General features: G+C 69.1%; 114 protein-coding genes, 1 tRNA gene and 1 pseudogene (2 of these 116 only partly in view). 15 read left to right on the top strand and 101 right to left on the bottom strand.

The window, feature by feature from the left end:
- From EJC51_RS29500 to EJC51_RS29455, 10 genes are all read right to left on the bottom strand, one after another.
- On the bottom strand, positions 1–332 hold the beginning of the coding sequence (locus tag EJC51_RS29500) for an MFS transporter (RefSeq protein WP_126273836.1). The gene continues 931 nt to the left of window position 1, outside the view; 332 of the gene's 1263 nt are visible here — the first part of the coding sequence; its start codon is at positions 330–332; its stop codon lies beyond the left edge, outside the window.
- A gap of 13 nt (positions 333–345) precedes the next feature.
- Positions 346–1680 (bottom strand): hypothetical protein, encoded by a 1335-nt coding sequence (locus EJC51_RS29495; protein ID WP_126273835.1) that lies wholly within the window; start codon positions 1678–1680, stop codon positions 346–348.
- Positions 1677–2465, bottom strand: coding sequence for an MOSC domain-containing protein (locus EJC51_RS29490; RefSeq protein WP_126273834.1), 789 nt, complete (start codon positions 2463–2465; stop codon positions 1677–1679). Before EJC51_RS29490 ends, EJC51_RS29495 begins: the two co-directional genes overlap by 4 nt.
- A complete protein-coding gene (locus tag EJC51_RS29485) occupies positions 2462–3265 on the bottom strand; it encodes a GNAT family N-acetyltransferase (protein ID WP_126273833.1) in 804 nt (267 codons plus the stop codon). The genes EJC51_RS29490 and EJC51_RS29485 overlap by 4 nt, the downstream gene beginning before the upstream one ends.
- A gap of 5 nt (positions 3266–3270) precedes the next feature.
- Positions 3271–4302 (bottom strand): inosamine-phosphate amidinotransferase 1, encoded by a 1032-nt coding sequence (locus tag EJC51_RS29480; protein ID WP_126273832.1) that lies wholly within the window; start codon positions 4300–4302, stop codon positions 3271–3273.
- Positions 4299–5075: an SDR family NAD(P)-dependent oxidoreductase gene (locus EJC51_RS29475; RefSeq protein WP_126273831.1), complete on the bottom strand. Its 777-nt coding sequence runs from the start codon at positions 5073–5075 to the stop codon at positions 4299–4301. Before EJC51_RS29475 ends, EJC51_RS29480 begins: the two co-directional genes overlap by 4 nt.
- Positions 5072–5872 carry a guanitoxin biosynthesis heme-dependent pre-guanitoxin N-hydroxylase GntA gene (gene gntA, locus EJC51_RS29470; protein WP_208870749.1) on the bottom strand — a complete coding sequence of 267 codons (801 nt, stop codon included), beginning with the start codon at positions 5870–5872 and terminating at the stop codon, positions 5072–5074. The genes EJC51_RS29475 and gntA overlap by 4 nt, the downstream gene beginning before the upstream one ends.
- 11 nt (positions 5873–5883) lie before the next feature.
- The gene (locus tag EJC51_RS29465; protein WP_166682917.1) at positions 5884–7113 is read right to left on the bottom strand and encodes an ATP-grasp domain-containing protein; all 1230 of its coding nucleotides are present in this window, start codon (positions 7111–7113) and stop codon (positions 5884–5886) included.
- Complete coding sequence (locus tag EJC51_RS29460; RefSeq protein ID WP_126273829.1) at positions 7106–8344, bottom strand: ATP-grasp domain-containing protein; 1239 nt, start codon at positions 8342–8344, stop codon at positions 7106–7108. The genes EJC51_RS29465 and EJC51_RS29460 overlap by 8 nt, the downstream gene beginning before the upstream one ends.
- 99 nt (positions 8345–8443) lie before the next feature.
- Positions 8444–9139 (bottom strand): heme oxygenase-like domain-containing protein, encoded by a 696-nt coding sequence (locus tag EJC51_RS29455; protein WP_097267879.1) that lies wholly within the window; start codon positions 9137–9139, stop codon positions 8444–8446.
- A gap of 137 nt (positions 9140–9276) precedes the next feature.
- On the opposite strand from EJC51_RS29455, the gene EJC51_RS29450 reads away from it, so the two are divergent.
- Complete coding sequence (locus EJC51_RS29450) at positions 9277–9981, top strand: ester cyclase (RefSeq protein ID WP_126273828.1); 705 nt, start codon at positions 9277–9279, stop codon at positions 9979–9981.
- A 66-nt stretch (positions 9982–10047) separates the two neighbouring features.
- On the opposite strand, the gene groL is transcribed toward EJC51_RS29450, so the two are convergent.
- The 4 genes from groL to EJC51_RS29430 form a co-directional block, all read right to left on the bottom strand.
- A complete protein-coding gene (groL, locus tag EJC51_RS29445) occupies positions 10048–11673 on the bottom strand; it encodes a chaperonin GroEL (RefSeq protein WP_126273827.1) in 1626 nt (541 codons plus the stop codon).
- Positions 11674–11803: 130 nt separating this feature from the next.
- A complete protein-coding gene (groES, locus tag EJC51_RS29440; RefSeq protein ID WP_055493212.1) occupies positions 11804–12112 on the bottom strand; it encodes a co-chaperone GroES in 309 nt (102 codons plus the stop codon).
- 220 nt (positions 12113–12332) lie between these two features.
- A complete protein-coding gene (locus tag EJC51_RS29435) occupies positions 12333–13043 on the bottom strand; it encodes a polysaccharide deacetylase family protein (protein ID WP_126273826.1) in 711 nt (236 codons plus the stop codon).
- Positions 13040–13975, bottom strand: a complete 936-nt coding sequence (locus EJC51_RS29430) for a polysaccharide deacetylase family protein (protein WP_126273825.1) — start codon at positions 13973–13975, stop codon at positions 13040–13042. The genes EJC51_RS29435 and EJC51_RS29430 overlap by 4 nt, the downstream gene beginning before the upstream one ends.
- Positions 13976–14065: 90 nt before the next feature.
- On the opposite strand from EJC51_RS29430, the gene EJC51_RS29425 reads away from it, so the two are divergent.
- Positions 14066–15232 (top strand): THUMP-like domain-containing protein, encoded by a 1167-nt coding sequence (locus tag EJC51_RS29425; RefSeq protein WP_166682916.1) that lies wholly within the window; start codon positions 14066–14068, stop codon positions 15230–15232.
- Positions 15233–15238: 6 nt separating this feature from the next.
- On the opposite strand, the gene EJC51_RS29420 is transcribed toward EJC51_RS29425, so the two are convergent.
- From EJC51_RS29420 to EJC51_RS29395, 6 genes are all read right to left on the bottom strand, one after another.
- Positions 15239–17263 carry a cell wall-binding repeat-containing protein gene (locus tag EJC51_RS29420; RefSeq protein WP_166682915.1) on the bottom strand — a complete coding sequence of 675 codons (2025 nt, stop codon included), beginning with the start codon at positions 17261–17263 and terminating at the stop codon, positions 15239–15241.
- Between the two features lie 130 nt (positions 17264–17393).
- Positions 17394–18665: an RNA polymerase sigma factor gene (locus tag EJC51_RS29415; RefSeq protein ID WP_126273822.1), complete on the bottom strand. Its 1272-nt coding sequence runs from the start codon at positions 18663–18665 to the stop codon at positions 17394–17396.
- 44 nt (positions 18666–18709) lie between these two features.
- Positions 18710–19066: a YciI family protein gene (locus EJC51_RS29410; protein ID WP_059192869.1), complete on the bottom strand. Its 357-nt coding sequence runs from the start codon at positions 19064–19066 to the stop codon at positions 18710–18712.
- Positions 19067–19246: 180 nt separating this feature from the next.
- Positions 19247–20632 (bottom strand): FG-GAP-like repeat-containing protein, encoded by a 1386-nt coding sequence (locus EJC51_RS29405; RefSeq protein ID WP_126273821.1) that lies wholly within the window; start codon positions 20630–20632, stop codon positions 19247–19249.
- Positions 20633–20700: 68 nt separating this feature from the next.
- Positions 20701–21741 carry an LCP family protein gene (locus tag EJC51_RS29400; RefSeq protein ID WP_244362901.1) on the bottom strand — a complete coding sequence of 347 codons (1041 nt, stop codon included), beginning with the start codon at positions 21739–21741 and terminating at the stop codon, positions 20701–20703.
- A gap of 182 nt (positions 21742–21923) precedes the next feature.
- Positions 21924–22976, bottom strand: a complete 1053-nt coding sequence (locus EJC51_RS29395; protein WP_126273820.1) for a LacI family DNA-binding transcriptional regulator — start codon at positions 22974–22976, stop codon at positions 21924–21926.
- A gap of 147 nt (positions 22977–23123) precedes the next feature.
- Between EJC51_RS29395 and EJC51_RS29390 the strand changes: the two genes are divergently transcribed.
- On the top strand, positions 23124–25439 hold the full coding sequence (locus EJC51_RS29390; RefSeq protein WP_126273819.1) for a beta-xylosidase/alpha-l-arabinosidase: 2316 nt from the start codon (positions 23124–23126) through the stop codon (positions 25437–25439).
- Between the two features lie 76 nt (positions 25440–25515).
- Positions 25516–26445, top strand: coding sequence for a hypothetical protein (locus tag EJC51_RS29385; RefSeq protein WP_126273818.1), 930 nt, complete (start codon positions 25516–25518; stop codon positions 26443–26445).
- Here EJC51_RS29385 and EJC51_RS29380 read toward each other — a convergent pair.
- Genes EJC51_RS29380 through tsaB form a run of 4 tightly spaced genes read right to left on the bottom strand, consistent with a single transcriptional unit; the run spans position 26442 to position 28906 of the window.
- The gene (locus EJC51_RS29380; protein WP_126273817.1) at positions 26442–26693 is read right to left on the bottom strand and encodes a hypothetical protein; all 252 of its coding nucleotides are present in this window, start codon (positions 26691–26693) and stop codon (positions 26442–26444) included. The two genes, EJC51_RS29385 and EJC51_RS29380, sit on opposite strands and share 4 nt — an antisense overlap.
- Positions 26690–27775 (bottom strand): tRNA (adenosine(37)-N6)-threonylcarbamoyltransferase complex transferase subunit TsaD, encoded by a 1086-nt coding sequence (gene tsaD, locus EJC51_RS29375; protein ID WP_126273816.1) that lies wholly within the window; start codon positions 27773–27775, stop codon positions 26690–26692. The genes EJC51_RS29380 and tsaD overlap by 4 nt, the downstream gene beginning before the upstream one ends.
- A complete protein-coding gene (rimI, locus tag EJC51_RS29370) occupies positions 27768–28235 on the bottom strand; it encodes a ribosomal protein S18-alanine N-acetyltransferase (protein ID WP_126277174.1) in 468 nt (155 codons plus the stop codon). Before rimI ends, tsaD begins: the two co-directional genes overlap by 8 nt.
- A 17-nt stretch (positions 28236–28252) precedes the next feature.
- Positions 28253–28906, bottom strand: coding sequence for a tRNA (adenosine(37)-N6)-threonylcarbamoyltransferase complex dimerization subunit type 1 TsaB (gene tsaB / locus EJC51_RS29365; protein ID WP_126273815.1), 654 nt, complete (start codon positions 28904–28906; stop codon positions 28253–28255).
- 108 nt (positions 28907–29014) lie between these two features.
- Between tsaB and EJC51_RS29360 the strand changes: the two genes are divergently transcribed.
- Complete coding sequence (locus EJC51_RS29360) at positions 29015–29569, top strand: hypothetical protein (protein ID WP_126273814.1); 555 nt, start codon at positions 29015–29017, stop codon at positions 29567–29569.
- Here the strand turns inward: EJC51_RS29360 and EJC51_RS47865 are convergent.
- The 8 genes from EJC51_RS47865 to glmS all read right to left on the bottom strand — a co-directional run bounded on the left by EJC51_RS47865 (position 29566) and on the right by glmS (position 37760).
- Entirely contained in the window at positions 29566–29727 is a 162-nt protein-coding gene (locus EJC51_RS47865) for a hypothetical protein (RefSeq protein ID WP_165951198.1), read from the bottom strand. The genes EJC51_RS29360 and EJC51_RS47865 overlap by 4 nt on opposite strands.
- Positions 29728–29870: 143 nt before the next feature.
- Entirely contained in the window at positions 29871–30377 is a 507-nt protein-coding gene (gene tsaE, locus EJC51_RS29355) for a tRNA (adenosine(37)-N6)-threonylcarbamoyltransferase complex ATPase subunit type 1 TsaE (protein ID WP_079308642.1), read from the bottom strand.
- Entirely contained in the window at positions 30349–31578 is a 1230-nt protein-coding gene (locus EJC51_RS29350; protein ID WP_126273813.1) for an alpha/beta fold hydrolase, read from the bottom strand. The genes tsaE and EJC51_RS29350 overlap by 29 nt, the downstream gene beginning before the upstream one ends.
- 118 nt (positions 31579–31696) lie before the next feature.
- Entirely contained in the window at positions 31697–32863 is a 1167-nt protein-coding gene (alr, locus tag EJC51_RS29345; RefSeq protein ID WP_126273812.1) for an alanine racemase, read from the bottom strand.
- 231 nt (positions 32864–33094) lie between these two features.
- A complete protein-coding gene (locus EJC51_RS29335; RefSeq protein WP_244362899.1) occupies positions 33095–33970 on the bottom strand; it encodes a L,D-transpeptidase family protein in 876 nt (291 codons plus the stop codon).
- 119 nt (positions 33971–34089) lie between these two features.
- Positions 34090–35520, bottom strand: coding sequence for an NAD(P)H-hydrate dehydratase (locus EJC51_RS29330; RefSeq protein WP_126273810.1), 1431 nt, complete (start codon positions 35518–35520; stop codon positions 34090–34092).
- A 19-nt stretch (positions 35521–35539) separates the two neighbouring features.
- Positions 35540–35911 (bottom strand): holo-ACP synthase, encoded by a 372-nt coding sequence (locus tag EJC51_RS29325; protein WP_126273809.1) that lies wholly within the window; start codon positions 35909–35911, stop codon positions 35540–35542.
- Between the two features lies 1 nt (position 35912).
- Positions 35913–37760 (bottom strand): glutamine--fructose-6-phosphate transaminase (isomerizing), encoded by a 1848-nt coding sequence (gene glmS, locus EJC51_RS29320; RefSeq protein WP_126273808.1) that lies wholly within the window; start codon positions 37758–37760, stop codon positions 35913–35915.
- Between the two features lie 178 nt (positions 37761–37938).
- Between glmS and coaA the strand changes: the two genes are divergently transcribed.
- A complete protein-coding gene (coaA, locus tag EJC51_RS29315) occupies positions 37939–38928 on the top strand; it encodes a type I pantothenate kinase (RefSeq protein ID WP_126273807.1) in 990 nt (329 codons plus the stop codon).
- Positions 38929–38960: 32 nt separating this feature from the next.
- Positions 38961–39878, top strand: coding sequence for a DUF389 domain-containing protein (locus EJC51_RS29310; protein ID WP_126273806.1), 918 nt, complete (start codon positions 38961–38963; stop codon positions 39876–39878).
- 85 nt (positions 39879–39963) lie between these two features.
- On the opposite strand, the gene glmM is transcribed toward EJC51_RS29310, so the two are convergent.
- The 3 genes from glmM to rplM form a co-directional block, all read right to left on the bottom strand.
- On the bottom strand, positions 39964–41322 hold the full coding sequence (glmM, locus tag EJC51_RS29305; RefSeq protein ID WP_126273805.1) for a phosphoglucosamine mutase: 1359 nt from the start codon (positions 41320–41322) through the stop codon (positions 39964–39966).
- Positions 41323–41550: 228 nt separating this feature from the next.
- Complete coding sequence (rpsI, locus tag EJC51_RS29300) at positions 41551–42072, bottom strand: 30S ribosomal protein S9 (RefSeq protein ID WP_059192889.1); 522 nt, start codon at positions 42070–42072, stop codon at positions 41551–41553.
- Positions 42073–42115: 43 nt separating this feature from the next.
- Entirely contained in the window at positions 42116–42559 is a 444-nt protein-coding gene (gene rplM, locus EJC51_RS29295) for a 50S ribosomal protein L13 (RefSeq protein ID WP_126273804.1), read from the bottom strand.
- Positions 42560–42820: 261 nt separating this feature from the next.
- Here rplM and EJC51_RS29290 point away from each other — a divergent pair, with 261 nt between their 5' ends.
- The gene (locus EJC51_RS29290; RefSeq protein ID WP_126273803.1) at positions 42821–43708 is read left to right on the top strand and encodes a hypothetical protein; all 888 of its coding nucleotides are present in this window, start codon (positions 42821–42823) and stop codon (positions 43706–43708) included.
- A 14-nt stretch (positions 43709–43722) separates the two neighbouring features.
- Here EJC51_RS29290 and EJC51_RS29285 read toward each other — a convergent pair whose 3' ends face one another.
- From EJC51_RS29285 to EJC51_RS29260, 6 genes are all read right to left on the bottom strand, one after another.
- Positions 43723–44277 (bottom strand): GtrA family protein, encoded by a 555-nt coding sequence (locus EJC51_RS29285; RefSeq protein ID WP_126273802.1) that lies wholly within the window; start codon positions 44275–44277, stop codon positions 43723–43725.
- A gap of 9 nt (positions 44278–44286) precedes the next feature.
- A complete protein-coding gene (locus tag EJC51_RS29280; protein ID WP_126273801.1) occupies positions 44287–45048 on the bottom strand; it encodes a polyprenol monophosphomannose synthase in 762 nt (253 codons plus the stop codon).
- Positions 45049–45133: 85 nt separating this feature from the next.
- Positions 45134–46960, bottom strand: coding sequence for a glycosyltransferase family 39 protein (locus EJC51_RS29275; RefSeq protein ID WP_126273800.1), 1827 nt, complete (start codon positions 46958–46960; stop codon positions 45134–45136).
- Positions 46957–48804: an ArnT family glycosyltransferase gene (locus EJC51_RS29270; RefSeq protein WP_244362898.1), complete on the bottom strand. Its 1848-nt coding sequence runs from the start codon at positions 48802–48804 to the stop codon at positions 46957–46959. The genes EJC51_RS29275 and EJC51_RS29270 overlap by 4 nt, the downstream gene beginning before the upstream one ends.
- The gene (locus tag EJC51_RS29265; protein WP_244362896.1) at positions 48801–49844 is read right to left on the bottom strand and encodes a glycoside hydrolase family 26 protein; all 1044 of its coding nucleotides are present in this window, start codon (positions 49842–49844) and stop codon (positions 48801–48803) included. The genes EJC51_RS29270 and EJC51_RS29265 overlap by 4 nt, the downstream gene beginning before the upstream one ends.
- Positions 49841–51442: a glycosyltransferase family 2 protein gene (locus EJC51_RS29260; protein ID WP_126273799.1), complete on the bottom strand. Its 1602-nt coding sequence runs from the start codon at positions 51440–51442 to the stop codon at positions 49841–49843. Before EJC51_RS29260 ends, EJC51_RS29265 begins: the two co-directional genes overlap by 4 nt.
- 367 nt (positions 51443–51809) lie before the next feature.
- On the opposite strand from EJC51_RS29260, the gene EJC51_RS29255 reads away from it, so the two are divergent.
- Positions 51810–56216 carry an Ig-like domain-containing protein gene (locus EJC51_RS29255; RefSeq protein ID WP_126273798.1) on the top strand — a complete coding sequence of 1469 codons (4407 nt, stop codon included), beginning with the start codon at positions 51810–51812 and terminating at the stop codon, positions 56214–56216.
- 62 nt (positions 56217–56278) lie between these two features.
- Here the strand turns inward: EJC51_RS29255 and truA are convergent, their stop codons facing one another.
- The 37 genes from truA to EJC51_RS29065 all read right to left on the bottom strand — a co-directional run bounded on the left by truA (position 56279) and on the right by EJC51_RS29065 (position 85133).
- Positions 56279–57133: a tRNA pseudouridine(38-40) synthase TruA gene (gene truA, locus EJC51_RS29250; protein WP_126273797.1), complete on the bottom strand. Its 855-nt coding sequence runs from the start codon at positions 57131–57133 to the stop codon at positions 56279–56281.
- 77 nt (positions 57134–57210) lie between these two features.
- Positions 57211–57726: a 50S ribosomal protein L17 gene (rplQ, locus tag EJC51_RS29245; protein ID WP_126273796.1), complete on the bottom strand. Its 516-nt coding sequence runs from the start codon at positions 57724–57726 to the stop codon at positions 57211–57213.
- A 104-nt stretch (positions 57727–57830) separates the two neighbouring features.
- On the bottom strand, positions 57831–58853 hold the full coding sequence (locus EJC51_RS29240) for a DNA-directed RNA polymerase subunit alpha (RefSeq protein WP_003966937.1): 1023 nt from the start codon (positions 58851–58853) through the stop codon (positions 57831–57833).
- Positions 58854–58966: 113 nt separating this feature from the next.
- Positions 58967–59371, bottom strand: coding sequence for a 30S ribosomal protein S11 (rpsK, locus tag EJC51_RS29235; RefSeq protein ID WP_003956432.1), 405 nt, complete (start codon positions 59369–59371; stop codon positions 58967–58969).
- A gap of 70 nt (positions 59372–59441) precedes the next feature.
- Positions 59442–59822 (bottom strand): 30S ribosomal protein S13, encoded by a 381-nt coding sequence (rpsM, locus tag EJC51_RS29230; RefSeq protein WP_126273795.1) that lies wholly within the window; start codon positions 59820–59822, stop codon positions 59442–59444.
- 193 nt (positions 59823–60015) lie between these two features.
- Positions 60016–60129: a 50S ribosomal protein L36 gene (rpmJ, locus tag EJC51_RS29225; RefSeq protein ID WP_003998809.1), complete on the bottom strand. Its 114-nt coding sequence runs from the start codon at positions 60127–60129 to the stop codon at positions 60016–60018.
- 59 nt (positions 60130–60188) lie between these two features.
- Positions 60189–60410 (bottom strand): translation initiation factor IF-1, encoded by a 222-nt coding sequence (gene infA / locus EJC51_RS29220; protein WP_003948620.1) that lies wholly within the window; start codon positions 60408–60410, stop codon positions 60189–60191.
- Between the two features lie 169 nt (positions 60411–60579).
- Entirely contained in the window at positions 60580–61416 is an 837-nt protein-coding gene (gene map, locus EJC51_RS29215; protein WP_126273794.1) for a type I methionyl aminopeptidase, read from the bottom strand.
- Between the two features lie 99 nt (positions 61417–61515).
- On the bottom strand, positions 61516–62178 hold the full coding sequence (locus tag EJC51_RS29210; protein ID WP_097267814.1) for an adenylate kinase: 663 nt from the start codon (positions 62176–62178) through the stop codon (positions 61516–61518).
- Positions 62178–63491: a preprotein translocase subunit SecY gene (gene secY / locus EJC51_RS29205; RefSeq protein ID WP_059192901.1), complete on the bottom strand. Its 1314-nt coding sequence runs from the start codon at positions 63489–63491 to the stop codon at positions 62178–62180. The genes EJC51_RS29210 and secY overlap by 1 nt, the downstream gene beginning before the upstream one ends.
- Positions 63492–63735: 244 nt before the next feature.
- Positions 63736–64191, bottom strand: a complete 456-nt coding sequence (gene rplO / locus EJC51_RS29200; RefSeq protein ID WP_067018996.1) for a 50S ribosomal protein L15 — start codon at positions 64189–64191, stop codon at positions 63736–63738.
- 2 nt (positions 64192–64193) lie between these two features.
- A complete protein-coding gene (gene rpmD / locus EJC51_RS29195) occupies positions 64194–64376 on the bottom strand; it encodes a 50S ribosomal protein L30 (protein WP_003974250.1) in 183 nt (60 codons plus the stop codon).
- Positions 64377–64378: 2 nt separating this feature from the next.
- Positions 64379–64984 (bottom strand): 30S ribosomal protein S5, encoded by a 606-nt coding sequence (gene rpsE, locus EJC51_RS29190; protein ID WP_009190144.1) that lies wholly within the window; start codon positions 64982–64984, stop codon positions 64379–64381.
- Positions 64985–65023: 39 nt separating this feature from the next.
- On the bottom strand, positions 65024–65407 hold the full coding sequence (rplR, locus tag EJC51_RS29185; RefSeq protein WP_067018998.1) for a 50S ribosomal protein L18: 384 nt from the start codon (positions 65405–65407) through the stop codon (positions 65024–65026).
- A 3-nt stretch (positions 65408–65410) separates the two neighbouring features.
- Positions 65411–65950, bottom strand: coding sequence for a 50S ribosomal protein L6 (gene rplF, locus EJC51_RS29180; RefSeq protein ID WP_079308656.1), 540 nt, complete (start codon positions 65948–65950; stop codon positions 65411–65413).
- A 24-nt stretch (positions 65951–65974) separates the two neighbouring features.
- Positions 65975–66373 carry a 30S ribosomal protein S8 gene (gene rpsH, locus EJC51_RS29175; protein ID WP_007384075.1) on the bottom strand — a complete coding sequence of 133 codons (399 nt, stop codon included), beginning with the start codon at positions 66371–66373 and terminating at the stop codon, positions 65975–65977.
- A 215-nt stretch (positions 66374–66588) separates the two neighbouring features.
- On the bottom strand, positions 66589–66774 hold the full coding sequence (locus EJC51_RS29165) for a type Z 30S ribosomal protein S14 (protein WP_003956452.1): 186 nt from the start codon (positions 66772–66774) through the stop codon (positions 66589–66591).
- Between the two features lie 5 nt (positions 66775–66779).
- Positions 66780–67337 (bottom strand): 50S ribosomal protein L5, encoded by a 558-nt coding sequence (rplE, locus tag EJC51_RS29160; protein ID WP_020135807.1) that lies wholly within the window; start codon positions 67335–67337, stop codon positions 66780–66782.
- Positions 67337–67660, bottom strand: a complete 324-nt coding sequence (gene rplX / locus EJC51_RS29155; protein WP_053674523.1) for a 50S ribosomal protein L24 — start codon at positions 67658–67660, stop codon at positions 67337–67339. Before rplX ends, rplE begins: the two co-directional genes overlap by 1 nt.
- Before the next feature lie 2 nt (positions 67661–67662).
- Positions 67663–68031 (bottom strand): 50S ribosomal protein L14, encoded by a 369-nt coding sequence (rplN, locus tag EJC51_RS29150; RefSeq protein ID WP_003998823.1) that lies wholly within the window; start codon positions 68029–68031, stop codon positions 67663–67665.
- Positions 68032–68128: 97 nt separating this feature from the next.
- Entirely contained in the window at positions 68129–68416 is a 288-nt protein-coding gene (rpsQ, locus tag EJC51_RS29145; protein WP_126273792.1) for a 30S ribosomal protein S17, read from the bottom strand.
- The gene (gene rpmC, locus EJC51_RS29140) at positions 68416–68640 is read right to left on the bottom strand and encodes a 50S ribosomal protein L29 (RefSeq protein WP_059079052.1); all 225 of its coding nucleotides are present in this window, start codon (positions 68638–68640) and stop codon (positions 68416–68418) included. Before rpmC ends, rpsQ begins: the two co-directional genes overlap by 1 nt.
- A complete protein-coding gene (gene rplP, locus EJC51_RS29135; protein ID WP_009327094.1) occupies positions 68640–69059 on the bottom strand; it encodes a 50S ribosomal protein L16 in 420 nt (139 codons plus the stop codon). The genes rpmC and rplP overlap by 1 nt, the downstream gene beginning before the upstream one ends.
- Before the next feature lie 5 nt (positions 69060–69064).
- Positions 69065–69892 (bottom strand): 30S ribosomal protein S3, encoded by an 828-nt coding sequence (gene rpsC / locus EJC51_RS29130; protein WP_126273791.1) that lies wholly within the window; start codon positions 69890–69892, stop codon positions 69065–69067.
- Complete coding sequence (gene rplV, locus EJC51_RS29125) at positions 69892–70239, bottom strand: 50S ribosomal protein L22 (RefSeq protein ID WP_003974262.1); 348 nt, start codon at positions 70237–70239, stop codon at positions 69892–69894. The genes rpsC and rplV overlap by 1 nt, the downstream gene beginning before the upstream one ends.
- A 45-nt stretch (positions 70240–70284) precedes the next feature.
- Entirely contained in the window at positions 70285–70566 is a 282-nt protein-coding gene (gene rpsS / locus EJC51_RS29120; RefSeq protein ID WP_023547380.1) for a 30S ribosomal protein S19, read from the bottom strand.
- Positions 70567–70578: 12 nt separating this feature from the next.
- Positions 70579–71415 carry a 50S ribosomal protein L2 gene (rplB, locus tag EJC51_RS29115; protein WP_059192905.1) on the bottom strand — a complete coding sequence of 279 codons (837 nt, stop codon included), beginning with the start codon at positions 71413–71415 and terminating at the stop codon, positions 70579–70581.
- A 38-nt stretch (positions 71416–71453) separates the two neighbouring features.
- Positions 71454–71873 (bottom strand): 50S ribosomal protein L23, encoded by a 420-nt coding sequence (rplW, locus tag EJC51_RS29110; RefSeq protein ID WP_126273790.1) that lies wholly within the window; start codon positions 71871–71873, stop codon positions 71454–71456.
- Positions 71873–72529, bottom strand: coding sequence for a 50S ribosomal protein L4 (rplD, locus tag EJC51_RS29105; protein ID WP_097267808.1), 657 nt, complete (start codon positions 72527–72529; stop codon positions 71873–71875). The genes rplW and rplD overlap by 1 nt, the downstream gene beginning before the upstream one ends.
- A gap of 8 nt (positions 72530–72537) precedes the next feature.
- Positions 72538–73182: a 50S ribosomal protein L3 gene (gene rplC, locus EJC51_RS29100; protein ID WP_055517290.1), complete on the bottom strand. Its 645-nt coding sequence runs from the start codon at positions 73180–73182 to the stop codon at positions 72538–72540.
- A 17-nt stretch (positions 73183–73199) separates the two neighbouring features.
- Complete coding sequence (rpsJ, locus tag EJC51_RS29095) at positions 73200–73508, bottom strand: 30S ribosomal protein S10 (protein ID WP_003948644.1); 309 nt, start codon at positions 73506–73508, stop codon at positions 73200–73202.
- 387 nt (positions 73509–73895) lie between these two features.
- Positions 73896–74192 carry a hypothetical protein gene (locus EJC51_RS29090; RefSeq protein WP_126273789.1) on the bottom strand — a complete coding sequence of 99 codons (297 nt, stop codon included), beginning with the start codon at positions 74190–74192 and terminating at the stop codon, positions 73896–73898.
- Between the two features lie 19 nt (positions 74193–74211).
- Positions 74212–74397 carry a hypothetical protein gene (locus EJC51_RS29085; RefSeq protein WP_126273788.1) on the bottom strand — a complete coding sequence of 62 codons (186 nt, stop codon included), beginning with the start codon at positions 74395–74397 and terminating at the stop codon, positions 74212–74214.
- Between the two features lie 92 nt (positions 74398–74489).
- Entirely contained in the window at positions 74490–78971 is a 4482-nt protein-coding gene (locus EJC51_RS29080; protein WP_126273787.1) for a Tat pathway signal protein, read from the bottom strand.
- 127 nt (positions 78972–79098) lie between these two features.
- Positions 79099–79572 carry a hypothetical protein gene (locus EJC51_RS29075; protein WP_097267799.1) on the bottom strand — a complete coding sequence of 158 codons (474 nt, stop codon included), beginning with the start codon at positions 79570–79572 and terminating at the stop codon, positions 79099–79101.
- A 393-nt stretch (positions 79573–79965) separates the two neighbouring features.
- Positions 79966–80574 (bottom strand): hypothetical protein, encoded by a 609-nt coding sequence (locus tag EJC51_RS29070; protein ID WP_126273786.1) that lies wholly within the window; start codon positions 80572–80574, stop codon positions 79966–79968.
- A complete protein-coding gene (locus EJC51_RS29065) occupies positions 80571–85133 on the bottom strand; it encodes a DUF6531 domain-containing protein (RefSeq protein WP_126273785.1) in 4563 nt (1520 codons plus the stop codon). Before EJC51_RS29065 ends, EJC51_RS29070 begins: the two co-directional genes overlap by 4 nt.
- 258 nt (positions 85134–85391) lie before the next feature.
- Here EJC51_RS29065 and EJC51_RS48880 point away from each other — a divergent pair.
- Positions 85392–86143 (top strand): annotated as a pseudogene (locus EJC51_RS48880) (helix-turn-helix domain-containing protein).
- Positions 86144–86154: 11 nt separating this feature from the next.
- Here EJC51_RS48880 and EJC51_RS29055 read toward each other — a convergent pair.
- Entirely contained in the window at positions 86155–86628 is a 474-nt protein-coding gene (locus EJC51_RS29055; RefSeq protein ID WP_126273784.1) for a MarR family winged helix-turn-helix transcriptional regulator, read from the bottom strand.
- A gap of 106 nt (positions 86629–86734) precedes the next feature.
- Between EJC51_RS29055 and EJC51_RS29050 the strand changes: the two genes are divergently transcribed.
- On the top strand, positions 86735–87322 hold the full coding sequence (locus EJC51_RS29050) for an NADPH-dependent FMN reductase (protein ID WP_126273783.1): 588 nt from the start codon (positions 86735–86737) through the stop codon (positions 87320–87322).
- Positions 87323–87340: 18 nt separating this feature from the next.
- On the opposite strand, the gene EJC51_RS29045 is transcribed toward EJC51_RS29050, so the two are convergent.
- Both EJC51_RS29045 and EJC51_RS29040 read right to left on the bottom strand, forming a co-directional pair.
- Complete coding sequence (locus tag EJC51_RS29045) at positions 87341–87691, bottom strand: hypothetical protein (protein ID WP_126273782.1); 351 nt, start codon at positions 87689–87691, stop codon at positions 87341–87343.
- Positions 87692–87867: 176 nt separating this feature from the next.
- The gene (locus EJC51_RS29040) at positions 87868–88083 is read right to left on the bottom strand and encodes a hypothetical protein (RefSeq protein ID WP_126273781.1); all 216 of its coding nucleotides are present in this window, start codon (positions 88081–88083) and stop codon (positions 87868–87870) included.
- 192 nt (positions 88084–88275) lie between these two features.
- Between EJC51_RS29040 and EJC51_RS29035 the strand changes: the two genes are divergently transcribed.
- Entirely contained in the window at positions 88276–88659 is a 384-nt protein-coding gene (locus EJC51_RS29035) for a phage holin family protein (protein ID WP_165951199.1), read from the top strand.
- A gap of 76 nt (positions 88660–88735) precedes the next feature.
- On the opposite strand, the gene tuf is transcribed toward EJC51_RS29035, so the two are convergent.
- The 17 genes from tuf to EJC51_RS28945 all read right to left on the bottom strand — a co-directional run bounded on the left by tuf (position 88736) and on the right by EJC51_RS28945 (position 108828).
- Positions 88736–89929: an elongation factor Tu gene (tuf, locus tag EJC51_RS29030; RefSeq protein WP_079308664.1), complete on the bottom strand. Its 1194-nt coding sequence runs from the start codon at positions 89927–89929 to the stop codon at positions 88736–88738.
- Between the two features lie 143 nt (positions 89930–90072).
- A complete protein-coding gene (gene fusA / locus EJC51_RS29025) occupies positions 90073–92199 on the bottom strand; it encodes an elongation factor G (RefSeq protein WP_079308665.1) in 2127 nt (708 codons plus the stop codon).
- Between the two features lie 39 nt (positions 92200–92238).
- Positions 92239–92709, bottom strand: coding sequence for a 30S ribosomal protein S7 (gene rpsG, locus EJC51_RS29020; protein ID WP_009330725.1), 471 nt, complete (start codon positions 92707–92709; stop codon positions 92239–92241).
- A gap of 2 nt (positions 92710–92711) precedes the next feature.
- Complete coding sequence (rpsL, locus tag EJC51_RS29015; protein WP_003948652.1) at positions 92712–93083, bottom strand: 30S ribosomal protein S12; 372 nt, start codon at positions 93081–93083, stop codon at positions 92712–92714.
- A gap of 331 nt (positions 93084–93414) precedes the next feature.
- The gene (locus EJC51_RS29010; protein ID WP_126273779.1) at positions 93415–93948 is read right to left on the bottom strand and encodes a DUF1707 and DUF4190 domain-containing protein; all 534 of its coding nucleotides are present in this window, start codon (positions 93946–93948) and stop codon (positions 93415–93417) included.
- A 174-nt stretch (positions 93949–94122) separates the two neighbouring features.
- A complete protein-coding gene (locus EJC51_RS29005) occupies positions 94123–98022 on the bottom strand; it encodes a DNA-directed RNA polymerase subunit beta' (protein WP_126273778.1) in 3900 nt (1299 codons plus the stop codon).
- 100 nt (positions 98023–98122) lie between these two features.
- Positions 98123–101608, bottom strand: coding sequence for a DNA-directed RNA polymerase subunit beta (gene rpoB / locus EJC51_RS29000; RefSeq protein WP_079312384.1), 3486 nt, complete (start codon positions 101606–101608; stop codon positions 98123–98125).
- Between the two features lie 557 nt (positions 101609–102165).
- A complete protein-coding gene (gene rplL, locus EJC51_RS28990) occupies positions 102166–102549 on the bottom strand; it encodes a 50S ribosomal protein L7/L12 (RefSeq protein WP_126277170.1) in 384 nt (127 codons plus the stop codon).
- 122 nt (positions 102550–102671) lie between these two features.
- Complete coding sequence (rplJ, locus tag EJC51_RS28985; RefSeq protein WP_126273777.1) at positions 102672–103202, bottom strand: 50S ribosomal protein L10; 531 nt, start codon at positions 103200–103202, stop codon at positions 102672–102674.
- A gap of 276 nt (positions 103203–103478) precedes the next feature.
- Complete coding sequence (locus EJC51_RS28980) at positions 103479–104339, bottom strand: SCO4651 family lipoprotein (protein ID WP_126273776.1); 861 nt, start codon at positions 104337–104339, stop codon at positions 103479–103481.
- A gap of 117 nt (positions 104340–104456) precedes the next feature.
- A complete protein-coding gene (locus EJC51_RS28975) occupies positions 104457–105380 on the bottom strand; it encodes an SCO4651 family lipoprotein (protein ID WP_126273775.1) in 924 nt (307 codons plus the stop codon).
- Positions 105381–105511: 131 nt separating this feature from the next.
- Positions 105512–106237, bottom strand: coding sequence for a 50S ribosomal protein L1 (gene rplA / locus EJC51_RS28970; protein WP_126273774.1), 726 nt, complete (start codon positions 106235–106237; stop codon positions 105512–105514).
- An 82-nt stretch (positions 106238–106319) separates the two neighbouring features.
- A complete protein-coding gene (gene rplK / locus EJC51_RS28965; RefSeq protein ID WP_079312374.1) occupies positions 106320–106754 on the bottom strand; it encodes a 50S ribosomal protein L11 in 435 nt (144 codons plus the stop codon).
- 119 nt (positions 106755–106873) lie between these two features.
- Positions 106874–107314, bottom strand: a complete 441-nt coding sequence (locus EJC51_RS28960; RefSeq protein ID WP_126273773.1) for a DUF3592 domain-containing protein — start codon at positions 107312–107314, stop codon at positions 106874–106876.
- Positions 107315–107396: 82 nt separating this feature from the next.
- A complete protein-coding gene (gene nusG, locus EJC51_RS28955; protein WP_126273772.1) occupies positions 107397–108278 on the bottom strand; it encodes a transcription termination/antitermination protein NusG in 882 nt (293 codons plus the stop codon).
- A gap of 81 nt (positions 108279–108359) precedes the next feature.
- Entirely contained in the window at positions 108360–108647 is a 288-nt protein-coding gene (gene secE, locus EJC51_RS28950) for a preprotein translocase subunit SecE (protein ID WP_059192926.1), read from the bottom strand.
- A gap of 108 nt (positions 108648–108755) precedes the next feature.
- Positions 108756–108828: transfer RNA gene (locus EJC51_RS28945), tRNA-Trp, on the bottom strand.
- 296 nt (positions 108829–109124) lie between these two features.
- On the opposite strand from EJC51_RS28945, the gene EJC51_RS28940 reads away from it, so the two are divergent.
- A complete protein-coding gene (locus tag EJC51_RS28940; RefSeq protein ID WP_126273771.1) occupies positions 109125–110351 on the top strand; it encodes a pyridoxal phosphate-dependent aminotransferase in 1227 nt (408 codons plus the stop codon).
- 143 nt (positions 110352–110494) lie between these two features.
- The gene (locus tag EJC51_RS28935) at positions 110495–111535 is read left to right on the top strand and encodes an adenosine deaminase (protein WP_126273770.1); all 1041 of its coding nucleotides are present in this window, start codon (positions 110495–110497) and stop codon (positions 111533–111535) included.
- Here EJC51_RS28935 and EJC51_RS28930 read toward each other — a convergent pair.
- Together EJC51_RS28930 and EJC51_RS28925 are read right to left on the bottom strand one after the other, a co-directional pair.
- Entirely contained in the window at positions 111516–112223 is a 708-nt protein-coding gene (locus EJC51_RS28930; protein ID WP_126273769.1) for a hypothetical protein, read from the bottom strand. The two genes, EJC51_RS28935 and EJC51_RS28930, sit on opposite strands and share 20 nt — an antisense overlap.
- 39 nt (positions 112224–112262) lie before the next feature.
- On the bottom strand, positions 112263–112886 hold the full coding sequence (locus tag EJC51_RS28925; protein ID WP_126273768.1) for a TetR/AcrR family transcriptional regulator: 624 nt from the start codon (positions 112884–112886) through the stop codon (positions 112263–112265).
- Positions 112887–113008: 122 nt separating this feature from the next.
- Between EJC51_RS28925 and EJC51_RS28920 the strand changes: the two genes are divergently transcribed.
- A complete protein-coding gene (locus EJC51_RS28920; RefSeq protein ID WP_126273767.1) occupies positions 113009–113641 on the top strand; it encodes an NAD(P)-dependent oxidoreductase in 633 nt (210 codons plus the stop codon).
- Positions 113642–113644: 3 nt separating this feature from the next.
- Here EJC51_RS28920 and EJC51_RS28915 read toward each other — a convergent pair whose 3' ends face one another.
- On the bottom strand, positions 113645–114037 hold the 3' end of the coding sequence (locus tag EJC51_RS28915) for a UDP-N-acetylmuramate dehydrogenase (RefSeq protein ID WP_126273766.1). It continues 663 nt past the right edge of the window; only the last 393 of its 1056 coding nucleotides appear in the window; its start codon lies off the right edge, out of view; the stop codon is at positions 113645–113647.

Below are 114037 nucleotides of genomic sequence, written 5' to 3'. Positions count from 1 at the left end.
GCGACCACCACGACCAGGGCCACCTGCGCGGCCTGCGCGCCGACCATGAGCCGGCGCCGGTCGAAGCGGTCCACGATCGCACCGCCGATCAGGGCCAGCAGCAGCCAGGGCAGGGTGCGGGCGGTGGCGACCCCGGCGACCAGGCTGGGGTCGCTGGTGAGCGACTTGGCCAGCAGCGGGATCGCCGCCACGAGCGCGCCGTCGCCGAGGGTGGCGATCAGGTCGGCCGACCACAGGAGCCGGAACTCCCGGCCCATGCCCTCGCCCTGGACGGCCTTCTTGTCCTCGGCGTCCGTCGCGTCGGGCGCGTCCGGCACGGACAACTCGCTCATGACAGGCAGATCCTCAGCTCGAGTAGTGGAAGACGCCGGCCGTCCGGGTCTTGTCGTTGGCGCTGATGCCGATGACGGCGCTGTCCCCGGCGGGCAGCACCCGGGCGTAGGCGCCGGCGTGTCCCCGCGGGAGGTAGAAGAAGCCCCAGGCGGCCTGCCAGTGCTCGACCGCGCCGGTGAGCGGGTCGACGACCGGTTCGGGCCGCGGGGTGACGCGTTCCTGGAGCACGCAGCCGCCCTCGGCGGCCTCGCGCACCGCCCGCCACCACTCCCCCGCGTCGGTCTCCCAGCCGGCCACGACGCCCTTGCCGCCGTAGAGCCCGTTGGGCTTGAGGATCAGTTCGGTACGGCGGTCATGGCAGCGCGCGACCAGGTCCGCGTCGGCGAGGAAGCCGTCGCCGTGCAGCACCCGCGTCCACGGCAGCACCCGGTCGATCACGGCCTGCTCGTCGGCGCTGAAGCGGTCCCGGTACCGGGTGTCGGAGAGCAGGGCGAGGCAGCCCTTCTCGCAGTAGAGGTTGCTCTCCAGCGGGGTCCACAGGACGACGGTGCCCACCTCGTGGGCCCGGCACAGCGGTTCCACCAGGGCCATGGCCTCGGGGTCGAGATAGACCTGGTCGGCCTCGAAGCAGCGGTAGACCACGTCGACGGGGGTGCCGTCCAGGTACGGCTTGTCGTGGCGGAAGGTGATCTGGCCGATCTCGCCGATCCGGAAGTCCAGGCCGAAGCCCCGCATCAGCTCCCGCAGCGGCTGCCAGGTCGCGCCCCACCGGTCGAGGCCGCCGGGCCCTTCGAGCAGCGCCACGACGGGATCGCCGCCGCCCGCCGCCACGGCCGCCCCGGCCTCGCGCAGCGCGTCGGCGAGGACGCGCCCGGTGTGGGTGTAGCCGAGGCCGTGTCCGGCGGCGAAGGACGCGAAGGCGGCGTCCTCTTCCAGCAGGACCCGGGGGATCTCCCCGGCCCGGTCCCAGCCGCCGACCTCGCTGCCGATGCCGAACTCCAGGAGCTTGAAGGCGGTGCCGTCGTGATAGACGTCCGCCCGCCCGGCGTGCGGCGGGGCGCCGCCGCCCAGCCTGCGCATCACCGCGCCGCGCCGCTCGTCCAGGCCCAGGGCGGCGCAGAAGGCGTCGAGATCACCGTCGTAGAGCCGTTCGGGCAGGGAGGTGAGCAGGCCCAGCATGCGGTCCAGGTCGGCCGCGAAGCCGTGCAGTTGGTCCTTCTCCACGAAGAGGGGGCGGGAGAGGTACTCGCCGGGCCAGTCGGCGAGCGAGGGTGCCCGGCGCAGGGTCGGGGCGGAGTCGGGGCGTACCGCGGACTCGTTGTAGGCCCGGGTGACCGCGTCCGTCATCGCACCAGCTCCCTCGCTGTGACGCCGTCCGCGGCGAGGGTGTCGCCGAGCAGGACGGTGCCGGGGCGGGCGACCGTGGCGTAGACGCCGAAGGTGCCGGCCGAGGCCCGCACGAGGGAGCGCAGGATCTCGCGGTCCTTGGGCAGGTTCCGCTGCGGCTGGGTCACCATCACGCAGCGCTGGGTGGGCTCGGTGACGTCCAGGAGGACGTTGCCGATGGCGGTGCGGGTGCCGAGGAAGGCGTCCTCGGCCGGTCCGTGCTCCGGCGCGCTCAGCAGGACGTTGGGGCGGAAGCGGCGGACGTCCCAGGTGCCGTCGGGGTGGCGGGCGCCGGCCGTGCGCAGGGCGCCCTCGCTCAGCAGGTGGACCGGGGCCTCGTCGACGAACTTGCCGGCGGGCAGGTCGAAGGTGGACAGGGACGACGGCTCGGCCGGGTCCTTGCGGTACTCCTCGACCGTGTGCACCCGGCCGGTCTGGCGGCGCAGCCCCACGGCCTGGCCGAGCCAGTCGCTGAGGATCGCGTCCGCGTCCGGGTCGGCGGTGGTGAACCGCCGCCCGTCGGGCAGGGTCAGTTCGGCCCCGGCCTCGTGACGGCGGGCGGTGGCGTCCAGCAGCCGGGGTTCCCGTTTGGCGGTGAGCACGCGGTCGGTGGCCGCGACCACCACCGCGAACTCACGGTCGCCGACCACCCCGCTGGGGCCGAGGAAGAGCCGGTCCGTCTGCTCGCCGCCCATGGACTTCACCGGGTAGCGCCACAGCTGCACGGCCTTCGGTGCCGGGCTCACAGGTCCAGCACCAGGTCGGTCACCGGCTGCGAGATGCACAGCAGCACCTCCCCCTCGTCGGGGTCGCCCTGCGGCGGCACGTGGTAGCGGACGGTGCCGCGCTTCAGGCGTACGGCGCACGTGCCGCAGACGCCCGCCCAGCACAGCGACTTGGTCTCCACGCCGTTGTCGTCGGCGAACGGCAGCAGGGAGTCGTAGGAGCCGTCCCAGCCGAACTCGGCGGCGCTGCGGTCGAAGGTGACCCGGAGCTCGGTCAGTGCCGCCAGGACCTCGACGCCGTCGTAGCCGCCGACGGTGGCGCGGCCCAGGGCGACGGACTCGCGGGCGGGGTCGACCAGGGCGAGGCGGGCGGCGGGCAGCAGGGCCGGGTCGACGGGCTCGAAGCCGTAGCGGGCGAACCACGCGGAGGTGGTCTTGGAGAAGACGAGCACCTCCGCGAACCCCTCCGCGTGGGCCGCGCCGACCATGCTGGCCAGCAGCAGCCGGCCGAGGCCGAGGCCGTGCCGCTTCTCGTCGACGGCGACGTTGTAGATCTCGGCGAGCGCGTCGAAGCCGCGCAGGCCCGCGCAGCCGACGACCTCGCCGTCGGCCTCCAGGACCCGGAAGTCCTCGGAGAGGGTCTCGAACAGCGCGCGCTCGCGCACGAGGAGCTGACCGGTGTCCATGAAGGGCAGCGACAGCCGGTACATCGCCTCGGCGTCCTCGGCGCGCGCCCGGCGGAACCGGACGTCGACGAACTCCTCGCCGCCACGGCTGAGTTGGACGTCGACCACCTTGCTGGTGTTCAGGTTGATGGCCATGGCCGCTACACGTACGACTCGAGCGAACCCTGGCGGCGTACGTCCAGGGAGCAGCAGTGGAAGCCGCCGCCGAAGGTGCGCCCGTGGCGGTAGGGCACGGGTACGGCGGTGAAGCCCTCCTTCTCCAGCTGGCGGGCCAGTTCGGTCTGGCGGGCCGGGACGATCACCGTCTCCTCGTTGACGGAGAGGATGTTCATGCCGATCCAGGTGGAGGCGCGCGGCCAAGTGAGGCCGTAGCCGTCGTCCTCGGGCTCGTCGAACCAGATGATCTTCCAGTTCCGCAGCGGTGCCGGGATGGTCTCCGGGGTGAGCCGGCCGGCGTTGGCCAGGAGCACGCCGGGGCGCAGGATGTGCAGGGTGGTGCCCACGTGGTCGTCGCAGATCGAGATCTCGTGGACGGTGAACTCGGACCCGAGCACCCGGCGCAGCCAGGCGGCGCCGGTGCGGTTGCCGGTGTTGCTGACGTTGAAGAACAGATCGCTGCCCGCACGCAGCAGGTTCGCGGCGTCGAACAGCGGCTCGATCTCGGCGAGTACGGGGGTGTCGCCCTCGTAGGCGTAGGTCGCGTCGGCGAGGCGGGGGCGCGGGGCGGCGAGCCAGTTGGCGCCGGAGGCGAAGTACTCGGAGAGCAGGCCGCGGAACGGGAAGGTCTCGGTGTAGCGGGCGCGGACCGGCATCGGCGCCTCGATGATGTTCTCGCCGACCACCAGGAGGCAGTCGCGGGGCATCAGCGAGTGGTTGGCGGTGGTGGTCCAGTCGGCGACGGTCAGCGGGGAGCCGTGGACGGCCGGGGCCGGGCGGCGGACGGTGACGCCGAAGGAGGTCAGGGTGTCGGCGAGCGCCTGGAGGTCCTCCTGGGTCTCGTCGATGATCCGGGCCAGGTCGGCCTCGGTGACCTGGTCGCCGGTGTGGTCCTCGGGCAGCCCGAAGAAGTGGCGCAGCGAGGCGTCCGCGTCCGGGATGTGGAAGTGCTCGGCACTTCCGATCACGATCTCCTCAAGCTGTCCGAAGTCGTTGAACGACCTGACGGAGCTCACGGCGTTTCCTTTCGCTGTGCCGGTGCCGGACGGGTCAGCGAGAGACCGAACGGCTGGTCAATGGACATGAGTTCGACGTAGTTGACGTTGACGTGCGCCGGGGTGCGATGGGCCCACAGCACGGTGTCGGCGACGTCCTCGGGCGCGAGCGGGCGGATGCCGTCGTAGAGCGCGTCGGCGCGGTCCTGGTCGCCCTTGAAGCGGACCAGCGCGAACTCGCTGCGCACCATGCCGGGGGCGATACAGGTCACGCGGATGCCGGTGCCCTGCACGTCGACGCGGAGGTTGGCGGACAGGTGGTGGACGAACGCCTTGGTGGCCGCGTACACGTTGCCGCCGAAGAAGGGGTACTCCGCGGCCAGCGAGCCGAGGTTGATGATGTGCCCGGCGCCGGTGCGGCGCATCGCCGGCAGCACGGCCCGGATGCCGTGCAGGACACCCGAGACATTGGTGTCGATCATGGTGTCCCAGTCCTCGACGGCCCCGTCGTGCAGGGCGCCGAGGCCGAGCGACAGCCCGGCGTTGTTGACGAGCGCGGCGATCTCGCCGCCGTCCGCGAGCAGCGCGTCGACGGCCAGGGCGACCGAGTCGCCGTCGCGTACGTCGGCCCGCTCGACGCGGATCAGTTCGGGCCCGAACGCGGCCACCAGGTCGTCGAGTCGCTCCACGCGCCGGGCGAGCACGGCCACCGGCAGCCCCTCCTTGAGGAACCGCTCCGCCACCGCCCGCCCGATCCCGGCCGTACCGCCGGTGATCACGGTCCATTTGGTCATGGGGTGCTGCTCTCCTCAGAGGCGACCGGGTCACGGTCCGCCGTAAAGGCCGTCGGGGCGGGATGGAAGGGGCACGTCCAGCCCTCCGGGACGGGGCGGCCCGAGTACTGCGCGGCCTCGGACGCGGCCCCGAACTCGGACAGGTTGGGGTTGAGTGAGCCCTGGAGCTCCAGCTCCCGCTCCCTGACCTGGCCCTGGATGCGCTGGTAGATGCCCTTCTCCTTCAACCGCCCGAACTGGAGGTGGGAGTTGAAGACGAGGGTGGGCTGCGGGAAGCGGCGGGTGATCCGGGAGGCGCCCGGGTGCAGGCCGACCACGAAGAAGGCGTGGCCGCCGACGCTGAAGCCGAACCGCTCCGACGCCGGGTCGGGATCGACCGACGGGTCCCAGGGAAACACCCCGGTGTCCAGGTCGTGCAGGTCCTGGAGCTGCTTCCACAGCAGCTCCTCGAACTCCGTCTCGTCCGTGTCCGCCGGTCCCGAGAAGGTCGCGGCGAACGTCGCCATCAGCGGGTCGATGTCCTCACGGCGTGCGGCGAAGTCGGCGAGCGCCGCGTGCAGTTCGGTGGTCGTCCCGGGGTCGGCGAGCCGGCCGAAGTGACGGTGCACGAGCGTGCCGCGCAGCTGCGCGCTCTTGCCCGCCACACAGGAGAACTCCGGCCCCAGCAATTTCTCCGTCAGTTGCGCCGCGGCCCGCTCGGACGGGTTCTCCGTCGCTGGTTCCGCGGCATCGGCCGGCGGGTTCTCCGCCGACCCCTCCCCGACTTCCCCCGTCGGACGACGGCTGGTGCCAAGCACTGGTATCCCCCTTAGTCGCCCTGCTTCTGCGGTACCGGTTCGGCGACGACCCGGTAGGTCCGCATGACCGTCAGCGCCGCTTCGCGCACGGTCGCGTGATCCACGCCGCGCAGCCGGAACCGGCCGCCGATGTGGTCGTAGCCGCCGGTGCCGTCGAAGACCGTGCCGATGTCCGGCAGGACCTCCGCGTAGACCTCCGGGACCTCGCCCAGCAGCGGTGTCCTGGACACCACCCGGCAGGGCAGCGGACGCGGTTCGGGCACGCTGACCCAGCCGCCGCCCGGCGTGTTGTCGTACTCCTCGGCGGCCTTCAGCGGCGGCAGGCCGAGCGTGGCGCGGAACGCCTCGCCGAACAGGTCGATGCCGAACAGGTCGCGGTGCACGAACCCGACCTCGGCGCCGCCGGGCCGCAGGCCCACCTCCAGGAAGACCAACTCCCCCTGCTCGGTGGCGAACAGCTCCAGATGGAAGGGCCCGTCGTCCAGGCCCAGCGCGTCGAGGCAGGCGTCGGCGAAGCCGGTCACCCGGTCCCGCTCCGGCCCCGGGTCGAGCAGCACCGAGCCGAGCGGCAGGCCGTCGAGGAAGTCCAGGCAGGTGTTGAGATAGCCGGAGGCGCTGACGAAGTGCGGTTTCCCGCCGCGCCGGATGCCGTCGACATGCAGGACCCGGCCCTCGATGTACTCCTCGCACTCGTACGCCGCCGGATCGACCTCGGCCAGCGCACGCGCCAGCGCCGCCGCGTCGTCCGCCCGCACCACCCCGCGCGAGGACCAGCCGTCGCGCGGCTTGAGGATCACCGGCAGCCCGAGCTCACCGACGATCTCCTCGGCCGTCGTCCCGGCGTCCAGATCACAGAACCTCGGCACCCGCAGCCCGGCGGCACCGACCAGCTCCTTCATCCGCGGCTTGTCACGGAACGCCGTGACGAAGTCGGGCCGCCAGCCGGGCACGCCCAGCGCGACGCGCAGCCGCGCCGCGGTGAGCACGTCGTACTCCGACAGCCCCACCACACCGTCGAACGCGCCGTACCGCGCCACGAGGCGGCGGGCGATCGGCAGGACGGTGTCGAACTCCAGGTCGTCGACGACGACCAGGTCCAGAGCACTGTCGGCGTCCAGGACCGGCACGCCGTACGGGAGCGTCACGTACGCCAGTCGGCAGCTGCCGGGCTCGACGAACCGGTGGTACTCGCCGAACTCGTCGTCGTACCGGTTGAGAACCAGATAGGTGGGGCTACTCAACGCGCACCTCCCGGCCGAGCGCCTCGATGCGCTCCAGGGCCGCCGTGTGCGACTCGGCCGCGAAGACCACATGGCCGAGCAGCGCCCGGAAGTCCTCGGCGGGCGGGATCTCCTCGCCCTCCCGGTAGTAGACGGAGACCTCCAGCACATCGGGGGCCTCGCGCAGTTCCTCGGCGCCGGCGACCCGGTGGAAGGTTTCGAGCCCCTCCGCGGTGAAGCAGTGGATGGCCGCGGTCTTGGCCCGCGGGGCCGTGAACGCGCCCAGCTCGGCGGGGTCCTGGCCGGTGTAGTGGGCCAGCATGATCCGGGTCAGCGAGGTGCCCGTGGCGAGCTCCACCAGATGCGGGATGCGGTGTCCGGCGAGCCGGGCGCCGATCTCGATCAGCACCGGGTCGCCCTCGGGCAGCCGCAGTTCGCAGTGGAAGATGCCGAGGGGGATGTTGAGGGCCCGGCACAGGTCGACGACGTACGCCTCGATCCTGGCCCGGGTCTCCGGGTCGGTCTCGTGCTGGACGACCATGCCGATCTCGACGAAGTGCGGCTCGGGGCCGAGGAGTTTCGTGGTGAGGGCCGAGATGACGACCTCGCCGTCGGTGACGTACCCCTCGACGCTGATCTCGGGACCGGCGACGTACTCCTCCAGGAGCACCCGCCCGTCCAGGCCGCGGCCCGCGTCGGTGCGGGTGTCGGAGACCAGCCAGTCGTAGGCGCGCCGCAGCCCGTCCTCGTCGTCGACCCGGCTGACGTGCACACTGCCGGCCGAGGCGGCGGGCTTGAGCACGGCGGGGTAGCCGACGTGGGCCGCGGCGGCGAGCAGTTCGTCGAGGCCGGACGCCTCCGCGTAGCGGGGCACGCGCAGGCCGGCGGCCGCGGCGCGGGCCCGCATGACGGACTTGTCGCGCAGCGCCGCCACCGTCTCCACCGGCAGACCGGGCAGACCGAGCCGGTGCGCGAGGCGGGCGACGCTGTCCACGTAGAACTCGAAGCCGGGCAGGATGCCGGTCAGCGGCCGGCGCCCATGGGCCTCGGTCACCACCTCGGTGAGCGCGGCCTCGTCGTTGGTGTCGACGACCAGCAGCTCGTCGATGTACGCGCGCAGGGTCTCCGGGATGGTGCGGTCACCACTGTGGTGGGAGGCCACGACGACCTCGAAACCCTGCTGGTGGGCGGCGAGGATCAGACCGTTCGCCGAGGACATCGGCTCGACGACCAGAATTCTCTGTGCAGACATGATGAGTGTGTTTCTCCGCTCTGGCCGACGGACGGCCCGGAATTACCGTGAGATCGCTGAACTGGAATTACCGGGCCGTCCGCCGAGCTTTCTTCCGAATCAGGCGGAGGCCAGTTCCCGGGCGCCGACCGTGGAGTCGTAGAGCTCCTGGAAGTAATCACCGATCAGCTCGATGTACGTGGCGAGATCGGCGTACGCCTGCTCCGCGGAGCCGAATCCCTCGACCGCCTGGGAAACGGTGCGGAACATCAGCTCGTCGTGGTCGTGCGACTCGTCGAAGTCCAGGTGCGTCTGGGTGCCCTGGGTGAATTCGGTGCCGAACTCCTCGGCCGCCTTGTTGGTGATGATCTGGTTGTAGCGGTCCGAGTACCACTCGACGAACCAGTCCCAGACCGTCGTGGGCGCGGGACCGCGCTTGTCGGCCTCCAGGCGCAGGTAGCCCATGAGCTGCTTGGTCGCCGGGAAGACGTCGGTGGCCTCCAGCTGCTCGCTGGTGAACCCGAACTTGTTGAGGTCACGGGTGAACATGCCCTCGTGCCCGAACTCCTCGGCCAGGTACTGGGCGAGCTTGGCGGCGAGGCTGTCGTCCTTCGAGCCGACCTTGAAGAGGGCGTAGGTGTCGACCTCGTTGTTCAGCCGAATACGCAGCACCGTCTCGGTGATGTGACGAATGTAGTAGTCCCGGTCGGTCCATTCGCCCGCGTGCAGTTCGCGCAGCTTGGTGACGCGCTGGAACTGCTTCTCCATCAATTCCTCGGCCAGGCTCTCGAGTCGGGACCGATCAAGCTTCGTCATTACGGATTCCTCCTCCTTGGATCGGTCATGAGTCTGGCTTGATCGCGAGTGGAGCCACAGGGCCAATATGGAGATCGTGGCCCCATGGGAGGAGAATGGCCTTATCTGCCGGACCCGTGGAGGCCGGAGGCACGACCATGACCTTCGTACAGCTCATCGACTGCAGGACCAGCCGGTTCGACGAGATGAACCAGCTGATGGACAGGTGGGTCGAACAGACCAAGGGGAAGCGGACCGCGACGCACGACGTCATCGGCAAGGACCGCTCGGACGCGTCGCACTTCATCGAGATCGTGGAGTTCCCGTCGTACGAGGAGGCGATGCGGAACTCGAACCTGCCCGAGACGGACCGGATCTTCCAGGAGATGGTCGCTCTCTGCGACGGGATGCCGACGTTCACGGACCTCGACGTCGTCCGGGACGAGCAGCTGTACGCCGCCGGGGCGCGGCGCTTCTTCGAGGCGCTGGGCGGGCCGGAGGTGCCGTCGTTCGACGGGCTGCTGATCGAGGACTACCACGATCATGATCCGGCCAACGAGCAGGACGTGATCGGGCTGGACGCGGTGCGGCGCGAGGTCGAGATGTGGAAGAGCGGCTTCGACTTCGACTTCACGATCGACGATCAGCTGACCCAGGGCGACCGTGTGTGCACCCGGTGGACCTGGCGCGGCACGCACACCGGGGACTTCATGGGAATCCCGGCCACGGGGAAGCGGGTGTCCATGACGGGCACCACCATTCACCGGTGCGCTCCCGGCGGGAAGCTCGCCGAGGGGTGGTGGCAGTACGACCGGCTCGGGCTGATGGCGCAGCTGGGCGTGCTGGACGACCTGGAGCAGTAGCGGGTACGGGAAAGCCCCCGGTCCGCTGGGCGCGGGCCGGGGGCTTTCCGTCAGGCGTGCGAAGCCTCAGTGGGAGTGGCCGTGGGAGTGACCCGCGGCGGCCGGCTCCTCCTCTTCCTTCTTCTCGACGACCAGGGTCTCGGTCGTGAGCAGGAGGGAGGCGATGGAGGCGGCGTTCTCCAGGGCGGAGCGGGTGACCTTGACCGGGTCGATGACGCCGGCCTTCACCAGGTCGCCGTACTCGCCGGTCGCGGCGTTGAAGCCCTGGCCCTTGTCGAGCTCGGCGACCTTGGAGGTGATGACGTAGCCCTCCAGGCCGGCGTTCTCGGCGATCCAGCGCAGCGGCTCGACGACGGCCTTGCGGACGACGGCGACACCGGTGGCCTCGTCGCCGGTCTTGCCCAGACCGCCCTCGAGGACCTTGGCGGCGTGGACGAGCGCGGAGCCACCACCGGAGACGATGCCCTCCTCGACCGCGGCGCGGGTCGCGGAGATGGCGTCCTCCAGACGGTGCTTCTTCTCCTTCAGCTCCACCTCGGTGGCGGCGCCGACCTTGATCACGCACACGCCGCCGGCCAGCTTCGCGAGGCGCTCCTGGAGCTTCTCGCGGTCCCAGTCGGAGTCCGTGTTCTCGATCTCGGCCTTGATCTGGTTGACGCGGCCCACGACGTCGGCGGAGTCGCCGGCGCCGTCGACGATGGTCGTGTCGTCCTTGGTGATCGTCACGCGGCGGGCGGAGCCCAGCACGTCCAGACCGGCCTGGTCGAGCTTGAGGCCGACCTCCTCGGAGATGACCGTGGCGCCGGTGAGGACCGCCATGTCCTGGAGCATCGCCTTGCGGCGGTCGCCGAAGCCGGGGGCCTTCACCGCGACGGCGTTGAAGGTGCCGCGGATCTTGTTGACGACCAGGGTCGACAGGGCCTCGCCCTCGACGTCCTCGGCGATGATCAGCAGCGGCTTGGAGGCGCCGGCCTGGATGACCTTCTCCAGCAGCGGCAGCAGGTCCTGGATCGAGGAGATCTTGCCCTGGTTGATCAGGATGTACGGGTCGTCGAGGACGGCCTCCATACGCTCCTGGTCGGTGACGAAGTACGGGGACAGGTAGCCCTTGTCGAAGGCCATGCCCTCGGTGAAGTCCAGCTCCAGACCGAAGGTGTTGGACTCCTCGACGGTGATGACACCGTCCTTGCCGACCTTGTCCATCGCCTCGGCGATGAGCTCGCCGACCTGCTGGTCCTGGGCGGACAGCGCGGCGACGGCGGCGATGTCCGCCTTGTCGTCGATCGGACGGGCGGTGGCCAGAAGGTCCTCCGACACGGCGGCTACGGCCGCGTCGATGCCCTTCTTCAGCAGCGCCGGGGAGGCACCCGCGGCGACGTTCTTCAGGCCCTCGCGGACCAGCGCCTGGGCGAGCACGGTGGCGGTGGTGGTGCCGTCACCCGCGATGTCGTTGGTCTTGGTCGCCACCTCCTTCACCAGCTGCGCGCCGAGGTTCTCGTACGGGTCGTCGATCTCGACCTCGCGGGCGATCGTGACACCGTCGTTGGTGATGGTGGGCGCGCCGAACTTCTTGTCGATGACGACGTTGCGGCCCTTGGGGCCGATCGTCACCTTGACCGTGTCGGCCAGCTTGTTGACGCCGCGCTCGAGGGCGCGACGGGCGTCCTCGTCGAACTTCAGGATCTTCGCCATGGGAGCGGTTCAGCCCTCTCGGAAAACGTGGGTGAAACGAACTGCGCCCCGGACGCCCGGCTTCATAAGGACGCGGGAACCCGGGGCGCAGCTCACAAGCAAGATGTGCTTCGGTAAGGAAGCCGGTGAATTACTTCTCGATGATCGCGAGCACGTCGCGAGCCGAGAGGACGAGGTACTCCTCGCCGTTGTACTTCACCTCGGTGCCGCCGTACTTGCTGTACAGCACGATGTCGCCGGTCTTGACGTCGAGCGGCAGGCGCTCGCCGTTCTCGAAGCGGCCCGGGCCCACGGCGAGGACGACGCCCTCCTGGGGCTTCTCCTTCGCGGTGTCCGGGATGACCAGGCCAGAGGCCGTGGTCTGCTCGGCGTCGAGCGGCTGGACCACGATGCGGTCCTCGAGCGGCTTGATGGCAACCTTGGAGCTGGCGGTCGTCACGATCCGACCTCCCCCTTCGGAGATCTCACGGGGTTAACTGTCTGAGGTGGCGACCAGGTCGATCCGTCGTCGCGGGTGCCGGACCTGCCCGTCGCTATTGGCACTCTCCAGGGGGGAGTGCCAGACCCGAGACTATGACCGCGATTAGCACTCGGTCAAGCGGACTGCTAATCGCGTCCCTACATCGGGCGCCCCGCACGGCTCAGAGGCAGTCCTCCAGTCAGAGGTAGTCCTCCAGCCTCCCCACCTTCAGCCCCGCCCCCTCGACCTCCCGCAGCAGCCGGGTCGTCCGCTCCACCAGCGTGAGGCCCGTCGTCTCCGTGGACGGCAGGGAGACGATGTCGCCGGGGAGCAGGCGGTGCGGGCCGGTGCCGTAGGTCAGGTGGTCGCCCTCCATCGCCGCCCGCCACAGGACGACCGCGCCGACGCCGCAGTCCGTGGCGGCGCGCAGGGTCGTGGTGTCGTACGTCCCGTAGGGCGGGCGGAAGAGGCGGGGGCGCACCCCGAAACGGGAGCCGAGTTTGTCCTGCTGGCCGCAGATCTCGTGGCGCTGGCTGGCGTACGGCAGGCCGCGCAGGGCGGTGTGGTCGAGGGTGTGGTTCTGGATGGAGGCGCCGACCGACTGGAGGCGGGCGAAGTGGCCGTACCCCGGCCCGACGACGCTGTCCGTGAGGAACATGCTGACCGGCAGCCGCCGTTGCCGCACGAACTCCACGAACCGCGGGTCCTGCTCGACGCCGTCGTCGTACGTCAGGAAGACCACCTTGTCGGAGGTGCGGACGCGTTTCACGACCGGCACCTCGGGCCCGGACCGCACCCCCTTCGCGCCGTACGTCACCGCCTTCTTGCCCAGCCGTTCGATGGGGTCGACGGACTGGGCGCAGCCGGTCACCAGCAGAACCACCGCCACAGCGGCCGTCAAGGCCCTCACAAGTAGTCCTCCAGCCGTGCCACCGCGTACCCCTCGGCCGTGATCTTGTTCAGAAAGCGCCTGACCATGTCCGGCATCGTGCCCTTCCACTCCTCCCGGCCGCGGAAGTGACTCAGCACGATGTCGCCCGGGTGGATCCTCCGGTCCCACTCCCGGTACTCCCAGTGATCGACGAAGACCTCCTCGTTCCAGATCGGCGCGTACTTCACCCCGCAGGCCTTCGCCGCGACCAGGGTGTCCTCGTTGTAGTTCCCGAACGGCGGGCGGAACAGCAGCGGCCGCTTGCCGTAGTGCTTCTCGATCACGTCCTGCATGCCGCAGATCTCGCGCTTCTGACGGCCGTAGGACAGCCCCGGCAGATAGGGGTGGTGGAGGGTGTGGTTGTTGAGCACGACACCCCGGTCCCGCATCCGCTTGAAGTACCCGTAGTCCTCCTTGACCAGGTAGTCGCTGAGGAAGGCGGTGTACGGGATCTTCAACTCGCTCATCATCCGCAGGAACGCCGGGTCCTTCTCGGCGCCGTCGTCGATGGTGAGGAAGACGATCTTCTGCTGGGTGGGGATCGTGGTGAAGACGGGCGGCAGCCCCCGCTCCTCGTGCCCGTCGACCTCGAAGCCCTTGCGGGTGGTGATCCGCGGCTTCTTCGCGGGCGGCGCCGGGGCGGCCAGCGGGGCCCTGTTCAGCCCCCACCGCTTCGCGACGGCCACGGAGGCGCGCAGCTTCGTGGCGTACGCGTCGAGGGCGCGGGCCGGGGGCGCCTTCAGGGGCTGCTGGCCGGGCGCGGGACGGACCTTGGCACTGTCGCCGCCCTGCGCACAGCCGGAGGCGACCGCGGCGAGGGCGAGGACGGCGAGGGTGCCGCGCAGACTCCACAGACCGCCCCGAGGGCTCCATGCGGCCCGGCTTTTGTCATCTTGTCCTACTGATCCCATGGCGCCGGATCTTCGCAGTTCACCACCGCTATCCCGGCCCGACACCGCCGCCGGAGGCATACGGTCCTCCGACTGGCTCACAATGAGGCGGTGAACGACCTCGCCCCCCTCCTCACCCCCGAGGGCCGCGCCCTCCTCGACGAAGTGCGCGGCACCGCGCCCGCCGACGAACTCGCCGTCGCCACCCGGCTGCGCCGCGACCACCCCGCCGACCTGGTGTCGGCGGCGCTCGGCCAGGCGCGGCTGCGGCAGCGGGCGGCGGCGAAGTTCGGGGCCGAGGACGCCGGGCGGATGTTCTTCACCCCGAACGGCGTCGAGCAGTCGACGCGGGCGAGCGTGGCCACCTACCGGGCCGAGCGCTTCCGGGCGCTGGGTGTGCGGTCCGTCGCCGACCTGTGCTCCGGCATCGGCGGCGACGCGATCGCCCTCGCACGGGCCGGCATCAGGGTCCTGGCGGTGGACCGCGACCCCCTCACGGCCGCCGCGGCCCACGCGAACGCGGAGGCGCTGGGCCTGGCCGACCTGATCGAGGTACGGGAGGCCGACGTCACGGACATCGACACGTCCCCGTACGACGCGGTGTTCGTGGACCCGGCACGACGCGGCGGCCGGGGCCGCATCTTCGACCCCGAGGCCTACTCCCCGCCCCTCTCCTGGGCCGTACAGGCGGCGACGAAGGCACGCCACGCCGCCCTGAAGATCGCGCCCGGCATCCCCCACGAGGCGATCCCGGCGGAGGCCGAGGCCGAGTGGATCTCGGACGGCGGGGACGTGAAGGAGGCGGTGCTGTGGTTCGGCACGGAGCCGGGCGCCGTCCGCGCAACGCTGCTCCCGGGCCCGCGCACCCTGCTCGGCCGCGGCCTCCCCGACCCGGAAGTCCGGCCCGTCGGACGGTACTTGTACGAGCCCGACGGCGCCGTCATCCGCGCTCACCTGGTCGCCGAGGTGGCCGAGGAACTGACGGGCGGGCTGATCGACGAGACGATCGCGTACATCACCGCGGACGAACCGCACGTGACCCCGTACGCCACCGCCTACGAGATCACCGACCAACTCCCCTTCAACGTGAAGAAGTTGAAGGCGCTGCTGCGGGAGCGGGGGGTCGGCATCCTGACGGTGAAGAAGCGGGGGTCGGCGGTGGAGCCGGAGGAACTGCGGCGGAAGGTACTGCCGAAGCCGAACGGGAAGGCCGAGGCGACCGTGTTCCTGACCCGGGTCGCGGGGGCACCGACCATGCTGCTCGGAGCCCCCGCCTGAGCGCCGCTACCTGGTGGCTGTCGTCCGCAGCGCGGCGATGCCCGGGCTCGCCTTGGTCGCGGCCAGGGCGCCGGAGTTCGCCGCCGTGGGCTCCAGGCCGTTGTAGAACGGCGTGTAGCCCCACTGGTCGCCGGCGGCACTGATCGCGCCGCCCGCGGAGTTCAGCGCGGGCGTCGACACCGACCCGGTGCCGCCGAAGACGGCCAGGTAGGTGAGGCTCGCGGCCCCCTTGACCAGGTACGACTTCGTGTCGGCGGAGAGCGCGTCGACCTTCGTCCACAGCAGGGGGCCGTAGACGTTCATCGCCGCCGCGGCGGAGGTACCGCCACGCCAGCTGTCGACCGAGGCCAGCGCGGCGTTGCGCGGGCCGCCCCACCAGAAGCGGGCGAGCGCGGCCGCCGTGGCCTCGTGGGTGCTCCCCGTGACCGGGTAGTAGGTGTACGTCGAGGGCCAGTGGGAGAACGTCGTGTGCGTCAGCGCGTACTTCGCGGAGCCGCCGACCGGGATGACGAGCGTCTCGCGCGGGTCGAGACCGTTGAGGTACGACTTCACGGACGTGGTCAGCTTGTTGCCCTCGTTGAGGACGACGACGGCCTTGCCGCTCTTGCCCAGCGCACCGGCCGCGGAAGCCGCCGCGAGCGCCGAGTGGTAGTCGGTGCCGGTGGCGAGGAAGACGTGGGTCGGGGCACTGGTGATCGCCTTCGCGACCGCCACCGAGGTCGAGTAACGGGACGTACCCGCAAGGCGCTTGGGGGTGAAGCCGAGCGAGGTGACCTTCGAGGCGACGGCACTGCTCAGGATCGACGTGCCGCCGACGAGGTAGACCGGGGCACCGGGCTTGAGGACCCGCTTCAGCTCGGTCTGCACCGCCGAGGACAGCGAGGTGGCCGAGGTCAGCAGGACCGGGCCGCCCTTCTTGCCGGCGAGCGCCGGGGAGGTCAGCGCGTAGGCCTGGCTGTCCCTGGAGACCAGCACGGCGGACGAGGCGTTCTTGAGGCCTGCCTCGCTCTGGCCGACGGTGTTCCAGGTCCAGCGGGACGCGGCGATGTTGCTGCCGTAGACGTCGGCGCCCCAGACCCGGCCCACGCCGTTCTTGCGCAGCGGCTGCCAGGCGGGCGAGCGGCCGCCGTACGGGAAGACGGTGCCCTCGCTCACCCCGTCCGCGGTGAGGGTCAGCACGACGTTGCCCGTCATGCAGCAGCCGCCGGTCTCGGTCTCCTTGTGGTCGAAGTGGACCACCAGCCGGTCGCTCGCGGGCGCCCAGGATACGGAGTCGTAGTCCGCGGTGTCCTGGGTGAGCCGGCGCTCACCCGTGCCGTCGGTGTTGACGGAGAACAGCTGGGCGTGACCGTCGACACGGCGAACGAAGGCGAGTCTGGTGCCGTCGGGCGACAGGGCGGGCGCGGCGGCGTCGGTGACCAGGGTGGTCTGCCGGCCGGTGGCGGCGTCGTAGAGCACGATCGACGGGGTCGTGCCGGAGCAGGACGCGCCGCCCCGCTGGAAGGCCACGACCCCGCTGACCGCGGCGGCGCTCGGGTGGGTGTCACAGCCGGCGCCGCTGGGCAGCAGGGCTGTCGCCGTCCCGCCGGCGGACGGAACGTAGTACAGCTTCTTGGCGGCGGAGAAGACGATCCGGCTGCCGGAACCCCAGTACGTCGGGTGGGACGGCGAACGGCCGTTGTACACACCGTCGTAGACCAGGGTCGAAGCACCTCCGGCGACACTCGCCGTACGCAGGGTTCCGGCCTGCTCGAAGACGACGCGGCTGCCGTCAGGTGCCCAGGCGGGCGCCTCGTCGTCGGAGCCCCGGGTGACGTACGCGGAGCCCGCGCCCTCGGTGTCGACCAAGGTGATGCCGTCGTTGACGACTGCGATGGCGCCGTCGGTGGCCGGCCATCCGGCGACGTCGGCCGAGGCGCCCGGGGCGAGCGCGGTGGCGGTGCCGGCAGCGAGGGCCGTTACGGCGGTGAGCGCGACGAGTCTGCGGCGCGCGGCAGGTCTGACCGGCCTGGTGGATCCAGAAGATCGCACGTGTATGTACCCCCCACGGGTGTCGGAGTGCTGCCGCACCGCGGAAGGCGTCACGCCGGCTGCGGCAGCCGCGCCACTGTAAACCGTCCCTGACCAGGAAGGGAATGGGGTTCTGCGGATGATCCGACGCTCATCGTGCGAGCAGCGACCGCAGCTTCTCTCGCAACAGCTCCCGCTCCCGTTCGTTCCCCGCCAGCCCCACCGCCCGCTCGAACTCCGCCCGCGCCTCCGCCGTACGGCCGAGACGGGCCAGCAGGTCGCCGCGGACGCTGGGCAGCAGGTGGTAGTCGGGCAGGTGGGGGGCCAGGCCGTCGACGATCCCCAGGGCCGCTTCCGGCCCCTCGGCCATCGACACGGCGACCGCACGGTTGAGTTCGACGACCGGCGACGGGGCGCGGGCGGCGAGCAGGCCGTACAGGGTGGCGATGGTGGCCCAGTCGGTCTCCTCGTAGGTGTGGGCGTGCGCGTGGCAGGCGGCGACGGTGGCCTGGAGGACGTACGGGCCGGGGGCGCCGGTGGCCGTGGCCCCCGCCCGCTCAAGGGCCCTGATCCCGCGGGCGATGAGCATGCGGTTCCAGCGGCGGCGGTTCTGGTCCTTGAGGAGGACGGGTTCGCCGTCCGGCCCGGTACGGGCGGCGGCACGGGACGCCTGGAACTCCAACAACGCGGCGAGACCGTGCACTTCGGGCTCCTTGGGCATCAGCCCGGCCAGCACCCGGGCCAGCCGCAGCGCGTCCTCGCACAGCCCCGGCCGCAGCCAGTCGTCACCGGCGGTGGCGGAGTACCCCTCGTTGAAGACGAGGTAAATGACATCGAGGACGTCGGTCAGCCGGGCCTCGCGTTCGGGTCCGTACGGCACCTCGAAGGCGACGTTCTTGGTGGCGAGGGTGCGTTTGGCGCGGACGATCCGCTGGGCGACGGTCGCCTCCGGGACGAGGAAGGCACGCGCGATCTCGGCTGTCGTGAGCCCACCGAGGAGACGGAGGGTGAGGGCGACGCGGGCCTCGGCGGAGAGCACCGGGTGGCAGGTGGTGAAGACGAGCCGCAGCAGGTCGTCGTCGATGTCGTCGGGGTCGGTGGGCTCCTCCGGCGGAGCCGCCTCCGGCATCTCCCGCCCGATCTCCTGGAGCTTGCGGGCGTAGTTCTCCCGGCGCCGGACCAGATCGACGGCGCGACGCCGGGCGGTGGTCATGAGCCAGGCGCCCGGGTTGTCGGGGACACCGTCGCGCTGCCACTGCTCCAGGGCGGCGACGAGGGCGTCCTGGGCGAGTTCCTCGGCGATGCCGACGTCACGGACGACGCGGGTGACGGCGGCGACGATGCGCGGGGACTCGATACGGAAGACGGTCTCGATGGCGCGGCGTACGTCGATCTCGGTGCCGCCGGGGGACTGTGGGCTCACAGTCCCCCATCGAACACCCGTGGACGCCCCGGGCCAAGGCGGGCTCAGCCCTCCGCGATCTCCCGCACCTCGCAGGTGACCGTCCAGTACTCCTCGTGGACCTGGAGGAACCGCTTGGTCCACTCCAGCGCCTCGGCCTTGTCCTTGCACTGCATGAGCGCGTACCCGCCGACGACCTCCTTGGCCTCGGTGAAGGGCCCGTCGGTGACGGAGATCTTCCCGCCCTCCCAGTGCACGCGGGTGCCCTGCGAGGACGGCGTCAGACCGGCGGTGTCGAGCATGACACCGGCCTTGGTGATCTCCTCGATCAGCGCGCCCATGCGTTCCATCAGCTCGGGGCTGGGGCCTTCGGCGGGGGCGTTGGACTCGTCGATCTGCACGAGGGAGAGGAAACGGGGCATCTGGGGCTCCTTGGGTCGGGGCCGGAGCTTCTTTTTCCGGCCGCTCAACCATGCGTCGATCGGGAGACACCGGGATCGACACACTCGCCGAAATTTCCCGAAGATTTTTTTGCGGGGTCGTTTGCGCAGGTCAGAGAGGTCTAGTGAGATCTGGTGAGGTCTAGCGAGGCCTAGTGAGGTCTAGTTGAGCTCGAACCCGAACGCCGCCTTCGCATACGGCGCCCCCACCGACCGCCCCCCGAACACGAACCCCGCATCCGTCACCACCCCCGTCGCCCGCCCCCGCAACGACCACACCGCCCCCGCCCGCGAGTTCTCGCCCACGGCCGAAGCCGCCAGGTCCGCGTGGCCGTTCCCGTTGGTGTCCAGGAGCCGGACCGCGCCGCCGAAACCGTCCCCCGGTTCCACCGCCCCCGGCACCCCGGCCGTGTTCTGTGTGAACGCCTGAGACCCGGTCCCGGTCAGACCGGCCTCCGTGCCGTAGAGGACGTCGACGATGCCCGCCCCGTCGTCGTACCCGATCTCCTCGCCCGGCGCGCCCACCGCCAGGTCGTCGCGGCCGTCGCCGTTGATGTCACCGGCCGAGACCGAGGTGCCGAAGAAGTCGACGTCCTCGTACGCTCCCGGCACGCCGGGGCTGTCCTGGGTGTACCGGTGCCAACTCCCGCTCGGTGCCAGGCCCGACGCCGAGCCCGACGCCACCGTCACCGACGAGTCCGGCGCGTTGCCGACCGCCAGGTCTCCGTACCCGTCGCCGTCGAAGTCGCCGAAGGCCATGCCGCCGCCCCCGCCCGGGAACGTACCGCCGGCCGCGGGAGCCAGACCCGTGGGCGAGCCGGTGTAGAGGCGGGTGCAGTAGCTGCCGTCGCCGCAGTACACCTTCAGCGCGAGTTCGTCGCGGCCGTCGGCGTTCACGTCGCCGGTCGCGCCGTCCCAGACGTCGACGTACTGCAATCCCGCCGGGTCCAGTCCCCGCGTACCGGCCGGCTTGCCGGCGCGGGTCAGCGGGCCCGTCCACACCGTCGCCGTCGTGCCGAGCGGGTCGTCGCCCTGGGCGCGGCCGCCCTTGAACAGGGCCAGGTCGAGTGTGCCGTCGCCGTCGAAGTCGCCCGCCTGGGTCGAGGACGCGGGCAGGGCCGTACCGCCCGTGAGGCCGCCCTTCGCTCCCCACACCACCACGGCCGAGCGGGTGGCGGAGACGTGGCCGACGACCAGGTCCGCCCTGCCGTCGCCGTCCAGGTCGCCCTTGGTCAGCTGGGTGCCGAACCTCTCGCCCTTGGCGGGGCTGCCGGGGACGCCGGCGGTGGCGCGGCTGACGACCGTCCGCCGGTCCGCCGACAGGCCGTGCGGGCCGCCGTACATGACGACGACGTAGCCCGCGTCCTGGAGTCCGCCCACCGTGCCTCCGGGGGCGCCGACCGCGAGGTCCTGGTAGCCGTCGCCGTCGAAGTCGTCACGGACGGGGGCCGGCGTCGAGGCCTCGGCGGTGGCGGGCAGGGCGCCCAGCGAGAGGAGGCCCGCCGCCAGCGGCAGCGCCCAACGGCCGTATGTACGAAGGGAGAACACGGGGCGAGCCTCTCAGCACGGCGACACGGTCACCGCTCAAGACGCGCCGCCCCCTCGGTGGGTTGTAGTCACCGCAGCGACTTCCAGAGCTTGCTCGCCGCCGGCTCCTCCGCCACCACCCGGTTGTGGTCCGAGGGCGCCTGGACGACCGGCATCATCACCGTCTTCACCTGGTCCGCCGACAGGCCCTTCAGGCTCTGGCCGAGGCTCATCAGCTCGGAGAGGGAGTCGAGTCCGGTGTCGGTGGTGAGGCTGCCGGTGATCGCGTCGGCGACCGAGTAGAGCTTGGTGGGCGAGGTGAGCAGGTTCGTCGAGGCGATCTGCTCCAGCAGGGCCCTGACCAGCTTCTGCTGGAGGCCGATGCGGCCGAGGTCGCTGCCGTCGCCGATGCCGTGCCGGGTGCGGGCGAGTGCGAGGGCCTGCTTGCCGTTCAGGTGGTGGGTGCCGGCCTTCAGGGTGAGGTGGCTGCTGGAGTCGTCGATGTCCTCGTCCGTCGTGACCGTGACGCCGCCGAGGGCGTTCACCAGTTTCGCGAAGCCGGAGAAGTCGATCTCGATGTAGTGGTCCATGCGGACGTTCGTGATCGACTCGACGGTCTTCACGGCGCAGACCGGGCCGCCCACCGAGTAGGCGGTGTTGAACATCGCGTTGTACGCCACCGCCGTCGAGCCCCCGTCCTTCAGCGGGCAGGACGGCCGGGTCACGAGGGTGTCGCGCGGGATGCTGACGACCGTCGCCTCGGTGCGGCCCGCGTCGACGTGCACGACCATCGCCGTGTCGGAGCGGGCGCCGGTGCTGTCGCCGCCGCCGAGTGCCTGGTTCTCCTTGCCGCTGCGCGAGTCGGAGCCGAGGACCAGGATGTTGAGGGCCTCGGTCGGCAACGGACTTTCGGACGCCGAGGGAGAGGGCGTCACCGTGACCTTCGGCGGGCGGTCGTCGCCGAGCGCCTGGTCGATGTCGACGCTCTTGATGTTGCCGTTCAGATGCCAGTACGCCCAGCCGCCCGCCGCGGCTCCCGCCACCAGTACGCCCGCGAGAGTGAGGCCGGCGGCTTTGAGTATCCGTGTCCGCCGCCGGCCCGCTGGTCTGCCTTCGTCGTCTCCATTCACGGAGAGGAACGTAAGTCCGAATTATTACGAGGGCACTGCCCCGGTCGGCTTTCTTCGGAAAATCTCACTTTTCTCAACCCAGCGCCACCGTCTCCGAAAGTTTCGGTCGAACAACCGATTGACTTCGGGGCAGCATCGGACGCCACGAAACACGCGCCACTACAGCACCAGCCTCCCGTGCGCTAAACCGCCGGAGGCGCTCCCGTACTGCTGCGCACCACCAGGCTCGTCGCCAGCTCCACCCGCGTCGCCGCCGGCGTCCCCTCCTCGCGCGCGAGGTCGAGCACCAGCTTCGCCGCCGCCTCGGCCATCTCGGTGAGCGGCTGCCGTACGGTCGTCAGCGGCGGCCCCACCCAGGGCGCGACCGGCAGATCGTCGAACCCGACGACGCTCAGGTCCTCCGGAATGCGCAGCCCCAGCTCACGCGCGGCCTCGTACAGCCCGAGCGCCTGGAGGTCGTTGCCGGCGAAGACGGCGGTGGGCCGGTCCTCGCGGCGCAGCAGGTCCAGGCCCAGCCGGTACCCGGCCTCGTGGTGGAAGTCACCGGTCTTGATCAGCGCGGGGTCGACGGGCAGCCCGGCGGTCTCCAGCGCGGCCCGGTAGCCGTCGACGCGGGCGCGGCTGCACATCATCCGGGACGGGCCGCTGATGGCCCCGATCCGGGTGTGGCCGAGCTCGACCAGGTGCCGGGTGGCGGCGAGGCCGCCCTGCCAGTTGGTGGCGCCGATGGACGGCACGTCGGCGCCCGGGTCGCCGGCCGGGTCCATGACGACGAACGGGATGGACCGGCTGGTCAGCAGGGCGCGCTGCGACTCGTCCAGACCGGACAGCACGAGGATGACGCCGTGCGGCCGGCGGGCGGCGACCTGGTCGGCCCAGGTCCGCCCCGGGGTGAGCCGCCCCGCGCTCTCGCTGAGCACCACGCTCAGCCCGGCGTCCCGCGCCACGTTCTCCACACCCCGGATGACCTCCATCGCCCAGGCGCTCTCCAGCTCGTGGAAGACCAGGTCGATGAGGGGGGACCGGCTGGCCTCGGCCCGCCGTCGGCGATAGCCGTGGGCACGCAGCAGTTCTTCCACTCGGGTGCGGGTGGCCGGGGCGACGTCGGCCCGTCCGTTGAGGACCTTCGAAACAGTCGGCGCCGAGACGCCGGCCTCACGGGCGATCTCGGCGAGCGTCGCGGTCTGCGTCGAGCGTCCTGCTGTCCGGGTTTCACCGGGCTCCGGGGGTGTCATGGCGGCGATCGTATCCCTGCACGACCTCTTGACGAACCCTTCTCACCGGCCTAGGTTCCCAAAACATTCGGATTACATATCGAAACATTCGCGAGAGACGTTCGTGCGAGCCCTTCGTGAGAGGTCGTTCGACCCGACAGGAGTTTCATGACCACCGCGCCTTGGCGTGACCCCGCCCTGACCGCCGCCGCCCGCGTCGACGACCTCCTCTCCCGGATGACCCTGGAGGAGAAGACCGCCCAGCTGTACGGCGTGTGGGTGGGCGCCAGCACCGACGGGGACGGCGTCGCCCCGCTGCAACGTGAGATGACCGCCGACTACGACTGGGACGAGCTGATCACCCACGGCCTGGGCCAGCTCACCCGTCCCTTCGGCACCGCCCCCGTGGACCCGGCGCTGGGCGCGCAGGCACTGGCCCGCGCCCAGCGCCGTATCGCTCAGGCGGGCCGCTTCGGCATTCCCGCGCTCGCGCACGAGGAGTGCCTCGCCGGCTTCACCGCCTGGCAGGCGACCGCCTATCCGGTGCCGCTCGCCTGGGGCGCCGCCTTCGACCCGCCGCTGGTGGAGGAGATGGCCCGGCACATCGGCCGCGACCTGCGCGCGGTCGGTGTCCACCAGGGCCTGGCCCCCGTCCTGGATGTCGTCCGCGACCCGCGCTGGGGACGGGTCGAGGAGACCATCGGCGAGGACCCTTACCTGGTCGGCACGGTCGGCGCCGCGTATGTCCGGGGCCTGGAGTCGGCCGGCGTGGTCGCCACGCTCAAGCACTTCGCCGGGTACGCGTCCTCCGCGGGCGCCCGCAACCTGGCGCCCGTCCGGGCGGGCGTGCGCGAGTTCGCCGATGTGACGCTGCCGCCGTTCGAGCTGGCGCTGCGCGAGGGCGGGGCGCGCTCGGTGATGGCCGCCTACACCGACACCGACGGCATCCCGGCCTCCGCCGACCCCGGCCTGCTCACCGAACTCCTGCGGGACCGCTGGGAGTTCACCGGCACGGTGGTCGCCGACTACTTCGGCGTCGGCTTCCTGCAGAGCCAGCACCGGGTCGCCGGCACCGAGGCGGAGGCGGCCCACGCGGCCCTCGCGGCGGGCCTCGACGTCGAACTGCCCACGCTGAAGTGCTACGGCAAGCCCCTGCTGGAGGCCGTGCGGGCGGGCGAGATCCCGGAGGCGCTCATCGACCGCGCCGCCCGCCGCGTCCTGATCCAGAAGTGCGAACTGGGCCTGCTGGACGAGGACTGGACCCCCGAGCCCACCGGCCGCATCGACCTCGACTCGACGGCGAACCGCGCGCTCGCCCGCCGCCTCGCCGAGGAGTCGGTGGTGCTGCTGGACAACCCGGACGGCGTCCTGCCCCTCTCCCCCGACACGCGCATCGCGGTGGTCGGCCCGCGGGCGGCCGACGCCCTGGCGATGCTCGGCTGCTACTCCTTCCCGTCCCACGTCCTCACCCACCACCCCGACATCCCGATGGGCATCGAGATCCCGACCGTCCTGGAGGCGCTGCGCGCCGAACTCCCGGACGCCAAGGTGACGTTCGCCGAGGGCTGCGGGGTCGACACCCCCGACACCGGCGGCTTCGAGGAGGCGGTGGCGCGGACCGCGGAGGCGGACGTCTGCGTGGCCGTCCTCGGTGACCGCGCCGGTCTGTTCGGCCGGGGCACCTCGGGTGAGGGCTGCGACGCGACCGACCTGCGACTGCCGGGCGTACAGGCCGAGTTGCTGGACGCGCTGGTCGCCACCGGGGTGCCTGTCGTCCTCGTTCTCCTCACCGGGAGGCCGTACGCGCTCGGCCGCTGGCACGGCCGGCTCGCCGCGTCCGTGCAGGCCTTCTTCCCGGGAGAGGAGGGCGGCCCGGCAGTCGCGGGAGTGCTGTCGGGCCGCGTCAACCCCTCCGGGCGGCTGCCGGTCAGCGTCCCGCGGGAGCCGGGCGGCCAGCCCTGGACCTACCTCCAGCCCCCGCTGGGCCTCGCGGGCGAGGTCAGCAACCTGGACCCGACCCCGCTGTACCCCTTCGGGCACGGCCGCTCGTACACGACGTTCGCATGGGAGTCGGACGCCGCCGGGGCGGAGATCACGACCGACGGCTCGTACGACGTGAGCGTCGCCGTCCGCAACACCGGCGACCGCGAGGGCGCCGAGGTCGTCCAGCTGTACCTGCACGACCCGGTGGCCTCGGTGACCCGCCCGGACGTCCGCCTCATCGGCTACCAGCGCCTCGAACTCGCCCCCGGCGAGTCGCGACGCGTGACGTTCCGCTTCCACGCCGACCACTCGGCGTTCACCGACCGCAAGGGCCGCCGGATCGTCGAACCCGGCGCCCTGGAACTGCGGTTGGCGGCCTCCAGCGCCGACGTGCGCCACACGACCCGGCTGACGGTCACCGGCCCGGTACGGGAACTGGGCGCCGACCGCAGGCTGCGCTGCGAGACGGAGGTCGCACCGGAAACGGGGGCAACCGTCTGATCACAACGGGGGTCGAACACCGGTTCCCCGTGCCAGAATCCTCCGACGCCTCAGAGGGTGGGCGACGGGGGATGCCATGAACGCACGGGGAGCCGGTCCCGCCCTTCGGGTGGCCGTGTTCGGCCTGACCGTCACGGTCGTGGGGTACGCCCTGCTGGTGGCGTGGCTGGCCGGGAACGCGTACGTCAACGACCGGGCCGTCGACCACTACCGAGCGCACACCGAACTGTCCCTCGGCCGGGTCCTGAAAGACGCCTCCGCCTCCGAGGACGTCCGCGTCAGCTGGACCGACGAGGCGGGCCATGAGCACGTCCAGCTCTTCACCCCGCCCTCCGACAGCTACCCGTACCGGAAATACGGCGCGTTCCCCGTCGGGTACGACCCGACCGAGACGAACCCCAGCGGTCACTTCTACGACTATCGCGAGTCCGGGCCCCGGCGCCTCGACGAGAACGGCCTCATCGGCTCCGCCGTCCTCGCCGCGCTCGGAGCCGCCGGTGTCTGCGCCGCATGGGCCCGCCGCGGCCTGACGTTCCGGCTCGCGGCCCGCTGCCCGGGCCGTCCCATGACGGCCGACGTGCGGGCCGGGACGCGCGCCCGGTCCTTCCACTGGCAGGCCGCGAGGACGCCGTGGCTCGTCCTGGACGACCGGCACTGGCAGCGCGTGATGTGGCACCCCGCGCTCGCCGAGCACTGGGACGGCACCTCCGTGACGGTCCACGGCGACCGCACCGCCGTGGCCGTCCTGCCGGACGGAACCCGCCTGGTCCCGGTGGGCCGGCTGCACCACCGGGTACCGACCCGCCTGACCTTCACTCACGTCCGGACCGCCCCCGCCCACGCGTGGTGGCGGCGGGCCTGGCCGGCGACGGCGTACGGTACGGTCTTCGGCTTCGCCGCGGGTTTCTGGCTGGGCGACGGCACCCTGCTCGCCGTGGTCGGCCACACCCTCGCGTGGACGACCCTGTCGACCGCGCTGTGGGCCCTGTACGCCCCGGAGCTCTAACCCACCGTCTCGAACCGCCACCGGTGCACGGCCCGGGACACCAACTCCCCGTCCGGCTCGGGCAGTTCGGGGAGTACGGCGTCGAACTCGGCGTCCCACCACGTGATCACCAGCACCCGGTCCTGCGGCGCCCGGAACGTCTCCCGGCGCAGCGGAGGCGGCTCCAGTTCCTGTGCCCGGGCCCAGGCCAGCAGCTCCTCGCCCCGCCCGTCGACGGCCCGCGCCTCCCACATCAACGCGACCGTCACGAGTAGAGGTTCTCCTTGCTGACCTCGTGGACGTGGTCGTGCCCGGGGACGTGCGGATCGGTCACCGGGAGCGAGGAGTCCGCCGACAGGTCCCAACTGGAGGCGGGCCGGTTGCGGGCGACCATCTCGGCGCCGAGCGCGGCCACCATCGCCCCGTTGTCCGTGCACAGCTTGGGCCGCGGCACGCGCAGCCGGATACCGGCCGACTCGCAGCGCTCCTGGGCGAGCGCCCGCAGCCGGGAGTTGGCCGCGACGCCGCCGCCGATCATGAGGTGGTCGACGCCCTCGTCCTTGCAGGCCCGCACGGCCTTGCGGGTCAGGACGTCGACGACCGCCTCCTGGAAGGAGGCCGACACATCGCGCACCGGCACCTCCTCACCGGCCGCGCGCTTCGCCTCGATCCAGCGGGCGACCGCCGTCTTCAGCCCGGAGAAGGAGAAGTCGTACGCCGGGTCGCGCGGCCCGGTCAGCCCGCGCGGGAAGGCGATCGCGTTCGGGTCGCCCTCCTTGGCGTACCGGTCGATGACCGGACCGCCCGGGAAGCCGAGGTTCAGCACACGGGCGATCTTGTCGAAGGCCTCGCCGGCCGCGTCGTCGATGGTCGCGCCGAGCGGCCGTACGTCGGTCGTGATGTCCGTGGACAGCAGCAGCGACGAGTGGCCGCCGCTCACCAGCAGGGCCATCGTCGGCTCGGGCAGCGCCCCGTGCTCCAGCTGGTCCACGCAGATGTGGGAGGCGAGGTGGTTGACGCCGTAGAGGGGCTTGCCGAGGGCGTAGGCGTACGCCTTGGCCGCCGAGACGCCGACCAGCAGGGCGCCCGCGAGACCGGGACCGGCGGTGACGGCGATGCCGTCGAGGTCCTTCGCCGTGACGCCCGCGTCCTTCAGCGCGCGCTCGATGGTCGGCACCATCGCCTCCAGATGGGCCCGGGAGGCGACCTCCGGCACGACCCCGCCGAAGCGCGCGTGCTCGTCGACGCTGGAGGCGACGGCGTCGGCGAGCAGGGTGGTGCCGCGGACGATGCCGACGCCGGTCTCGTCGCAGGAGGTCTCGATGCCGAGGACGAGTGGTTCGTCAGCCATGGTTCTTCTCTTCACTCGCAGGGTCGATGATCAGGCGCATCACGAGGGCGTCGACGTTGCCCGGCTGGTAGTAGCCGCGGCGGAAGCCGATGGGCGCGAAGCCGAAGCGCTCGTACAGCTTCTGCGCGCGGACGTTGTCCACCCGGCACTCCAGCATCACCTCGGCGCACTCGAACGCGGTGGCCGCCTGTAGCAGTTCGGTCAGCAGCCGCCCGCCGAGGCCGGTGCCCCAGTGGTCGCGGGCGACGGCGATGGTCTGCACGTCCGCCAGCTCGCCGGAGGAGGCGAGTCCGGCGTACCCGACGAGCCGTCCGTCCTCCTCGGCGACCAGGTACCGGCGGTTCGCCGTGGCGCCGCGCGCATGGGCCAGCTCGGACCAGAACATCCCCCGCGACCAGGCGTCCTCGGGGAAGAGGTCCCGCTCCAGCTCCAGCACCGGATCGATGTCCCACCAGCGCATCTCACGCAGTACGGGGGTCACTTGGGGGTGACCACCTTGTAGTTCTTGGGGACCTGGGCGTCGGGCCGGCGCAGGTACAGCGGCCGGGGCGCCGGCAGTTCCTCGCCCGCGGCGAGCCGCTCGGCGGCCAGCGCGGCGAGGGCGGCGGCCGACACGTGCTCGGGCGCGCGGGCGTCCGGGAAGGTGTCGGGGTAGAGCAGCGCGCCGGCGCCCACGGCGGGCACCCCGGCGACCTGCTCGGCGATGTCGGCGGGCCGGTCCACGGCGGGGTCGGTCACCCGGGTGCGGCGGTCGTCGTAGCGCGCCCAGTAGACCTCCTTGCGCCGGGCGTCGGTCGCCACGACGAAGGGGCCCTCGACGTCCGTGGCGTACGCGAGCCCGTCCAGCGTGCACACGCCGTGCACGGGGACGCCGAGCGCGAGGCCGAAGGTGTCGGCGGTCATCAGCCCGACCCGCAGCCCGGTGTAGGGGCCCGGTCCGATCCCTACGACGATGCCGGTGACGGCGTCGAGCCTGAGCCCGGCCTCGGCGAGGACGCGGTCGACGGCCGGCAGCAGCAGCTCGCCGTGCCGGCGCGCGTCCACCTGACTAGAGGAGGCGATGACGTCCGTTCCGTCGTGCAGGGCGACGGTGACGGCGGGGGTGGCGGTATCCAGAGCGAGCAAGAGCACGCAAACAGCCTACGGCTCCCGCGCCGCGCACATCGCCGCCCCGGCGGGACGCCCACCGACTGCTAACGTCGCGAAGGATCACTGCGTACGACACAGAGGTGGACGACCGTGCCCAGTACCTCCGCCGGAATCGTCACCGGACTGACCACCGCGGCCCTCGTCACGGTCGGTGTCCTCGCCTATCAGGCCTCGGCGACCGTGCCCGCGACGCTCGGGCGGGCGCACACGAGTGCCACTCCCGAGGTCGCCGCCGCCAAGGCGCCCCGCGACACTCGTCACCCCGCCGCCCTGCCGGGCGGTTCCGGAACGGGTGAACGGGTCGTGTACTCGGTGGACGACGACCGGGTCTGGCTGGTCGCGGCGGGCGACAAGGTCACGCGGACCTTCGAGGTCACCCCCGGCACGGTCGACCCGGCGCCGGGCTCCTACTGGGTCACGTCCCGCTCGAACACGGTCACCGGCACCGACGGCACCCCCATCGAGCACGTCGTCCGCTTCGCCACCGTCGGCAGCGTCACGATCGGCTTCAGCGCGGCCGTCGCCGCGCCCACCGCGCCCGCCGACCCCACGGTGCGGACGGGCGGCATCCGGGAGACCCGCCCGGACGGCAACGCGATGTGGACCTTCGCGACGATCGGCCGGAAGGTGATCGTGATCCGCTAGGCCGCTTCCCGGTGCGGTTCCCGTGCGACCGTCTCGGGGTCCGGCAGGCGTGGTGGGGTCGAGATCGTGTGCGCCGCGGCGCAGGCCGCCAGCAGGTCGCGCATGGGTACCGCGGACACCGCGCGCGGCGTCGACTCGTCTCGTTCCGTGGCCGACATGGTCGCCTCCTGAGCACCGGGGGCGGACGTGGTTAGGTAGACCTAACTACGAACTGGATACCATGTGACCACGCACAAGACGCCTAAAGCAATATCTTGCCGACGTCTTGTCGGAACGTTCACCGAAATCGGCGCCTGTCCGGTCAGGCGGTGAGCAGGCTCAGGTCGGCCGCCGCCCAGCGCTCGCCGAGCCCCGTCAGCGTCACGTGCCGCACCTCGTCGGTGGTGTCCCCGACCGCGCGGTGGATCTGCACCTGGAGCCGGTCGTCGGTCAGCTCCTCGACCTTGCCCTCGCCCCACTCCACGACGATCACCGAGTCGGGCAGCGAGACGTCGAGATCGAGGTCCTCCATCTCGTCGAGCCCGCCGCCCAGCCGATAGGCGTCGACATGGACGAGCGGCGGACCGTCACCGAGGGACGGGTGGACACGGGCGATCACGAAGGTCGGGGACGTGACGGCGCCGCGCACCCCCAGCCCCTCGCCCAGACCCCGGGTCAGCGTCGTCTTGCCCGCGCCGAGCTCTCCGCTGAGCATCACGAGATCCCCGGCCCGCAGCAGCTTGGCCAGCTTCCGGCCCAGCTCGCGCATCTGCTCGGGGGAGGTGACGGTCAGCTCGGTCTCAACCGGGCTGTGCGGTACTGCTTCCATAACCGCCAACCGTAGCCCCTGCCGGCACGGCGCCCGCGCGGGTGAGGAGGTCCGCGAGGCGGTCGGTGACGACTTCCGGGTGCTCCAGCATCACCAGATGCCCCGCGTCCGGCACCAGCACCAGCTCGGCGTCCGGCAGCAGCCCGGCGATGGCCTCACTGTGCTCGCTGGGCGTGACGAGGTCCCCGATCCCGGCCAGCACCAGCACCGGCAGGTCCCTGAAGTGGGCGAGGGCCTCGGTCTTGTCGTGGTCGGTGAAGGCCGGGTAGAACTCGGCGACCACGTCGATCGGCGTGGCCTCGATCATCCGCTCGGCGAACCGCGCGACGGCCGGGTCGACGTCCCGCGACGCGAACGAGTAGCGCTTGATGATCCCGGCGAACAGGTCGGCGGTGGCCTGCCGCCCCTTCTCCACCAGCTCGGCCCGCTGCCCCAGCGCCTTCAGCAGCCCCGGCAGCACGCGGCGCACCGCGTTCACACCCGCGACGGGCAACCCGAAGTTGACCTCGCCGAGCCGCCCGGAGGACGTCCCCACCAGAGCGACGGCGACGACCCGCTCCCGGATGAGCTCCGGGTACTGGTCGGCGAGCGCCATGACGGTCATCCCGCCCATGGAGTGGCCGACGAGCACGAGCGGCCCCTCGGGCGCGGCCGCGTCGATGACGGCCTTCAGGTCCCGCCCGAGCTGGTCGATGTCGACCGGCACGTCGTCCTGCACCTGCCGCACCCCGCGCCCGGACCGCCCGTGGCTGCGCTGGTCCCAGTGCACGGTCCGCACGACCCCGCGCAGCGCGGCCCGCTGGAAGTGCCAGGAGTCCTGGCTCAGGCAGTAGCCGTGGCTGAAGACGACGGTGACGGGCAGCGGCGCCTTCCGTCCGAACAGCCGTCGCCGGCGCGGCGCGGACCCGCCCTCCGGCTCCACGTCGTCGACCTCGTAGTACAACTCCGTGCCGTCGTCGGCGTACGCCTTGCCCGGCATCCCGCGCAGCGAGCCGTACGGTCCCGCCGAGTCCAGGGCGAGCCGCGCCTTCTTGCGCATCCCGCGTCCGACGGTCATCCGCTCCAGGGCGACACCGGCCGCGGCCCCCGCCGCGACCACTCCTATCGCGGCCCCGGCGAGCCCGGTCGCCCGGCGCCAGTTGCCGGCCGCCCCCGTGGCGGAGGCGAGGGCCGCGACGGCCTCCGCACTGCTCTCGCTCACGTACCGCTCCTCTTCACCGGGCCACCGGACTGGTGTTCGCTGCTGCTGGGCGTTTACCCAGCTGGTCCGTCATTCACCTAAAAGAACTCACACGCAAAGAGCGCACATCGAAAAGAACTCAAACGGTCGCATGGACATAGACGCGGGGAACGCGCGATCCGATGCGCGTGACGATCTCGTACGCGATGGTTCCCGCCGCCTGCGCCCAGTCCTCGGCGGTGGGCTCGCCGCGGTCGCCGGGCCCGAAGAGTACGGCCTCGCTGCCGACGGCGGGCTCGTCGCCCCCCAGATCGACGACGAACTGGTCCATGGCCACCCGCCCGGCCACCGTCCGCCACTTCCCGCCGACCAGCACCGGACCGGTGCCGGAGGCGTGCCGCGGAACGCCGTCCGCGTACCCGACCGGGATGAGGCCGAGGGTGGTCTCGCCCGGGGTGACGTAGTGATGTCCGTAACTGACCCCATGTCCGCCCGGCACCCGCTTGACCAGCGCCACCGACGCCGAAAGCGTCATCACCGGCCGCAGTCCGAGGTCGGCCGAGCTGCCGATCTCGGGACTGGGCGAGATGCCGTAGACGGCGACGCCGGTGCGCACCAGGTCGAAGTGGGCCTCGGGAAGGGTCAGCGTGGCGGGCGAGTTGGCGATGTGCCGCACCTCGGGGCGGACGCCGGCCCGCTCGGCGTACGCGAGCATCTCCCGGAACGTCGAGAGCTGGGCGGCGATGGAGGGGTGCCCGGGTTCGTCGGCGCAGGCGAAGTGCGACCAGAGCCCGGTGATCCGGACGACCCCCTCGGCCTCGGCGCGCAGCGCCTCGCCCACCAGCTCGGCCCAGTCGGCGCCGGGCTGACAGCCGTTGCGCCCGAGCCCTGTGTCGCCCTTGAGCTGCACCCGCGCGGTCTTCCCCACCGCACGGGCCGCGTCGACGACCTCCCGCAGCGCCCACATCCCGCTCACGGACACGTCGAGATCGGCCTGGACGGCCTCCCGCCAGGGCCCGCCGGGGGTCCAGAGCCAGCACATGATCCGTACGTCGTCGATCCCGGCGGCCCGCAGCGCGAGGGCCTCCTCGGGCGTGGCGGTACCCAGCCACCGCGCCCCCGCCTCGACGGCCGCGCGGGCACACGGCACCGCCCCGTGGCCGTACGCGTCGGACTTGACCACGGCCATCAGGGCCGCGCCCGGCGCGAGGGCGCGCAGGGTCCGCACGTTGGCCCGCAGGGCGGCCAGATCGATCTCGGCGCGGGCGCGCAGGGGCGCGCCCGACTGGGCAGCTGTCTCACTCATGGCGCCCCCAGTGTCTCAGAGGGACCGGACACCCCTTCGTACGCGTAGGGCCTGTCCGGCGGATCATGCCGCAGACGCGGGGTCTGGCACGCCGATCTGCGGCGTTGTCGTCGGTTGCCGACGCTCCGCGTCGCCGCCCTCCTCCGCCTTGCAGCCCGACGCACCAGACCCCGCTCACCGGCGCTGATGAGGTGCCGCCGCTTTCCTGCAACCTGATCCGCCGGACAGGCCCTACGTCCCGGACCGCCGCCCCCACACGAACACCCGGTCGCCGGTCTTCAGCACGCCCCACAGTTTCCGGGCGTCGCCGATGCGCAGATTGACGCAGCCCATGGAGCCGACGGTGGTGAAGATGGAACCGTAGACGGCGTGGAAGGCCTGTCCGCCGTCGAAGAACTGCGCGTAGGGCATGGGCTGGTGGTACAGCGTCGAGACGTGGTTCTTGTGCTTCCAGTAGATCTTGTGCCAGCCGCCCCGGGTCGGGTACGCGGTCCGCCCGCTCCGCATGGGCACGGGCCCGTAGACGACCTTCTTCCCCTTCTGCACCCAGGTGATCTGCCGCGTGAGATCGACACACGCGACGCGATACGACCGCACGGGACACTTCTTGGCGGCGTTGGGGTTCTTCCGGGCCGACAGGTACTGCATCCGGGCCCAGGTGACGGGGCCCGCGAACCCGATGGCGGGCGTGATCTTCTGCTTCTTCTGGAAAGCGCGGATGGCCTTGCAGTCGGCGGTCGACTGCTTCCCGTCCACCTTCCGCTTCAGCCACTTCTCCACCTGCCGCTGAAAGGGCCCGGTCGACTTCGTGCACGCCACGCGCTCGACGGCGTCCCGGAGCGGCACGTACTCGACCAGGTCGTACGCCCCCACGGCGGCGTCGGCCGGCTCGACCGCGTCCTCGGCGGCACTGGGCGTGTACACCTTGGGCGCCAGCACCTGATCCGGCGTATCGATCTGCCAGGGCTGATACACCCCGGGCACCAGCTCGGCCTCGGGCCCGGCAGCGGGGGGTGACGGCTCGGCGGCGGCGCCCTCGGCGGGCAGGAGAACGGCAGCGACGATCATCACAGCCAGGCTTCGGTGGGCGATATGTCTGCTGATCATGCGATCAGAGAAACGTGCCCCGGGGTAGCTGGGGGGGTGCCGCGCGGCGGGGTCACTCGTTTTGAGGAGCGGTGCGCGTCCCCGTCCTGGCTCTGCGTCCGCCCCTCACCCCCCGCCCCCTACCCCCTGACGTCCCGCCAAGCCCTCCCCACCGCCCCCGCCACATCCCCCGCCCCCACCGGCGCCCCGTCCGCCGCGAGCCGTCCGGCCAGACCGTGCAGGTACGCCCCCACGCTCCCCGCGTCCAGCGCGGAGAGCCCCGCCGCCAGCAGCGATCCCGTCAGCCCCGACAGCACGTCCCCGCTCCCGGCCGTGGCCAGCCATCCCGTCCCGGTCGGATTCACCCGCACCGCCCCGCCACCGGAATCGGCGACCAACGTGGTCGACCCCTTCAGCAACACGGTCGCCCCGTACCGCGCCGCCAACTCCCGTACGGACTCCAGCCGAGCCCCCTCGACCTCCTCCCGGGCGACCCCCAACAACGCCGCCGCCTCCCCCGCATGAGGGGTCATCAGCGTCGGCGCGCTACGCCCCCGCACCACCTCCCGGTCGGCCAGCCGCAGCCCGTCCGCGTCGATCAGCACCGGCACCTCCGCCTCCAGCACCTCCGCCACGGACGCCGCGTCGTCCCCCGCCCCGGGCCCGACGACCCACGCCTGGACCCGCCCGGCCTTCGCCGGTCCCTGATCCGAGACGAGCGTCTCGGGGAACCGTGCGACGACCGCGTCCCCGGCCGGCCCGACGTACCGCACGGCTCCCGCGCCGCCCCGCAGCGCTCCCGCGACGGCCAGCACCGCCGCGCCCGGATACCGGGCGGACCCGGCGGCGATCCCGACCACTCCGCGCCGGTACTTGTCGCTCTCGGCCCCCGGCACCGGCAGCAGCCCGGCGACATCCGCGTGCTGCAAGGCCTCGATCTCCGGCTCGCCGGGCAGCGACAACCCGATGTCCACCAGCCGCACCACCCCGGCGTACTCCCGCGCCGGATCGATCAGCAGCCCCGGCTTGTGCGTCCCGAAGGTGACGGTCAGATCGGCCCGTACCGCCTCCCCGCGCACCTCCCCGCTGTCCGCGTCGACGCCACTGGGCAGATCGACGGCGACGACGGCGGCCCGCGACCGCTCGACGACGGCGACCAGAGCCGCCGCGTCCGCCCGCAGCCCGCCCTTGCCCCCGATCCCGACGATGCCGTCGAGCACGAGATCGGCCCGCAGGATCGCACCCTCCGCGCGCCCCGCCGGCACCACGGAACCGCCGGCCCGCCGCAGCGCCGCGAGGCCGCCCGCATGGGCCCGCTCCGGAGCGAGCAGTACGGCGCTCACCCCCGCCCCGCGCCGCGCGAGCCGCGCCCCGGCGTACAGGGCGTCGCCCCCGTTGTCCCCGCTCCCGACCAGCAGCACCACCCGGCTGCCGTACACCCGCCCCAGCAAGTCCGCGCAGGCGGCGGCGAGTCCGGCCACCGCCCGCTGCATGAGCGTTCCCTCCGGCAGCCGGGCCATCAGCTCCCGCTCGGCCGCCCTGACCGTCTCCACGTTGTACGCAGTACGCATGGGGTCGAGTCTCCCCGGACTACCCCTCCGCCACCACCACAGCCGACGCCACTCCCGCGTCATGACTGAGCGACACGTGCCAGGACCGCACCCCGAGCGCCGCGGCCCGCGCCGCCACCGTCCCCGTCACCCGCAACCGCGGCTGCCCGCTGTCCTCGACGTACACCTCGGCGTCGGTCCAGTGCAGCCCGGCCGGTGCGCCGAGCGCCTTGGCGAGCGCCTCCTTGGCCGCGAAGCGGGCGGCGAGGGAGGCGATCCCCCGCCGCTCACCGCTGGGCAGCAGCAACTCGCGCTCCAGGAACAGCCGTTGAGCCATCCCCGGCGTCCGCTCCAGCGCCGCCTCGAACCGCTCGATCTCCGCCACGTCGATCCCGACGCCGACAATGCTCATCTCACTCCACAGTCACCGACTTCGCCAGGTTCCGAGGCTGGTCGACCTCGTTGCCCCGAGCCGTGGCCAGCTCACACGCGAACACTTGCAAGGGAACCGTAGCGACCAGCGGCTGGAGCAGGGTCGGGGTGGGCGGAATCCGGATCAGATGGTCGGCGTAGGGCACCACCGCCTCGTCGCCCTCCTCCGCGATGACGATGGTCCGCGCCCCGCGCGCCCGGATCTCCTGGATGTTGGAGACGATCTTGTCGTGCAGCACCGACCGGCCGCGCGGGGACGGCACGACCACCACGACCGGCAGATCGTCCTCGATCAGCGCGATCGGCCCGTGCTTGAGCTCTCCCGCCGCGAACCCCTCGGCGTGCATGTAGGCGAGCTCCTTGAGCTTCAGGGCGCCTTCGAGGGCCACCGGGTAGCCGACGTGCCGGCCCAGGAACAGCACGGTGTTCTTGTCGGCGAGCGAGCGCGCGAGCGTCCGTACCGGCTCCATGGTCTCCAGGACCTTCTCCACCTCGCCGGAGATCTTCGACAGGTCCCGGACGACGGCCACGATCTCGTCGCCCCACTTGGTGCCCCGCACCTGCCCCAGATAGAGCGCGACGAGGTAGCACGCCACCAGCTGCGTCAGGAACGCCTTCGTGGAGGCGACCGCGACCTCCGGCCCGGCGTGCGTGTAGAGCACCGCGTCCGACTCGCGCGGGATCGTCGAGCCGTTGGTGTTGCAGATGGCCAGCACCTTGGAGCCCTGCTCGCGGGCGTGCCGCAGCGCCATGAGCGTGTCCATGGTCTCGCCGGACTGGGAGATGGCGATCACCAGCGTCCGCGGGTCCAGGATCGGGTCGCGGTAGCGGAACTCGCTCGCCAGCTCCACCTCGCAGGGGATGCGCGTCCAGTGCTCGATGGCGTACTTGGCGATCAGCCCCGCGTGGAAGGCCGTACCGCACGCGACCACCACGACCTTGTCGACCTCGCGCAGCACCCCCGTCGGGATGCGCACCTCGTCCAGGGTCAGGGACCCGGCCGCGTCGATGCGCCCCAGCAGGGTGTCGGCGACCGCCTTCGGCTGCTCGGCGATCTCCTTGAGCATGAAGTAGTCGTAGCCGCCCTTCTCGGCGGCCGAGGCGTCCCAGTCGACGTGGTACGAGCGGACGTCGGCCGGCCGGCCGTCGAAGCCGGTCACCGTCACCCCGTCGCGGCGCAGCTCGACGACCTGGTCCTGCCCGAGTTCGATGGCCGAGCGCGTGTGGGCGATGAACGCGGCGACGTCCGAGGCGAGGAAGGACTCGCCCTCCCCGACGCCGACGACGAGCGGCGAGTTCCGCCGGGCCCCGACCACCACGTCCGGCTCGTCCGCGTGCACGGCGACCAGCGTGAACGCCCCCTCCAGACGCCGGCACACCAGCCGCATCGCCTCCGCGAGGTCCCCGGCCGAGGAGAACTCCTCGGCGAGCAGATGCGCGACGACCTCGGTGTCCGTCTCGGACGCCAGGTCGTGGCCGCGCTCGGCCAGTTCGGCCCGCAGCGCGGCGAAGTTCTCGATGATCCCGTTGTGGACGACCGCGACCCGCCCCGCGTTGTCGAGGTGCGGATGCGCGTTGGCGTCCGTCGGCCCGCCGTGCGTGGCCCAGCGCGTGTGCCCGATCCCGGTCCCGCCGGTCGGCAGCGGCCGGTCGACGAGCTCCTTCTCCAGGTTGACCAGCTTCCCGGCCTTCTTCCCGGCGGCGAGCCCGCCGTCGGCGAGGACGGCGACCCCCGCCGAGTCGTACCCCCGGTACTCCAGCCGCTTCAGTCCGGCCATCACGACCTCGAGCGCAGACTGCGACCCCACGTATCCCACGATTCCGCACATGCGCGGCAGCCTACGCATCCCCGACCGGCCGAAAGGGCTTCCGCGTGCCCGATATCGGAAATTCCCACGGCCATACGAACGCGAGCAGCACGCCACTACGGCCACGGGCGTACGAGTCTCGGTCGAGGCGTGACGGACCCCACCCGCCATCCCGTTCAAACTCCGTTAACAATGGACTGTGATCTCTCCGGTCTCCTCGACCCCCCGGAGCGCCCACCGGAACAAGCCGGAGGCGACTCCCTACGTCGACCTCACCCGTTCCGAGTGGAGCGCGCTGCGCGACAAGACGCCCCTGCCCCTGACGGCGGAGGAGGTCGAGCGGCTGCGCGGCCTCGGCGATGTCATCGACCTCGACGAGGTGCGGGACATCTACCTGCCGCTCTCCCGCCTCCTCAACCTCTACGTCGGCGCCACGGACGGCCTCAGAGGCGCCCTGAACACCTTCCTGGGCGAGACCGGCGCCCAGACCGGCACCCCGTTCGTCATAGGGGTCGCGGGCTCGGTCGCCGGCGGCAAGTCCACGGTCGCCCGGCTCCTGACGGCCCTGCTCTCCCGCTGGCCCGAGCACCCGCGCGTCGAGCGCGTCACGACCGACGGCTTCCTGCTCCCCACCAGGGAGCTCCGGGCGCGCGGCCTGATGTCCCGCAAGGGCTTCCCGGAGTCCTACGACCGCCGGGCCCTGACCAAGTTCGTCGCCGACATCAAGGCCGGCAAGGACGAGGTCACGGCGCCCGTCTACTCGCACCTCATCTACGACATCGTCCCCGACGAGAAGCTCGTGGTGCGCCGCCCGGACATCCTGATCGTCGAGGGCCTCAACGTCCTCCAGCCGGCGCTCCCCGGCAAGGACGGCCGCACCCGCGTGGGCCTCGCCGACTACTTCGACTTCAGCGTCTACATCGACGCCAACCCCGACGACGTCGAGCGCTGGTACCTCAACCGCTTCAAGAAGCTGCGCCAGACCGCCTTCCAGGACCCCAACTCGTACTTCCGCAAGTACACCCAGGTCTCCGAGGAAGAAGCCCTCGAATACGCCCGCACCCAGTGGCGGACCATCAACAAGCCCAACCTGATCGAGAACATCGCCCCCACCCGGGGCCGCGCCACCCTCGTCATCCGCAAGGGCCCGGACCACAAGGTCCGCCGCCTGAGCCTGCGCAAGCTGTGACCAAGTGACCGGGGCCTGTTAGAAAAGGCGTCATGCTGCATCTGCGCCTGATCACGCCGTCCGACACGACGGACGCCGTGGTCCGCCTGATCGAGAAGACGGTCGGCACCACGCACCTGGTCGTGGTGCCGGGCGCCGCCCGCAACCCGGCCGGGGACGTGGTGATGTGCGACGTGGCCCGCGAGGCGGGCGACGAACTCATCAGCTCACTCCAGGAGTTGGGCCTCGACAGGACCGGCTCGATCGCGGTCGAGAACATCGACCTGTCCCTGTCCAAGCGGGCGGACAAGGCCGAGAAGGAAGCGCCGGGCGAAGGCGCGGACGCGGTCCTCTGGGACCACCTCACCGACGCCACCCACGAGGAGTCGACGCTCTCCGTCACCTATCTGGCCTTCATCACCCTGGCCACGATGATCGCGGCCTGCGGTGTGGTCCTCGACAACGCGATCCTCATCGTCGGCGCCATGGCCGTGGGCCCGGAGTTCGGCCCCCTGGCCGCCTTCAGCACCTCCATCGTGCAACGCCACCCCCGGCTGGCGCTGCGCTCCCTGATCGCCCTGCTGGTGGGGTTCGCGGTGGCGATGGTGGTGACGGTCGGCTTCAGCTTCTTCATGGACGCCGTGCACCTCTTCAGCGACGAGCAGCTGGACGCGCCGCGCCCCAACACCAACTTCATCTACCGGCCGGACTGGTTCTCGTTCGTGGTGGCGGTCCTGGCCGGCTGCGCGGGCACCCTGTCCCTGACCTCGGCCAAGTCGGGCGCCCTGGTGGGCGTGGCCATCTCGGTGACGACGGTCCCGGCAGCGGCGAACGCGGCGGTGGCCTTCAGCTACAGCGAGTACAAGCAGGCATGGGGCTCGACGGAACAGCTCCTGCTGAACCTGCTGGGAATCGTCCTGGCAGGAACACTCACGTTGCTCGTCCAGAAGTGGCTGTGGCGACGCCCCTGAAGGGGCGCGGGGAACTGCGCGACAAGCCACGACGAACCCGCCGCCCGCACCACACAGAACCCCCCACCCCAAGCCCGGAACAGCCCTACCCCAGCGCCGACTTCACCGCATCAGCAAGCCGCCCCGCCACAGACCGCGCCTGATCGATATCCGCGGCCTCGACCATCACCCGAACCAACGGCTCGGTCCCGGAAGGCCGCAACAACACCCGCCCGGTCGAACCGAGTTCCCGCTCAGCCTCGGAAACGGCAGCGGCAAGCTCCGCCGAGTTCCCCACCCGGGACCGGTCCACGTCCGGCACATTGATGAGCACCTGGGGCAACCGCTCCATCACAGCGGCCAGTTCACGCAGCGACCGCCCGGTCTCCGCGACCCGCGCCGCCAGCATGAGCCCGGTCAGAGTGCCGTCCCCGGTGGTGGCGTGATCCAGAATGATCACGTGCCCGGACTGCTCGCCGCCGAGCGCGTACCCGTGCTCCTTCATGGACTCCAGCACATACCGGTCCCCCACGGCCGTCTGCACCAGCGTCAGCCCCTCCCGCTCGAGCGCGAGCTTGAACCCGAGGTTGGACATGACGGTCGCGACAACGGTGTCGGCCCGAAGCGCGGAGCGCTCCCGCATGGCCAGCGCGAGGACGGCCATGATCTGGTCCCCGTCGACTTCCTCACCGGTGTGGTCGACGGCGAGGCACCGGTCCGCGTCCCCGTCGTGCGCGATGCCGAAGTCGGCCCCGTGCTCGACGACCGCCGCCTTCAGCAGCCCGAGGTGCGTGGACCCGCAGCCGTCGTTGATGTTGAGCCCGTCCGGGTCGGCCCCGATCGTGATGATCTCGGCACCGGCGCGCGAGAACGCCTCCGGCGACACCCGCGCCGCGGCACCGTGCGCCTCGTCGAGGACGATCTTCAGCCCGTCGAGGCGGTTCGGCAGCACACCGATCAGATGGGCGACGTACTGATCGAAGCCCTCCAGATACTCCCGCACCCGTCCGACCCCCGCACCGGTCGGCCGCTCCCACGGCTCGCCGTGCCGGTGGGCCTCGTAGACCGCCTCGATCCGCTCCTCCAGCTCGTCGTCGAGCTTGTGCCCGCCGCGGGCGAGGAACTTGACGCCGTTGTCGGGCATCGCGTTGTGGCTGGCGGAGAGCATGACGCCGAGGTCGGCGCCGAGCACGCCCGTGAGATAGGCCACGGCCGGGGTCGGCAGCACACCGACCTTCAGGACGTCGACGCCGGCGCTCGCCAGGCCCGCCACCACGGCGGCCTCCAGGAACTCCCCGGACGCACGCGGGTCCCGTCCGACCACCGCCGTCGGCCGGTGGCCCTCGAAGGTACCCGCCTCGGCCAGCACGTGGGCCGCCGCGACGGACAGACCGAGCGCCATCTCGGCGGTCAGGTCCGCGTTGGCGACGCCGCGCACGCCGTCCGTGCCGAAGAGTCGTCCCACTTGTCCTCCTGATGAAGCTTGATGAAGCTGATGAAGCGTCACTTTCGAGATCACCGTCGGAGATCACCCAGGATCACCCGATCACACAAGCCTTTGAGCGCCTTGTGCCGTTATACGCCCACGGCTGTGATAAACGAACGCCCCGGCGGCACTGTGGCGTGCCGCCGGGGCGTTCGGACGTACTGCGTACTGCGAACGTATGCGAGTACGGGCTGCAGGCAGCGAAGCTTAACGCTTGCTGTACTGCGGAGCCTTGCGGGCCTTCTTGAGACCGGCCTTCTTGCGCTCGACCGCACGGTCGTCGCGGCGGAGGAAGCCGGCCTTCTTGAGCGGGCCGCGGTTGTTGTCGACGTCGGCCTCGTTCAGCGCGCGGGCGACACCGAGACGGAGCGCACCGGCCTGACCGGAGACACCGCCACCCGCGATGCGGGCGATGACGTCGTAGCGGCCTTCGAGCTCGAGCACCTTGAAGGGCTCGTTGACTTCCTGCTGGTGCACCTTGTTCGGGAAGTAGTCCTCGAGGGTGCGACCGTTGATCTTCCACTTGCCGGTGCCCGGGACGATCCGGACGCGGGCGATGGCGTTCTTGCGACGGCCCAGGCCGGCGGCCGGCTGCGGGTCGCCGAAGCGGGACGCGAGCGACTCGGAGGTGTACTCGCCCTCGACGGGGACGTCCGACTCGGTGGTGTAGCTGTCGATGTCGACAAGCTCGGTCTCTTCGACCGGCTGCTCAGCGGTGGTCTCGGCCACGATGCTCCTCAGATTTCTTTTCTGTCTTAGGGGGTGGCCGGAACTACTGCGCGACCTGGGTGATCTCGAACGGCACCGGCTGCTGGGCAGCGTGCGGGTGCTGGTCGCCCGAGTAGACCTTCAGCTTCGAGAGCATCTGACGGCCCAGGGAGTTCTTGGGGATCATGCCCTTGATGGCCTTCTCGACGGCCTTCTCCGGGTTGTCACGGAGCAGGTCGTCGTAGCGGACGGAACGCAGACCACCCGGGTAGCCGGAGTGGCGGTACGCCATCTTCTGGGTCCGCTTGTTGCCGGACAGGTGCACCTTGTCGGCGTTGATGATGATGACGAAGTCGCCCATGTCCATGTGCGGGGCATAGGTCGGCTTGTGCTTGCCGCGGAGGAGGTTCGCGGCGGTGGTGGCCAGACGGCCCAGGACGACGTCCTGAGCGTCAATGACGTGCCACTGGCGAGTCACATCGCCGGGCTTAGGGCTGTACGTACGCACTTCTCAGCCTTCTTCTTCAGGGATGGGTGCTGACACAAGGCATCCTTGAAGCGATCGTGCAGCTGGGGACGACAGAAGCCGGGAAGACTGCCCGTATGCCGCCCACTGGTAACTGCTCCAGGGAACCTACGTAAGGGCTTCTGGCGTGAGTACGACCTAGCCAATACGCATAACAAACTGGAAGGGTACTAGCGGTACCCCGGACGGGTCAAAACGAGCGACCCCGGCGGCCCCACGCGTCCCCCCTCTATGATGCGCCCCATGAGCTTTGGGCAGCAGGGGGGACCCCAGTCCCAGTGGGATCCCTGGAAACCGAATTCCCAGCAGCCGTGGAACGGCGGCACCGACGGCCAGACCCCGGACTGGGCGGCCCTCGCCGAGGCATCGGAGACCCGTAACAGGCGGCGCAAGCTGCTGTTCATCGTCGGCGGCGCCCTCGCCACCGCGGCGATAGGCACCGCCGTCGCCATGGCCGTGGTCTCCGCCAACGGCGGCGACGACGAGGCGTCCACCACGTCCTCGCTGCCCGCGACGGCGGACATCCCGAGCCAGTCCGCGACGGACCCGTCCTTCGCCCCGACCAGCGCCCCGCCGCCGCTGGACCCGAAGGACTTCATCTCCAGCAGGACCAAGGACACGGCCCCGCTCAGCGCGGAGATCCTCTTCCCCGGCACGCAGCTGACCATGGGCGAGACGGTCTACAAGAAGGGCGCCACGGCCGACACCAAGAAGTGCGCCTCGGCCGCCAACGCCAACGGCACCCTCGGCAAGGTCCTCACCGCCAACGGCTGCACCAGCGTGATGCGGGTGTCGTACATGAAGGACGGCGTCGCCGTGACGGTCGGCGTGGCCGTCTTCAACACCGAGGCCGAGGCGCGGAAGGCCAAGGGCCAGGCCGACGACAAGAGCGTCATCGCCTCCCTGTCCGGCGACGGGATCAAGCCGTTCTGCAACGCCGCGGTGTGCCGCACGACGACCAATTCCTACGGCCGCTACGCCTACTTCACCACCGCCGGTTTCCTCAACGGCAAGGACGTCACGACGAAGAGCACCCAGGTGGAGAAGACCGGCAACGACCTGGCCGAGTTCACCTTCCGCCAGATCCGCCGCCGCGGCGAGGCCCAGGCTTCGGCGGCGGCGAACCAGTAGGCGGCACCCGGTCGCTACCGGGTCTCCCAAGAGGTCTCCCAAGAGGTCTCCCAGGGGACGTTCAGCACCGGCTCGGCGGCCGTGGCCCCGCCGCCCCGCGCGACCGGCGCGGGGTGGTCCGGCCGCCGGGCCACGGCCCTGAAGACCCACGTCCGGTACGACCAGAACCGGAACAGGGTCGCGACGCCGATGCCGAAGAACTTGCAGACGTTCGTGGCGAGCGTGCCGTCCAGGCCGAGGCCGTACGTGGTGACGTAGAGCACCCCGTTCTCGATGACGAGCCCGATCGCGCTGAAGAAGAGGAAGAGCCCCATCTCCTTGCGCCGGCGCATCCTCGTCTCCTGGTCGCGGTCCCGGTAGGTGAAGTACCGCAGGCCCAGGTAGTTGGTCAGGATGGCGACGGCCGTCGCCAGGACACCCGCTCGCACGGGCGGCCATCCGAGGACGCCCGTGACGATGTTGAAGACCCCGAGGTTGACCACGAACCCCGAGGCCCCCACCAGGCCGAACTTGGCCACCTCGCGGTACAGCTTGCCGAACCGCGAGGGAGTCGCGTGCCGTCCGCTCATGATCCCCGCTCAGCCCCGCCGGTTGCGCATCCGCAGCCGCAGCGGCACCAGGGCCGACTCGATCTGCGTGGACAGGTTCATCTTGGAGACGCCCTCGGTGCGCTCCTCGAAGCGGATCGGGATCTCGACGGCGCTGTGTCCGGCCCGCACGGCCTTGAACTTCAGCTCGACCTGGAAGCTGTAGCCCGCGCTGTCCAGGGTGGCGAGATCGACGTCACGCAGGGTGGCGGCGGACCACAGGTTGAAGCCGGCCGTGATGTCCCGGATCTTGGTGCCGAGCACGGTGCGGGCGTAGCGGTTGGCGAAGCGGGACAGCAGCACGCGGTGCTTGCCCCACTCCTCGTCCAGCGAACCGCCCTCGACGTACCGGCTGCCGACGACCAGGCCGACGCCGGAGGCCACGGCCGTGCCGAGCATGCGTGGGACCGCTTCCACGGGGTGGCTGCCGTCGGCGTCCATCTGGACGACGTACGCGGCCCCCTCGTCGAGCGCGGCGGTCATGCCCGCGACGTAGGCACGCCCGAGCCCGTCCTTCTCGGTCCGGTGCAGCACGCTCATCCGCCGCCGCCCGTCCCAGTTGTACTTCTCGGCGAGCTGCTCGGCGATCCGCCCGGTGCCGTCGGGGCTGGAGTCGTCGACGATCTTCAGGTGCAGCCCGTCGATCGGCAGCCCGAGCACCAGCTCGGCCATCCTCGGCAGGTTGGCTGCCTCGTTGTAGGTCGGCATCACGATGGTGACCGGGACGCCGGGATATCTGTCGTGGCCCGTCATGTCTTTCTGTTCCCTCCCCTAGAGGCCCGGATAGTGCCTCTCCCCCACCGGGTCACGGGCCTTTCCCGCGCCCGGAATCCTTTTCTCAGATGTGCACCTTGCGGCGCGCGGCGTCGTCGTTGTCCCCGGTCGAGTCCTCCGCGGCACCCTTGCGGCGCTCAAGGAGCACCAGCTGAAGGGAGTCCAGCTTGCGGGTCCTGACCGTCCGGAAGGTCTTCTCGACCGCGGTCTGCGTCGCCTTCGGCATGCCGCTGAACGGCTGTCCGTCGAGGGTCGTCGAGACCACCCACAGCCGCTTGGCCTTCACCAGGCAGCTCCGGGGATGCGGGCACTCGGTCGCACCGAACGACCCCATTTCCTGCGGGGTGCGGTACATCAGCACGTCCCGCGGCCGCGCGGTGTCGTCCCTCAGTTCGTAGGCCATGGCCCGGCGCTCGGTCATCACACCGCTGAAGGCGATCCCGTCGCCCTTGCGCTGCTCGGCCAGGATGATCCGGGCCGCGCCGCGGAAGTCCGGCTCGCCCAGCGCGTTGTGCCGGGTCTCGCTAAGGCCCGGCAGCGCCTGGAAGGCCAGCCCGGCGACCGCGGCCGCGGCCAGGACCCAGCCCAGGCCGCGCCGCGCGACCGCGCCGGAACCCGTCTTGGCCCCCACCACCGGTCCGGCGAGGCGGCCCACGGCGACGGACGCGAGCAGCACCCACGCGGGCGCCGTGAACAGCAGATAGCGCGGCAGGAAGAGGTGCAGCTGAGCGGCGGTGGCGTAGGTCGCCACGGGCGGCAGCACGATCCAGAGCGCGAGCGGAAGGGCCCACCGGCCCGCGAAGAACAGCCCGATCACGCCGAGTGCCATGACCGGTACGGCCACCGCCCAGGACCCGAACAGGTTCTTCGGGAAATCGATCAGGTCCTGCAGCACCGGGTTGTTCCAGGCGATCTGGCCGCTCTGCCCCGAGCCCGAGATGGCCATCGGGGTGACGAAGCACACGCCCAGGCCACACGCCGCGAAGTAGGCCCAGCCGACGATGCGGTCTCCCGCCCGCCGCTTGAGCAGCACCATGGCCAGGTGCGCGGCGAGCACCGCGAGGGAGGCCAGATGGCTCCAGCCGATCAGCGGCACGGACAGTGTGTAGGCGATCCAGCCCTTGAACGAGGGCCGCTCCAGGGCCCGCGCGAGCAGCAGCGTCGACAGCAGGACCGCGGCGACGGCGAAGGCGTACGGCCGGATCTCCTGGCCGTACCGGGTGGTCAGCGGTACGACGGCGAAGGCGAGCCCGGCGGTGACGCCCACCTGCGTGGTGAACAGCCGCCGACCGAGCAGGGCGAGCAGCCCCGCCGACGCGGCCATGGCCACGGCGCCCGGGATACGCATCGCGGTCGGGGAGTCCCCGGCGACAGCGATCCAGATGTGCATCATCACGTAGTACGGCGTGAACACGACGTCGATCGAGCGGATCAGCTGGCTCAGATCGTGGAACGACAGCGTGGCCGCCCACCAGGTGGCGTGCTCGTCCCGCCACAGCTCGCGGTCGCCGATCCCGCGCCAGATCATGCCGAAGGCGAGCACCGTGGGCAGCAGGAACGTCACAGCGGCGGCGAGCCGGCCGCCCTTCGCCTCCTCGGGCTCGTCCTCCCCGGGCTCCTCCGCGGGCGGCTCCGGGTCGACCGGTGCCGGTGCGACGGGTGCCACGGGGGCCGCCGGAGCGGCGGTGCCGTGCGGCGCGTACGCCGCGTGCGGCTGCTGCCCCTGCCCCGGGTGGGCGTAGGCGTCCTGGGCCGGGTACCCGGGGTGCCCGGTGCCCTGCCCCTGGTACTGCTGCTGGGAGGCCGCGGCGACGTAGGCGTCGTACTCGGCGAACGGGTCCTGGCCCTCGGGGTGTCCCCCGTTCTGGCGCGTGACCGCGTCGTGGCTCATCGCTTCACCCAAATCCGGTAGGCGTGCTCTCCGCTGCTCGTGGTGTACGGGAACACGGCCGCCAGCCGGTAGTGGGAGTTGTTCTTCAACCCCTCCTTGACCGCTGCGTACGTCACCGGGCTGACGTCGCCGTGCATCACGATCGCGTCGAACTTTCCGTCACGGACCGCCTGCCGGAAGGCGTCGGGGCCGGTGTACTGCTTGCCGTCCTTGCCGCGGTAGTCCATGAAGTAGCTGTTCTGCCACTGGGTCCAGTCGGTCTTGTCCCGCAGGTAGTAGGCGGGGACCTCCTGCTCCTCGGCGAGGTAGGTGCCCTTCTTGTCGACGACCGTGCGCAGGTAGGCGGTCATCTGCGTGGAGTCCGGGAAGCTGTACGCGCGCTGGGCCTGCACCATGCCGAACACCAGCGTCAGGACGTACAGCAGGATCCCGAGCTGTGGATGCCGGAAGTGCGGACCGACCAGGCGGGCCATGCCGAGGCCGGCCATCGGCGCCGCGAAGAGCAGCCCGAAGCCGACGTGCTTGTAGAGCGAGATCTCGGTGTGCAGGTGGATCTGGTAGGCGGGGGCCAGCAGCGCGGTCCCCGTCAGCACCAGGCCGAGCGCGACACGCCGCCAGCGCCCCGAGGTCTCGGCGCCGAGCCACGGCATCTCGCCCATCCTCGCGCGCAGCGCGTACGCGATCGAGCCGCCGAGCGCGGCCAGGAAGACCAGCCCGCCCCACTCCGCGCTGTGCGAGAGCATCGTCGCGGCGGTGTCCGTGCCCTTCGCACGGTCGGTGGTCGTGGAGCTGATGCCGCCCAGCGGACCGGAGAGGACGTAGCCGACCCCGAGCAGAGCCACGATTCCGGCGCCCAGCGCCACCCCACGGACGAGCGCCCGGAGGCCGCGATGCCGGTGCGCGGTGATCACCGCGAGCACCACCAGGGTCGGCAGATACATGCCGGACGCGTACTTCACCCCGAAGGCCAGGGCGGCCGGCGGCGCCGCGAGCAGCACGGCCAGGTCGTTCATCCGGTCGGTCCGCACCACTGCCCAGGCGGCCAGCGCGAGCAGGAAGATGGCGGCGGCGTCGTACGTGGCGAAGTTGCCGAGCACGATCGTCGACTGGAGCACCGAGAACAGCGCCGCGGCCCCGAGCCCGGCGCGCGGGTTGAACAGGCGCCGGGTGAGCGAGTAGAGCAGCCCCGTGGCACCCAGCATGAACAGCAGACTGAGCAGCCGTACGCCCGTCAGGCCGAACTGGCTGTCCACGACGGCCGCGACCACCGGGTACAGCTTGGGGTGCCCGGAGAAGTAGGCGGCGAAGTCCACCGGCAGCTTGTCGCCGTGCAGCAGGTTGGCCAGTTCGTAGTGGCCGGACGCGATGTAGAGCGCCTCGTCCTGGAAGGCCGTCCCGCGCAGCCGCAGGGACAGCCCGGCCTGGATCAGCAGGATGCAGAGCAGCGCGAGCCGGCCGAGCAGCCGGCTGCGCTTGGTGTCCATCTCCCAGGCCGACTCCGGTACGGGCGGCAGCACATAGCCGGGCGTCTGCGGCACGGGCTCCGGCGCCACCGGCGCGGGGGCCGGCTGCGGTGCCGGGGCGGGAGCGGTGTACGTGGCGTACGGGTCGTACGGGGCGTAGGTCTCGTACGTCTGCTGGTCGGTGTACGCGGAGATCTGACCGTCGAACGTCCAGCTGCCGGACTCGGTCACCTCCCTGCGCACGGCCTGGCCCTGCTGCGCCTCGTCCGCGTAGAGCTGGTGCTCCTCCTGGTACTGCCAGGGATCGCGCGGCCGGTACTGCTGGGGGTACGGCTCCTGGTTCTGGTCGTACCCCTGATAGGTGTGCTGCTGGTCGGTCATGGCTTCGTCACATCGAATCCGAAGCGGGCATTCGCGGCCTGCTCCCGGAAGGTCTTCTCGGACAACGGACCGCTGTTGATGCGCCAGTCCGTCTCCTTGTCGAAGTTGAACCAGACGAACCCGATGAAGTCCTTCCGCTTCGCGGTCCCCTGGAAGAGGTCCTTGATGTCCGCCGGCTTGCGCTCGCCCGCCTGCGCCGCGGTCTCCGCGATGATGAACGGTTTCTTCGTGAAGGAACGAATCTGCGTGACCGAGGGTCCGTAGAGCGCGTCCCAGGTCGACGGGCCGTCCGTCGCGTAGTAGCCGATGATCCCGACCCAGTCGACGTAGTCGTCGCCCGGGTAGTACGGCTTGAGCTTCACCTTCGGCATCGGGTTGACGACGTTCGGGCTCCACACCCAGATGACCTGGGTGGCGCCCTCGTCGTCGAAGAGGTCATGGATGTGCTGGTACGCGGCGGTGAACTGCGCGGCGGTGGCCTTCTTGGTGCCCCACGGGTACCAGAAGCCGTTCATCTCGTGGGCGAAGCTGAGCGCCACGGGCAGGTTCAGCTCCTTGACGGAGCGCGCGTACGTCCGGATGTACTCGTCCTCCTTGCCCGAGGCGATGTCCTTGAGATCCACGTCGAAGGGTTCCCAGGCGATGAAGGAGAGGCCGCCGTAGTCCCAGGCGTTCTGGACGAGGCTCGTCTCGTAGCGGTCGCCCCAGGCGGAGTAGAACTCGATCAGGTTGGGCTTCTTGCCCGCCCGCTCGGCGAAGTCCTTGACGGCGTCCATCTTCTTGGGCGCCCCGTCGGCGGCCACGCCGAGGTACTCCTTGTCCGGCTGGAGCAGCGGACGCACGTCGTACGGCGGCTCCGGCTTCTCGGACTCGGTCGCGTCGGCCGTGGCACCCGGCTGCTCGCCCTGCGCGCGTTCGTACGCGTTACGGCCGTCGTCGGAGAAGGTGCTGCAGCCGCTGAGCAGGGCTCCGGCGAGCAGCACAGCGGCAATCGCCCGCACCCGCCACATGGCGCGAGCGGGGGAACTGGGGAGAGTCATACGGTCGCTTCCTGCGTTTCCCGGGCCCGCGGCTGAACGAGGACACGGCCGACGACGACGACGTAGAAAAGGCCTGCTGACAGCATCAGGGCGAAGTCCGGCGGGTACTCCGTGAGCATCCGCCAGCCGGCGACGATCACCCACAGCGCGGCAGTGCCGCCGGTCCAGCCGATCATGCCGATCCAGTAGCGGCGCATGCCGTTCTTCTTGGCGCCCTGCGATCCGGTCGGCTTCCAGCCCATGGGACGGCCGCGCAGCATGTCCCACACGGCGAAGACATGCGACCAGCCGTACATCATCCGCACCGCCCAGGCCTCCAGGCGGTACGGCGCCCGGTGCCACAGCGGCAGCACCAGCGTCACGTAGGCCACGCTGGGCAGCACCCACATCGCCGCCTCGGCCCGCATCAGATCGGGGCGCAGCACCAGCAGCGACAGCGGAATGATCGGCATCAGGAACGTCGCCAGCGCCGTCTGGATGTAGTAGAGGAACCCGGAGATATAGCACAGGCGGGTCTGGAACTTCAGGTCCAGCTCCCAGAAACGCTTGCTGGTGATCAGTTCCAGCGAGCCCATGCACCAGCGGTACTGCTGGTTGTGGAAGGCGCCGGCGGTGTCCGGGCAGACCCCGACCGACAGGGCGACCGGGACGTAGCGCAGCTTCCAGCCGAGCGCTCTGAGGTCGAAGCCGGTGTACATGTCCTCGGAGTGCTCGATGAGCGTGATGCCTCCGATCTGCGCGAGGGCCGCACGTCGGTAGACCGCGCACGAGCCGACGCAGATCGAGCCGTCCTTGTCCTCACGGGAGGTCTGAACCGAGCGGTAGAACTGCTCCTGCACCGCCCCGGCCCCGCGCTCGATCCAGTTCTGCCGGTCGGTGATGCGGAAGAACTGCGGCGACTGCACGATGCCGACCCTGGGGTCCGCGTCCATGTACGGCAGCAGTTCGTCGAGCAGATCGGCACGCGGCGCGAAGTCGGCGTCGAGGATCAGGATGTGGTCGCCGTCGGTGATGCCGAAGGCGTGGTGGAGATTGCCGGCCTTCTTGAACCAGCCGCGGTTGGGGCGCACGACGTAGTGGAAGCCGAAGTCCCGCGCCATGGCGCCGACCTCGGAGTCGGCGGCGTCGTCGAGGACGTAGACGTTGACCACGCCTCGGTAGGTGTCGGCGAGCCGGTTGACGTTGACCCAGGTGTTGTGGAGCACCTCCAGGGGCTCACCGCACACCGGCAGGAAGACGTCCACGCTCGGGTGGACCGCGGGCCGCCACCCGCGCACGAGGGCCTTGTGCGCTTTGGCGTCGAAGTCGCTGCTGAGTCCGTCGAGGTAGAGCGAGATGAGGTAGTCCGCGACGACGACGGCGAGCAGCGGCATCGTCAGCCAGAACCACGGGCTCGACGCCGTGAACAGGAACTGGCTGACGGCCAGGCACGCGAAACTGATCAGCGAACCGACCGTCAGCACCCACAGGTGGCGACGCGTGTACGAGTACTTCTCCGCGTCGTCCGGCGGCTGCGGCAGCAGGCTGTGGCTCTGCGTGCCCTTGCGCCGCCTTCGCTGCTGGGGTGCACGCGAATCAGCGTGTATCGCACTGCTCATGAAAACAAACCCCCAGGGGTCCTCGACGGCCCCGTGATCCCCACCCTGATGTCCGGCTGCCCCTTGATTCCGTTCAAACCTTCAACCGGAGCTCGAAAGCATAACCGAGTGCCTGACGATGTACTCATATACCTGTGTTACGTGAGGGTTTCGTCAGGTGATGCGGAATCCACCATTCACCCCGCCTTGGGCGATATGTCCACGTCGGCACGGCGACAGCCGCATACATTCCGATCGGGACAGGAGTCGTGCAAAAAAAGGTCAACTAGTGGTATGAAAAGCCACTCAGTCTTCACGTTTTCGTCGCACCTGTGGACCTCTCCGGGAGCGAACACTAGGGGGAGGTCCCGATTTGCCCGGGTTTTCCATGCCCGCACGCGGTGGCCGCCATCGCAACCGGCGCCGCAGATGGCTGGTCGGCACCGTGGCCGTGGCCGCCGCGGCACTGATCGGCACGACGATCAGCCTGGTGACCTCCTCGGCCCAGGCCGACCAGACCACGCAGGGCGTCGACAACCTGCGCACCAACTGGACGCAGGACGCGGACGGGCTCTCCCCGGCCGTGGTCCAGTCGTCCGCCTTCGGACGACTCTTCGCCACCCAGCTGGACGGGCAGATCTACGCCCAGCCGCTGGTCGTCGGCGACGAGGTCGTCGCGGTCACCGAGAACAACACCCTGTACGGCCTCGACCGCACCACCGGTGTGATCGAGTGGAGCAAGAACTACGGGGCGTCCTGGCCGGCCTCCGCGATCGGCTGCGGTGACCTGGTGCCCCGGATCGGGGCGACCGCGACCCCCGTCTACGACCCCGCCACCAAGGCCCTCTACTTCACCACCAAGGTCGACGACGGAACCTCCACGCACCGCCACCCGACCTGGCTGATGCACTCGGTGGACCCGGCCTCCGGAGCCGAGCTCCCGGGCTGGCCGGTCACGATCGAGGGCAGCCCCGTCAACGACCCGGCCGTCAGCTTCGACGCCTACTACCAGCAGCAGCGCCCCGGCCTGCTCCTCATGGACGGCGTCGTCTACGCGGGCTTCGGCGCCCACTGCGACGCCTGGCCGTACCGCGGCTACGTGGTCGGCGTCAGCACCACCGAGCACAGCATCACCTCGATGTGGGCCACGGTGACCGGCGCCAGCACCGGTGGCGCCGGCATCTGGCAGTCGGGCGGCGGCCTCGTCTCCGACGGCTCCGGCCGGATCTTCTTCAGCACCGGCAACGGCATCAGTCCGGCGCCCGGACCGGGCACGACCGTCCAGGGGACGCTCGCCGAGTCCGTCGTACGCCTCCAGGTGGGCGCGGACAACAGCCTCAGCACCGCCGACTTCTTCAGCCCGAGCGACGCCCCCACCCTGGACCTCACCGACCAGGACATCTCCTCGGGCGCCCCGATGGCGCTGCCGGACGGCTTCGGCACCGCCGAACACCCCCATCTGCTGGTCCAGCAGGGCAAGGACGGCCGGGTGTTCCTGCTCGACCGCGACAACCTCGGCGGCATGGGCCAGGGCGCCCGCGGCGGCGACGCCGCGGTGAGCGTGTCCGGCCCCTACCAGGGCATGTGGGGTCACCCCGCGTTCTGGGGCGGCGACGGCGGCTACGTCTACATCGTGGGCAACCAGGGCCCGCTGCGCGCCCTCAAGTACGGCGTGCGCAGCGGCGGCACCCCCGCGCTCACCCTCACCGGCCAGAGCCAGGACACCTTCGGCTACACCAGCGGCTCCCCCTTGGTCACCTCCGACGGCACGGACGAGTCCAGCGCCCTGGTGTGGATGGTCTCCGCGTCCGGGGCGTCCGGGGCGGACGGCACCCTGCGCGCCTACAGCCCCACCCCCGACGGCGACGGCCTGCTCCAGCTCCTGTGGTCCGCGCCGATCGGCACGGCGGCGAAGTTCGTCACCCCGACCGCGGACCAGGGCAAGGTGTACGTCGGCACCCGCGACGGTGTGCTCTACGGCTTCGGCAGCCCGGCCAGGACCGCTCTGACCGCGTCCTCCCTCGACTTCGGCCAGGTCGGCGTCGGCGGCACGAAGTCCGCCGACATGAAGCTGACCGCCACCCAGGACGTCTCCGTCACCGGACTCAAGGCCTCCGGCGCGTTCTCGGTCGACCCGTCCGCCGTGCCCACGGCCGAGCAGCCCCGGGCACTGGCGGCGGACGCCGGCCTGGACGTACCGATCACCTTCGCCCCCACGACCACCGGCGGCATCAGCGGCACACTGACCGCGAACCTGTCGGACGGCCAGAAGCTGGTCTTCGCCCTGCACGGCGTGGGCACCAGACCCGGCCTCGGAGCGGCACCCGCCGCCATGGACTTCAAGGAAGTACCCACCGGCAGCACCTCGACGCTGAACCTGCAGATCACCAACACCGGCACCGAGCCGGAGACGATCGACTCGGTCGACTCGCCCAGCGGAGCGTTCACCACCTCGGGCCTGCCGGACGCGGGCACGGTCGTACCGCCGGGCGGCTCGTTCGTCCTCTCGGTCACCTACGCACCGGTCGGCGACCAGCAGGACAGCGACGCCCTCGTGGTCAGCAGCAGCAGCGGCGGCGCGACACACACCCTGAGCGTGCCGGTCAACGGGACGCCCGTCACCGGTCAGGGGCACCTGGAGTTCTCCACGAGCTCGCTGGACTTCGGGACGGTTCCGATCGGCAGTTCCAGGTCGCTCTCGTTCAGCATCACCAACACCGGCAACATCCCGGTGAAGGTGACCAAGGCCAAGGCGCCGACGGGTGACTTCAACAGCGCGGTGCAACTGTCCGAAGGCCTGGTCATCGGCCCCGAGCAGACCGCCGTGCAGAGCGTGACGTTCACTCCGCGCTCGGCCTCGGACCTGAGCGCCTTCTACGAGGTCACCGGCACCGGGGAGGACGACAACGGCGCCGCCCAGGGCGCCATGTACGTGACGATCAAGGGCACCGGCACGGGTACCGCCACGACCACCTCGGTCAAGGACGAGGGGTGGCAGACCAACGGCTCGGCGGTCTCCGCCGACGACGGCAGCGTCCAGCTGACCCCGGCCACCACCTGGCAGGCGGGCACGGCGGTGTACCCCGAGCCGCTGCGCACCGACGGTCTGCGGGCCACCTTCACCACGCAGTTCGGTCCCGGCACCGGAGGAACGGGCATGACGCTCTCCCTCCTCGACCCCGCCAAGAACTCCGCCTCGGCAGTGGGCGCGGTCGGCACCGGACTCGGCATCGCGGGCCGGCCCGGCACGGTGATCGCCTTCGACACCGGCTGGGAGGACAAACTCCAGGCGATGAACTTCGTGGGCGTCGGCACCAGTTCGGCCGACTCCTCCACGATCGACTACCAGTCGACGGTCAAACTCGCCACGGCCCTGCGCCAGGGCACCCACCAGATGGACGTCCTGGTGGAGGCCGGCCATGTGTACGTGTGGATCGACGGGACGCAGGTCCTGGACGCCACACCGAAGACGCTGCCCTCCAACGCCCTCCTCGCCCTCTCCGGCGGCACGGGCGACAGCGCCGACGCCCAGACGGTGAGTGGCCTGGTCGTCAGCCAGGGGCCGGCCCCGGCCACCAAGGCCTCGGTGGCGCTCGACCTCATCGCCCCCGGCACCGCCGTCCCCGGCCGGTCGCTGACCGTCAGCGGCACGCTGGCCTCGACCGAGGCACTCGCCGCGGGCCAGAAGCTGAGCGTCACCCGGAACGGAACGGCGCTGACCGAGGTGTCGGCGGCGGCGGACGGCTCCTTCGAGTTCACCGACACCCCGCCCGCGGAAGGCACCTACACCTACGCCGCGAGCTACGCGGGCGACGCCACCCACGAGACGGCGACCGCCACGAGCCTGGTCCAGGCGGCCAAGCTGCCCGGCACGGTCGCCCTGTCGGCCCCGGGCACCGCCCCTCGCGCCACGGCCCTCACCGTGACCGGCACGCTCTCCGGCGCCCCCTTCACCACCGGCCAGGTCGTCAAGGTCACGAAGACCGACCTCGGGCATTCGTCCGGGGTGGCGCTCGCCGACGCCAAGGTCGCCACGAACGGCACCTTCACCTTCAAGGACACCCCACAGATCGGCGGCGCCAACACCTACAAGGTGACCTACGCCGGCGATGTCTCGCACAAGTCCGCCACCTCCACCGCCACCGTCCAGGTGTCCCGGGCCGCGACGACCCTGACGATCGCCGCCGACCACGCGACGTACAAGTACGCCCAGTACGGGAAGATCACCGCCCACCTGGGCACGACCTACAACAAGCGCACGGTCTCGATCTACGCCAAGCCGTACGGCGGCACCTCGGTCCTGGTGAAGTCGGGCACCGTGGACTCCCAGGGCAATGTGACGGCGTCCTACAAGCTCACCCGCAACACCACCTTCAGCGCGGTGTTCGCCGGCGACTACCGGTACGCCCCGAAGACCGTCGCCAAGACGGTGCAGACCTACGTGCGGGTCACGGAGAAACTCTCCGGCTACTACACGAGTACGCGCTACGGCAGCACCCTCTACCGGGTGTACCACCACACCGCCAAGGAGCAGCTCGACGTCACCGTCGCACCCAACAAGCACGGCCAGTGCGTGAAGTACCGCGTACAGCGCTACTACAGCGGCGCCTGGCACACCCAGAGCACCACGTCGTGCGCCGCGCTCAGCTCCAGCAGCACCGGCCGCCACACGATGTCTCTGAGCAGTTCCGTCGACCGCAAGTACCGCATCGCCGCGCAGTACGTCCACAGCAGCACGGACACGACCAACCTCAGCACCTGGGGCGCCTGGCAGTACTTCACCGTCAAGCAGTGAGCCAGACCTCACCCCGGCTGTGACGAGCCCCGCCCCCCGGCCACCGGCCCGGGGGGCGGGGCTCAGCAACAACCTCCCGGCAACGACCGCCGATTCCGCGCCTCCTTGTTCCGCGCGGCCAGCAACTCGTCCGCCGGATACCCGACCTCCTCCAACGTCAGCCCATGCGGCCGTACGACATGCACAGCGGAGTCCCTGACCCCCGCGGCCAGCACCTTCCCCGGCCAGTCGCTCGGCCGGTGCCCGTCCCCCACGAACAGCAGCGCCCCGATCAGCGACCGCACCATGTTGTGGCAGAAGGCGTCCGCCCGGACCGTCGCCGTGATGATCCCGTCCGCGCCCCGCTCCAGCCGAAGCTCCTGGAGCGTACGGATCGTCGTCGCCCCCTCCCGCTTCTTGCAGTACGCGGCGAAGTCGTGCTCCCCGAGCAGCCGTTCGGCCGCCTCGTTCATGGCGTCGACGTCGAGCGGCCAGTCGTGCCACAGCACGTGATGGCGCAGCAGCGGGTCCACGCCGCCCGGATTGTCCGTCACCCGGTACGCGTACCGCCGCCACACCGCCGAGAACCGCGCGTTGAACCCGCTCGGCGCCTCCCGCAGCGCCCACACCCGCACGTCCTTCGGCAGCCGCCCGGCAAGCCGCTTGAGCAGCTTCTCGTGGTGCTCGCGCCAGACGGCCTCCGGCAGATCGACATGCGCGACCTGCCCCCGGGCATGCACCCCGGCATCGGTCCGCCCGGCCACGGTCAGCTCGTACGTCGTCCCGCCCGACCGCGTCACCGTCCGCAGGGCGTCCTCGATCTCCCCCTGCACGGTCCGCCGCCCCCCGGCCTGCTTGGCCCAGCCGGAGAACTCGGTCCCGTCGTAGGACAGGTCAAGACGGACACGTACGAACCCGGGCTCAACTTCGTCACTCACACACAGATCCTCTCAGCAACAGCAAAGCGGGCCCGCTCCCCGAAAGGAACGGACCCGCTCAACGCTCAGGCAGAGCCTCAGGCGTCCTTGGACTCCTCGGCGGCAGCGTCCTCGACCTCGTCGGCCTTGGTCGTGTCGACCTTGGTCTCCTCGGCAGCCGGAGCAGCGGCCTCGGCGTCCTTGGCGGCACGCTTCGTCGCGGCCTCGGCCTCACCCGTCGCCTGCTGCGCGACCGTCAGCGCCTCGACCAGCTCGATGACAGCCATGGGCGCGTTGTCGCCACGACGGTTACCGATCTTGGTGATACGGGTGTAGCCACCCGGACGGTTCTCGTACCGCGGGCCGATCTCGGTGAAGAGCGTGTGCACGACGCTCTTGTCCGTGATGACCTGGAGCACCTGGCGGCGGTTGTGAAGGTCGCCCTTCTTCGCCTTGGTCACCAGACGCTCGGCGTACGGCCGCAGACGGCGGGCCTTCGCCTCGGTGGTGGTGATGCGGCCGTGCTCGAAGAGCGACTTCGCGAGGTTCGCGAGGAGCAGCTTCTCGTGCGCGGCGCTGCCGCCCAGACGGGCACCCTTGGTGGGCTTCGGCATTTCTTTCTCCTTGGTCTGCCCCGGCCGTATCAGGTACCGGGGTCAGGAACCCGATGAGCGGATGCTCACCGGCAACGACCGGTCAGGCAATGATCAGGAACTGATCAGTACTGCTCGGTCTCCACAAAACCCGCGTCCGCGTCGTCGTCGGCGCCGAAGGCGTCGGCGGCGGCGGTCGGGTCGAATCCGGGCGGGCTGTCCTTGAGGGCCAGGCCCATGCCGGCCAGCTTCGCCTTGACCTCGTCGATGGACTTCGCACCGAAGTTGCGGATGTCCAGGAGGTCGGCCTCGGAGCGGGCGACGAGCTCACCCACGGAGTGGATGCCCTCACGCTTGAGGCAGTTGTAGGAGCGGACCGTGAGCTCCAGCTCCTCGATCGGCAGCGCGAGGTCGGCGGCCAGGGCGGCGTCCGTGGGGGACGGGCCCATGTCGATGCCCTCGGCGTCGATGTTCAGCTCGCGGGCGAGACCGAACAGCTCGACCAGCGTCTTACCGGCCGACGCCATGGCGTCACGCGGACGCATGGCCTGCTTGGTCTCGACGTCGACGATCAGCTTGTCGAAGTCGGTGCGCTGCTCGACACGCGTGGCCTCGACCTTGTACGTGACCTTCAGCACCGGCGAGTAGATGGAGTCGACCGGGATACGGCCGATCTCCTGGCCCACCTGCTTGTTCTGCACGGCGGAGACGTAACCGCGGCCACGCTCGACCGTCAGCTCCATCTCCAGCTTGCCCTTGCCGTTGAGCGTGGCGAGGACCAGGTCGGGGTTGTGCACCTCGACACCGGCCGGGGGCGCGATGTCGGCGGCGGTGACCAGACCCGGGCCCTGCTTGCGCAGGTACATCACGACCGGCTCGTCGTGCTCCGAGGAGACGACCAGCTGCTTGATGTTGAGGATCAGGTCGGTGACGTCCTCCTTGACGCCCGGCACGGTGGTGAACTCGTGCAGGACACCGTCGATGCGGATGCTGGTGACAGCAGCGCCGGGGATCGACGACAGGAGGGTGCGGCGCAGGGAGTTGCCGAGGGTGTAGCCGAAGCCCGGCTCCAGCGGCTCGATCACGAACCGGGAGCGGAACTCGTCGACGACCTCTTCGGTCAACGAGGGACGCTGAGCGATCAGCATGTTGCGTTCCTTCTGTCAGGGGCGCCCGCTATTTGACGCCCTGATATGTGACAAGGGTACGGGCGATACGACTCAGAAGAGCCGTACCGCCCGAGAAGCCCTGCGAAGCGAGGTCAGACGCGACGACGCTTCGGCGGACGGCAGCCGTTGTGCGGGGTGGGCGTGACGTCCTGAATGGAGCCGACCTCGAGGCCCGTGGCCTGGAGGGAGCGGATCGCGGTCTCACGACCGGAACCCGGGCCCTTCACGAAGACGTCGACCTTGCGCATGCCGTGCTCCTGCGCGCGGCGGGCGGCCGACTCGGCGGCCATCTGCGCGGCGAAGGGGGTGGACTTGCGCGAGCCCTTGAAGCCGACGTGGCCGGCGGAGGCCCAGGAGATCACGTTGCCCGAGGGGTCCGTGATCGAGACGATCGTGTTGTTGAACGTGCTCTTGATGTGCGCGTGGCCGTGAGCGACGTTCTTCTTTTCCTTGCGGCGCACCTTCTTGGCAGCGCCCTGACGACCCTTGGGGGGCATCTACTAACTCCTACGGGGAGGTGGTCGGTCCTACAGCGAAGACCGCTGATGAAGCGTTGTCCGCTGAGGACTACTTCTTGCCCGGCTTCTTCTTACCGGCGATGGCGCGACGCGGGCCCTTGCGGGTGCGGGCGTTCGTGCTCGTACGCTGACCGCGGACGGGCAGACCACGACGGTGACGGAGACCCTGGTAGCAGCCGATCTCGACCTTGCGGCGGATGTCGGCCTGGATCTCGCGACGGAGGTCACCCTCGGTCTTGATGTTGCTGTCGACGTACTCACGAATCGCGACGAGCTGCTCCTCGGAGAGGTCGCGAACGCGGGTGTTCGGGTCGATACCGGTCTCCGCCAGCGTCTGCTGGGAGAGGGTCCGGCCGATGCCGAACACGTAGGTGAGGGCGACCTCCACGCGCTTGTCGCGCGGGATGTCAACACCGGAAACGCGTGCCATTCAATGGCTCCTGGTGATCTTCGGAGGTCTTCCGCAGAACCGGCTCCCAGCCGCCGTACCAGGTACGAACTGGGTCCTCGGCCTCCGAACCGAGGGTGTCAGACGACGTACGCCGCCTGGGTCCTGCGTATGAACAATTCAGCTCGCGTCGCGCGAATCTCTGCGATGTCGATGCAGAGGGATTGGTCGTGCGTCAGCCCTGGCGCTGCTTGTGGCGCGGGTTCTCGCAGATGACCATGACCCGACCGTGACGGCGGATCACCCTGCACTTGTCGCAGATCTTCTTGACGCTCGGCTTGACCTTCATTGGTGAGGTTCTCCGGGTCAGTGCCACCACCCCGTCCGAGGACGGGATGCGGGCAAGATCTACTTGTAGCGGTAGACGATCCGGCCACGCGTCAGGTCGTACGGAGACAGCTCCACCACGACCCGGTCGTCAGGGAGGATGCGGATGTAGTGCATACGCATCTTGCCGCTGATGTGTGCCAGGACCTGGTGGCCGTTCTGGAGCTCGACCTTGAACATGGCGTTCGGAAGAGACTCGACGACAGTGCCCTCGATCTCGATGGCACCTTGCTTCTTGGCCACGCTTCGCCCTTCGAATCGACTACCTTGATCGACTCCCGCACTTTTCCCTTACGGGAGCATGCGGACATGCGGGTGCACGAGAGCCGACGAGTCAGTCTACGTCAGCGCACCCGGAAAGACGAATCGAGGAAGAATGCCCCGGCGCGGAGATCCTTAAGCACGCTTGTTCTCAGGCCAGTGGATCGGGAGCGGCCGTGACGCCGTACTCCGCGAGCTTCGCCTTGCCGCCGTCGGGAGCCGTGAGCACCAGCGGGCCCTCCTCCGTCAGCGCCACCGAGTGCTCCCAGTGCGAGGACCAGGTGCCGTCGGTCGTGATGACGGTCCAGTCGTCCGAGAGGACCTCGGTCCGCGGGGTGCCCAGCGAGACCATCGGCTCGATCGCGAGGCAGAAGCCGGGGACCAGCTTCGGGCCCTTGCCCCGGCGCCGGTCGACGTAGTTCAGCAGGTGCGGGTCCATGTGCATCTCGGTGCCGATGCCGTGGCCGCCGTAGTCCTCGACGATCCCGTACTTGCCGCCGCCCGGCTTCGGCTGGCGGCGGATGTAGGTCTCGATGGCGCGGGAGACGTCCACGAGGCGGTTGCCCTGCTTCACGGCCGCGATACCGGCCCACATCGACTCCTCGGTCACCCGGGAGAGCTCGATCAGCTCCGGGGCGTGACCGGAGCCCACGAAGGCGGTGAAGGCCGCGTCACCGTGCCAGCCGTCGACGATCGCGCCGGCGTCGATGGAGATGATGTCGCCGTCCTTGAGGACGACCTCGTCGGAGGGGATGCCATGGACGACGACCTCGTTGACGGAGGTGCAGATCGTCGCGGGGAAACCGCCGTACCCGAGGAAGTTCGACTTCGCGCCGTGCTCGGCGATCACCTTGCGCGCGACCTCGTCCAGGTCCTTGGTGCTGGCGCCGGGGACCGCGGCCTCCCGCGTGGCCGCGTGGATCGCGGCGACGACCAGCCCCGCCTGACGCATCTTGGCGATCTGCTCGGGGCTCTTGATCTGCACCATGGGGTCCTGCGCTCTCCGTGACTCGACGGGTTCGGGTTACCTACACAACAGTACGGCCGTGCAGTCCCTCAGGACTCCACGGCCGTACCAGGACGACGACTACTGGTCGTCGCCCTCACGCTTCAGCGCGGCCAGCGCACGAGTGGTGACCTCGTCCACCGGACCCATGGCCTCGATCGTCACCACCAGGCCCTGGGCCTTGTAGTAGTCGATGATCGGCTCGGTCTGCGTGTGGTAGACCTCCAGCCGCGTCCGGACGGTGGCCTCGGAGTCGTCGTCACGCTGGTACAGCTCGCCGCCGCAGACGTCGCAGACGCCTTCCTTGGCGGGCTTCTTGTACGAGACGTGGAAGACGTGCGCGGAGTCGTTGCGGCAGATGCGCCGGCCGGCGATCCGCTTGACGACCTCCTCCTCCGGGGCCTCCAGGTCGAGCACGGCGTCCAGCTTGATGCCCTCGGTGTTCAGCAGCTCGTCCAGCGCCTCGGCCTGCGAGACGTTCCGCGGGAAGCCGTCCAGGAGGAAGCCGTTCACGGCGTCCGCCTGCTCCATACGGTCCTTGGCCATCGCGATGGTCACCTCGTCGGGGACGAGGTTGCCGGCGTCCATGTAGGACTTCGCGAGTTTGCCGAGCTCCGTCTGCTGGCTGATGTTGGCGCGGAACAGGTCGCCCGTGGAGATGTGCGGGACACGCAGTTTCTCGGCGAGGCGCGTGGCCTGCGTTCCCTTTCCGGCACCAGGCGGCCCGACGAGGACGATTCGCATCAGCGGAGGAACCCTTCGTAATTGCGCTGCTGGAGCTGGCTCTCGATCTGCTTCACCGTCTCGAGACCGACACCCACGATGATCAGGATGCTGGTACCGCCGAAGGGGAAGTTCTGGTTTGCCCCGAAACCAACCAACGCCATCGTCGGGACGAGAGCAATCAGGCCCAAGTACAGCGAACCCGGCCAGGTGATCCGGTTGAGCACGTACGACAGGTACTCAGCGGTCGGTCGGCCAGCCCGGATGCCCGGGATGAAGCCACCATACTTCTTCATGTTGTCGGCGACTTCCTCGGGGTTGAACGAGATAGCCACGTAGAAGAAGGCGAAGAAAACGATGAGCAAGAAGTACATCGTGATGTAGATCGGGTGGTCGCCCTTGGTCAGGTTGGTCTCGATCCACGTCTTCCAGCTCGACGTGCCACTCGAGAACTGAGCGATCAGAGCCGGGATGTAGAGCAGCGACGACGCGAAGATGACGGGGATCACACCCGCCTGGTTCACCTTCAGCGGGATGTACGTCGACGTGCCGCCGTAGGCGCGGCGGCCGATCATCCGCTTCGCGTACTGCACCGGGATACGGCGCTGGGCCTGCTCGACGAAGACCACCAGGCCGACCATGACCAGGCCGACCGCGATGACGGTGCCGAACTCGATCCAGCCGTCGGCCAGCGTGCCGGACTTCTTGATGGCCCACAGCGCGGACGGGAACGTCGCGGCGATCGAGATGAACATCAGGATCGACATGCCGTTGCCGATGCCGCGGTCGGTGATGAGCTCGCCGAGCCACATGACGACGGCCGTACCGGCGGTCATGGTGACGACCATGACGATCGTGGTGAAGATCGAGCGGTCCGGGACGATGCCCGAAGCGGCCGTGCAGCCGGAGAAGAGGGCGCCGCTGCGGGCGGTGGCGACGAGGCCGGTGCCCTGGAGGATGGCGAGCGCGACGGTCAGGTAACGCGTGTACTGCGTGATCTTCGCCGTGCCGGCCTGGCCCTCCTTCTTGAGGGCTTCCAGACGCGGGATCACGACGGTCAGCAGCTGAAGGATGATGCTCGCCGTGATGTACGGCATGATCCCCAGCGCGAAGATCGTGATCTGCAGCAGCGCGCCACCGCTGAACATGTTGACCAGACCGAAGAGGCCCTGGTTCGCGGACGCCTCGTCGACGCACTGCTGGACGGACTTGTAGTCGACGCCCGGGATCGGGATATGCGTACCGACCCGGTACACCACGATGATGGCGAGCGTGAAGAGCAGCTTCTTGCGCAGGTCGGGCGTCCTGAACGCCCGGGCGAACGCGGTGAGCACGGTGCCTCCTGCGACCCCCGCGCTACTGCGTCAAGGGTGACGGTCTTGAGGTTCGACGGATGAAGACGAATACGTAACGGCCAACTGCCGCCCAGAGTGCCTCAGGTGAAGCGCCCTGTGAAAGTTGGCAGTGCAGGCCACCTTACCGGCGAGACTGCCACCCTAGGAACGACCAACCGGGGATACCCCTTTTGTGGGGTATCCCCGGTCGGGATCGATCAAGTCATCGAGACGCCTGAGGTGTTCAGACGAGCTCGGTGACGGTGCCGCCGGCGGCGGTGATCTTCTCCTTGGCGGAGCCGGAGACGGCGTCGACCGTCACCTGAAGCGCCACGGAGATCTCACCCTGGCCGAGGACCTTGACGAGGCTGTTCTTGCGAACGGCACCCTTGGCCACCAGACCCTCGACCGTGACCTCGCCACCCTCGGGGTAGAGCGCGGCCAGCTTGTCGAGGTTCACGACCTGGTACTCGGTCTTGAACGGGTTCTTGAAGCCCTTCAGCTTCGGAAGACGCATGTGGAGGGGCATCTGCCCACCCTCGAAGCGCTCCGGAACCTGGTAACGGGCCTTCGTACCCTTGGTACCACGACCGGCCGTCTTACCCTTCGACGCCTCACCACGACCCACACGGGTCTTGGCGGTCTTGGCGCCCGGGGCGGGACGGAGGTTGTGGATCTTGAGCGGGTTGTTCTCCGCCATGATCAGTCGACCTCCTCGACCGTCACGAGGTGGCGGACGGTGTGCACCATGCCGCGGAACTCGGGGCGGTCCTCCTTGACGACCTGCGTGTTGATGCCCTTGAGACCAAGGGAACGCAGGGTGTCGCGGTGGTTCTGCTTGCTGCCGATGTAGGACTTGACCTGCGTAATCTTGAGCTGAGCCATGATTACGCACCCGCCCCGGCACGCGCACGGAGCAGAGCCGCGGGGGCGACGTCCTCGAGCGGCAGACCACGGCGGGCCGCGATCTCCTCGGGACGCTGCAGACCCTTCAGGGCCTCCACGGTCGCGTGCACGATGTTGATCGCGTTGTCGGAGCCGAGCGACTTCGACAGCACGTCGTGAATACCGGCGCACTCGAGCACGGCGCGCACCGGACCACCGGCGATAACACCGGTACCCGGGGACGCGGGCTTGAGCAGCACGACGCCGGCAGCCTTCTCACCCTGGATGGGGTGCGGGATGGTGCCCTGGATACGGGGGACCTTGAAGAAGTGCTTCTTGGCCTCCTCCACACCCTTGGCGATGGCGGCCGGCACCTCCTTGGCCTTGCCGTAACCGACACCCACGGTGCCGTCACCGTCGCCCACCACGACCAGCGCGGTGAAGCTGAAGCGACGACCACCCTTCACAACCTTGGCGACACGGTTGATCGCGACAACGCGCTCAACGTAAGCGGTCTTCTCGGCGGCAGCTGCGCCGCCGTCACGGCCCTTCCGGTCCCGCCGCTCGCCGCCACCGGCACCGCCACCGCGGCGCTGGGGTCCAGCCATTGGAATTACCTCTCTCTTTTTCCGCTAGCTACGAACGGCTCAGAACTTCAAGCCGGCTTCGCGGGCGGCGTCCGCCAGGGCGGCGATGCGCCCGGCGTACTGGTTGCCACCACGGTCGAACACGACGGCCTCGACACCGGCGGCCTTGGCGCGCTCGGCGACCAGGGCGCCGACCTGCTTGGCCTGCGCGGACTTGTCGCCCTCGCCACCGCGGACCGACGTGTCCAGGGTGGACGCCGACGCCAGGGTGTGACCCTTGATGTCGTCGATCACCTGGGCCACGATGTGGCGGTTCGAGCGGGTAACGACCAGGCGGGGACGCTCCGCCGTACCGGCGATCCGCTTGCGGATCCGGATGTGACGGCGCTTGATCGCGGCGCGCTTGTAGGCGTCGCCCTTCAGGATCTTCTGTCCGTATGCCATGGCTTACTTACCCGCCTTTCCGACCTTGCGGCGGATGACTTCGCCCTCGTACTTGACACCCTTGGCCTTGTACGGGTCGGGCTTGCGCAGCTTGCGGATGTTGGCCGCAACCTCGCCGACCTTCTGCTTGTCGATGCCCTCGACCTGGAAGCGGGTCGGGGTCTCCACCTTGAAGGTGATGCCCTCGGGCGCCTCGACGGTGATCGGGTGGCTGTAGCCGAGAGCGAACTCGAGGTTCGAACCCTTGGCCGTCACGCGGTAACCGACACCGCTGATCTCGAGCTTCTTCACGTAACCCTCGGTCACGCCGGTGATCATGTTCGCCACCAGCGTGCGGGACAGGCCGTGCAGGGCCTTGTTCTGACGCTCGTCGTTGGGGCGGGTGACGTTGAGAACGCCGTCCTCACCCTTGGCGATGTCGATCGGCGCAGCGACGGTGTGGGTCAGCGAGCCCTTGGGGCCCTTGACCGAGACCGTACGGCCGTCGATGGTGACGTCCACGCCGGCGGGAACCGTGATGGGGAGCTTGCCAATACGCGACATAGCTGTTTCCTCCGTTCCCTTCCGCTACCAGACGTAGGCGAGGACTTCCCCACCCACGCCCTTCTTGCCGGCCTGCTTGTCGGTCAGGAGACCGTGCGACGTGGAGATGATCGCCACGCCGAGGCCACCGAGGACCTTGGGCAGGTTGGTGGACTTCGCGTACACCCGGAGACCGGGCTTGGAGATCCGCTTGATGCCCGCGATGGAGCGCTCACGGTTGGGGCCGAACTTCAGCTCCAGGACGAGGTTCTTGCCGACCTCGGCGTCCTCGACCTTCCAGCCCGTGATGAAGCCCTCCTGCTGGAGGATCTCCGCGATGTGAGACTTGATCTTGGAAGCGGGCATCGTCACGGAGTCGTGGTATGCCGAGTTCGCGTTCCGCAGACGCGTAAGCATGTCTGCGATCGGATCAGTCATGGTCATGAATTGGCCTTCGGCCTCTCTCGCCGGGGTTTCCTGATGCGCCATCCCTCTCCCCGATCCGAGACGGGACGGGTGCGGCGCGGTGGACCTACGGCGTAGTAAGTCGTACGGGCAGTCGTCAGACGCCCAACCCTCCCAGCCTAAGCCATGGAGAGGAGGGCGCCTGACACGCCCATTGCTTACCGAGAGCTTCGGGAATCCCTAAAAAGCGGGGATTACCAGGAGCTCTTGGTCACGCCCGGCAGCTCGCCACGGTGAGCCATCTCACGAAGGCACACGCGGCACAGGCCGAACTTGCGGTACACGGAGTGCGGACGGCCGCAGCGCTGGCAGCGGGTGTACGCACGCACACCGAACTTGGGCTTGCGAGCAGCCTTGGCAATCAGAGCCTTCTTCGCCATCTCGCTCACGCCTCCTTGAAGGGGAAGCCGAGGTGACGAAGGAGCGCGCGGCCCTCAGCGTCGTTGGTCGCCGTGGTCACCACGGTGATGTCCATGCCCCGGGTACGGTCGATCTTGTCCTGGTCGATCTCGTGGAACATGACCTGCTCGGTGAGACCGAAGGTGTAGTTGCCACGGCCGTCGAACTGCTTGGGGGACAGACCACGGAAGTCGCGGATGCGCGGCAGCGCGAGCGACAGGGTGCGGTCCAGGAACTCCCACATGCGGTCGCCACGGAGCGTGACGTGGGCACCGATCGGCTGGCCCTCACGCAGCTTGAACTGCGCGATGGACTTGCGGGCCTTGGTGACGGCCGGCTTCTGACCGGTGATCGTGGTGAGGTCGCGGATGGCGCCCTCGATCAGCTTGGAGTCGCGGGCGGCGTCGCCCACACCCATGTTGACCACGATCTTGACGAGGCCGGGGATCTGCATGACGTTCTCGTACTTGAACTCGTCACGCAGCTTGCCCGCGATCTCCTCGCGGTACTTCGTCTTGAGACGCGGAGTGGTGGTGGTAGCCATCAGATGTCCTCACCCGTCCGCTTGGCAACGCGGATCTTGTTGCCCTCGTCGTCGAAGCGGTAACCGACACGCGTGACGACCTTGTTGCCGTCCTTCTCCACGACCAGCTGGACGTTGGAGACGTGGATCGGGGCCTCGGTCGTGACGATGCCGCCGGCCTGGGAACCGCGAGCGGTCGGGCCGGCCTTGGTGTGCTTCTTGACCCGGTTGACACCCTCGACCAGGACGCGCTCGTCGCGCGGGTAAGCGGCAATGACCTTGCCCTGCTTGCCCTTGTCCTTGCCGGTGATGACCTGGACCAGGTCGCCCTTCTTGATCTTCATGCTTACAGCACCTCCGGAGCCAGCGAGATGATCTTCATGAACTTCTTCTCGCGCAGCTCACGCCCGACGGGGCCGAAGATGCGGGTGCCGCGAGGGTCGCCGTCGTTCTTCAGAATGACGGCGGCGTTCTCGTCGAAGCGGATGTACGAGCCGTCCGGACGGCGGCGCTCCTTGACGGTGCGAACGATGACCGCCTTGACGACGTCACCCTTCTTCACGTTGCCACCGGGGATCGCGTCCTTGACGGTGGCGACGATGACGTCACCGATGCCCGCGTAGCGGCGACCGGAGCCACCGAGCACACGGATGCAAAGGATTTCCTTCGCACCAGTGTTGTCGGCGACGCGCAGTCGCGACTCCTGCTGGATCACGTCTATCTCCTGATTGTCTGCCGGTTCCCCAACCGGGCTGATTCCTCAGCCCGGTTGGAGCCTGGCGGAACTGTCCTGCGGGTTTGCCCGCAGGAAATTACTTGGCCTTCTCGAGGATCTCGACGACGCGCCAGCGCTTGGTCGCCGACAGCGGGCGGGTCTCCGCGAGGAGGACCCGGTCGCCGACGCCGGCAGCGTTCTGCTCGTCGTGCGCCTTGAGCTTGTTCGTACGGCGGATGACCTTGCCGTACAGCGCGTGCTTCACGCGGTCCTCGACGGCGACGACGACGGTCTTGTCCATCTTGTCGCTGACGACGAGACCCTCACGGGTCTTGCGGAAGCCACGGGCCTCAGTGGTGTTCTCAGTCACGTTGTTCTCGCTCATCAGGCGTTCTCCACCGTTTCGATGCCCAGCTCACGCTCGCGCATCAGGGTGTAGATCCGCGCGATGTCCTTGCGGACCGCCTTCAGACGGCCATGGTTCTCGAGCTGGCCCGTCGCCGCCTGGAAGCGGAGGTTGAACAGCTCTTCCTTGGCCTCGCGGAGCTTGTTCAGCAGCTCCTCGTTGCCCAGCTCGCGCAGCTCGGACGCCTTGGTACCGGCCGACATCACGCTTCACCTGCCTCGCGCTTGACGATCCGGCACTTCATCGGCAGCTTGTGGGCCGCACGAGTCAGCGCCTCACGGGCGATCTTCTCGTTGGGGTACGACAGCTCGAACATCACGCGTCCGGGCTTGACGTTGGCGATCCACCACTCCGGCGAACCCTTACCGGAACCCATGCGGGTCTCGGCAGGCTTCTTGGTGAGGGGACGGTCCGGGTAGATGTTGATCCAGACCTTGCCACCACGCTTGATGTGACGCGTCATGGCGATACGAGCGGCCTCGATCTGGCGGTTCGTCACATACGCCGGGGTGAGCGCCTGGATGCCGTACTCGCCGAACGCAACCTGCGTGCCGCCCTTGGCAGCGCCGGAGCGCTTCGGGTGGTGCTGCTTGCGGTGCTTGACCCTACGGGGGATCAGCATGTCGGTCAGGCCTCCGTTCCGGTGCTCTCAGCCGGAGCGGCGGCGGGAGCCTCGGCCTTGGGGGCCTCGGAACCGGCAGCCTGCTGCGGCTTGCGACCGCGCCCGCCACGCTCGCCGCCGCGGCCACCACGGGCCGGGCGGTCGGCGCCACCACGGGCCGGGCGGTTACCCGCACGGGCCGCAGCGTTCTCGGCGCGGACCTCGGCGATGTTCTTGACGTCGCCCTTGTAGATCCAGACCTTCACACCGATGCGGCCGAAGGTCGTCTTGGCCTCGAAGAAGCCGTAGTCCACGTTCGCGCGGAGCGTGTGCAGGGGCACACGGCCCTCGCGGTAGAACTCCGAGCGGGACATCTCGGCGCCACCGAGGCGGCCGCCGCACTGGATCTTGATGCCCTTGGCGCCGGCCTTCATCGCCGACTGCATGCTCTTACGCATGGCGCGACGGAAGGAGACGCGGGAGGAGAGCTGCTCGGCAACGGCCTGAGCAACCAGCTGAGCGTCCGTCTCGGGGTTCTTGACCTCGAGGATGTTCAGCTGGACCTGCTTGCCCGTGAGCTTCTCGAGGTCACCGCGGATGCGGTCGGCCTCGGCGCCACGGCGGCCGATGACGATGCCCGGACGCGCGGTGTGGATGTCCACGCGGACACGGTCACGGGTGCGCTCGATCTCCACCTTGGAGATGCCGGCGCGCTCCATGCCGGACGTCATCATCCGACGGATGGCGACGTCTTCCTTGACGTAGTCCTTGTACAGCTTGTCGGCGTACCACCGGGACTTGAAGTCCGTGGTGACACCGAGCCGGAACCCATGCGGGTTAACCTTCTGGCCCATTACCGGGTTCCTTCCTTGCTGCTGACGACCACGGTGATGTGGCTGGTCCGCTTGCGGATCCGGTAGGCACGGCCCTGGGCGCGCGGCCGGAACCGCTTCAGGGTCGGACCCTCGTCGACGTACGCCTCGGAGATGAAGAGGCTGTCGGCGTCGGTGTGGTCGTAGTTGTGCGCGGCGTTGGCGATGGCGCTGTCGAGCACCTTGCCGACCGGCACGGAGGCTGCCTGCGGAGCGAATCGCAGAACAGCCTGAGCCTCCGTGGCATCCATGCCACGGATCAGGTCCACCACGCGGCGGGCCTTCATGGGCGTGACGCGGATGTACCGCGCCTGGGCCCTGGCTTCCATGGTTGTCCCTCTCAGTTACTTACGTGTCTGAAGTGCGATCCGCTACTAGCGGCGCTTCGACTTCCGGTCTTCCTTGACGTGACCCCGGAAGGTACGAGTCGGCGAGAACTCGCCGAGCTTGTGACCGACCATCGACTCGGTGACGAACACCGGGATGTGGGTCTTGCCGTTGTGCACCGCGAGCGTGTGGCCGAGCATGGCCGGCACGATCATGGAGCGACGGGACCAGGTCTTGATGACGTTCTTGGTGCCGGCTTCGTTCTGGGCGTCCACCTTCTTGATCAGGTGGTCGTCGACGAAGGGCCCCTTCTTGAGACTGCGCGGCATCTAAACCCGCTCCTAGCGCTTCTTGTTCGTCTTGCGGCGGCGGACGATGTACTTGTTCGAAGCCTTCTTCGGCGAACGAGTACGACCCTCCTTCTGACCCCACGGGGAGACCGGGTGGCGACCACCGGAGGTCTTGCCCTCACCACCACCGTGCGGGTGGTCGACCGGGTTCATCGCGACACCACGGACGGTCGGGCGAACGCCCAGCCAGCGCTTACGGCCGGCCTTACCCCAGTTGATGTTGCTCTGCTCGGCGTTGCCGACCTCGCCGACGGTGGCGCGGCAGCGCACGTCGACCAGGCGGATCTCACCGGAAGGCATGCGGAGGTGGGCCATCTGGCCCTCCTTCGCGAGCAGCTGCACGGAGGCACCGGCGGAGCGGGCGAACTTGGCGCCGCCACCGGGACGGAGCTCGATCGCGTGGATCGTGGTACCGACCGGGATGTTGCGGAGCGCCAGGTTGTTGCCCGGCTTGATGTCGGCCCCGGGACCGTTCTCGACGCGGTCACCCTGCTGCAGGTTGCGCGGGGCGAGGATGTAGCGCTTCTCGCCGTCCGCGTAGTGCAGCAGCGCGATGCGCGCGGTGCGGTTGGGGTCGTACTCGATGTGCGCGACCTTCGCCGGCACGCCGTCCTTGTCGTGACGACGGAAGTCGATCACGCGGTAGGCGCGCTTGTGTCCGCCACCCTGGTGGCGAACGGTCACACGACCGGCGTTGTTACGGCCGCCCTTGCTGTGCAGGGGGCGGACCAGCGACTTCTCCGGCGTGGACCGCGTGACCTCGACGAAGTCGGCGACGCTGGAGCCACGACGGCCCGGCGTAGTCGGCTTGTACTTGCGGATTCCCATTTCTCAGTCCTCGTCCGATATCGGACGATCCGACCCGCTTACGCGGTCGGACCGCCGAAGATGTCGATACGGTCGCCCTCAGCAAGGGTCACGATCGCGCGCTTGGAGCCGGCACGCTGGCCGAAACCGGTGCGGGTCCGCTTGCGCTTGCCCTGGCGGTTGAGCGTGTTCACGCCCGTCACCTTGACCGAGAAGACCGCCTGGACGGCCTGCTTGATCTGGGTCTTGTTGGCGTCGGGGGCGACGATGAACGTGTACTTGTTCTCGTCGAGGAGCGCGTAGCTCTTCTCCGACACGACCGGCTTCAGCAGCACGTCACGGGGGTCCGTGAACGACTTGCTCGGCGCGGTGACGACGGTGTTCTTGCCCTCGGCGGCGTGACGACGCGCCTTGGCGACGCGCGCGGCCTTGGCGGCCTTGGCCGCCTTGGAGGCGATAGAGGGGTGACGGATGGCCATCAGACCTCAGTCCCTTCGGTGTCGTTGGCCTTCGGGCCGGCGACGAAGGACTCGAGAGCGGCCTGGGTGAAGACCACGTCGTCCGAGACGATCACGTCGTACGTGTTCAGCTGGCCCGGCTCCAGGATGTGCACCTGGGGCAGGTTGCGGGCGGACAGCCACGCGGCCTCGTCGGCGCGCTCGACGACCAGGAGCAGGTTCTTGCGCTCCGAGATCTTGCCGAACAGCGACTTGGCGGCCTTCGTGGAAGGAGCGTCGCCCTCGATCACGCCGGTGACGACGTGGATGCGGTTGTTGCGGGCCCGGTCGGTGAGGGCGTGACGCAGCGCGGCAGCCTTCATCTTCTTCGGGGTCCGCTGCGAGTAGTCACGCGGCACGGGACCGTGCACGACGCCACCACCGGCGAACTGAGGGGCGCGGGTAGAGCCCTGGCGCGCACGGCCGGTGCCCTTCTGACGGTAAGGCTTCTTACCGCCACCACGAACCTCGCCGCGGGTCTTGGTCTTGTGGGTGCCCTGGCGGGCAGCCGCGTTCTGCGCAACGACGACCTGGTGGATCAGCGGGATGCTGACCTTCTCCACGCCGAAGATCTCCGCGGGGAGTTCGACGCTACCGGTCTTCTCGCCGGCAGGCGAAAGGATGTCAACAGTGCTCATCGGTTACCTCAGGCCCCCTTGGCCGCGGTGCGGACCAGGACGAGGCCGCCGTTCGGACCGGGAACCGCGCCCTTGATGAGCAGCAGACCCTTCTCCGCGTCAACGGCGTGGACGGTCAGGTTCTGGGTGGTGACCCGCTCGTTGCCCATGCGACCCGCCATGCGGAGGCCCTTGAACACACGGCCCGGGGTGGCACAGCCACCGATGGAGCCGGGAGAGCGGTGCTTGCGCTGGGTGCCGTGTCCGGCGCCGAGGCCCTTGAAGTTGTGACGCTTCATGACACCGGCGAAGCCCTTGCCCTTGCTCTTGCCGGTCACGTCGACCTTCACGCCGGCCTCGAACACCTCAGCGGTGATCTCCTGGCCCAGCGTGTACTCGGAGGCGTCCGCGGTGCGGATCTCGACGAGGTGGCGACGGGGGGTGACGTCGGCCTTGGCGAAGTGGCCCTTGAGGGGCTTGTTCACCTTGCGCGGGTCGATCTCGCCGAAGGCGATCTGGACCGACTCGTAGCCGTCGGCGTCGTTCGTACGGACCTGGGTGACGACGTTCGGGCCGGCCTTGACGACGGTGACCGGAACAACACGGTTGTTCTCGTCCCACACCTGCGTCATGCCGAGCTTCTCGCCCAGGATGCCCTTGATCTGCTTAGCCATTCTCAGCTCACCGACCCTCAGAGCTTGATCTCGATGTCGACACCGGCCGGGAGGTCGAGTCGCATCAGAGAGTCAACGGTCTTGGGGGTGGGGTCGAGAATGTCGATCAGGCGCTTGTGCGTGCGCATCTCGAAGTGCTCGCGCGAGTCCTTGTACTTGTGCGGCGACTTGATGACGCAGTACACGTTCTTCTCAGTGGGCAGCGGCACCGGGCCCGCGACCGACGCACCAGTGCGGGTCACCGTCTCGACGATCTTCTTCGCCGAGGAGTCGATGACCTCGTGGTCGTAGGCCTTGAGCCGGATGCGGATCTTCTGTCCCGCCATGGCTACTCAGTAGTCCTTTGTCTCGTTAACGCTCTGGTACCCGGTGTTCCTGACCCCTGCTCCGACCCACGCGGTCGGGCGTGTCGCGCTTTCGCTGACACAGATGTCCCTTGTTCGAACATCCCTTGCCTGAGAAAGAGAATCACCGGGTGCCTGGCCGGTGCCGCACCTTGCTTCCCGAAAGATTCCCGTACGTCCGCCCCAGCGCTGCCGTAGTGGCAGTTAGGGCGACGAGTACTGTGGGACTCGCTTCCGGTCCTCCCGGCGGGAGGCGCGCAGCATCAACACTCGACCGAGCAACTCGGACAGTCTGCCATATGGGGTGGGGCGCTGGCCAATCGAAGCCGAGGATCGTACCCCGGGAGTGACGCAGGTCAAACCCTTGGCTCAGCTCGGGGTGTCCTCGCGGGCCTCTCGGCGCTTCCTGCGCACCGGCTCCGCGAGCCCGGCCACCTCGACGATCGCTCTCAGTAGCGCGAGGACCACGGAGAGCTCGAAGAAATCGCCGACCATATAGCGGAGATCACGGAACACCACCGCGCAGACCGCACCGATCGCAGCGCAGTAGAGCGCGGCCCAGAACCCTCGCCATCTGCGCATCGGGTAAATGACCAACGGCACCAACGGCCACACGTACGCGGTGGCCAGGAGGGTCACGGCCAGTGCGACGACTATGACGGTCACGCGTCCTCGGCCCTTCGGATCACAGAACCCCGGTCCCCACGAGGATCCAGCCCGCGATGAGCGCGGCCGGGAGGAATATGAGGGCGCTCGCGAAGACGAGCCCCATTTTCCACGAGTTCCTGTCGGCGATTTTCACGCACAGCACGGTCATGGGGGTCAGGTACAGGAACAGCAGGACGAATACGATCAGGAACCCCGCTCCCACGACGTGCCTTTCTGTGTCTCACGGAGGCATCACCCGGACGGAAGACGGGGGCCGGGCCGCAGACCCGGCCCCCGTCATTCAACCACCCGGGGTCACTGCGTCAGATTGGTGGAGAACTTCACGCTCGGGTCGTCACAGTGGATGACGCTCGACGGCCGGTTTCCGGGGCCGTCGCCGAAGACCGGGACAGGTGCGTCCACGCGCCACGGGTTACCGCCGCTTCCCCTGTTCGCGGCATCGCAGCTGGCGAAGCCGTTGCCGTTGGGAGCGTTGGCGGGGAAGTTGGAGAAGTCCTTCCAGTCCCCCACGTGCACCCGGCCGCTGGACGGACGGCCGAGGTTGTCCGTCATCTTCCCGTCGACGTAGACATAGAGATCGGGCATGTAGCTCTGGTACACCAGGGCGTTGCTCGGGTCCGCGTCCTTGTTCGTCTCCAGGTGGGTCGGCTTGACCGAGCCGTCCGCGCAGAACGCGGCGGCGATGTCGTGCCAGATCGGCGGAGCGTTGCCGATCATGCTGCCCCACATGTTGTTGTTCCAGTCGCCGGAGTTCTTGAAGAACATCGAGTAGATGTCCCCTGCCACCCGGCGCACCGAGAAGTTGGTGTCGGCGCTGGCGTCGACCTTGTCGAGCCAGGCCTTCATGTTGTCGTTGATGGACTTGTGGCCGATCATCGCGCGGTATCCGTGGACGCCTCCGCCCACGGCGCGGATGTCCACACAGGTGTTGTCCGAGTTCAGGCGCGCGCCCCTGAGGTGCGGGAAGTAGGCCTGCCCCGGTGTGTCCCCGTCCACGAGCGGGTCGGCGGTGTAGGTGCGCCCGTATTCCAGGGCGTCGGGGGTCGTGTAGGTGAGGTCGGGGACAGGGATGTGGTAGTCCGCCGAGATGCCCTTGATCAGTTGGGTGACGAAGACGGGCAGGTGGGCGTTGCCGACCCGGTTGTCGAAGCTCGCGCTCTGGCTGCCCGGGATGATGTGCCCCGTGCTGTCCTTCACGAACGTCACGTCGACATCGCTCTTGATCTTGTAGCTGTTGGGGTCCTGGAACGCCTGGCCGGGAGACGCCGACATGCTCGGGCGGGAGTTCGACATGCCCATCCACATCGGGATGGACATTGACGGCACCGTTCCGTCGGAGTTCGGCGTGTATCCGCCGGCCTTGATGTTCTGGTACCACTGCTCGCCCGCGTCATAGGTCTTGGGACCCGTGCACTCGTCCTTGTTCGTCTCGGTGGTGCAGCGCGGCCACGACGTCAGGCCGTTGTCCGACACCTCGTTGCTGGGAGTGCCGTCCCACAGCGGGCCGCCGTCCGTCCCGTGGGAGAGCTCGACCCCCCAGTCGTAGAGCGACTTCATCGAGCGGATGGGCGTGTTGAGCTCGGTGACCGGCCAGTTGGAGTTGAGCTCCTGGTTGGGGTCGAAGACCGAGGCCGCCGTCAGCGTGCGGTGGACGAACGTGCCCTGCACCGGCTGGAAGGCGATGGCGCCGTAGGCGACGTCGGCGTCCGCGGACCCGGTGGGCGAGTAGTTGGACAGGGACACGCTCGGGGTGCCGTTGAACTTGAAGGCACCCAGCGAGACCCACTTGTTGTTGTTGCCGTTCTGGTCGATGTACCGGTCGTAGGGACCGCCGACCGCACCGGTGACCTCGTAGTGGGCGCGCTTCTCCTGTGCTCCGGTGTCGGGGACGTGCACCCAGACCTGGGCGAGATCGAAGCTGCCGTTCGGGGTCCAGCTACCGCGGATCGTCATGGGGCCCGAGGTGGTGCCGCCCAGATGGTCGGTGTCGCGGGTGTGGGTGTACCAGAAGTGACCGCCGTAGCCGCCGCCTATCTGGTGCAGGTCGGCCTTGGCCTCGTACTGCCCCTGGGTGTCGGCGTAGAACGTGAAGCGGAACGTGCCGTCGGACTTGACCGCGCCGCAGTCGCTCCAGGTCGGAGTGCCGTTGGGTACGGAGGCGACGACCGTGGCGCCCGACGGGGCCCCGCTGCACACCGGGGTGCCGTTCTTCAGCCGGTAGCCGCGGCCCGGCTCGTTCACGAGCGTCTGGTACTTGATGTTCTCGTGGCCGCAGTTGGTGGCGCAGTCGTCCTTCCACTTCGCGTTCGACTGGTTCCACCAGTACTTCTTGTAGCAGGCGGCGTCCGGGCAGTCCGGCGGACTGCTCGGGTCACAGTTGTTGTGACTGTTGCAGAAGGTGCTCTTGGGCGGGGAGACCATGGAACGCTGCACGTCACTGACCCACCAGGCGGGGCGGAAGCCGGCCGAGGAGAACCCGGACTCGCCCTGCCAGTCCTGGCGCCCGGAGGTGGCGTAGGAGAAGCCCGTGTCCGTGGACCAGGCGGCCCAGCCCATCACCTTCTCTTCGTACGGCCAGTCCTGCGGGTGTGCCGCGTCGTGGTTGGCGTCGGGGTCGACGGTGGTGTCCATGAACGGGTTGTCGTTCTTGTACACGGGGTTGGCCGGGTTGTTGTACCAGCCCAGACCCCACGCGCCGCCCGAAGCGGTCGGCGGGTTGAAACCGAGGTTGTAGTTCCAGACGGCGGTGAACCAGTTCTCCACCCTCGACGGGTCGTCGTCGTTGACGGTGACCGTCTGCCCGGCGGTGTGCACCTCGTTCCACTTGTCCGCGAGGATCTTCATCGACGCGGCGATGTTGCTCGCGTAGTCGACGGCGACGATCTTCTGCTTCCCCGGGGAGAGAGACGTCTCGTGGTCCTTCTCGTGCCCCGCCATGCGCATGCCGTCGGTGACCTGGCCCACGCCGTAGCCGCAGTCGGACTTGTCCCAGTGGATGTTCCAGAAGTCGGCGACCGTGCCGCCGGCCTTGTGGCCGTAGTAGCCGTCCACCGCGGCGAGCGGGCTGCCCATCTGGCCCGGGATCGCGCCGGACTCGGCCTGCCACAGGTTCGATTCCTGGGACAGGATGCCGAGCAGGACGTTGACCGGGATCTGGGCGCCGGCCTTGGCGTTCAGCGTCGGCCTGGGGAAGAGGCCCTGCGGGTCGACGGTGCCGAGACCGGCCTGGTCCCGGTAGCCGCCCTGCCGGATCCACGAGGAGGTGAGGTTGCCGCGTACGGCCATGCCGGCGGCCCACTCGACCTGGTTGGGGGTCGGCTGGAGCGCCTGCACGCTGACGTCGTTGCGGGAGACCGAGCACCAGCGGTCCGGGTCGGTCGGGTCGTGCGCCGGGTCCGAGGCCGTGGCGGTGGCGGGGGCGGCGCGTTCCAGCTGGGTGTCAAGGCCGCCCGACGCGGTCTCCGTGACCGGCTTGGTGCCGCTGCCCAGCGCGGGCGAGGGCTCCCCGGTGCCCGCCGCCGTCCGCGGCGCCACCTGCTGGGTCAGCTCGGTGCCCGTGGTGGTGGCGGTGGAGGTGATGGTGGCCGGTGCCGTCTTCGCCAAGGTCTGCGGCGACACGGCGGACTCGGCGGCCGCCTTGCCCTCTTTGTTCTGCGGGGCCTTGGTGAAGCCGCGGCCGGCGTTCTCGATGCGCTCCAGACCGGCCCGTACGCCGGGCATCAGCACGGGGTCGACGGCGAGCCGGCCCTGCGTGGAGACATCGGTGTCGGCGGGCGCGTCGAGCCGGGTGATGCCCGTGCCCTTCGTGTGCACGGCACCGGTCGTCTTCCCGGTCAGAAACGCCTTGCCGGGAGCGCCGGGCGCGAGGTCGATCGCGCCGGGAGCGCCGGAGGCGACCGTGGCCGGCTTGCCGTGACCGCGCCAGATCTTCGCCGTGTGCTTCTTGTTGCCGCGCTCGACGAACGCGATCTCCTCACCACGGGCGTCGAGCGGCCGGATGTCGAAGGCGACGGCACCGACGGACGTCACCTTGCCGGTCTTCCCGGACGTGCTCCTGCCGGTGTCGCCGAGGCGCACCAGATCGTGGCCGATCGCACCGACGGCACCGCCGGTGACCGGCGCGGCCGAGGTGACCTCGCCGCGCACCGACGCCTGGGTCAGCTGCTTGCCCCCCGTGTTCACGGTGACCACACGGGTCTTCACCGCGGCCGGGTCGTTCATGTCCCGGTACGCGGTGAAGGCGGCCGTATGGGCGGAGGTGTTGCAGGTCGGGTCGAAGTACGCCAGCGAGGCGGTGAAGCCGAGCTTGGTGACCGAGCCCGTGCCGGTGTCGACGATCGCCGTGAACGCCCCGCCCTGGAACAGGTCGGGCTTGTTGGTGAACGTACGCGGCGCGTAGACGACGGCCACATGGTTCCGGTCCATCAGGCACTGGTTGCCGATCCACGAATCCGCCGGCATCCCGGGCTCGGCGAGGATCGCGGCGGTCTTCCACGCGTACGCGTCCTTGGAGTCCGCCACGAGGATGTGCACGCCGTCGGCGTCAGCGGCGGCGGTGACGGCCCGGTCGGACGAGGACTTCCATCCGGTGCCGAGCTTGTGGCCCGGGTCCTTGATCCGGCCGTTTCCTGACGGACCGGGGGTCGCGGAGGCCGGGCCGGCTTGGGTGGTGGGGCCGGACGCGGACGTCGAGTGGGTTCCGGTGTCCGGCGCGCCGAACGCCGGAGCGGCGCTCAGCAGGCCACCGCTCAACGCGGTGCACGCCGCTATGACCACCAGAGGTCTGTGAAGTTTTCGCCTGGGTCTCAAGGCTGAAGTTCCCCGATTTGTTTAGGAGTTCGGATCCGCCGCACCGGGGGCCGAGTGGTCGGCCCCTCAGGCGCGGTCGGACGAAAGGGACCGGTCAGGCGCACTCGGACGAGCTGTTGTCGACCGAGAAGACGTAACCGCCCGTCCAGTTGAAGAGGTTGGCGGTGCCCGCTTCGTTCTTCATCAGCGCGGAGATGCCGACACAGCGGCCACCGGACGCGAGGGTGCTGCTGTGCACCGGGCCCGCGTACTCCGAGAAGTTGCCCTTGTCGCGCTCGCCGGCCGCCTTGTTGTCACCCGGCCACATCTGCAGGTCCATGTAGTTGGCGCCGCCGGTGGTGTTGTTGTCGAGGATCGCGCAGGCGCTGTTGCCCTTCATGTAGAAGAACAGCGTCGCGGAGCGGTTCGTGGCGCTCGGCAGCGCCTTGGCGTCGACGAACTCGTACCCGGTGCCGCAGACGGTCGCGGAGGCGGCGGCGGCCGGGGTGCTCGGCACGGCGACCCCCAGCGCGGCGACGGCCGAGGCGGCGACGGCGAGGCGGGTCAGGTTCCTACCGAATGCAGACATAGTTCCCCCTGGAATTGGTCGAGTTGTGGGACATCACCGACCACGGGACGAGGGCTGCCCCCCGTTCAAAAGCCCGTTCGATCGAAGACCTCGGGACTGTAGCCACTCGAACTCTTCACAGGCAACGCATAAAATTTGCGCATCGAGAAGGCGCAACGCCTAAAAGTAGCGGCCGCATTGGGTCCGCCCTCGCCTTTCACTCAGAACTTCACCATAGGTCCGGATTGGGCGACTACGCTGCGCATATTTGGCGGGCGCAGTGACGTACGCCACAACTTACAACGTTTCAATTCCGGCCCCGGAACAGGGAAATGCCTCCCTTCTGGCGTCAACCAATGGAAAGGCAAATCGAGTTGGCGAACAGTCAAATCTCAGAGGCGAACGTGCGCCTTGTCAGAAGCCCCACGGAGCGGGATGCGGGGTCCGTGTGCGGTCCTCGGACCAGATCAGGCGGGCCTCCAGGTCGTCGCCGAGGATCTCCTTGAGCCGGTCCACCGCCCAACCGTTCCAGTGGACGCCGCCCGGGAACTCAGGCACCCGGAAGGCAGGCAGCTCGGCCGGCAGGGCGTCGGGGACGAAGAACGTCTGCTTCATCTGGCCCGTGCCCTTCTTCGGCTTCGACGACCGGCGTGTGTCCACGCAGTCGACGACCTTCTCCACGAGATGCAGGAGATAGCCGGGCTCCCCTTGGCCGTCGGTGTCCTCCGGATACACGGGGAGGTATCTCCCCGCCGCTGACAGCTGCTCCGCCAGGAGGTCGGCGACGCGACGGCTGAAGACCGGCGCACCGGGATACCCGCACGGGAACTCCGCCCTCCGCAGCCGCGGATTGCCGACCCATTCCGCCCGGAAGGACTCCGGCAGATCCTCGGGAGACCCGGTACGCAGCCAGCGAATCAGCTTCCGGTGGGCGTACTCCTCCAGAGAGAGGGTGCGGAACTCGTTCATGCTCGGCATCAACCGGTAGACCGCGAGGGGGCCGCGGGAGCGTTCAGCCGTCATGGCGCCGTCCAGTACGCACCGGCCCCCGGCTGACCGGTGGCGAGCTCACCCTCGACCTGGCGGCCGATGGTGCGCAGCTCCTGACGGAGCTGGGAACGGATGGCACGGGCACCCAGGCCCTGGTCGGTGCCGTCGCGCACGACCTGCTCCAGGTGCTCGTTGACGCGTCGCAGGAAGGGCTCGCGATGGGTGAAGTTGTGCGGGCTCGGGTGGCCCAGCGGGATTCCGTTGGCGGCGTCGTTGACATCGACTCGGTACCTTTCCAGCAGTGCGCGGCTGCGGGCTCCAGGGGCCCAGTGCCCCATGCTCCCGCCTGACGGAACGAGATGAGCGGCCGCGTGGCCGCGTGGCACCTTCCGCCCCTCTCGCTTCATGTTCCTCTTCAGCCGCCGGGCGTTCTGCCGGCAGGTGAGAAGGCCCAGGTAGTCGATCCAGAGCAGCGGGTTGAGACTGTAGCGCCGGGGGTTGGGGCCGGCGTCCATGCCCAGGGGGTCGGGGCTGACGTAGGCCGCGGTCACCGGGTCGTAGTGCCGGAAGTAGTTGTAGTGGAGCCCTGTCTCCTCGTCGTGGTACTGGCCGGGGAAGCGGAGCGGGGTGTGCGCGGTCGCGTCCGGGGAGGGTCCGGGCAGACCCCAGAGGGTGGCGTCCGCCTGCCAGGCCAGTGAGCCGTCCTCGGCGACGAGTTCGGTCGGGGTGCCGACGACGTCGGTGACGATGGCGTAGAAGCGTTCGTCGACCACGTCCTGGGGAGCTCCGGCCAGGGTCGTGCGTTCGGTCTGCGCGACCGGGGTCGTCCCCTCGCGGTCCCAGGTGAGGGTGTGTTCCCGCGCGCCGTCGACGGTGCGCGTGGTCTGCTCGACGAGGTGCGGGCCGTCCCAGCTGAAGCGGGTCTCCTCGACGACCGTCGTGCCGTCCCCGGCCAGCCGCTGCTTGGCGACCCGGCGGCCGAGGGGGTCGTAACGATAGCGCCAGACCGTCCCGTCGGGTGTGGTCACCGACGTGAGCCGGTCCTCGCCGTCCCAGGTGTAGCGCCACACGTCCGGCTTGCGGGAGAGGCGGGTCCTGCGGCGCACGGTGACACGGCCCGCGGCGTCGTACTCGTAGCGCACGGAACCGGCACGCGAGACCCGGCCGCCCTCGTACGACCGCTCGCCGCGCCCCTCCGGAACGGCGTGCCGGTCCGGCCAGGTGGCCCAGATCTGGTTGCCGGCCTCGTCGTACGCGTACGACTCGGTCCAGTCCGCCGCGCGCACGGCGGTGATCCGCCCCGCCGGGTCGACGTCATAGGTGCGGCGCCCGGTGCCCTGGTCGTCGAGGGCCGTGACACAGCCGTCCGCCCGGTAGGAGTACGTCTGCTGCTTCAGCGGGCGGGCGGAGTGCGGTGCGGAGAGCGTCTGGGCGGTGAGCCGGTCCTCGCTGTCCCAGGTGTGGGCGAGGACGGCCCCGGTGGTGCCCAGTCGGCGCGCGGTCTCCCGGCCCACGGCGTCATGGGTGGAGGCGAGGGTGCGTCCGGCGGCGGTGAGCGTGACGCGGTTGCCTGCCGCGTCGTAGCCGTAGTCAGTGGTGACACCGGCGGGTGTGGTGCGGCGTGTGGGGCGGTTCAGGGCGTCGTACGTCGTCGTCACCGCGTGCCCGTCGATCGCCTCGCCCGTGATGCGCCCCGCGGCGTCGTAGGTGTAGGTGAGGGTGGCGTCGTACCCGGTGGCGGTCAGCAGCCGGCCGGCCGCGTCGTGGGTGAAGACCGTGGTGGCGTGGCCGTCAACGGTCTTCTCCACCTGGTTGCCGACGCTGTCGTACCGGAAGGCCGTGGACTGTCCCAGGGGGTTGGTACGGCCGGTGAGCTGTCCGGCGGCGTCGTAGGTGTAGGTCACGGTCCGGCCGTCGAAGTCCGTCTCCGCTACCGGACGACCGACCGCGTCATAGGTGTAGTCCCAGGTCAGGCCCTGCGGGTTGACGACCTGAGTGAGGCGCAGCTCGGTGTCGTGGGTGAAGGTGTACCGGACCCCGTCGGCGGTCGTCCGTGAGGTGAGCAGGTCGAAGCCGCCGTAGGTGAACCGGGTGACCTGGCCGAGCGCGTCCGTGTGGGCGACGCAGTTGCCCTCCGGGTCGTACGTCCAGGCTTCGCCGGTGCCGTCCGGGTCGCGGCGGGTCGCCTGGAGTCCCTCGATGGTCCAGGTCGTCTCCGTCGTCGCGCCGAGGGGATCGGTGATCGTCGTGTGCCGCCCGAAGGCGTCGTACGTGTAGTGCCAGACGGCGCCGAGCGCGTCCGTCTCGGTGAGCGGCTGTCCGACCGCGTTGTTGGTGAAGTGCTGTACGGCGCCCAGCGGGTCGGTGAGGGAGGCGAGGGCGCCCGTCCTGTCCCGGGTGAATCGCACGGTGCCGCCGTCGGGAGTCGTGACGGCCGTGCAGTTGCCGCGCTCGTCCCACTCCTGCCGGGTCACCTTGCCGTCGTAACCCGTCAGTTCCACGGGCAGGTTGAGGTCGTTGAAACGGGCCGAGGAGGTCGATCCGTCCGGCAGGTGTACGGCGGTGAGGTTGCCGGCCGAGTCCCACTCCAGCCGGGTGGTGCGGCCCAACGGATCGGTGCGCGAGAGCAGTTGGTCCCGCTCGTCCCACTCCTGCCGGACGACATGGCCCAGCGGATCGGTCTCGGCGATCATCTGGAAGGCGTTGTTGAACTGGTAGACCGTGGCATTGCCGAGCGAGTCGACGGCGGTTGTGCGGAGCGCCGCGTCGTCGTACGCGAAGGTGTAGTCCAGGAGTCCGTCCCGGCCCCGTCCGGCGGTGCAACGCCCAGCCGCGTCGTACTCGAAGCGGTACCAGACGCCGTTGCGGTCCTCCCATCCGGTCATGCGCCGGCGCTCGTCGTAGAAGTAGCGGAGCGGAAGACCCGAGGAGTTGACGACCTCGGCCAGCTCACCGCCCGCGTCGTAGCCGTAGCGTACGAGGACCGGCCGCTCCGGGGCGCTGTCCAGGGCCAGGGCGCTGATCCTGCCGTTCTCGCAGGTCACGCCTATCTCGTAGCCGCCGTGGTGCAGCATCCGGGCCGGGGAGCCGTCGGCCGCGTAGGTGACGGTGATCGTGTTGTCGTTGCGGTCCCTGACGGCGACCAGGGCGAGTTCGGTGGGACCGCGGCCCGCCACGGGCCGGAAGGCCAGCGTCTGCCCTGTCTCGGGCCGGTGCACCGTGACCTCGCCGTCGGGAGTGCCGTCCCAGCTCATGGGCCACTGCGGCCCGTCCACCGGCAGCACGGAGAGGTCCCTCTCCGGCACCGGGTACACCAGGATCATGCCGTCGTCGACCAGGAACCTCACGCCGGTCGCGTCCAGCACGAGCCGCTGGTCGAGCGTGCAGGTCCAGCGGCGTCCCAGGAGGCTTCCCCCTTGGGAGGCGGTGCGATAGTGCCGCTCGAAGACGAGCGGGAGCATGCCGTCCAACGAGACGTCGGTGGCGGACATGACCATCTCGCCGGTGGCCATGTCGACCGGGTCGCCTCGCTTGAGGAGCTTCTTCATCTGCCGCCCGAACGCACGGCTGCCCTTGCCGAGGCCCTTGACGCCCAGAGCCATGCCCTTGAGCCCGGTCTTGCCGAAGGCCTTGAGCCCCTTGGCGAGACCACCGAGGGTGGTGAGCCCCTTCATGCCGGGTATGCAGTCCAGGGCCGCCAACCCCACGTCCCATAGGGAGGCTTGGCCCTTGGAGTATTTGTAGAGCGTGTCGGCGAGGACGACGAGGGCCGCGATCAGCACGATCGCCCCGAGGATCGGCCCGCCGATGATCATCGCGATGACACCGACCACGGCTACGACGACCTTGCAGACGGCGACGATGTTGTCCCAGTTGTCGGAGAACCAGTCCCCGACCTCCTCCCACCACGACCGGTTCTGAATACCCGCGTCGGAGGCTTCATCGATCTTGGTCTTGGCGGTACGGGCAGCCTCGTCACGCATCTTGCGCGCGTCCTCGGCCATCTTCTTCGCCGCGTCCAAAGCGCCCTGCGCGTTGTGGACGTCCGTCTGCGCGCTGCTCTGCGCGGACTTGGCGTGCTGGGCGTCACGGGTGGCAGCCCGGACTTTCGACTCGTCGGGCTTGTCACCGCCCGACTTGCTGCCGGTCGGGTCGTCCTTGTACTTGTCGGCTTCCTTGTTCGCCCGGGTCACCCACGAATCGGCGGACGCCAGACGGGAGTTGGCGGAGGAGAGGTCGCTCTGCGCCTCCCGGCCCTTGGCCAGCGCCCGGTCCGCCAACGCCTGGGCACGCTCCAGCTTCGGCCAGAAGTCCGCCAGCGCATCCCCGCACAACTCGTACGACTTCTTCAGCTTCTTCAGGTTCTTCGGGACGCCGCCGAACTCGTCCTTGAAGACCTCGGCGGACTTGCCCGCCCACTCCAGCAGGGTGTCCTCACCCGCCATGCCATTGACCAGGCGAAGGGCGTCGGAGACGTCGTCGGCGAAGTCGTGGAGCGTCTTGGCCAGAATCTTGATCCGGTCCGGATCACCCGGCGTCGGGTCCTTGTCCAGGTCCAGGACATGCCAGTCCGTGGGCCGATGCCCCGCCATACCGCAACCCCCGTCACGCGCGCATCACCAACAGCCGTATGCACACGCGAACTTACCCGGTACGGGCGTTCGACGGGAAGAACAAACGAGTCGGCCGCATGCTCACGCCTTCGGGGAACATGGGCCGAAGTCACCCTGCCACCGACCTACGGAAACCCGCACCCCGGTGCCGCGGGCGATCTTCCCCAAGGACCACTAGGGTGAAAGGAACCGCACAAAGACAACGGCCCCCGCCGGGACGGCAATCCCGATGGCGTCATCCACGACAACGCCCGCCACACCACCCGCTTCACGGTGATCGGCAACCATCTCGCCCAACACCCGGAGCTGTCCGGCCTCGCCATCGGACTGGCCGTCTACATCCAGTCCGTCCCCGCAGGCGTCCCCGTCGACATCGGCACGCTCGCCACCCGCTTCCCCGAGGGCAGAACCCGTATCGCCGCCGCCCTGCGCGAACTCGAAACCCACGGCTATCTGCGCCCGAACGCAAGCGCCTGCCCTGCGGCCGCATCGTCACCCGTACGACGTCCTGCAACCAACCGGGCCACAGCCGCGAGGCCGAGCACCACCCCGTCGCGCCCCCGAAGAAGAAGCGCACTCCACGCACTCCACGCAAGCCGCTCCCCGCCGTCCCCCACCCCGGATATCCAGCCCAGGCGCTCCTCCAGCAGGCCACCGACCTCCTCGCCGGCCTCCGCCGCTACGACCCCCGTCTGCTCCTCTCGGCCTGCGACACGGCCCATCTCGCCCCCGGCGTCGCCGCCTGGCTGGAACGCGAGGTCACCCCCACAGCCGTACGCCACGCCCTGACGGCAGACCTCCCGCAGGATCCGCTGCGCCGCCCGGCCGCCCTCCTGGCCCACCGCCTGACCGCCCAGCTCCCGCCCGCACCGCCGCTCCGTGCTCCGGCACAACCACCGCAGGGACGGCACCCCCTGCGCAACTGCGACGGCTGCGATCACGCCTTCCGCTCGCCCAACCCCGGGAACCGCTGCCCCAACTGCCGCTGAACCAGCTGCCCTTACGCCCCAGCGTCGCCACCCGGCTCGATACGGTCCACCGTCTCCTCGCTCCACCCCCGGATGACCGCCGCCTGCTCAGCCGTAAGCCTGTCGAAGAAGTGACGGCGGACATTCCCGGCATGCACGAGCACCGCGTTCTCGGCCACGCGACGCCCCTCCGCGGTCAGCCCGACGCCCGCGCGACGACCGTCGGCTCCGCACCGGGTGCGCTCCACGAAACCGCGCTTCTCCATCCGCGTCAGCTGGTGCGAGACGCGCCCCTTGTCCCAGTCGAGCAGCTCGGACAGCTCACCGACACGCATCTCACGGCCGGAGTCCCGCCACAGCATCATCAGCACCCGGAACTCGGCCTTCGAGATGCCGCAGTCACGCTGGAGACCCCGTTCCAGCTCCCTGGTGAGCAGCCGCTGCGCGCGCATCCAGGTGTCCCAGAGATCCCACTCCTCGGGGTCCAGCGTACGAGTCTCCGCCATGCCGGAAAGCATAGCGGGACCAGGGGAGTTGCCACATCAACTCTCCCGAGCCTAGAGTCGGGGAGAGAAGAGTTGACATGACAACTCCATCGGGAGGGCAGTCACCATGGCACTGCGCATCGGCATCATCCTCGGCAGTACCCGACCCGGACGCCGGGGCGATCAGATCGCCTCCTGGGTGCTCGACGTGGCCCGCGCCCACGGCGGCGCCGACTACGAACTGATCGATCTCGCCGACCACCGCCTCGGCAACCTGGACGAGGGCCTCAATCCGAGCCTCCGGCAGTACGAGCACCCGCACACCCACGCGTGGTCCGCGCTGATCGAGAGCTTCGACGGGTTCGTGTTCCTCGTCCCGGAGTACAACCACTCCTTCCCCGGCGCCCTCAAGAACGCGCTGGACTACCTCTACCGGGAGTGGAACGACAAGGCCGCCGGCATCATCAGCTACGGCGGCCGGGCGTCCGGGGTCCGGGCCGCCGAGGCACTCCGGCTCGTCCTCGCCGAGCTCGGGGTGGCCACGGTCCGCGCACAGCCGGGCGTCCCGCTGATCCCCACGTTCGCGACCGGCGGCTTCGTCGCCGGGGACGGCCTCGACACCGCGGTGATCGACATGCTCGACCAAGTGACCGGCTGGGCAAGGGCGTTGCGCGGTGTGCGGGAGACCGAGCCGGGGCAGGCCTCGGCGGCTTGAGGCCCCGGCCGCGTCCCCTCAGGGCCAGTCGACCAGCGCCGCGAAGACGACATACGCGAACGGCACCATCAGCGGAGCGGACAGCGCGAAGACCGCGCGGCGAGCCAGGTACCGGCGCTCCCACGGCAGCGCCCAGCTCACGAACAGCAGAACCAGGGCGATGCCGAGGCCACCCAGCAACACGGGGAACGCGACACCGAAGCTCGACTCGAACGCGTCGGCCTCTCCCTCACCACAGGAGTCGCACGCCATGGCGGAGAACCCTCCGACGAGGTAGGCGACACCGCACGCGGGGAACGTGACCAGCGTCGAGACGAGAGGGGCGACCCAGGATCCGGGGGCGCGTTCGGCGAGGGCGTTGTCGCTCATGAGCCCATCCCAGCGCCTGCCGACGGCTCGGGCATGAGCGTTCGTACTCAGGCGCGTCGATCGTCGTACGCATCTCGCACACCGGACGCGTCACCCCGGCCCGGCATCAGCCGGTAGACATCCACCCGCACCGGCAGCACATCCGGTGACCCCGGCCGGCCGGCGCCTCCGCCTCATCAGGGCCCGCCGACCCCCGAGACCCCCGCCACGACCTGCCCCACCACGTCCACGATCTCCCGCCCGAACGCCGTCGGCGCCACGAGCACCCCGAACACCAGCGCAAGCCCCACCGTCACGCTCTGATCCGACCGGCTCCGGGCATGCACCGTCCGCCGCAACCGCAGGACGAGGATGACGGCCAACAGCACCGCCACATCGACCGTCAGCATCATCGGGCAAGTCCTTCCGTCGACGAGGTCCGCTGCACCCGAGCCATGGGCGACAAGTACGGTACGCACCCCACCTAGCGCCCGACTCGGCCCCGACAAGACCGGGCAGGACCGGGCAGGACCGGGCTGAACAGGCAGTGCCCGGCGCCCTCAAAACCCTTGCCAGACCCCGCCGCCCGTCCCATGATCACGCCCATGTACAAGCGAAGACGCGCCCTCGGCGCCTACCTCGGCGTGCTCCTCGCCGCCGTCCTGCTCCCCGGCATACGGCCGATCGACGACAACGTGGCCTGGGCGGCGCTGCTGCCCGCCCTCGTCTTCCTCATCGTCAACCAGCTGATCTCCAGCTATCCCAGCAGCATCCGCACCGCTCCCCCGCTCATGCTGCTCATCCTCGGCGCGGTCGGCGTCGTCCAGGACACCCTCGTCTGGCTGCTGGTCTCCTGGATCGGTTCGGAGCTGGAGTCCGGGCTGGACGTCGACGGCTTCCTCGCCGCGCTGCTCGGCGGAGTCGTCGTACGTCTCACCGTCCTGGCCCTCATGGCCGTAGGACCGCAGCCCTCCCCCGACTCCGCGTAACGCGAAAGGGCCCGCACGACCGAAGTCGTGCGGGCCCCTTCGAAGAGACCTACCGGTCAGCCCTGTCGGGCCAAGATCACTTCGTGATCTTGGTGACCTGGCCGGCGCCCACGGTCCGGCCACCCTCACGGATGGCGAACTTCAGGCCCTCTTCCATGGCGACGGGCTGGATGAGCTCCACCTTCATCTCGGTGTTGTCACCCGGCATGACCATCTCGGTGCCCTCGGGGAGGGTCACGACGCCGGTCACGTCCGTCGTACGGAAGTAGAACTGCGGACGGTAGTTGTTGAAGAACGGCGTGTGGCGGCCACCCTCGTCCTTGGACAGGATGTAGGCCTGGGCCTCGAACTCGGTGTGCGGGGTGACCGAACCGGGCTTGATGATGACCTGGCCGCGCTCGACGTCCTCGCGCTTGATGCCACGGAGGAGCAGACCGACGTTCTCACCGGCCTGGCCCTCGTCGAGCAGCTTGCGGAACATCTCGATGCCGGTGACCGTGGTGGTGGTCTTCTCGGTCTTGATACCGATGATGTCGACGGTCTCGTTGACCTTGAGGACACCACGCTCGATACGACCGGTGACGACGGTGCCACGACCGGTGATCGTGAAGACGTCCTCGATCGGCATCAGGAACGGCTTGTCGACGTCACGCTCGGGCTCCGGGATCGACTCGTCGACGGCCTTCATCAGGTCGAGGACGGTCTGGCCCCACTCCTTGTCGCCCTCAAGGGCCTTCAGAGCGGAAACCTTGACGACCGGCAGGTCGTCGCCCGGGAACTCGTACTCGGAGAGCAGCTCACGGACCTCGAGCTCGACGAGCTCCAGGATCTCCTCGTCGTCCACCATGTCGGCCTTGTTCAGGGCGACGACGATGTACGGAACGCCGACCTGGCGGGCCAGGAGCACGTGCTCCTTGGTCTGCGGCATCGGGCCGTCGGTGGCGGCGACCACGAGGATGGCGCCGTCCATCTGGGCAGCACCGGTGATCATGTTCTTGATGTAGTCCGCGTGACCGGGGCAGTCGACGTGGGCGTAGTGACGGGTCTCCGTCTGGTACTCGACGTGCGCGATGGAGATGGTGATACCGCGCTGGCGCTCCTCGGGAGCCTTGTCGATCTGGTCGAACGCCGAGGCCTCGTTCAGGTCCGGGAACGCGTCGTGCAGCACCTTGGTAATGGCGGCCGTGAGGGTCGTCTTACCGTGGTCGATGTGACCGATGGTGCCGATGTTGACGTGGGGCTTAGTCCGCTCGAACTTCGCCTTCGCCACTGGGTCCTCCTGTGGAGTGGTTCTGGTACGCCTTACTCATCGGCGCCAGGTGATCTTTGCTGGGATGCCGCCCGCCGGGGTTCTCCCGTGCCGGGCGATCCCCGGCGGTCGGTGTCAAGCCTAAAGCGTGTAACGAGAGTGTGTTACTCGCCCTTGGCCTTCGCGATGATCTCCTCGGCGACGTTCCGCGGAACCTCGGCGTAGGAGTCGAACTGCATGGAGTAGCTCGCACGGCCGGACGTCTTGCTGCGCAGGTCGCCGACGTAACCGAACATCTCCGAGAGGGGCACGAGGCCCTTCACGACGCGGGCACCGGCCCGCTCCTCCATGGCCTGGATCTGGCCACGGCGGGAGTTGATGTCGCCGATGACCTCACCCATGTAGTCCTCGGGCGTGGTGACCTCGACGGCCATCATCGGCTCAAGGAGCACGGGGGACGCCTTGCGCGCGGCCTCCTTGAAGGCCTGCGAACCGGCGATCTTGAACGCGAGCTCGGAGGAGTCGACCTCGTGGTAGGCACCGTCGAGAAGCGTGACGCGGACGCCCGTCATCTCGTACCCGGCGAGGATGCCGAACTGCATGGCCTCCTGCGCACCGGCGTCCACCGAAGGGATGTACTCCTTCGGGATACGGCCACCGGTCACCTTGTTCACGAACTCGTACGAGGCGTCGCCGCCCTCGATCGGCTCGATCGCGATCTGCACCTTGGCGAACTGGCCGGTACCACCAGTCTGCTTCTTGTGCGTGTAGTCGACGCGCTCGACGGCCTTGCGGATCGTCTCGCGGTAGGCCACCTGCGGCTTGCCGACGTTGGCCTCGACCTTGAACTCACGGCGCATACGGTCGACCAGCACCTCGAGGTGCAGCTCGCCCATACCACCGATGATGGTCTGGCCCGTCTCCTCGTCCGAGTGGACCTGGAACGACGGGTCCTCCTCAGCGAGGCGCTGGATCGCGACGCCCAGCTTCTCCTGGTCGCCCTTCGACTTGGGCTCGATGGCGACCTGGATGACCGGCGCCGGGAAGTCCATGGACTCCAGGATCACCGGCTGCTTGTCGTCGGACAGCGTCTCACCGGTGGTGGTCTGCTTCAGGCCCATGACGGCGACGATGTCGCCGGCGCCCACCGACTCGATCTCCTCACGCTTGTTCGCGTGCATGCGGTAGATCTTGCCGATGCGCTCCTTCTTGCCCTTGACGGAGTTCAGCACGGCGGTGCCGGACTCCAGGCGACCGGAGTAGATCCGGACGAAGGTGAGCTTGCCGAGGTGCGGGTCGCTCATGATCTTGAACGCCAGCGCCGACAGCGGCTCGTCGTCGGACGGCTTGCGCTTGATGACGACCTCGGGGTCCTTCACGTCGTGGCCCTCGATGGCCTCGACGTCAAGCGGGGTCGGCAGGTAGCGCACGACCGCGTCGAGCAGGGGCTGAACGCCCTTGTTCTTGAACGCGGTGCCACAGAACACCGGGGTGACCGTGGTGTCCTTGGACTTGCCGGACGCGATGGTGATACGACGGATCGCGGCGTACAGCTGCTCCACGGAAGGCTCCTCGCCCTCCAGGTACAGCTCCATGATCTCTTCGTCGTTCTCGGCGACGGCCTCGATGAGCTTGCCGCGGTACTCCTCGGCAGCCTCGGTGTGCGTGGCCGGGATGTCGACGACGTCGTACATCTCGCCCTTGGCCGCCTCGGCGGACCAGACCAGGGCCTTCATCGTCACGAGGTCGACGACGCCCTTGAAGTCGGCCTCGGCGCCGATCGGGAGCTGCATGACGAGCGGCTGGGCGCCCAGGCGGTCCGAGATCATGTCCACGCAGCGGTGGAACTCGGCGCCGGTACGGTCCAGCTTGTTGACGAAGCAGATGCGGGGCACGCCGTAACGGTCGGCCTGACGCCACACCGTCTCGGACTGCGGCTCCACACCGGCAACGCCGTCGAACACCGTCACGGCACCGTCGAGGACGCGGAGCGAACGCTCCACCTCGACGGTGAAGTCGACGTGACCCGGGGTGTCGATGATGTTGATGGTGTGGTCGACACCCTCGAGCGGCCAGTGACAGGTGGTGGCAGCAGAGGTGATCGTGATGCCACGCTCCTGCTCCTGCTCCATCCAGTCCATGGTGGCAGCACCGTCGTGGACCTCACCGATCTTGTACGACACACCGGTGTAGAACAGAATCCGCTCGGTGGTGGTCGTCTTGCCCGCGTCGATGTGGGCCATGATCCCGATGTTGCGGACCCTGGCCAGGTCAAGCGAAGTGGTAGCCATAAGGCTTCAGTCTTCTCTCGGTCTCGATGTGGACTGCGACTACCAGCGGTAGTGCGCGAAGGCCTTGTTGGACTCGGCCATCTTGTGCGTGTCCTCGCGCTTCTTGACGGCCGCACCGAGGCCGTTCGAAGCGTCGAGAAGCTCGTTGAGGAGGCGCTCGGTCATGGTCTTCTCGCGACGGGCGCGGGAGTAACCGACCAGCCAGCGCAGCGCCAGGGTGTTGGCACGGCCGGGCTTGACCTCGACCGGCACCTGGTAGGTCGCGCCACCGACACGGCGGGACTTGACCTCAAGCGTCGGCTTGATGTTTTCCAGAGCGCGCTTCAGCGTGATGACCGGGTCGTTGCCCGTCTTGTCACGCAGGCCCTCCATGGCGCCGTAGACGATGCGCTCGGCGGTGGAGCGCTTGCCGTTCAGCAGCACCTTGTTGATGAGCGACGTGACCAGAGGAGAACCGTAGACCGGGTCGATGATGACCGGGCGCTTCGGGGCGGGGCCCTTACGAGGCATTCTTACTTCTCCTTCTTGGCGCCGTAGCGGGAACGGGCCTGCTTGCGGTTCTTGACACCCTGGGTGTCGAGGGAGCCACGGATGATCTTGTAGCGAACACCCGGCAGGTCCTTCACACGGCCGCCGCGCACGAGCACGATGGAGTGCTCCTGCAGGTTGTGTCCCTCACCCGGAATGTAAGCGGTGACCTCGATCCCGCTGGTCAGACGCACACGCGCGACCTTACGCAGGGCCGAGTTCGGCTTCTTCGGGGTGGTCGTGAACACACGCGTGCAGACGCCACGACGCTGAGGGGAACCCTCGAGTGCGGGCGTCTTGTTCTTCTCGACCTTGTCCTGCCGGCCCTTACGGACCAGCTGCTGGATCGTAGGCACTACTTCTCCGGTTTCTGTGTGCCGATGGGTACAGCTAACCTGGAACGTCGCCGACCCACGCGGTCGGGTGTGTCGAATCCGGCAGACTCTCGCCGTGAAGCGAAAAGGGCGCAGATTACGGCGGCCGTGTCACGGCTCGCGATGCGGCTGAAGACACGCACGAGAGCCAGGGCACACCCCAGGCACAAGGTCTGAGCGTACCTACCTCATTCGCTGCGGTCAAAACAAATGGGCCTCACCCACAGAGCGGGGCGAGACATGTCAAGGCCCTACGCCGTGGATGATCTTCGATTTCACGCTCCGGACACGCCGGCACGGCACCCACGGCCGCTCATCCGGCCGCGAGGCCCACGATCAGCAACAGCGTCAGCACGAGCGCCCACCCCCCGACCGACAGCCACCCGAGGACCAGCCCGGTCAGCGCGAGACCGTCCCCCGCCTCCCCGGTCCGCTGCACCTCCGCCCGAGCGGCGTGCCCGAGCACCACCGCCGGAAGCCCCATCAGCCCGAAGGTCGGCAGACACAGCAGCCCGCAGACCGCCGCCCCGACCGCCTTGCCGTTGGTCCGCGGCCGAGCCATCGCCCGGAACGTCGGCGGCACCGCAGCGACCGGCGCCGGCTGCGGCACCGGCCCCAGGGGCAGATCGGCCACCAGCAGGGCCAGCTCCCCCACCGTACGCGCGGCATAGGCCCGCCCGACCCGCTTGTCGAACTCCCCCTGCTCCAGCCGCCCCTCCCCGAACCCCGCCCGAAGCACGTCAACGGCCCGCTCACGGTCGGCATGCGACGCGAGCATGGAAGACCCACCCTGCCACGGCTGCGGGCCCTGACCGCCCTGCCACGGCTGCGGAACCGGCTGAGTCATGGAACACCTCCCCCGCACGGATCGGAGTCCCTCTATCGTGCGCCGAACCGGTATTCCAGGCATCAGGTGTCCACCCGGAGAAAACCCGGAGACGCCCCCGAAAGCCGAAGGGCGGCCACCCCGTACGAAACGAGGTGACCGCCCTTCAGAACTTCAGGACTTCAGAACCGACTACTACTGGTTGTACGGACCGTAGTCGTAGTCCTCCAGCGGAACGGCCTGGCCGGAGCCCGTGCCGAACGGCGAGTAGTCGATGTCGTCGTAGCCGACGGCCGAGTACATCGCGGCCTTGGCCTCCTCGGTCGGCTCCACCCGGATGTTGCGGTAGCGGGACAGACCCGTACCGGCCGGGATGAGCTTACCGATGATGACGTTCTCCTTGAGGCCGATGAGGCTGTCGGACTTGGCGTTGATCGCCGCGTCCGTCAGGACTCGGGTCGTCTCCTGGAAGGAGGCGGCCGACAGCCAGGATTCCGTCGCCAGCGAGGCCTTGGTGATACCCATCAGCTGCGGACGACCGGAGGCCGGGTGACCGCCCTCCTGGACCACACGACGGTTCTCGGTCTCGAACTTCGAGCGCTCGACCAGCTCACCGGGCAGCAGCTCGGCATCGCCGGACTCGATGATCGTCACGCGGCGGAGCATCTGCCGGATGATGATCTCGATGTGCTTGTCGTGGATCGACACACCCTGCGAGTTGTAGACCTTCTGGACCTCGCCGACCAGGTGGACCTGGACGGCACGCTGGCCCAGGATGCGCAGCACGTCGTGCGGGTTGGTGGCACCCACGGTGAGCTTCTGGCCCACCTCGACGTGCTCGCCCTCGCTGACCAGGAGTCGGGCGCGCTTCGAGATCGGGTACGCCGTCTCGTCGCTGCCGTCGTCCGGCGTGATGACGATCTTCTTGGTCTTCTCGGTCTCCTCGATCCGGACGCGGCCGGAGGCCTCGGAGATCGGGGCGACACCCTTCGGGGTACGGGCCTCGAAGAGCTCGACGACACGCGGCAGACCCTGGGTGATGTCGTCACCGGCCACACCACCGGTGTGGAAGGTACGCATCGTCAGCTGGGTACCGGGCTCACCGATGGACTGGGCGGCGATGATGCCGACCGCCTCACCGATGTCGACCAGCTTGCCGGTGGCCAGGGAGCGGCCGTAGCACATGGCGCAGGTGCCGACGGCGGACTCACAGGTCAGGACCGAGCGGGTCTTGACCTCGGAGACACCGTGCCGGACCAGCTCGTCGATGAGGACGTCGCCGAGGTCGGTGTTGGCCGGGGCCAGCACCTTGCCGTCGACGGTGATGTCCTCGGCCAGCGCACGGGCGTACACGCTGGTCTCGACGTTGTCGGCCTTGCGCAGCACGCCGTCCGCGCCGACCTCGGCGATCGCGAGCTTGAGACCGCGCTCGGTGCCGCAGTCCTCCTCGCGGATGATGACGTCCTGCGAGACGTCCACCAGACGACGGGTCAGGTAACCCGAGTCGGCGGTACGCAGGGCGGTGTCGGCCAGACCCTTACGGGCACCGTGCGTGGAGATGAAGTACTCCAGCACGGACAGGCCCTCACGGAAGGACGCCTTGATCGGACGCGGGATCGTCTCGTTCTTGGCGTTCGACACCAGACCACGCATACCGGCGATCTGTCGCATCTGCATCATGTTTCCTCGGGCACCCGAGTCAACCATCATGAAGATGGGGTTCGTCTTGGGGAAGTTCTCGTTCATCGCCTCGGCGACCTCGTTGGTCGCCTTGGTCCAGATCGCGATGAGCTCCTGAGTGCGCTCTTCCTTGGTGATCAGACCGCGCTCGTACTGCTTCTGGACCTTCTCGTCCTGCGCCTCGTAGCCCTTGACGATCTCCTTCTTCGCCTCGGGAACGACGACGTCGGAGATGGCGACGGTGACACCGGAACGGGTCGCCCAGTAGAAGCCGGCCGCCTTCAGGTTGTCGAGCGTCGCCGCCACGATGACCTTGGGGTAGCGCTCGGCGAGGTCGTTGACGATCTCGGAGAGCTGCTTCTTGCCGACCGAGTAGTCGACGAACGGGTAGTCCTCGGGCAGCAGCTCGTTGAAGAGCGCGCGGCCCAGGGTCGTACGCAGCCGGAAGCTGTCGCCCGACTGGTACTCCGGCTCGCCCTCCTCGGCCGCCGGCGGCGTCCAGCCACGCGGCGGGATGGTGCCCACCGGGAAGCGGATGTCGACCTGCGACTGGAGCGCCAGCTCGCCGGCGTCGAACGCCATGATCGCCTCGGCCGTGGAGCCGAACGCGCGGCCCTCGCCCTTGGTGTCACGCAGCTCACCGTCGGTGGTGAGGAAGAACAGACCGAGGACCATGTCCTGGGTCGGCATCGTCACCGGACGGCCGTCGGCGGGCTTGAGGATGTTGTTCGAGGACAGCATCAGGATGCGGGCCTCGGCCTGCGCCTCCGCGGACAGCGGCAGGTGCACGGCCATCTGGTCACCGTCGAAGTCCGCGTTGAACGCGGTGCAGACGAGCGGGTGGATCTGGATGGCCTTGCCCTCGACCAGCTGCGGCTCGAAGGCCTGGATGCCGAGGCGGTGCAGGGTGGGAGCACGGTTCAGCAGCACCGGGTGCTCGGCGATGACCTCTTCGAGGACGTCGTACACGACCGTGCGGCCGCGCTCCACCATGCGCTTGGCGCTCTTGATGTTCTGCGCGTGGTTCAGGTCCACGAGCCGCTTCATCACGAACGGCTTGAAGAGCTCCAGCGCCATCGCCTTGGGCAGACCGCACTGGTGCAGCTTCAGCTGCGGACCGACGACGATCACGGAACGCGCGGAGTAGTCCACACGCTTACCGAGCAGGTTCTGACGGAATCGACCCTGCTTGCCCTTCAGCATGTCGCTGAGGGACTTCAGCGGGCGGTTGCCCGGACCGGTGACCGGCCGGCCACGACGACCGTTGTCGAAGAGGGCGTCAACAGCCTCCTGAAGCATGCGCTTCTCGTTGTTGACGATGATCTCGGGCGCGCCGAGGTCGAGGAGCCTCTTCAGACGGTTGTTGCGGTTGATCACACGGCGGTACAGGTCGTTCAGGTCGGAGGTCGCGAAGCGGCCACCGTCCAGCTGCACCATCGGGCGAAGGTCCGGCGGGATGACCGGGACGCAGTCGAGGACCATGCCCTTGGGGCTGTTGGAGGTCTGCAGGAACGCGGACACGACCTTCAGCCGCTTCAGCGCACGGGTCTTCTTCTGGCCCTTGCCGGTACGGATGATCTCGCGGAGCTTCTCGGCCTCCTCGTCGAGGTCGAAGGACTCCAGGCGCTTCTGCAGCGCCGCGGCACCCATCGAACCGTCGAAGTACGTGCCGAAGCGGTCACGCAGCTCGCGGTAGAGGAGCTCGTCGCCCTCCAGGTCCTGGACCTTGAGGTTCTTGAAGCGGGTCCACACCTCGTCGAGACGGTCGATCTCGCGCTGCGCACGGTCGCGCAGCTGCTTCATCTCACGCTCGGCACCCTCGCGCACCTTGCGGCGCACGTCGGCCTTGGCGCCCTCGGCCTCCAGCTCGGCCAGGTCGCTTTCCAGCTTCTTGGCGCGGGCCTCCAGGTCGGCGTCCCGGCGGTTCTCGATCTGCTGACGCTCCACGGAGACGTGCGCCTCCAGGGAGGGCAGGTCGCGGGTGCGGCGCTCCTCGTCGACGTACGTGATCATGTACGCCGCGAAGTAGATGACCTTCTCGAGGTCCTTGGGCGCCAGGTCCAGCAGGTAGCCGAGGCGCGACGGGACACCCTTGAAGTACCAGATGTGGGTGACGGGAGCGGCCAGCTCGATGTGGCCCATCCGCTCACGGCGCACCTTGGCGCGAGTGACCTCGACGCCACAGCGCTCACAGATGATGCCCTTGAAGCGGACACGCTTGTACTTGCCGCAGTAGCACTCCCAGTCCCGGGTCGGACCGAAGATCTTCTCGCAGAAGAGTCCGTCCTTTTCGGGCTTGAGCGTGCGGTAGTTGATGGTCTCGGGCTTCTTGACCTCGCCGTGGCTCCACTGACGGATGTCGTCAGCGGTGGCCAGACCGATCCGGAGCTCATCGAAGAAGTTGACGTCGAGCACTATGCGTCAATCCCTCTCAGGGTTGTAAGTCTTGGGGTCTGAAACGGGGGTCCTGGGGCCGGCCGGAGGTTCCTCACCAGGTCCTCCGGCCGGACTCCCGTCAGACCTCTTCGACGCTGCTCGGCTCGCGCCGGGACAGGTCGATGCCGAGCTCCTCCGCAGCGCGGAAGACATCCTCGTCGGTGTCGCGCATCTCGATGGACATGCCGTCCGAGGACAGCACCTCCACGTTGAGGCACAGGGACTGCATTTCCTTGATGAGCACCTTGAAGGACTCGGGAATGCCGGGCTCGGGGATGTTCTCGCCCTTGACGATGGCCTCGTAGACCTTCACGCGGCCGGTGACGTCGTCGGACTTGATGGTCAGCAGCTCCTGGAGGGCGTACGCGGCGCCGTATGCCTCCAGCGCCCACACCTCCATCTCACCGAAGCGCTGGCCACCGAACTGAGCCTTACCGCCCAGCGGCTGCTGGGTGATCATGGAGTACGGACCGGTCGAGCGGGCGTGCAGCTTGTCGTCGACCAGGTGGTGCAGCTTCAGGATGTACATGTAGCCGACCGAGATCGGGTCCGGGAACGGCTCACCGCTACGGCCGTCGAACAGCCGCGCCTTACCGGTCGGGAGCACCATGCGCTCGCCGTCGCGGTTCGGGATGGTGTGGTTCAGCAGACCCGCGAGCTCGTCCTCACGCGCACCGTCGAACACCGGGGTGGCGACGTTGGTGCCGGGGGCGACCTGGTCGGCACCGATGTTCTGGAGGCGCTGCGCCCACTCGTCGGCGAGACCGGAGACGTCCCAGCCGCGGCTGGCGAGCCAGCCGAGGTGGATCTCCAGAACCTGTCCCGGGTTCATTCGGGACGGCACACCGAGCGGGTTGAGGATGATGTCGACCGGGGTCCCGTCCTCGAGGAACGGCATGTCCTCGATGGGCAGGATCTTGGAGATGACACCCTTGTTGCCGTGGCGGCCGGCGAGCTTGTCACCGTCCGTGATCTTGCGCTTCTGCGCCACGTAGACACGAACCAGCTGGTTCACGCCCGGCGGCAGCTCGTCGCCTTCCTCACGGTCGAAGACGCGGACGCCGATGACCTTGCCGATCTCGCCGTGCGGCACCTTCAGGGAGGTGTCACGGACCTCGCGCGCCTTCTCACCGAAGATCGCGCGGAGCAGGCGCTCCTCGGGGGTCAGCTCGGTCTCACCCTTGGGCGTGACCTTGCCGACGAGGATGTCGCCGGCGACGACCTCGGCACCGATCCGGATGATGCCGCGCTCGTCGAGGTCGGCGAGGACCTCCTCGGAGACGTTCGGGATGTCCCGGGTGATCTCCTCGGGGCCGAGCTTGGTGTCACGGGCGTCGACCTCGTGCTCCTCGATGTGGATCGAGGAGAGGACGTCGTCCTGCACGAGGCGCTGCGACAGGATGATCGCGTCCTCGTAGTTGTGACCCTCCCACGGCATGAATGCCACGAGCAGGTTCTTGCCCAGCGCCATCTCGCCGTTCTCGGTGGCCGGACCGTCGGCCAGGACCTGGCCCTCGATGATCCGGTCGCCCTCGTTGACGATGACCTTCTGGTTGACCGAGGTGCCCTGGTTGGAGCGGGCGAACTTGGCCAGGCGGTACGTGATGTACGTGCCGTCGTCGTTGGCCGTGGTGATGTAGTCCGCGGAGACCTCCTGGACCACACCCGCCTTCTCGGCCTTGACCACGTCGCCGGCGTCGACGGCGGAGCGGTACTCCATGCCGGTGCCGACGAGCGGGGACTCGGACTTAATCAGCGGCACGGCCTGACGCATCATGTTCGCGCCCATGAGGGCACGGTTGGCGTCGTCGTGCTCGAGGAACGGGATCATGGCGGTCGCGACCGACACCATCTGGCGCGGCGAGACGTCCATGTAGTCCACGTCGTCACCGGGGACGTAGTCGACCTCGCCGCCACGGCGGCGGACCAGGACGCGGTTCTCGGTGAAGCGCATGCCCTCGTCGAGGGTGGCGTTGGCCTGCGCGATGACGAATCGGTCCTCTTCGTCGGCCGTCAGGTAGTCGACCTCGTCGGTGACGACACCGTCGACGACCTTGCGGTACGGCGTCTCCACGAAACCGAACGCGTTGACGCGGCCGTAGGAGGCGAGCGAACCGATCAGACCGATGTTCGGGCCTTCGGGCGTCTCGATCGGGCACATACGGCCGTAGTGAGACGGGTGCACGTCACGGACCTCGAAGCCGGCCCGCTCACGGGACAGACCACCAGGGCCCAGCGCCGAGAGACGACGCTTGTGCGTCAGACCCGACAGCGGGTTGTTCTGGTCCATGAACTGCGACAGCTGGCTGGTGCCGAAGAACTCCTTGATGGAGGCGACGACCGGCCGGATGTTGATCAGGGTCTGCGGCGTGATCGCCTCGACGTCCTGGGTCGTCATGCGCTCGCGGACGACTCGCTCCATACGCGCCAGACCCGTACGGACCTGGTTCTGGATGAGCTCGCCGACGCTGCGCAGACGACGGTTGCCGAAGTGGTCGATGTCGTCGGTCTCGACGACGATGTTCGCGCCGCTGTCGCCGACCGTCTCGGTCTCGCCCGCGTGCAGCTTCACCAGGTACTTGATCGTCGAGATGATGTCCTCGACGGTCAGGACGCCCGCGTCGAGCGGAGCCTCCGCGCCCAGCTTCTTGTTGACCTTGTAGCGGCCGACCTTGGCGAGGTCGTAACGCTTCGGGTTGAAGTAGAGGTTCTCCAGAAGCGTCTGCGCGGCCTCACGCGTGGGGGGCTCGCCCGGACGCAGCTTGCGGTAGATGTCGAGCAGTGCGTCGTCCTGGCCCTGGGTGTGGTCCTTCTCCAGGGTGGCGCGCATGGACTCGTACTCGCCGAACTCCTCCAGGATCTGCTCGGTCGTCCAACCGAGAGCCTTGAGCAGGACGGTCACGGACTGCTTGCGCTTGCGGTCGATGCGCACACCGACCATGTCGCGCTTGTCGATCTCCATCTCCAGCCAGGCACCCCGGGACGGGATGATCTTGGCGGAGAAGATGTCCTTGTCGGACGTCTTGTCGATCGAGGAGTCGAAGTAGACACCCGGCGAACGGACCAGCTGCGACACCACGACACGCTCGGTGCCGTTGATGACGAAGGTGCCCTTGTGGGTCATGAGCGGGAAGTCGCCCATGAAGACCGTCTGGGACTTGATCTCGCCGGTCTCGTTGTTGGTGAACTCAGCCGTCACGAAGAGCGGGGCCGCGTACGTGAAGTCGCGGTCCTTGCACTCGTCGATGCTGTTCTTCGGCGGCTCGAAACGGTGGTCGCGGAACGTCAGCGACATCGACCCGGAGAAGTCCTCGATCGGGGAGATCTCCTCGAAGATCTCCTCCAGACCGGACTTCGTGGGGACGTCCTGACCGGACTCCAGAGCCTCCTCGACCCGACTCTGCCAGGCGGTGTTCCCGAGCAGCCAGTCAAAGCTCTCGGTCTGCAGCGCGAGCAGGTTCGGAACCTCGAGAGGCTCCTTGATCTTTGCAAAGGAAATGCGCAGCGGGGCGGTGCTGGCGCCGTTGTTCGTATTCGCGGTCGAGGCGTTGCGCGAGGCGGCCAAGAGGGGGTCCTTCCGAGGGCTCGGACTCACTACGCGCGTACCGGTCCCTCCCCGGCGCATGAAGACAGGCTCCCCGCATTTGGCTTTTGGGCCAGGTCAGGGCGTTCCGGTCGTCGTTGCTGAGGCGAGGGCAGACCCCTGGTGACGGGCAGGGGGCAGCTAACAGGCAGCGCAAAGGGTCAGTGTAGCCACTTGGCGCACTGATGTCCAGCCCCGATTTTCTTTGACCCTCGTCACCCTCAACGCCTTCGGCATGCCTGCCCTCAACGCACGTTGATACTGCCCTCTTCGTCGCCGATCCATGCCTCGGATTCGGACCGTTCTGGCGACGCGTCCTGAGAATTGCGCGCTGCGTGCGGTTCGTCAAGGCCTGTCTCGCCCAAACCGGTCGCCACCTGGGGTGCCCGGAGGCACGGCGAAGATCACCATACCCCTCACGTCCTCGGGTACAACTCAGCCGCCACTGGAACCCCGGGAACGCCGAAGAGCGACCACCCGGATGGATGATCGCTCTTCAGCGCTACTGCGTTACAGGCCACTCAGGCCTGCGAAAGGTCTTACTTGACCTCGACGGACGCGCCCGCGGCCTTGAGGGACTCGGCGGCCTTGTCAGCGGCCTCCTTGTTGACCTTCTCGAGGACCGGCTTCGGGGTGCCGTCGACGAGGTCCTTGGCCTCCTTCAGACCCAGGGAGGTCAGCTCACGCACGACCTTGATGACCTGGATCTTCTTCTCGCCGGCGCCGGTGAGGATGACGTCGAACTCGTCCTTCTCCTCAGCGGCCTCGACCGGGGCGCCGGGGACGGCGGGGCCGGCAACGGCGACGGCCGCGGCGGCGGTGACGTCGAACTTCTCCTCGAACGCCTTCACGAACTCGGAGAGCTGGATGAGGGTCATGCCCTCGAACTCGGCGAGCAGTTCGTCCTGGGTGAGAGCCATGATGGCTTCCTTCCAAATCAATTCGGCTGGTGCCGGATGTACATGTCTGGCGGGCGTACGTTCGGCCCGCTACGACCACTTCCTGCGGCGCGGAGCCTCAGGCGGCGGTCATGATGCGAGCCGAATTACTCGGCACCGCCCTGCTCGTCCTGCTTGGCACGAAGCGCGTCCACGGTGCGGACGAGCTTCGACGGGAGCGCCTGGAAGACCTGAGCAGCCTGCGTCTGCTTGCCCTTCATGGCGCCCGCCAGCTTGGCGAGCAGAACCTCGCGGGACTCGAGGTCCGCGAGCTTCTTGATCTCGTCGGCGGACAGCGCCTTGCCGTCAAGGACACCGCCCTTGATGACGAGGTTCGGGTTGTCCTTGGCGAAGTCACGAAGACCCTTCGCCGACGTCACCGGGTCACCGGTGATGAAGGCGACCGCCGTCGGACCGTTGAACAGGTCGTCGAGCGTGTCGATCCCGGCCTCGTTGGCCGCGATCTTGGTCAGCGTGTTCTTCACCACGGCGTACTGGGCGTCGTCACCGAGCGAACGGCGCAGCGTCTTGAGCTGCGCCACGGTGAGACCCCGGTACTCGGTCAGCACAGCGGCGTTCGAGCTGCGGAACTGGTCCGCGAGCTCGGCTACCGCGGCAGCCTTGTCGGGCCTTGCCATAAGCGTGGCCTCCTTCCGGGTGATGAGGACCGCTCAGAAGGAGCTGCGAAAAACGAAACGCCCCGGCGCAGGCGCACGGGGCGTAGCTCAACCTTCATGGACGAATCCAGAACGGGAGCAACTTCCACAGTCACCTGCGCGGGTCGTCCGCGGTAATCAGCGGATCCTTCGGCCACCGCGCCCTCTCACGAGCACACGGCAACGACCAGCGGTCTTTGGCTTCTGAAGGAGAGTACGTGACCGGATCGCCGCGAGGCAAATCCGGTCGTACGGTGATCAGCCGCTCTGGGCGTCCTTCAGCATCTCGGCGAGGTCGGCGGTGTCCTTGGCGGGCGGCGCCGTGACCGTGACCGGCTTGTTGATGTCGAGGAAGGTGATGGTCAGGTCGAGCATGCCCTTGTCGGCGGCGCCCTTCATGCGGAACTGCTTGGTGTGGTCCTCACCGTCGATCCACATGTCCATCGTGAGCTTGTCGACGCCCATCTTCTCGTACTGCTGGACGCTCTTCTCGCGCTTCTCGCGGGTCGCCTTGTCCTCGTTCTTGAAGGAGTCCCGGAGCGCGTCGAGGGTGAGGGTGCCGGTGTAGTGGGTGGTCTCGACCCCGTCGACCTTCTCGGTGCCGACCTCCTTCACGTCCTTGGCGCCGGTCATGAAGGTGGACTCGGCGGCCGGGTTCTGCTCGGCCTGTCCGGCGCCGGCGGCGCCCCCGCCGAGCTGCTCGTCGCTCAGCGCGGACATGTCGAACTTCACCCAGGTCTTGCCGTCCATCTCCTTGGCCATCTCGGGGTTGCCCCCGATGTACATGGCCTTGTCGACGAGCCGGATCTCCGCGGAGCCGTCCTTGCCCTGGTCCAGCGCCGTCATCTTCATGCTCATGGCGATGGTGGGCTTGATCCGCATCGAGGCCTCGGCCTTGATGCGCCCCTGCTCCGGGTACTCACCGGTCATCCGGTAGCGCAGGGACGAGATGTCGTCCGAGTTCTTCGCCGCCTTGGACACCGCGGCGGCCGGCGTCATCTTCGGCGACTCCTCGGACTCCCCCTTGGAACAGCTCACCGCGCCGGCGGCGAGGGCCACGGCGGCCAGACCGACGCCGACCGTCCTGCGGCGCGCGGAACGTCGTGCAGAAAACCCCATCGATTCCCCCCAAGGAACGCGAGAAGTGTGACGACCATGAGGAACACATGGTCGATTCACAGCAGGATCGCGAGCCTAACCGATGGGGCGTAAGCGGTCTTGTGAATTCCGTGTGGCTCAGGAGGTGGTGCCGGCGACGGTGCCGCCCTGCTTCTCCAGGAGCGTCTTGAAGTCCTCCGTGTCGCCCGCCGGGGGCTTCTCGGCGGAGACCTTCACGCCGTAGTCGCTGTAGTAGGCGGTCTGGGTCAGCTCTCCGGTGGCCATCTGGCCCTTCTCCACCTTCTTGACCAGGAGGTCCTGGTCGTCGACCCAGATGTCGACGGTCTCGGTGGTGACCCCGGCCTGTTCGAGCTGCTTCTTCAGGTCGGCGAGCTGGCTCTCGCTGAGGCTGGAGTTCTTGCCGGCCAGGTCGGCGACGTCGACGGTGCCCGAGTAGTGCGTGGTGTCCTTGCCGCGGACCTTCTCCTCGCCGACCTTCTTCACGTCCCCGGAGGCCAGCAGGAGCTTCACCGACTGGTTGGGGGTGGTGTTCTGCATCTGGTCCTTGAGGTACGCGCCGGAGCCGCCCGCGAGGTCCGCGAGGTCGTCGTAGTCGTACCTGATCCAGTGCTTGCCGCCGGCCTGCTCGGCGAACGCGTCGCCCATCTTCGCGTAGTAGGCGTCGGGGAGGTACCGGGCCTCCATCTTCGTGGTGCCGAGCTGGCGCATGGTGTCGGCCATGGTGCCGCCGGTGTACTCGATGGTGAGGGTGCCGGAGATGCCGTCGGCCCAGCCGAGGGCGCCGTCGGCGGTCATGGACATCATCGAGCCCATGACGGTCGTGGACTCGACCTGGGCGGAGTCGGCGGCGTCGGTGGACTTCTCGGCGGAGCGCAGCGCGGCTATCGGACTGACCTTGGTGACGCCCTTGCCGCCCCCCGAGGCCTGGTCGTCCTTGTCGGAGCCCCCCGAGTCCCCCGCCGACGAACAGGCCGCCAGGCCCGTCAGCGCGGTCGTCGCGGCGATCGCGAGAGCCATCCGGCGCACACTCGTGCTCTTCATTCGTCCCACCCCTATGCGATTCCTGTCCCGCACGTTAGCGCGGGGCACTGACACACGTACCCGGAAATGGGACGGGCCCCGCACCTCGGAAGGTTGCGGGGCCCGTGACCTGACTTCGGTGAGCCTCAGGCTCAGACCGCCGCCGGGTCCTCCTCGACGAGGAGGTTGCGGGTGCGGTTCGGGTCGAGCGGAATGCCGGGGCCGATCGTGGTGCTGATCGCGGCCTTCTTGATGTAGCGACCCTTGGCGGCGGACGGCTTCAGACGGAGGATCTCCTCCAGCGCGGCGCCGTAGTTCTCCACCAGCTTGGTGTCGTCGAAGGACGTCTTGCCGATGATGAAGTGCAGGTTCGAGTGCTTGTCGACGCGGAACTCGATCTTGCCGCCCTTGATGTCGTTGACAGCCTTGGCGACGTCCGGGGTCACGGTGCCGGTCTTGGGGTTCGGCATGAGACCACGGGGGCCGAGGACGCGGCCGAGACGGCCGACCTTGCCCATGAGGTCCGGGGTGGCGACGACGGCGTCGAAGTCCAGGCGGCCCTTCGAAACCTCGTCGATGAGCTCGTCGGCGCCGACGATGTCGGCGCCCGCGGCACGCGCGGCCTCGGCACGGTCGCCGGTCGCGAAGACCAGGACCCGGGCGGTCTTACCGGTGCCGTGCGGAAGGTTCACGGTGCCACGGACCATCTGGTCGGCCTTGCGCGGGTCGACACCCAGACGGAAGGCGACCTCGACGGTGCCGTCGAACTTGGTCGTGGAGGTCTCCTTGGCGAGACGGACGGCCTCGAGCGGGGCGTAGAGCTTGTCCCGGTCGACCTTGGCGTCCGCAGCGCGGAGAGACTTGCTGCGCTTGCTCACTGCTTCTCCTGGTGAGTCTTAGGAGTCGTGGTCCGGGCCGAGCAGGCCCTGCCACTTCTGCTTGATGTACGGGTGTTGGGGCTCAGCCCTCGACGACGACGCCCATGGAACGCGCGGTACCGGCGATGATCTTCGCGGCGGCGTCCAGGTCGTTGGCGTTGAGGTCGGGGAGCTTGGTCGTGGCGATCTCGCGGACCTGCGCCTCGGTGATCTTGGCGACCTTGGTCTTGTGCGGCTCGCCGGAGCCCTTCTCGATACCCGCGGCCTTGAGGATCATCTTCGCGGCCGGCGGCGTCTTGGTGATGAAGGTGAAGGAGCGGTCCTCGTAGACCGTGATCTCCACCGGGATCACCCAGCCACGCTGCGACTCGGTCGCGGCGTTGTAGGCCTTGCAGAACTCCATGATGTTGACGCCGTGCTGACCCAGCGCGGGGCCGACCGGCGGAGCCGGGTTGGCCGCACCGGCCTGGATCTGGAGCTTGATGAGCCCCGTGACCTTCTTCTTCTTGGGAGGCATGCTCTCTCCGGGTCCTTACTGAGAGTTGGTTACCACCTGCGTCATTCGGATGAATCATCAGGCAGATGGCATACCGCACCACGATAGCCGCTCATCCCTCAGGACATGAAATCGGCAGCTCAGGACCGGGGTGACGACCACGGCGAGAAGGGCGGCCGACCTCGCAGTACGGCGACCAGCGTGCCCAGCGCGAAGATCAGCAGGATCACGACGGGCAGCGTGAGCGCGGCGGTGATGGCGCCGACGTATCCGTACCCGCCGTCCTCGGCGGCCCGGGTCGGGTCGGAGGGCAGATACCGGACGACGATCGGCCTGCCGTCCCGCGCGACCTTGTTCTCCCGGGTCTCGGTGAGGGCCGGGAGATCCGCCTCCACCCGCTTGCCGTCGACCACGAGCTCGACCCAGCAGCGGTGCCGCCAGCAGTTGGCGCCGTCGGCGTGGAAGGTCCCTACGGCGCGGACCCCGCCCTGCACCTCGGCCACCCGCTGCCACTGGGTGACGCCCACGAAGACCGGGGCGGCGGCGAAGACGGCTGCCAGCACGAAGAAGAGGAGGGGCACGCGAAAACGCCGAAGGCGCCCCTGGCCGGAATCCGCCGGCGGGGCGCCCTCACTGCGTATGTCGGCCGACAAAGGGCCTGACTCAGTTCTTCTGGATCTGGTCGAAGGACAGCTCGACCGGGGTCTCGCGGCCGAAGATCTCGACGAGGCCCTTGACCTTCTTCGAGTCGGCGTTGATCTCGTTGATCGTGGCCTGGAGGGTGGCGAAGGGGCCGTCGGTGACGGTGACCGAGTCGCCGACCTCGAAGTCCAGCACCTGGACCTCGACCTTGCGCTGCGGAGCGGGCTTGCCCTCGGCCTCGGCGGCCTCGCGGGCGGCCTTCTCCTCGGCCTCCGGGGCGAGCATCTTCACGATCTCGTCCAGGGTCAGCGGGTACGGGTCGTAGGCGTTGCCCACGAAGCCGGTGACGCCGGGCGTGTTGCGGACGACACCCCAGGACTCGTTCGTCAGGTCCATGCGCACCAGCACGTAGCCGGGGAGCTTGTTCTGACGGATCGTCTTGCGGTCGCCGTTCTTGATCTGGACGACCTCTTCCTGCGGCACCTCGGCCTGGAAGATGTAGTCCTCGACGTTCAGCGAGACGGCGCGCTGCTCGAGGTTGGTCTTCACGCGGTTCTCGTAACCGGCGTAGGTGTGGATGACGTACCACTCGCCGGGGAGGGTGCGCAGTTCCTCGCGCAGGGCGACGACGGGGTCGACCGGCTCGGCCGGCTCCTCCTCGACAGCCTCTTCGTCTTCCTCGATGGCCTCTTCGGCAGCCTCGACGTCGCCGCCGGACTCGTCCTCGGCGTCCTCGTCGGATTCGTCCTCGACGTGGAGGGCGGCTTCCTCGGCGGGCTCGCCCGCCTCTTCATCGGCAGCCTCGACCTCGTCCAGGTCCTCGTCCGCGCCCTCGACGATGTCGAGCTCGTCTTCCACGGACTCGTCCGGCTCGATGGCGTCGTTCAGGTTCTGGTCAGACACGGTGGCTGCTTCTTCCTGGATACATAGGGGTGGAACATGCGAAAGGGGCGCCGGTAACCACGGCGCCCTTCGCAACTTTGCTCAGCCGAAGACGTACTTGGCAGCGTGGTTGAGTCCATAGTCAATCACGGTGACCAGGCCGATCATGACGATCACGAAGACGATCACCACGGTCGTGTAGGTCGTCAGCTGGCTGCGCGTAGGCCAGACGACCTTGCGAAGTTCTGCGACGATCTGTCGGTAGAAGATGGCGAGGCGCTTCAGCGGGCCCTTCTTGGCACGCTTGCCGCCCTTGCGGGCCTTCTTCTTCGACTCCTGTGCCTCGTCCTGGGCATCAGGCGTGTCGATGGAGCCCACGGCGTCCGCCATTCGTCCTCACCTGTTCCCGGGTCGTGGCCGTGCCGCGCCCGGTCTGAGCCGCACGGCGGTGCATTGCTGTACGTACATGCGCACACATCCTGGCGAAGGTGTGTGTAGCAGGGCCGGAGGGACTTGAACCCCCAACCGCCGGTTTTGGAGACCGGTGCTCTACCAATTGAGCTACGACCCTTTGTGGTTCCCCCCAAACGTACCGCATCCGTCCGAGTGCTCGGTGTGCACCGGATGAGCGCGGCCGTTGTGAGGCCAACGAGGTGAGAGTGTACGTGCTCCGGAGCCCAGCGTCGAACAGAAAGGGCCTGTGGGGACCGCGGCGGCCGAAGATCGTCCCGCTGACGGCCGCCCGGCCGCCGAAGATCACCCAGGCCACCGCGCCAATACCCCGGTGAATCCGGACGGTTGTTCAGTGGTTGTTCAGTCTGTGAAACCCGCGTGCCGGGGGCGTTTCCGGTCTGAAACGATGGGCTCATGAGCGCTGCAACCTCTCCCACCGAGCGCCGGGTCTCCGCCCGAGTCGGCGCGATCTCCGAGTCCGCCACCCTCGCCGTGGATGCCAAGGCCAAGGCCCTGAAGGCCGCCGGGCGCCCGGTGATCGGCTTCGGCGCCGGTGAACCGGACTTCCCGACCCCGGACTACATCGTCCAGGCCGCCATCGAGGCCTGCTCCAACCCGAAGTACCACCGGTACACGCCGGCCGGCGGTCTCCCCGAGCTGAAGGCCGCGATCGCCGCGAAGACCCTCCGCGACTCCGGCTACGAGGTCGACGCGAGCCAGGTCCTCGTCACCAACGGCGGCAAGCAGGCCATCTACGAGGCCTTCGCCGCGATCCTCGACCCGGGCGACGAGGTCATCGTCCCGGCCCCGTACTGGACGACGTACCCGGAGTCGATCCGTCTCGCCGGCGGTGTCCCGGTGGAGGTCGTGGCCGACGAGACGACCGGCTACCGCGTCTCCGTCGAGCAGCTGGAGGCGGCGCGCACGGAGAACACGAAGGTCCTTCTCTTCGTCTCCCCGTCCAACCCCACCGGCGCCGTCTACACCCGCGCGCAGATCGAGGAGATCGGCCGTTGGGCCGCCGAGAAGGGCCTGTGGGTCCTGACCGACGAGATCTACGAGCACCTGGTCTACGGCGACGCCGAGTTCCACTCCCTCCCGGTGGTCGTGCCCGAGCTCGCCGACAAGACCATCGTCGTCAACGGTGTGGCGAAGACGTACGCCATGACGGGCTGGCGTGTGGGCTGGGTCATCGGTCCGAAGGACGTGGTCAAGGCCGCGACGAACCTCCAGTCGCACGCCACCTCGAACGTCTCCAACGTCGCCCAGGTGGCCGCGCTGGCCGCCGTCTCCGGCGACCTGTCGGCCGTCGAGGAGATGAAGGAGGCCTTCGACCGCCGCCGCAAGACGATCGTGCGGATGCTCAACGAGATCGACGGCGTGCTCTGCCCGGAGCCCGAGGGCGCGTTCTACGCCTACCCGTCGGTGAAGGCCCTGATCGGCAAGGAGATCCGCGGCAAGCGCCCGCAGGACACGGTCGAGCTGGCCGCGCTCATCCTGGAGGAGGCCGAGGTCGCGGTCGTCCCGGGTGAGGCCTTCGGTACGCCGGGCTATCTGCGACTGTCGTACGCGCTGGGCGACGAGGACCTCGTCGAGGGTGTCAGCCGCATCCAGAAGCTGCTGGCGGAGGCACGGGACTGACGTTCCGGTCCGTCGGAAGGGGCTCGCCTTGTCGAAGGCGGGCCCCTTCTTCGTATGACTCTCCGCGCGACCCTTTGTGCGAGCAAGACCACGTTCGGGGAAAGCGCTACCGGGACGGCGGGCGCGTACGGCAGGATCGGCGAATGGAGCGTGTACGTGATGTCTCTGAGCTGCCGAAAGCCCATCTGCACCTGCACTTCACCGGGTCCATGCGGCCCGGGACGGTTCTGGAACTGGCCGACAAGTACGGGGTACGACTGCCCGACGCGCTGACGGAGGCGCTGACCAGCGGGGAGCCGCCGCGGCTGCGGGCCACGGACGAGCGGGGCTGGTTCCGGTTCCAGCGGCTCTACGACGCGGCGCGTTCGTGCCTCAGGCAGCCCGAGGACATCCAGCGGCTGGTGCGGGAGGCGGCGGAGGAGGACGTCCGGGACGGCTCGGGGTGGCTGGAGATCCAGGTCGACCCGACCTCGTACGCCCCACGTCTCGGCGGGCTCATCCCGGCGCTGGAGATCATCCTCGACGCGGTGGAGACGACCTCGCGGGAGACCGGGCTCGGGATGCGGGTGCTGGTGGCCGCGAACCGGATGAAGCACCCGCTGGACGCGCGGACGCTGGCGCGCCTGGCGGTGCGGTACGCGGACCGGGGCGTCGTCGGCTTCGGGCTCTCGAACGACGAACGGCGTGGCATGGCGCGGGACTTCGACCGGGCCTTCGCCATCGCGCGCGACGCCGGGCTGCTGTCGGCCCCGCACGGCGGGGAGCTGGCGGGACCGTCCTCGGTGCGGGACTGTCTGGACGACCTGGACGCGCACCGGATCGGGCACGGGGTGCGGGCCGCGGAGGACCCGCGGCTGCTCAAGCGGCTGGCCGACCGGGGTGTGACCTGCGAGGTCTGTCCGGCCTCGAATGTGGCGCTCGGCGTCTACGAGAAGCCGGAGGACGTGCCGCTGCGGACGCTGTTCGAGGCGGGGGTGCCGATGGCGCTCGGCGCCGACGACCCGCTGCTGTTCGGCTCACGGCTCGCGGCGCAGTACGAGATCGCCCGGAAGCATCACGGTTTCACGGACCGGGAGCTGGCGGAGCTGGCCCGGCAGTCGGTACGGGGCTCGGCGGCGCCGGAGGACGTGAAGGCGAAGCTGCTGGCGGGCGTCGACGACTGGCTCAGCCGACCGGTGTCCTGAGCTCACGGGGCCTTTTGGGGGCGCCCGGCCTCTTGAAGTGGGCGTAGGGCGGATACGGCTTGAAACAGATGTCCACCTCCAGGGGGTGCCCACCGGTTCCGGGCGGCTCGGCGAGCGTGAAGGCCGTCATGAACGCCATGTGCCCGTTGGCGGCGTGCTTCTCAAGCGGTCCCCAACCGGCCGCGTACGCGAACGCGGTGGCCATCTCGACGAAGAGGTCCCTGGTGCCGAAGAGGAAGAGCGTCCGCGCGTGGGTGGCGTGCCGCAGCTCGTCCCGGGCGTCCGCGTGGGACCGGCGGGCGCGCCATGACTCCATGTCCCGCGCGGTGCGGGCCTCATCGGTGCGTACCGTCAGCGGGGTGCCGCGGGTGAGGCGGCGGCGCAGCTCGGGCCACTGGCTCGCGCGCAGGCCGGCGCTGTCATGGGCCAGGACGAGGTCGACGCGCTCGCCCCATCCCTCGTCGGGCGGGACGCCGTCGCGCAGCGGGACGTGGACGATCGTGTGGCGCGAGTAGGCGGCGAAGGAGAACAGGCCGGCCAGTTGGTTCAGCCCGTCGTGGTCGCCGAGCAGCAGGCCGATCGGCTCGGGGGCGCTCAGTGAGGTGTGGCGCAGGGGCCGGCGGGGCTGGACGATCCGGTACTCGTGGGGGCCGGTCCTGGGTCTGAACTGGCGCAGCCTCAGCCGCATGCATGTTCCTTCATGGCCTCAGGGTCTTCCTTCATGGCCTCAGGGTTGCGGGCTGCCGGGTTCCTCCGCAACGGAGATTCCGCCGAGGAGGGTTCTGGCGAGGCGGGTCGCGAACTCGTCGACGGGCGGCCTGGCGCCGGTCTCGGTGGCGTCGTAGGCGAAGGCCCGCTGGGCGCAGGCGCCGAGGAGCAGGGAGGCGGCGGCGAAGGTGTCGGCGTCGGGGCGGACCCGGCCCGCCGTCTGTTCTGCGCGCAGGTAGGCGTCCAGGTTCTCGATCGGCCTGTGGGGACCCGCGCCGATCGTCCGCAGGACGTCGTCGTGCCGCCGCTTGAGCTGCGTCTCGGCGTACAGGGAGGCGGCGATCGGGAAGCTCTGCTCATAGAACAGGGAGGCCTGGCGGGCGATCTCGGTGAGGTTGCCCTCCAGGGTGCCTCTGCCGGGCTCGGCGGCGAGGCTGTTGAGCAGCGGGGTGAGCTGGGGCAGTCGCTCGGAGAGCACCTGGACGAACAGGTCCTCCTTGCTGTCGAAGTACTTGTAGAGGGCCGCCTCGGAGCAGCCGGCCGCCCTGGCGATCTCCTTGGTGGTGGCGCGGGCCAGCCCGACGGTGAGCATCAGCTCGTGGGCGGCGTCGAGGATGCGGAGGCGGGCCGACCTGTTCTCCATGGGGTGTCCGAGCCTTCTTTCCGTGCGGCCTTGACGGGTGGGTGAGTACTTACCCACTCTAGAGGGAGCCCAGAGGTGAGTGAATACTCACCCACCTCTTCTCACGAGCGCATGGGGGTCCCATGAAACTCACCGTTTTCGGCGCCACCGGAGGCATAGGCAAGGAGATCGTCAGGCAGGCCCTGGGCTCGGGTCACGAGGTCACGGCCGTCGTCCGCGACCCGGCACGGCTGACTGTCACCGGCGAAGGCCTGGAGGTGTTCCGCGCGGACCTGACGGACCCCGAGGCGGTACGGTCCGCCGTCGCCGGCCGGGACGCGGTGCTGTCCGGCCTCGGCGCGCGCAGCACCAAGGACGCGGGCATCGCCACCCGCCTCACCCGCACGGTCCTCGCGGCCATGGAGGCGGAGGGCGTACGACGGCTGCTGGTGGTCAGCGCGGCGCCGGTCGGACCCGCACCCGAGCACGACGGTCTCCTGGACCGAGGGATGCGGGGCCTGGTCTCGGCGCTCCTCAAGAACGTCTACACCGACCTGCGCGAGATGGAGGCGGAGCTGGCGCGCAGCGGTACGGACTGGACGTCGGTGCGGCCGCCGCGGCTCCAGGACAAGCCGGTGAGCGGCGTCTACCGGACGGTGGTCGGGGGGTTCCCGGCGAAGGGGCGGTTCGCCGGGCGGGCGGACGTGGCCCACGCGATGCTGTCGATGATCGACGATGCGGGGACGGTGAAGCAGGGGGTGGGCGTGGCGTACTGAGCCCTACAGGCTCACACCGACCGTCACCGGTTCGTTGACCAGAGTGACGCCGAAGGTGCTGTGCACACCGGCGACGACCTCGCGGGCGAGGGCGAGGAGGTCCTCCGTGGTCGCCTCGCCGCGGTTGGTGAGGGCGAGGGTGTGCTTGGTGGAGATGCGGGCGGGGCCGGTGCCGTAGCCCTTGGTGAAGCCGGCCTTGTCGATCAGCCAGGCCGCGGAGGTCTTGGTGTGACCGGGGCCGGCGGGGTACGCGGGCGGTTCCGCGTCCGGGCCGAGGTGCTGCTTCACGCGCGCGTGGAAGGCGGTGAAGTCGGCGTCCGTGAGGATCGGGTTGGTGAAGAAGGAGCCCGCCGACCAGGTGTCGTGGTCGTCGGGGTCGAGGACCATGCCCTTGCC

The sequence above is a fragment of the Streptomyces aquilus genome (genome assembly GCF_003955715.1).
Lineage (GTDB): Bacteria > Actinomycetota > Actinomycetes > Streptomycetales > Streptomycetaceae > Streptomyces > Streptomyces aquilus.
Note: the sequence above shows the minus strand (reverse complement) of the source record. Positions and strands in the feature narration are given on the sequence as shown.

Bases quoted from the DNA above. Each gene is read 5' to 3' on its own strand.
- EJC51_RS29495 (WP_126273835.1), bottom strand. From the start codon at position 1,680: ATGACGGACGCGGTCACCCGGGCCTACAACGAGTCCGCGGTACGCCCC.
- EJC51_RS29485 (WP_126273833.1), bottom strand. From the start codon at position 3,265: ATGGCCATCAACCTGAACACCAGCAAGGTGGTCGACGTCCAACTCAGC.
- EJC51_RS29475 (WP_126273831.1), bottom strand. From the start codon at position 5,075: ATGACCAAATGGACCGTGATCACCGGCGGTACGGCCGGGATCGGGCGG.
- EJC51_RS29460 (WP_126273829.1), bottom strand. From the start codon at position 8,344: ATGTCTGCACAGAGAATTCTGGTCGTCGAGCCGATGTCCTCGGCGAAC.
- EJC51_RS29455 (WP_097267879.1), bottom strand. From the start codon at position 9,139: ATGACGAAGCTTGATCGGTCCCGACTCGAGAGCCTGGCCGAGGAATTG.
- EJC51_RS29450 (WP_126273828.1), top strand. From the start codon at position 9,277: ATGACCTTCGTACAGCTCATCGACTGCAGGACCAGCCGGTTCGACGAG.
- groL (WP_126273827.1), bottom strand. From the start codon at position 11,673: ATGGCGAAGATCCTGAAGTTCGACGAGGACGCCCGTCGCGCCCTCGAG.
- EJC51_RS29430 (WP_126273825.1), bottom strand. From the start codon at position 13,975: ATGGGATCAGTAGGACAAGATGACAAAAGCCGGGCCGCATGGAGCCCT.
- EJC51_RS29410 (WP_059192869.1), bottom strand. From the start codon at position 19,066: ATGCCCCGTTTCCTCTCCCTCGTGCAGATCGACGAGTCCAACGCCCCC.
- EJC51_RS29395 (WP_126273820.1), bottom strand. From the start codon at position 22,976: ATGACACCCCCGGAGCCCGGTGAAACCCGGACAGCAGGACGCTCGACG.
- EJC51_RS29390 (WP_126273819.1), top strand. From the start codon at position 23,124: ATGACCACCGCGCCTTGGCGTGACCCCGCCCTGACCGCCGCCGCCCGC.
- EJC51_RS29385 (WP_126273818.1), top strand. From the start codon at position 25,516: ATGAACGCACGGGGAGCCGGTCCCGCCCTTCGGGTGGCCGTGTTCGGC.
- tsaD (WP_126273816.1), bottom strand. From the start codon at position 27,775: ATGGCTGACGAACCACTCGTCCTCGGCATCGAGACCTCCTGCGACGAG.
- rimI (WP_126277174.1), bottom strand. From the start codon at position 28,235: ATGCGCTGGTGGGACATCGATCCGGTGCTGGAGCTGGAGCGGGACCTC.
- EJC51_RS47865 (WP_165951198.1), bottom strand. From the start codon at position 29,727: ATGTCGGCCACGGAACGAGACGAGTCGACGCCGCGCGCGGTGTCCGCG.
- tsaE (WP_079308642.1), bottom strand. From the start codon at position 30,377: ATGGAAGCAGTACCGCACAGCCCGGTTGAGACCGAGCTGACCGTCACC.
- alr (WP_126273812.1), bottom strand. From the start codon at position 32,863: ATGAGTGAGACAGCTGCCCAGTCGGGCGCGCCCCTGCGCGCCCGCGCC.
- EJC51_RS29335 (WP_244362899.1), bottom strand. From the start codon at position 33,970: ATGATCAGCAGACATATCGCCCACCGAAGCCTGGCTGTGATGATCGTC.
- EJC51_RS29330 (WP_126273810.1), bottom strand. From the start codon at position 35,520: ATGCGTACTGCGTACAACGTGGAGACGGTCAGGGCGGCCGAGCGGGAG.
- EJC51_RS29325 (WP_126273809.1), bottom strand. From the start codon at position 35,911: ATGAGCATTGTCGGCGTCGGGATCGACGTGGCGGAGATCGAGCGGTTC.
- glmS (WP_126273808.1), bottom strand. From the start codon at position 37,760: ATGTGCGGAATCGTGGGATACGTGGGGTCGCAGTCTGCGCTCGAGGTC.
- EJC51_RS29310 (WP_126273806.1), top strand. From the start codon at position 38,961: ATGCTGCATCTGCGCCTGATCACGCCGTCCGACACGACGGACGCCGTG.
- EJC51_RS29290 (WP_126273803.1), top strand. From the start codon at position 42,821: ATGAGCTTTGGGCAGCAGGGGGGACCCCAGTCCCAGTGGGATCCCTGG.
- EJC51_RS29285 (WP_126273802.1), bottom strand. From the start codon at position 44,277: ATGAGCGGACGGCACGCGACTCCCTCGCGGTTCGGCAAGCTGTACCGC.
- EJC51_RS29280 (WP_126273801.1), bottom strand. From the start codon at position 45,048: ATGACGGGCCACGACAGATATCCCGGCGTCCCGGTCACCATCGTGATG.
- EJC51_RS29275 (WP_126273800.1), bottom strand. From the start codon at position 46,960: ATGAGCCACGACGCGGTCACGCGCCAGAACGGGGGACACCCCGAGGGC.
- EJC51_RS29270 (WP_244362898.1), bottom strand. From the start codon at position 48,804: ATGACCGACCAGCAGCACACCTATCAGGGGTACGACCAGAACCAGGAG.
- EJC51_RS29265 (WP_244362896.1), bottom strand. From the start codon at position 49,844: ATGACTCTCCCCAGTTCCCCCGCTCGCGCCATGTGGCGGGTGCGGGCG.
- EJC51_RS29260 (WP_126273799.1), bottom strand. From the start codon at position 51,442: ATGAGCAGTGCGATACACGCTGATTCGCGTGCACCCCAGCAGCGAAGG.
- EJC51_RS29255 (WP_126273798.1), top strand. From the start codon at position 51,810: ATGCCCGCACGCGGTGGCCGCCATCGCAACCGGCGCCGCAGATGGCTG.
- rplQ (WP_126273796.1), bottom strand. From the start codon at position 57,726: ATGCCGAAGCCCACCAAGGGTGCCCGTCTGGGCGGCAGCGCCGCGCAC.
- EJC51_RS29240 (WP_003966937.1), bottom strand. From the start codon at position 58,853: ATGCTGATCGCTCAGCGTCCCTCGTTGACCGAAGAGGTCGTCGACGAG.
- rpsK (WP_003956432.1), bottom strand. From the start codon at position 59,371: ATGCCCCCCAAGGGTCGTCAGGGCGCTGCCAAGAAGGTGCGCCGCAAG.
- rpsM (WP_126273795.1), bottom strand. From the start codon at position 59,822: ATGGCACGCGTTTCCGGTGTTGACATCCCGCGCGACAAGCGCGTGGAG.
- rpmJ (WP_003998809.1), bottom strand. From the start codon at position 60,129: ATGAAGGTCAAGCCGAGCGTCAAGAAGATCTGCGACAAGTGCAGGGTG.
- map (WP_126273794.1), bottom strand. From the start codon at position 61,416: ATGGTGCAGATCAAGAGCCCCGAGCAGATCGCCAAGATGCGTCAGGCG.
- EJC51_RS29210 (WP_097267814.1), bottom strand. From the start codon at position 62,178: ATGCGAATCGTCCTCGTCGGGCCGCCTGGTGCCGGAAAGGGAACGCAG.
- rplO (WP_067018996.1), bottom strand. From the start codon at position 64,191: ATGGCGGAGAACAACCCGCTCAAGATCCACAACCTCCGTCCCGCCCCG.
- rpmD (WP_003974250.1), bottom strand. From the start codon at position 64,376: ATGGCTCAGCTCAAGATTACGCAGGTCAAGTCCTACATCGGCAGCAAG.
- rpsE (WP_009190144.1), bottom strand. From the start codon at position 64,984: ATGGCTGGACCCCAGCGCCGCGGTGGCGGTGCCGGTGGCGGCGAGCGG.
- rplR (WP_067018998.1), bottom strand. From the start codon at position 65,407: ATGGCATACGGACAGAAGATCCTGAAGGGCGACGCCTACAAGCGCGCC.
- rplF (WP_079308656.1), bottom strand. From the start codon at position 65,950: ATGTCGCGTATTGGCAAGCTCCCCATCACGGTTCCCGCCGGCGTGGAC.
- rpsH (WP_007384075.1), bottom strand. From the start codon at position 66,373: ATGACCATGACTGATCCGATCGCAGACATGCTTACGCGTCTGCGGAAC.
- EJC51_RS29165 (WP_003956452.1), bottom strand. From the start codon at position 66,774: ATGGCGAAGAAGGCTCTGATTGCCAAGGCTGCTCGCAAGCCCAAGTTC.
- rplE (WP_020135807.1), bottom strand. From the start codon at position 67,337: ATGGCTACCACCACCACTCCGCGTCTCAAGACGAAGTACCGCGAGGAG.
- rplX (WP_053674523.1), bottom strand. From the start codon at position 67,660: ATGAAGATCAAGAAGGGCGACCTGGTCCAGGTCATCACCGGCAAGGAC.
- rpsQ (WP_126273792.1), bottom strand. From the start codon at position 68,416: ATGAGCGAGAACAACGTGACTGAGAACACCACTGAGGCCCGTGGCTTC.
- rpmC (WP_059079052.1), bottom strand. From the start codon at position 68,640: ATGTCGGCCGGTACCAAGGCGTCCGAGCTGCGCGAGCTGGGCAACGAG.
- rplP (WP_009327094.1), bottom strand. From the start codon at position 69,059: ATGCTGATCCCCCGTAGGGTCAAGCACCGCAAGCAGCACCACCCGAAG.
- rpsC (WP_126273791.1), bottom strand. From the start codon at position 69,892: ATGGGCCAGAAGGTTAACCCGCATGGGTTCCGGCTCGGTGTCACCACG.
- rplV (WP_003974262.1), bottom strand. From the start codon at position 70,239: ATGGAAGCCAGGGCCCAGGCGCGGTACATCCGCGTCACGCCCATGAAG.
- rpsS (WP_023547380.1), bottom strand. From the start codon at position 70,566: ATGCCGCGCAGTCTCAAGAAGGGGCCCTTCGTCGACGACCACCTGATC.
- rplB (WP_059192905.1), bottom strand. From the start codon at position 71,415: ATGGGAATCCGCAAGTACAAGCCGACTACGCCGGGCCGTCGTGGCTCC.
- rplW (WP_126273790.1), bottom strand. From the start codon at position 71,873: ATGGCCATCCGTCACCCCTCTATCGCCTCCAAGGCGGCCAAGGCCGCC.
- rplD (WP_097267808.1), bottom strand. From the start codon at position 72,529: ATGAGCACTGTTGACATCCTTTCGCCTGCCGGCGAGAAGACCGGTAGC.
- rplC (WP_055517290.1), bottom strand. From the start codon at position 73,182: ATGGCTAAGCAGATCAAGGGCATCCTGGGCGAGAAGCTCGGCATGACG.
- rpsJ (WP_003948644.1), bottom strand. From the start codon at position 73,508: ATGGCGGGACAGAAGATCCGCATCCGGCTCAAGGCCTACGACCACGAG.
- EJC51_RS29075 (WP_097267799.1), bottom strand. From the start codon at position 79,572: ATGTCTGCATTCGGTAGGAACCTGACCCGCCTCGCCGTCGCCGCCTCG.
- EJC51_RS29070 (WP_126273786.1), bottom strand. From the start codon at position 80,574: ATGACGGCTGAACGCTCCCGCGGCCCCCTCGCGGTCTACCGGTTGATG.
- EJC51_RS29065 (WP_126273785.1), bottom strand. From the start codon at position 85,133: ATGGCGGGGCATCGGCCCACGGACTGGCATGTCCTGGACCTGGACAAG.
- EJC51_RS29055 (WP_126273784.1), bottom strand. From the start codon at position 86,628: ATGGCGGAGACTCGTACGCTGGACCCCGAGGAGTGGGATCTCTGGGAC.
- EJC51_RS29050 (WP_126273783.1), top strand. From the start codon at position 86,735: ATGGCACTGCGCATCGGCATCATCCTCGGCAGTACCCGACCCGGACGC.
- EJC51_RS29045 (WP_126273782.1), bottom strand. From the start codon at position 87,691: ATGAGCGACAACGCCCTCGCCGAACGCGCCCCCGGATCCTGGGTCGCC.
- EJC51_RS29040 (WP_126273781.1), bottom strand. From the start codon at position 88,083: ATGATGCTGACGGTCGATGTGGCGGTGCTGTTGGCCGTCATCCTCGTC.
- EJC51_RS29035 (WP_165951199.1), top strand. From the start codon at position 88,276: ATGTACAAGCGAAGACGCGCCCTCGGCGCCTACCTCGGCGTGCTCCTC.
- fusA (WP_079308665.1), bottom strand. From the start codon at position 92,199: ATGGCTACCACTTCGCTTGACCTGGCCAGGGTCCGCAACATCGGGATC.
- rpsG (WP_009330725.1), bottom strand. From the start codon at position 92,709: ATGCCTCGTAAGGGCCCCGCCCCGAAGCGCCCGGTCATCATCGACCCG.
- EJC51_RS29010 (WP_126273779.1), bottom strand. From the start codon at position 93,948: ATGACTCAGCCGGTTCCGCAGCCGTGGCAGGGCGGTCAGGGCCCGCAG.
- rplJ (WP_126273777.1), bottom strand. From the start codon at position 103,202: ATGGCAAGGCCCGACAAGGCTGCCGCGGTAGCCGAGCTCGCGGACCAG.
- EJC51_RS28980 (WP_126273776.1), bottom strand. From the start codon at position 104,339: ATGGGGTTTTCTGCACGACGTTCCGCGCGCCGCAGGACGGTCGGCGTC.
- EJC51_RS28975 (WP_126273775.1), bottom strand. From the start codon at position 105,380: ATGAAGAGCACGAGTGTGCGCCGGATGGCTCTCGCGATCGCCGCGACG.
- rplK (WP_079312374.1), bottom strand. From the start codon at position 106,754: ATGCCTCCCAAGAAGAAGAAGGTCACGGGGCTCATCAAGCTCCAGATC.
- secE (WP_059192926.1), bottom strand. From the start codon at position 108,647: ATGGCGGACGCCGTGGGCTCCATCGACACGCCTGATGCCCAGGACGAG.
- EJC51_RS28940 (WP_126273771.1), top strand. From the start codon at position 109,125: ATGAGCGCTGCAACCTCTCCCACCGAGCGCCGGGTCTCCGCCCGAGTC.
- EJC51_RS28935 (WP_126273770.1), top strand. From the start codon at position 110,495: ATGGAGCGTGTACGTGATGTCTCTGAGCTGCCGAAAGCCCATCTGCAC.
- EJC51_RS28930 (WP_126273769.1), bottom strand. From the start codon at position 112,223: ATGCGGCTGAGGCTGCGCCAGTTCAGACCCAGGACCGGCCCCCACGAG.
- EJC51_RS28925 (WP_126273768.1), bottom strand. From the start codon at position 112,886: ATGGAGAACAGGTCGGCCCGCCTCCGCATCCTCGACGCCGCCCACGAG.
- EJC51_RS28920 (WP_126273767.1), top strand. From the start codon at position 113,009: ATGAAACTCACCGTTTTCGGCGCCACCGGAGGCATAGGCAAGGAGATC.